The organism is Geodermatophilus sp. SYSU D01045, from assembly GCF_054050295.1.
In genome coordinates this window covers 1-83,581 of the sequence record NZ_JBJGZB010000020.1, presented here as the reverse complement: position 1 = coordinate 83,581, position 83,581 = coordinate 1, and the positions used below count along the sequence as shown (strand labels likewise).

The 83,581-nt window shown below is 76.3% G+C and carries 79 protein-coding genes, 4 tRNA genes and 1 other RNA gene; 34 read left to right on the top strand and 50 right to left on the bottom strand.

Annotation, left to right across the window (positions count from 1 at the left end; all coding sequences use genetic code 11):
- Nucleotides 1–151: 151 nt before the first annotated feature.
- Nucleotides 152–1,960 (bottom strand): ABC-F family ATP-binding cassette domain-containing protein, encoded by a 1,809-nt coding sequence (locus ACI798_RS17205; protein WP_456942162.1) that lies wholly within the window; start codon nt 1,958–1,960, stop codon nt 152–154.
- A gap of 161 nt (nt 1,961–2,121) precedes the next feature.
- Here ACI798_RS17205 and ACI798_RS17200 point away from each other — a divergent pair, with 161 nt between their 5' ends.
- The 6 genes from ACI798_RS17200 (at nt 2,122) to ACI798_RS17175 (ending at nt 7,967) form a co-directional block, all read left to right on the top strand.
- Complete coding sequence (locus tag ACI798_RS17200) at nt 2,122–2,889, top strand: hypothetical protein (RefSeq protein ID WP_457048483.1); 768 nt, start codon at nt 2,122–2,124, stop codon at nt 2,887–2,889.
- Between the two features lie 56 nt (nt 2,890–2,945).
- Nucleotides 2,946–4,481: a Mur ligase family protein gene (locus ACI798_RS17195; RefSeq protein WP_457048482.1), complete on the top strand. Its 1,536-nt coding sequence runs from the start codon at nt 2,946–2,948 to the stop codon at nt 4,479–4,481.
- Nucleotides 4,482–4,559: 78 nt separating this feature from the next.
- Complete coding sequence (locus tag ACI798_RS17190; protein ID WP_456942165.1) at nt 4,560–5,546, top strand: pirin family protein; 987 nt, start codon at nt 4,560–4,562, stop codon at nt 5,544–5,546.
- 78 nt (nt 5,547–5,624) lie between these two features.
- The gene (locus ACI798_RS17185) at nt 5,625–6,536 is read left to right on the top strand and encodes a DUF5996 family protein (RefSeq protein ID WP_456942166.1); all 912 of its coding nucleotides are present in this window, start codon (nt 5,625–5,627) and stop codon (nt 6,534–6,536) included.
- Nucleotides 6,537–6,570: 34 nt separating this feature from the next.
- Entirely contained in the window at nt 6,571–7,542 is a 972-nt protein-coding gene (locus tag ACI798_RS17180) for a pirin family protein (RefSeq protein WP_457048481.1), read from the top strand.
- Nucleotides 7,539–7,967, top strand: coding sequence for a PPOX class F420-dependent oxidoreductase (locus ACI798_RS17175; RefSeq protein WP_457048480.1), 429 nt, complete (start codon nt 7,539–7,541; stop codon nt 7,965–7,967). The genes ACI798_RS17180 and ACI798_RS17175 overlap by 4 nt, the downstream gene beginning before the upstream one ends.
- A gap of 6 nt (nt 7,968–7,973) precedes the next feature.
- Here the strand turns inward: ACI798_RS17175 and ACI798_RS17170 are convergent, their stop codons facing one another.
- Both ACI798_RS17170 and ACI798_RS17165 read right to left on the bottom strand, forming a co-directional pair.
- The gene (locus ACI798_RS17170; protein WP_457048479.1) at nt 7,974–8,735 is read right to left on the bottom strand and encodes a VOC family protein; all 762 of its coding nucleotides are present in this window, start codon (nt 8,733–8,735) and stop codon (nt 7,974–7,976) included.
- Nucleotides 8,736–8,820: 85 nt separating this feature from the next.
- Nucleotides 8,821–10,875, bottom strand: coding sequence for a TPM domain-containing protein (locus ACI798_RS17165; protein WP_457048478.1), 2,055 nt, complete (start codon nt 10,873–10,875; stop codon nt 8,821–8,823).
- Between the two features lie 98 nt (nt 10,876–10,973).
- Between ACI798_RS17165 and ACI798_RS17160 the strand changes: the two genes are divergently transcribed.
- Nucleotides 10,974–11,333, top strand: a complete 360-nt coding sequence (locus tag ACI798_RS17160; RefSeq protein ID WP_456942171.1) for a Rieske (2Fe-2S) protein — start codon at nt 10,974–10,976, stop codon at nt 11,331–11,333.
- 80 nt (nt 11,334–11,413) lie between these two features.
- Here ACI798_RS17160 and ACI798_RS17155 read toward each other — a convergent pair whose 3' ends face one another.
- The 21 genes from ACI798_RS17155 to ffs form a co-directional block, all read right to left on the bottom strand.
- The gene (locus tag ACI798_RS17155; RefSeq protein ID WP_457048477.1) at nt 11,414–12,553 is read right to left on the bottom strand and encodes an ABC transporter ATP-binding protein; all 1,140 of its coding nucleotides are present in this window, start codon (nt 12,551–12,553) and stop codon (nt 11,414–11,416) included.
- Entirely contained in the window at nt 12,550–13,629 is a 1,080-nt protein-coding gene (locus ACI798_RS17150) for an ABC transporter ATP-binding protein (RefSeq protein WP_456942173.1), read from the bottom strand. Before ACI798_RS17150 ends, ACI798_RS17155 begins: the two co-directional genes overlap by 4 nt.
- Nucleotides 13,626–14,567 (bottom strand): ABC transporter permease, encoded by a 942-nt coding sequence (locus ACI798_RS17145; protein ID WP_456942174.1) that lies wholly within the window; start codon nt 14,565–14,567, stop codon nt 13,626–13,628. Before ACI798_RS17145 ends, ACI798_RS17150 begins: the two co-directional genes overlap by 4 nt.
- A gap of 16 nt (nt 14,568–14,583) precedes the next feature.
- Complete coding sequence (locus ACI798_RS17140; RefSeq protein WP_456942175.1) at nt 14,584–15,588, bottom strand: ABC transporter permease; 1,005 nt, start codon at nt 15,586–15,588, stop codon at nt 14,584–14,586.
- 88 nt (nt 15,589–15,676) lie between these two features.
- The gene (locus ACI798_RS17135) at nt 15,677–17,383 is read right to left on the bottom strand and encodes an ABC transporter substrate-binding protein (protein WP_456942176.1); all 1,707 of its coding nucleotides are present in this window, start codon (nt 17,381–17,383) and stop codon (nt 15,677–15,679) included.
- Nucleotides 17,384–17,575: 192 nt separating this feature from the next.
- Nucleotides 17,576–18,175, bottom strand: a complete 600-nt coding sequence (gene recR / locus ACI798_RS17130; RefSeq protein ID WP_387987503.1) for a recombination mediator RecR — start codon at nt 18,173–18,175, stop codon at nt 17,576–17,578.
- Nucleotides 18,176–18,210: 35 nt separating this feature from the next.
- A complete protein-coding gene (locus tag ACI798_RS17125) occupies nt 18,211–18,552 on the bottom strand; it encodes a YbaB/EbfC family nucleoid-associated protein (RefSeq protein ID WP_456928344.1) in 342 nt (113 codons plus the stop codon).
- Nucleotides 18,553–18,610: 58 nt separating this feature from the next.
- A complete protein-coding gene (locus ACI798_RS17120) occupies nt 18,611–20,980 on the bottom strand; it encodes a DNA polymerase III subunit gamma and tau (protein ID WP_457048476.1) in 2,370 nt (789 codons plus the stop codon).
- Between the two features lie 69 nt (nt 20,981–21,049).
- Nucleotides 21,050–22,009 (bottom strand): sugar kinase, encoded by a 960-nt coding sequence (locus ACI798_RS17115; protein WP_457048475.1) that lies wholly within the window; start codon nt 22,007–22,009, stop codon nt 21,050–21,052.
- Nucleotides 22,006–22,665: a bifunctional 4-hydroxy-2-oxoglutarate aldolase/2-dehydro-3-deoxy-phosphogluconate aldolase gene (locus ACI798_RS17110; protein WP_457048474.1), complete on the bottom strand. Its 660-nt coding sequence runs from the start codon at nt 22,663–22,665 to the stop codon at nt 22,006–22,008. Before ACI798_RS17110 ends, ACI798_RS17115 begins: the two co-directional genes overlap by 4 nt.
- Nucleotides 22,662–23,810 carry a pyridoxal phosphate-dependent aminotransferase gene (locus ACI798_RS17105; protein WP_456942180.1) on the bottom strand — a complete coding sequence of 383 codons (1,149 nt, stop codon included), beginning with the start codon at nt 23,808–23,810 and terminating at the stop codon, nt 22,662–22,664. The genes ACI798_RS17110 and ACI798_RS17105 overlap by 4 nt, the downstream gene beginning before the upstream one ends.
- A gap of 28 nt (nt 23,811–23,838) precedes the next feature.
- Nucleotides 23,839–24,732: an amidohydrolase family protein gene (locus tag ACI798_RS17100; RefSeq protein ID WP_457048473.1), complete on the bottom strand. Its 894-nt coding sequence runs from the start codon at nt 24,730–24,732 to the stop codon at nt 23,839–23,841.
- Complete coding sequence (locus ACI798_RS17095; protein WP_456942182.1) at nt 24,729–25,706, bottom strand: ABC transporter permease; 978 nt, start codon at nt 25,704–25,706, stop codon at nt 24,729–24,731. The genes ACI798_RS17100 and ACI798_RS17095 overlap by 4 nt, the downstream gene beginning before the upstream one ends.
- On the bottom strand, nt 25,703–27,220 hold the full coding sequence (locus ACI798_RS17090) for a sugar ABC transporter ATP-binding protein (protein WP_457048472.1): 1,518 nt from the start codon (nt 27,218–27,220) through the stop codon (nt 25,703–25,705). Before ACI798_RS17090 ends, ACI798_RS17095 begins: the two co-directional genes overlap by 4 nt.
- 4 nt (nt 27,221–27,224) lie before the next feature.
- Nucleotides 27,225–28,421 (bottom strand): substrate-binding domain-containing protein, encoded by a 1,197-nt coding sequence (locus ACI798_RS17085; RefSeq protein ID WP_457048471.1) that lies wholly within the window; start codon nt 28,419–28,421, stop codon nt 27,225–27,227.
- A complete protein-coding gene (locus ACI798_RS17080; protein WP_456942185.1) occupies nt 28,418–29,458 on the bottom strand; it encodes an ABC transporter permease in 1,041 nt (346 codons plus the stop codon). Before ACI798_RS17080 ends, ACI798_RS17085 begins: the two co-directional genes overlap by 4 nt.
- Nucleotides 29,455–30,729: a M20 family metallopeptidase gene (locus tag ACI798_RS17075; protein WP_456942186.1), complete on the bottom strand. Its 1,275-nt coding sequence runs from the start codon at nt 30,727–30,729 to the stop codon at nt 29,455–29,457. Before ACI798_RS17075 ends, ACI798_RS17080 begins: the two co-directional genes overlap by 4 nt.
- Entirely contained in the window at nt 30,693–31,163 is a 471-nt protein-coding gene (locus ACI798_RS17070; protein ID WP_456942187.1) for a pyridoxamine 5'-phosphate oxidase family protein, read from the bottom strand. Before ACI798_RS17070 ends, ACI798_RS17075 begins: the two co-directional genes overlap by 37 nt.
- Nucleotides 31,160–32,020 (bottom strand): IclR family transcriptional regulator, encoded by an 861-nt coding sequence (locus ACI798_RS17065; RefSeq protein WP_456942188.1) that lies wholly within the window; start codon nt 32,018–32,020, stop codon nt 31,160–31,162. The genes ACI798_RS17070 and ACI798_RS17065 overlap by 4 nt, the downstream gene beginning before the upstream one ends.
- Before the next feature lie 114 nt (nt 32,021–32,134).
- A complete protein-coding gene (locus ACI798_RS17060) occupies nt 32,135–32,806 on the bottom strand; it encodes a YceI family protein (protein ID WP_457048470.1) in 672 nt (223 codons plus the stop codon).
- 113 nt (nt 32,807–32,919) lie between these two features.
- Nucleotides 32,920–33,015: signal recognition particle sRNA small type (gene ffs / locus ACI798_RS17055), an RNA gene on the bottom strand.
- A gap of 188 nt (nt 33,016–33,203) precedes the next feature.
- On the opposite strand from ffs, the gene ACI798_RS17050 reads away from it, so the two are divergent.
- Nucleotides 33,204–34,145 (top strand): DMT family transporter, encoded by a 942-nt coding sequence (locus tag ACI798_RS17050; RefSeq protein WP_457048469.1) that lies wholly within the window; start codon nt 33,204–33,206, stop codon nt 34,143–34,145.
- Nucleotides 34,146–34,192: 47 nt separating this feature from the next.
- On the opposite strand, the gene ACI798_RS17045 is transcribed toward ACI798_RS17050, so the two are convergent.
- A tRNA-Ser gene (locus tag ACI798_RS17045) sits at nt 34,193–34,277 on the bottom strand.
- Nucleotides 34,278–34,432: 155 nt separating this feature from the next.
- Here ACI798_RS17045 and ACI798_RS17040 point away from each other — a divergent pair.
- Nucleotides 34,433–34,780, top strand: a complete 348-nt coding sequence (locus tag ACI798_RS17040) for a hypothetical protein (protein WP_456942190.1) — start codon at nt 34,433–34,435, stop codon at nt 34,778–34,780.
- Nucleotides 34,781–34,823: 43 nt separating this feature from the next.
- Nucleotides 34,824–36,494, top strand: a complete 1,671-nt coding sequence (locus tag ACI798_RS17035; protein WP_457048468.1) for a serine/threonine-protein kinase — start codon at nt 34,824–34,826, stop codon at nt 36,492–36,494.
- Between the two features lie 55 nt (nt 36,495–36,549).
- On the opposite strand, the gene ACI798_RS17030 is transcribed toward ACI798_RS17035, so the two are convergent.
- The 5 genes from ACI798_RS17030 to ACI798_RS17010 form a co-directional block, all read right to left on the bottom strand.
- Nucleotides 36,550–36,637: transfer RNA gene (locus ACI798_RS17030), tRNA-Ser, on the bottom strand.
- Between the two features lie 10 nt (nt 36,638–36,647).
- Entirely contained in the window at nt 36,648–37,133 is a 486-nt protein-coding gene (locus ACI798_RS17025) for a nucleoside deaminase (protein ID WP_456942192.1), read from the bottom strand.
- Nucleotides 37,130–37,786: an HAD-IA family hydrolase gene (locus ACI798_RS17020; protein WP_456942193.1), complete on the bottom strand. Its 657-nt coding sequence runs from the start codon at nt 37,784–37,786 to the stop codon at nt 37,130–37,132. The genes ACI798_RS17025 and ACI798_RS17020 overlap by 4 nt, the downstream gene beginning before the upstream one ends.
- Complete coding sequence (locus ACI798_RS17015; protein ID WP_456942194.1) at nt 37,783–38,286, bottom strand: tRNA adenosine deaminase-associated protein; 504 nt, start codon at nt 38,284–38,286, stop codon at nt 37,783–37,785. The genes ACI798_RS17020 and ACI798_RS17015 overlap by 4 nt, the downstream gene beginning before the upstream one ends.
- A complete protein-coding gene (locus ACI798_RS17010) occupies nt 38,283–38,990 on the bottom strand; it encodes an O-methyltransferase (protein ID WP_457048467.1) in 708 nt (235 codons plus the stop codon). Before ACI798_RS17010 ends, ACI798_RS17015 begins: the two co-directional genes overlap by 4 nt.
- Between ACI798_RS17010 and ACI798_RS17005 the strand changes: the two genes are divergently transcribed.
- From ACI798_RS17005 to ACI798_RS16995, 3 genes are read left to right on the top strand one after another with little or no spacing between them, the layout of a single operon-like run.
- Nucleotides 38,989–39,432, top strand: a complete 444-nt coding sequence (locus ACI798_RS17005) for a PaaI family thioesterase (RefSeq protein ID WP_456942196.1) — start codon at nt 38,989–38,991, stop codon at nt 39,430–39,432. The genes ACI798_RS17010 and ACI798_RS17005 overlap by 2 nt on opposite strands.
- The gene (locus ACI798_RS17000; RefSeq protein ID WP_456942197.1) at nt 39,429–40,340 is read left to right on the top strand and encodes a prephenate dehydrogenase/arogenate dehydrogenase family protein; all 912 of its coding nucleotides are present in this window, start codon (nt 39,429–39,431) and stop codon (nt 40,338–40,340) included. The genes ACI798_RS17005 and ACI798_RS17000 overlap by 4 nt, the downstream gene beginning before the upstream one ends.
- 38 nt (nt 40,341–40,378) lie before the next feature.
- Nucleotides 40,379–40,612 carry a DUF2630 family protein gene (locus ACI798_RS16995; protein WP_456942198.1) on the top strand — a complete coding sequence of 78 codons (234 nt, stop codon included), beginning with the start codon at nt 40,379–40,381 and terminating at the stop codon, nt 40,610–40,612.
- 38 nt (nt 40,613–40,650) lie between these two features.
- Here the strand turns inward: ACI798_RS16995 and ACI798_RS16990 are convergent, their stop codons facing one another.
- Complete coding sequence (locus ACI798_RS16990; protein WP_456942199.1) at nt 40,651–41,886, bottom strand: PucR family transcriptional regulator; 1,236 nt, start codon at nt 41,884–41,886, stop codon at nt 40,651–40,653.
- Nucleotides 41,887–42,062: 176 nt separating this feature from the next.
- Between ACI798_RS16990 and ACI798_RS16985 the strand changes: the two genes are divergently transcribed.
- From ACI798_RS16985 to ACI798_RS16955, 7 genes are all read left to right on the top strand, one after another.
- Nucleotides 42,063–42,944 (top strand): ABC transporter ATP-binding protein, encoded by an 882-nt coding sequence (locus ACI798_RS16985; RefSeq protein WP_456942200.1) that lies wholly within the window; start codon nt 42,063–42,065, stop codon nt 42,942–42,944.
- A complete protein-coding gene (locus ACI798_RS16980; protein ID WP_456942201.1) occupies nt 42,937–43,749 on the top strand; it encodes an ABC transporter ATP-binding protein in 813 nt (270 codons plus the stop codon). The genes ACI798_RS16985 and ACI798_RS16980 overlap by 8 nt, the downstream gene beginning before the upstream one ends.
- A 37-nt stretch (nt 43,750–43,786) precedes the next feature.
- A complete protein-coding gene (locus ACI798_RS16975) occupies nt 43,787–44,668 on the top strand; it encodes a branched-chain amino acid ABC transporter permease (protein WP_456942202.1) in 882 nt (293 codons plus the stop codon).
- 5 nt (nt 44,669–44,673) lie between these two features.
- Nucleotides 44,674–45,837, top strand: a complete 1,164-nt coding sequence (locus tag ACI798_RS16970; RefSeq protein WP_456942203.1) for a branched-chain amino acid ABC transporter permease — start codon at nt 44,674–44,676, stop codon at nt 45,835–45,837.
- Nucleotides 45,838–45,951: 114 nt separating this feature from the next.
- On the top strand, nt 45,952–47,292 hold the full coding sequence (locus ACI798_RS16965; protein WP_456942204.1) for an ABC transporter substrate-binding protein: 1,341 nt from the start codon (nt 45,952–45,954) through the stop codon (nt 47,290–47,292).
- Nucleotides 47,293–47,479: 187 nt separating this feature from the next.
- A complete protein-coding gene (locus ACI798_RS16960) occupies nt 47,480–48,457 on the top strand; it encodes a UDP-glucuronic acid decarboxylase family protein (RefSeq protein ID WP_457048466.1) in 978 nt (325 codons plus the stop codon).
- A 123-nt stretch (nt 48,458–48,580) separates the two neighbouring features.
- A complete protein-coding gene (locus ACI798_RS16955) occupies nt 48,581–50,221 on the top strand; it encodes a VWA domain-containing protein (protein WP_457048465.1) in 1,641 nt (546 codons plus the stop codon).
- 6 nt (nt 50,222–50,227) lie between these two features.
- Here ACI798_RS16955 and ACI798_RS16950 read toward each other — a convergent pair whose 3' ends face one another.
- From ACI798_RS16950 to ACI798_RS16910, 9 genes are all read right to left on the bottom strand, one after another.
- A complete protein-coding gene (locus ACI798_RS16950) occupies nt 50,228–51,172 on the bottom strand; it encodes a glycosyltransferase family 9 protein (RefSeq protein WP_457048464.1) in 945 nt (314 codons plus the stop codon).
- A gap of 8 nt (nt 51,173–51,180) precedes the next feature.
- Nucleotides 51,181–52,566 (bottom strand): D-glycero-beta-D-manno-heptose 1-phosphate adenylyltransferase, encoded by a 1,386-nt coding sequence (gene rfaE2, locus ACI798_RS16945; RefSeq protein WP_457048463.1) that lies wholly within the window; start codon nt 52,564–52,566, stop codon nt 51,181–51,183.
- Nucleotides 52,563–53,243 (bottom strand): D-sedoheptulose-7-phosphate isomerase, encoded by a 681-nt coding sequence (locus ACI798_RS16940; RefSeq protein ID WP_456942209.1) that lies wholly within the window; start codon nt 53,241–53,243, stop codon nt 52,563–52,565. Before ACI798_RS16940 ends, rfaE2 begins: the two co-directional genes overlap by 4 nt.
- Nucleotides 53,244–53,263: 20 nt before the next feature.
- The gene (locus ACI798_RS16935) at nt 53,264–54,508 is read right to left on the bottom strand and encodes a glycosyltransferase (protein WP_457048462.1); all 1,245 of its coding nucleotides are present in this window, start codon (nt 54,506–54,508) and stop codon (nt 53,264–53,266) included.
- Nucleotides 54,505–55,485 (bottom strand): glycosyltransferase, encoded by a 981-nt coding sequence (locus tag ACI798_RS16930; RefSeq protein WP_457048461.1) that lies wholly within the window; start codon nt 55,483–55,485, stop codon nt 54,505–54,507. Before ACI798_RS16930 ends, ACI798_RS16935 begins: the two co-directional genes overlap by 4 nt.
- Complete coding sequence (locus tag ACI798_RS16925; protein ID WP_456942212.1) at nt 55,482–56,507, bottom strand: glycosyltransferase family 9 protein; 1,026 nt, start codon at nt 56,505–56,507, stop codon at nt 55,482–55,484. Before ACI798_RS16925 ends, ACI798_RS16930 begins: the two co-directional genes overlap by 4 nt.
- Nucleotides 56,504–57,994, bottom strand: coding sequence for an HAD-IIIA family hydrolase (locus ACI798_RS16920; protein ID WP_456942213.1), 1,491 nt, complete (start codon nt 57,992–57,994; stop codon nt 56,504–56,506). Before ACI798_RS16920 ends, ACI798_RS16925 begins: the two co-directional genes overlap by 4 nt.
- A 93-nt stretch (nt 57,995–58,087) precedes the next feature.
- On the bottom strand, nt 58,088–58,585 hold the full coding sequence (locus tag ACI798_RS16915) for a MarR family winged helix-turn-helix transcriptional regulator (RefSeq protein WP_456942214.1): 498 nt from the start codon (nt 58,583–58,585) through the stop codon (nt 58,088–58,090).
- A 25-nt stretch (nt 58,586–58,610) separates the two neighbouring features.
- Nucleotides 58,611–59,528, bottom strand: coding sequence for a hypothetical protein (locus ACI798_RS16910; protein WP_456942215.1), 918 nt, complete (start codon nt 59,526–59,528; stop codon nt 58,611–58,613).
- A 264-nt stretch (nt 59,529–59,792) separates the two neighbouring features.
- Between ACI798_RS16910 and ACI798_RS16905 the strand changes: the two genes are divergently transcribed.
- From ACI798_RS16905 to ACI798_RS16895, 3 genes are all read left to right on the top strand, one after another.
- Nucleotides 59,793–61,109, top strand: a complete 1,317-nt coding sequence (locus tag ACI798_RS16905) for an alpha-hydroxy-acid oxidizing protein (protein ID WP_457048460.1) — start codon at nt 59,793–59,795, stop codon at nt 61,107–61,109.
- A gap of 64 nt (nt 61,110–61,173) precedes the next feature.
- A complete protein-coding gene (locus ACI798_RS16900; protein WP_456942217.1) occupies nt 61,174–62,598 on the top strand; it encodes an amino acid permease in 1,425 nt (474 codons plus the stop codon).
- Nucleotides 62,595–63,440: a universal stress protein gene (locus ACI798_RS16895; protein WP_457048459.1), complete on the top strand. Its 846-nt coding sequence runs from the start codon at nt 62,595–62,597 to the stop codon at nt 63,438–63,440. The genes ACI798_RS16900 and ACI798_RS16895 overlap by 4 nt, the downstream gene beginning before the upstream one ends.
- Nucleotides 63,441–63,561: 121 nt before the next feature.
- Here ACI798_RS16895 and ACI798_RS16890 read toward each other — a convergent pair whose 3' ends face one another.
- On the bottom strand, nt 63,562–64,302 hold the full coding sequence (locus ACI798_RS16890) for a MerR family transcriptional regulator (RefSeq protein ID WP_457048458.1): 741 nt from the start codon (nt 64,300–64,302) through the stop codon (nt 63,562–63,564).
- A gap of 63 nt (nt 64,303–64,365) precedes the next feature.
- Here ACI798_RS16890 and ACI798_RS16885 point away from each other — a divergent pair, with 63 nt between their 5' ends.
- Nucleotides 64,366–64,857, top strand: coding sequence for a DUF6194 family protein (locus ACI798_RS16885; RefSeq protein WP_457048457.1), 492 nt, complete (start codon nt 64,366–64,368; stop codon nt 64,855–64,857).
- A gap of 72 nt (nt 64,858–64,929) precedes the next feature.
- On the opposite strand, the gene ACI798_RS16880 is transcribed toward ACI798_RS16885, so the two are convergent.
- The 5 genes from ACI798_RS16880 to ACI798_RS16860 all read right to left on the bottom strand — a co-directional run bounded on the left by ACI798_RS16880 (nt 64,930) and on the right by ACI798_RS16860 (nt 68,813).
- Nucleotides 64,930–65,002, bottom strand: a tRNA-Arg gene (locus tag ACI798_RS16880).
- Between the two features lie 118 nt (nt 65,003–65,120).
- Nucleotides 65,121–66,338 carry a carboxylate-amine ligase gene (locus tag ACI798_RS16875; RefSeq protein WP_457048456.1) on the bottom strand — a complete coding sequence of 406 codons (1,218 nt, stop codon included), beginning with the start codon at nt 66,336–66,338 and terminating at the stop codon, nt 65,121–65,123.
- Nucleotides 66,339–66,370: 32 nt separating this feature from the next.
- A complete protein-coding gene (locus tag ACI798_RS16870; protein WP_457048455.1) occupies nt 66,371–67,210 on the bottom strand; it encodes a class II glutamine amidotransferase in 840 nt (279 codons plus the stop codon).
- Nucleotides 67,211–67,428: 218 nt separating this feature from the next.
- Nucleotides 67,429–67,517, bottom strand: a tRNA-Ser gene (locus ACI798_RS16865).
- 93 nt (nt 67,518–67,610) lie between these two features.
- Nucleotides 67,611–68,813: an MFS transporter gene (locus tag ACI798_RS16860; protein WP_457048454.1), complete on the bottom strand. Its 1,203-nt coding sequence runs from the start codon at nt 68,811–68,813 to the stop codon at nt 67,611–67,613.
- Between the two features lie 90 nt (nt 68,814–68,903).
- Here ACI798_RS16860 and ACI798_RS16855 point away from each other — a divergent pair, with 90 nt between their 5' ends.
- Together ACI798_RS16855 and ACI798_RS16850 are read left to right on the top strand one after the other, a co-directional pair.
- On the top strand, nt 68,904–69,434 hold the full coding sequence (locus ACI798_RS16855; RefSeq protein ID WP_456942224.1) for a CGNR zinc finger domain-containing protein: 531 nt from the start codon (nt 68,904–68,906) through the stop codon (nt 69,432–69,434).
- Between the two features lie 74 nt (nt 69,435–69,508).
- Nucleotides 69,509–70,951 (top strand): phosphatase PAP2 family protein, encoded by a 1,443-nt coding sequence (locus ACI798_RS16850; RefSeq protein WP_457048453.1) that lies wholly within the window; start codon nt 69,509–69,511, stop codon nt 70,949–70,951.
- Between the two features lie 30 nt (nt 70,952–70,981).
- Here the strand turns inward: ACI798_RS16850 and ACI798_RS16845 are convergent, their stop codons facing one another.
- Entirely contained in the window at nt 70,982–71,620 is a 639-nt protein-coding gene (locus ACI798_RS16845) for a hypothetical protein (RefSeq protein WP_457048452.1), read from the bottom strand.
- Between the two features lie 143 nt (nt 71,621–71,763).
- On the opposite strand from ACI798_RS16845, the gene ACI798_RS16840 reads away from it, so the two are divergent.
- Nucleotides 71,764–72,309 carry a DoxX family protein gene (locus ACI798_RS16840; RefSeq protein WP_456942227.1) on the top strand — a complete coding sequence of 182 codons (546 nt, stop codon included), beginning with the start codon at nt 71,764–71,766 and terminating at the stop codon, nt 72,307–72,309.
- Entirely contained in the window at nt 72,306–73,358 is a 1,053-nt protein-coding gene (locus ACI798_RS16835; protein ID WP_457048484.1) for a PHP domain-containing protein, read from the top strand. Before ACI798_RS16840 ends, ACI798_RS16835 begins: the two co-directional genes overlap by 4 nt.
- Here the strand turns inward: ACI798_RS16835 and ACI798_RS16830 are convergent.
- Nucleotides 73,355–74,401, bottom strand: coding sequence for an alpha-hydroxy acid oxidase (locus ACI798_RS16830; protein WP_456942228.1), 1,047 nt, complete (start codon nt 74,399–74,401; stop codon nt 73,355–73,357). The two genes, ACI798_RS16835 and ACI798_RS16830, sit on opposite strands and share 4 nt — an antisense overlap.
- A gap of 134 nt (nt 74,402–74,535) precedes the next feature.
- On the opposite strand from ACI798_RS16830, the gene ACI798_RS16825 reads away from it, so the two are divergent.
- Entirely contained in the window at nt 74,536–74,706 is a 171-nt protein-coding gene (locus ACI798_RS16825; RefSeq protein WP_457048451.1) for a hypothetical protein, read from the top strand.
- A 12-nt stretch (nt 74,707–74,718) separates the two neighbouring features.
- On the opposite strand, the gene ACI798_RS16820 is transcribed toward ACI798_RS16825, so the two are convergent.
- Nucleotides 74,719–75,588: a hypothetical protein gene (locus ACI798_RS16820; RefSeq protein WP_457048450.1), complete on the bottom strand. Its 870-nt coding sequence runs from the start codon at nt 75,586–75,588 to the stop codon at nt 74,719–74,721.
- Between the two features lie 450 nt (nt 75,589–76,038).
- On the opposite strand from ACI798_RS16820, the gene ACI798_RS16815 reads away from it, so the two are divergent.
- The 5 genes from ACI798_RS16815 (at nt 76,039) to ACI798_RS16795 (ending at nt 82,433) form a co-directional block, all read left to right on the top strand.
- Nucleotides 76,039–77,397: a hypothetical protein gene (locus ACI798_RS16815; RefSeq protein ID WP_456942231.1), complete on the top strand. Its 1,359-nt coding sequence runs from the start codon at nt 76,039–76,041 to the stop codon at nt 77,395–77,397.
- Nucleotides 77,398–77,470: 73 nt separating this feature from the next.
- Nucleotides 77,471–79,195, top strand: coding sequence for a GT4 family glycosyltransferase PelF (gene pelF, locus ACI798_RS16810; protein ID WP_457048449.1), 1,725 nt, complete (start codon nt 77,471–77,473; stop codon nt 79,193–79,195).
- Nucleotides 79,196–79,265: 70 nt separating this feature from the next.
- Nucleotides 79,266–79,481 (top strand): hypothetical protein, encoded by a 216-nt coding sequence (locus tag ACI798_RS16805; protein ID WP_457048448.1) that lies wholly within the window; start codon nt 79,266–79,268, stop codon nt 79,479–79,481.
- A gap of 254 nt (nt 79,482–79,735) precedes the next feature.
- Nucleotides 79,736–81,319, top strand: coding sequence for a DUF4832 domain-containing protein (locus ACI798_RS16800; protein ID WP_457048447.1), 1,584 nt, complete (start codon nt 79,736–79,738; stop codon nt 81,317–81,319).
- A gap of 37 nt (nt 81,320–81,356) precedes the next feature.
- Nucleotides 81,357–82,433 (top strand): putative glycoside hydrolase, encoded by a 1,077-nt coding sequence (locus ACI798_RS16795; protein WP_456942235.1) that lies wholly within the window; start codon nt 81,357–81,359, stop codon nt 82,431–82,433.
- Here the strand turns inward: ACI798_RS16795 and galE are convergent.
- Entirely contained in the window at nt 82,421–83,398 is a 978-nt protein-coding gene (gene galE / locus ACI798_RS16790; RefSeq protein WP_457048446.1) for a UDP-glucose 4-epimerase GalE, read from the bottom strand. The two genes, ACI798_RS16795 and galE, sit on opposite strands and share 13 nt — an antisense overlap.
- Nucleotides 83,399–83,581 lie beyond the last annotated feature (183 nt).

The window sequence follows — 83,581 nt, the reverse complement described above, 5'->3', positions numbered from 1 at the left end:
ATCGCCGCGCCGATCACCTCCACGACGCGAGGTGGCCCGAGCACCAGGTGACGGACTCCGGTGTGAGCCGGAGGAGGTCGGCGGGCGCAGGCCCGCCGTCGCCGGCGGTGAGCCAGGACGCGCTCGCGTGAGCCAGGACGACGGCGCCGCGTCAACCCTCGGCGAGCTCCGCGGCGGCCAGCCAGTCGGTCTCGACCTGGTCCTTCTCGGCCAGCAGGGTCCGCAGCCGGCCGTCGAGCTCCATGACCCTCGCGTGGTCGGTGGCCGCGGCGGCGAGCTCGGAGTGCAGCCGCTCCTCCTCCGCGCCGAGCTTCTCCAGCCGCCGCTCGAGCCGGGCGGCCTCCTTGCGGGCGGCACGCACCTCCGCCGCCGAGGGCCCGGCCGGGGCGGGGGCCGCCGCGGTCGGGCCGGCCGGCGCCGCGGAGGGGAGCGCGGCCTCCCCGGCGGCCCGGCGGGCGAGGTACTCCTCCACCCCGCCGGGCAGCGCGGCCAGCGAGCCGTCGCCCATCAGCGCGACCACCGAGTCGCACACCCGGTCGACGAAGTACCGGTCGTGGCTGACCACCAGCACCGTGCCGGGGAAGGAGTCGAGCAGGTCCTCGAGCTGGGTGAGCGTGTCGATGTCCAGGTCGTTGGTCGGCTCGTCGAGCAGCAGCACGTTCGGCTCGGCCATGAGCAGCCGCAGCAGCTGCAGCCGCCGCCGCTCGCCGCCGGAGAGGTCCCCGACCGGCGTCCACTGCCGCGACGCCGGGAAGCCGAACCGCTCGGCCAGCGACGACGCGGAGATCTCCTGGTTGCCGATCCGGGCGATCCGCGCGACCTCCTGCACCGCCTCGAGCACCCGCAGCCGCCCGGGCAGCTCGGTGACGTGCTGGGACAGGTACGCCGGGGCGACGGTCTGGCCGCGCACCACCCGGCCGCGGTCGGGCTCGGTCTCGCCGACCAGCAGCCGCAGCAGAGAGGTCTTGCCGGCGCCGTTGACGCCGACCACACCGATGCGGTCGCCGGGCCCGACGTGCCAGGTCAGGTCGCGGAACAGCGGCCGCGGGCCGTCGTCGGAGGGCACCGCGTAGTCGACGTCCTCGACGTCGTACACCGTCCTGCCGAGCCGCCGGGCGGCGAAGCCCTTGAGCGCCATCGACTCCCGGGGCGGCGGCTCGTCGGCGATCAGCGCCTCGGCCGCCTCGATCCGGAACCGCGGCTTGCTGGTGCGCGCCGGCGCGCCGCGGCGCAGCCAGGCCAGCTCCTTGCGCACCAGGTTCAGCCGCCGCTCCTCGGTCACCGCCGCGACGCGGGCGCGCTCGGCGCGGGCCAGGGTGTAGGCCGCGTAGCCGCCCTCGTAGGCGTGCACCGCGCCGTCGGTGACCTCCCAGGTCTGCGTGCAGACCTCGTCGAGGAACCACCGGTCGTGGGTGACGACGACCAGCGCGCCGACCCGCCGCTTGACGTAGTCGGCCAGCCACGCGACGCCCTCGACGTCGAGGTGGTTGGTCGGCTCGTCGAGCACCAGCAGGTCCAGCGGCCGGATCAGCTGCGCGGCCAGGGCGACCCGCCGGCGCTCGCCGCCGGACATCGGGGCGACCGGGCTGTCCAGGCCGAGCCGGTCGAGCTCCAGGCCGGTCAGCACGCTGCGGACGGCCGGGTCGGCGGCCCACTCGTGCTCCGCGGCGAACAGCGTCTCCGGCAGGACGACGTCGCGGACGGTGGCGCCCGGCGGCAGCGTGCCGGACTGGTCGAGGACGCCGACGGCGAGGTCGCCGCGCCGGGTGACCCGGCCGGAGTCGGGCTCCTCGCGGCCGGTGAGGACGCCGAGCAGCGTGGACTTGCCGCTGCCGTTGCGCCCCACGACGCCGATCCGCTCGCCGGCGGCGACGCCGAGCGAGACGTCGTCGAGCAGCACGGTGGTGCCGTGGGCCTTGGAGACCCGCTCGAGGTTGAGCAGGTTCAGCGGGGCGCTCACGGCCGGGTCCAGGTCATCGGACGCCCAGTATCCCCGGCTCCCGGTCCGTCCCGGCCGCCCGGGGGCGGACCGCTAGTGGACCCCAAGGCACCCGCAAGTGCGATCCGGAGAGTCGTCGGCAGCACACCCCGGGTGTCCGGGGCGGACGAGCGGAGGACGACATGAGCATGACGGCAGCGGCCCACGACGCGGCGTTCCCGGGCCCGGCGCCGGCGGCACCGCGCCTGCGGGCGGTCCCGCCGCTGGCCGAGCCCGCCCCGGAGACGACGGCGCTGTGGTGGGCCCGGCTGCTGCGCCGCGGCCCCGGCCCCGTCGAGTACTCGCTGGTGGCGGTCAACTCCGACCGCTTCCCCGACGGTACCCCGGTCGACATGACCGCCGTCGACGCCCGCGGCCGCCGCCCCGCCGGCTGGCAGGTCGACGTCCGGCACCGCGCCTCCGACGGCCGGGTGGTGCGCATCGAGGTCGCCGAGGACCTGTCGGGGACCTGCCCGCCGATGTGGTTCGCCGAGGTCACCCACGCGCACAGCGCGGTCCCGGCCGCCTCGCTGCTGGCCTTCCGCGGCAACGCCTTCCGGCCCGGCGCGGTCGTCCGCCCGCACGAGGTCGCCGCCGCCGGGGTGCGGATGACCGACCGGATCGCCGAGGTCCGCTGGTGGATCCGCTCCGGCCTGGTCGACGACGTCACCGTCGAGCCGGTGTACCGCGGCCGCGGCGTGGCCCGCACCCTGGTCACCGCCGCCGAGGGGCTGCGGTTCCTGCGCGGCTGGGCGCCGCTGCGCTCCGACGGCCGGCTCACCGACGCCGGCGCCGCCTGGCTCGGGTCGGCCCCGCCGGCGTGGCGGCCACGGCTGGCCGAGCGCAGCGAGGTGCTGCCCGACGCCGACGTCGAGGAGGAGCTGACCGGGGTCGCCCGGCTGCTCCGCTGAGCGCCGCCGTTCCTCTCGACCTGCAAGAAGATCGCGCGCCACCTATCGTCGGTCCGGTGCGACTCCCCGCCGTCCCCTGGTCGGCCGTGGAGCGCCGCGCCGCCACCGTCCCCGGCGGACCCGTCTCCCGCGTCGGGGGTGCCGGCCACCCGGCCGTGCGCGGTCTGGTCACCGACTCCCGGCGGGTGGTCCCCGGCTCGTTGTTCGCCTGCGTCCGCGGTGCGGTCAGCGACGGGCACCGGCACGCCGGGGCCGCCGCGCGGGCCGGCGCCGCGGCGCTGCTGGTGGACCGGCCGGTCGACGTCGCGCTGCCGCAGCTGCGGGTCCCGTCGGTGCGCGCCCACCTCGGCCCGCTCGGCGCGCTGCTCGCCGGCGACCCGGCCCGCGCGCTGCGCCTGGTCGGGGTGACCGGCAGCAACGGCAAGACGACGACCGGCGCGCTCGTGCGCGGCGTGCTCGACGCGGCGGGCACCCGCACCGGCGTCGTCGGCACGCTCGGCGCGTCCGTCGGCACCCGCTCGCGCGGGACGTCGCTGACCACGCCCGAGGCCCCGGAGCTCCACGAGCTGCTGCGGTGGATGGTCGACGCGGGGGCGCGGCGGGCCGTCGTCGAGGCGTCCTCGATCGCGCTGGACATGGGCCGCATCGACGGGCTGCGCTTCGACGTCGCCGTGTTCACCGGCTTCGAGGAGGACCACCTCGACCACCACGGCACCCTCGAGCAGTACTGGGCGAGCAAGGCGCGGCTGTTCGAGCGCGACCGCGCGGCGGCCGGCGTCGTGGTCGTCGACGACCCGTGGGGCCGGCGGCTGGCCGACCAGGCACCGGTGCCGGTGACCCGCGTGGGTTCGGCCGCGGACGCCGACGTCCGGGTGCTGGGCTGGCGCACCGGCGCCGGCGGCACCGAGGTGCTGCTGGCCGACGACGCCGGCGGGCACCGGGTGCACAGCCCGCTGGTCGGCCGGGTGCACGTGACCAACCTGGCCGCGGCCTGGGCCACCGGGCGGGCGCTCGGCGTGGACCCGGAGCGGATCGCCGACGGCCTGGCCACGGTCGCGCCGCCGCGGGGGCGCAACACCGTGCTCGGCGGCGCGGGGCGGCCGCTGGTCGTCGTGGACTACGCGCACACCCCGCGCGCGCTGGCCGCGGCGATCACCACCGCCCGCGACCTGTCCGGGCCCGGCGGCCGGGTGCACCTGGTGCTCGGCGCCCGCGGCCGGCGGGACCGGTACAAGCGGCAGGGCCTGGGCGAGTCCGCCCGCGCGGCCGACGTCGTCTGGCTGACCAACGAGGGCAGCCACGGGGAGGACCCGGCGGCGATCGTGGCCGAGCTGCGGGTCGGCCTGCTGGGGGCGGACGCGGCCGTGCGCACCGTCCCGGACCGGCGCGCGGCGATCCTGGCGGCGGTGCGCGCCGCCGGCCCGGCCGACGTCGTCCTGCTCGTGGGCCGCGGCCACGAGACCCGGGTGCTCGACACGACCGACCCGCGCGACGCCGTCCACCTCGACGACGCCGAGGTCGCGAACACCGCGCTGCTCGCCGAGCACGGGCCGCCGACGAACGGCGCGGCCGGCGACGAGCTCGCCTCCTGACGCCCGGGCGGGAACACGCGGGGCCTTCCCGGTGCTACGGTCGCCATTGGTTGAGAGCTCAACTGAGGGAGGCCGGCCATGCCCGCCGTCACCGTCGAGGACACCACCACCCTGCCCCGCGTCCCGCTCCCCGCGCCGGGCACCGTGCGGCGCCGCACCCGCTCGGTGACCACCGCGCCGTCGGGGTTCGAGGGGGAGGGGTTCCCGGTCCGCCGCGCCTTCGCCGGGGTCGACCTGCGCGACCTCGACCCGTTCCTGCACATGGACCAGATGGGCGAGGTCGAGTACGCCCCCGGTGAGCCCAGGGGCACCTCCTGGCACCCGCACCGCGGGTTCGAGACCGTCACCTACATCATCGACGGCACCTTCGAGCACGCCGACTCCCACGGCGGCGGCGGCACGATCAGCAACGGCGACACGCAGTGGATGACCGCCGGCGGCGGCGTGCTGCACATCGAGCGGCCGCCGGAGCACCTGGTGGTCAGCGGCGGGCTGTTCCACGGCCTGCAGCTGTGGGTGAACCTGCCGCGGGCGCAGAAGTGGGTGCAGCCGCGCTACCAGGACCTGCGCGCCGACCGGTCGGTGCTGCTGGCCAGCCCCGACGCCGGCGCGTTCCTCCGGGTCATCGCCGGTGACGTCGCCGGGCACCGCGGGCCGGGCTCCACGTACACGCCGATGGCGATGGTGCACGCCACCGTCTCCCCCGGCGCGACGCTGGACCTGCCGTGGGACCCCTCGTTCAACGCCCTGGTCTACGTGCTGTCCGGCGCCGGCTCCGTCGGCATCGACGGGGCGCCGGTCCGCACCGGCCGGCTCGCCGTCCTCGGCCCCGGGGACACGGTGACGGTGCGCGGCGCGGTGCAGCAGGAGTCGCGGACGCCGGCCCTCGACGTCGTCGTCCTCGGCGGCCGGCCGATCCGCGAGCCGATCGCCGTGTACGGGCCGTTCGTCATGAACACCCGGCAGGAGCTGCTGGACGCGTTCGCCGACCACCAGGCCGGCCGGCTCGGCAGCATCCCGGCCACCGACGCGCACCGCGCCGTGCGCGGCGAGACCGGGCAGTGAACGCGGCCCCCGGTGGCGGCTTCCACGCCGCCGCCGGGGCCTGCATGCTGGCCGCAACCCGCCGACCGAGGAGTCCCCGTGTCCGTCTTCCCGCCCGTCCCGCTGGCCGAGTGGGCCGACACCAAGGACACCCTGCACCGGTTCCTGCAGGTCGTCGGCAAGCTGCGGCTGGCCAACGCCCCGCGGCGCAACCACTGGTGGCACGTCCCCTTCCACCTCACCGGCCGCGGCCTGACCACCCGGCCGATGGGCTTCGACCCCGTCTTCGCCGTCGACCTCGACCTGGTCGACCACCGGCTGGAGATCGCCGTGGCCGACGGGCGGCGGGCGTCGTTCCCGCTGCCCGGGCTGAGCGTGGCGGCGTTCTACCGCCGGCTGCTCGGCAGCCTGGCGGCGCTCGGCCTGCCCGCGACCGTCGAGCTGCCCGTCCCGTTCGACCTGGCCGACCGCACGCCGTTCGCCGAGGACGAGCACCACGCCGCCTACGACCGCGCCGCGGTGACCCGCTACTGGGTGGTGCTCGGCCAGGTGGCCCAGGTGCTCGAGGAGTTCGCCGGCCGCAGCTACGCCAAGACCAGCCCGGTGCACCACTTCTGGCACACCTTCGACCTGGCCGTCACCCGCTTCTCCGACCGGCGGGTGGAGCAGCCGGAGACGGTCGACCCGGTCACCCGCGAGGCCTACTCGCACGAGGTGATCAGCGCCGGCTTCTGGTTCGGCGACGACCAGGTCCCGGAGCCGGCGTTCTACTCCTACACCGCGCCCGAGCCCGCGGGCCTGGCCGAGGAGCCGCTGCGGCCGGCGGCGGCGCGGTGGATCGACAGCCGCGGCGCCCACCTCGCGCTGCTGCCCTACGAGGACGTGCGGACGGCGGCCGACCCGCGCGGCACCGTCCTGGACTTCCTGGAGAGCGCCTACGCCGCCGGCGCCCGCCGCGCCGGCTGGGACCTGGGCGCGCTGCGCTGCCCGACCGCGCCCGAACCCCGCTGACCCTGCCCACCGCCCGCCGTCCGGAGGTCCGCCCGTGAGCAACACCGAACCCCGTCCCACCCCGCGCGAGGTGGGCGGCCTGGACGGCACGGCCGCCGGGCCCGCCCTCGACCTGCTGCCCGCCAAGGAGGTGCCGCTGGGCGAGTCCACCGTCGTCCGGCGGCTGCTGCCGACGCTGGGCCGCCGGATGGTCGGCGCCTGGGCGTTCGTCGACCACTACGGCCCCGACGACGTCGCGGCGACCTCCGGCATGCAGGTGACGCCGCACCCGCACACCGGCCTGCAGACGGTGTCCTGGCTGCTGCAGGGCAGCGTGCACCACCGCGACTCCCTCGGCAGCGACGTCACCTTCGGCCCCGGCCAGCTCGCGCTCATGACCGCCGGGCACGGCATCGCGCACTCCGAGCAGTCCCCGGTGCCGCACCCGCGGTTCCTGCACGGCGCCCAGCTGTGGGTGGCCCTGCCCGACGCCGCCCGCGACACCGCGCCGGCGTTCGAGCACCACGCGACCCTGCCGGGCTTCACCTCCGACGGGCTGACCGCGACGGTGCTGCTGGGTGGCTTCGGCGGCGCGGTGTCGCCGGGCACCGCGTACACGCCGATCGTGGGAGTCGACCTGGACCTGGCCGCGGGCGCGGACGTCGAGGTGCCGCTGGAGCCGGACTTCGAGCACGCGCTGCTCGGCGCCTCCGGCGGGGCCGACGTCGAGGGCGCGCCGCTGGCGCACGGGGCGATGGTCTACCTCGGCACCGGCCGGCGGTCGGTGCGGATCCGGACCGAGGCGGCCACGAGGCTGCTGCTGCTCGGCGGCGAGCCGTTCGAGGAGCGGCTGGTCATGTGGTGGAACTTCGTCGGCCGCTCGGGCGAGGAGATCACCGAGTACGCCGAGCGGTGGAACGACGGCGACCCGCGGTTCGGCGTCGTCGCCGGGTTCGACGAGGACCAGCGGCAGCTCGCGCCGGCGTTGCCGCCGGTGCCGCTCAAGGCCCGGGGGCGGGTCCGGTGACCGTCCACGACCGGCACCTGGCGTTCGTGGCGGAGCACCAGATGGGCGTGCTGGCCACGGTCAAGCGCGACGGGCGGCCCCAGGTGTCCAACGTCGGCTACTCCTACGACCCGGAGCAGCGGCTGTTCCGGGTCTCGGTGACCGCCGACCGGGCCAAGACGCGCAACCTCCAGGCCGACCCGCGGGTCACCCTGCACGTGACCTCGCGCGACTTCTGGTCGTGGGTGGCCGTCGAGGGCACCGCGGAGCTCACCCCGGTCGCCGCCGACCCGCACGACGCCACGGTGGAGGAGCTCGTCACCTACTACCGCGGCGTCTCCGAGGAGCACGAGGACTGGGACGACTACCGCCGGGCGATGGTGGCCGAGCGGCGCCTGGTCGTCCGGTTCACCCCCGAGCACACCTACGGCCAACTGCCCGGCTGACCCCGCTCACGCGGCGGGTGGCTCCTGGAGCACGGAGAATCCGGCGCCCCACGGGTCCGCTACCACGGCGAAGCGGCCGAACCCGGTGTCCTCCGGCGCCGTCGTGACCTTCCCGCCCGCCGCCTCGACCGCGGCCACCGCCTCGTCGGTGGAGGCGACGGAGAAGCAGGTCGCCCAGCCCTGCGGCGCGCCGGGGACGACCCCGCCCAGGCCGCCGAGCGGGCGCTCGCCGGTGGCGAAGGTGGCGTAGCCGCCCATGCCCTCCAGCTCGTCGAACCGGAAGCCGAACACCGCGGCGTAGAAGGCCCGCGCCACGGCGGGGTCCTCGACGGCGGCCTCGTTCCACGCCAGCGAGCCGGGCTCGCCGTGCACCTCCACGCCGGTGTGCGCGCCGGCCTGCCACAGGCCGAACTGGTTGCCCTGCGGGTCGCGGGCGACGGCCATCGCGCCCAGCGGCCCGATCTCCACCGGCGCCACGACGACGGTGCCGCCGGCGTCCCGGATGCGGTCGCAGGTGGCCCCGGCGTCGCCGGTGGCGAAGTACGTCGTCCACGACGGCGCGGCGCCCGGCTCCGTCAGCGGGCCGAGACCGGCGGCCCGGTGCCCGTCCCGGAGCGCGGTGACGTAGCCGCCGGACCCGGGCGCCTCCTCCGTCCAGTCCCAGCCCAGCAGCGCGCCGTAGAAGGCCTTCGCCGCGGCGGGGTCGACCGCGCCGTAGTCCACCCAGCAGGGCGTGCCGTCGGGCCAGGGGGCGTTCCGGGTGGGCATGGCTCCTCCTCGGGTCGGGAGGGCACCGTCCCACCGGTGACCGACAGTCCGCCGCCCTCCGGGGCGCCCTCCGGAGGGGCCGCGGCTAGAAGCGGCCGCCGCCGCTGCGGCCGCGGCTGCGCGAGCCACCGAAGCTGCCCCCGCGCGGCCGCCCACCACCACCGAACCCGCCGCCGAGCCCCCCGCCGCCGTAGCCGCGCCCGTGCCCGCCGCCGAAGCCGCCGGCCAGGATGCCGCCGAGCACCAGGCTGCCGAGGTCGACGCCGCCACGTCCGCCGCCGTGGCCGTAGCCGGACGGGTAGCCCGGCCCGTAGCCGCCGCCGTACCCCCCGCCGTAGCCGCCGCCGTAGCCCGCGGACCAGCTCGTGACGTCGGACTGCGCGAGCTGCAGCGCCGACTGCGCGAGCTGGTCGGCCAGCTGCGCCTCCCGCAGGGCGCCCTCGGGGTCGGTGCGCCCGGTGCCGACGGCGGCGTCGAGGTGGCGCTGCGCCTCGGCCAGCCGCGTGCGGGCCTCGGGGCCGACCGCACCGCGCCGGGTGGCGACGAAGTCCGCCGCCGCGGCCACCGCCGAGCGGGCCCGCAGCAGCGTCTGGTCCAGCGCCGCGGCCGCCCGGCGGGCCCGGGTCTGCGCGTCCCGGGCGACGGCGAGCGCCTGCTCCAGCGCGAGGTCCGCCTCCTCCAGCCGGCGCAGCGCGGTGAGCGGGTCGGGCAGCGCGCCGCCCGCGGAGCCCATGGCCTCCTCCGCGGCGGCCAGCCCCGCCTCGGCCCGGGCCACCTGCGGCCGCAGCCCGCCGGCGTTCCCGGAGGCCACCAGCGCGCGGGCCTCGGCGAGGTCCTCCTCGGTCTCGGCGCGGACGGCGGGCAGCCGGGCGGCGGCCTCCTCGAGGTCGCGCTCGAGCCGCGCGACGGCGTCGAGCAGCGTGCCGACCTGGGCCACCGCGTCCTCCGCCGCCCGCAGGTCGCCCACCGCCTCACCCGAGCGGCCGGCGTCGAGCGCGGCGCGGGCCTCGGCGGCCTCCTGCTCGGCGGCGGCCAGCCGCGCGCGGGCCTGGTCGAGGTTGTCGGCCACCGGCGCCAGCGCGGACGCCGCGTACCGCCGCTGCAGCCAGGTCATCCGCTCCTCGTCCTGCGGCAGCCGGCCGTGCAGCGCGGTGATCCGCGGGCCCAGCGCCTCCAGCGCCTGCGGGGCGGTGCGCTCGAGGTCGCGCAGCTGGTCGAAGGCCTGCGCCTGCTCGTCGAGCCGGGCGTCGGCGGCCGCGGTGAGCTGCAGGATCTCGCCCAGCACCCGCCTGCGGGTCGGCTCGTCCTCGGGCACCTCGTCGTCGAGCTGCTGGCGCAGCGTGAACGCGCGGGTCAGCTCCTGCCGCGACCGCCCCAGCGCCTCGCTGAACCCGGCGACGGCGGCCTCCCCGTACTGCAGCCGGGCGAAGTCCAGGTCCAGCTGCGAGGTCTTCACCGCCTCGTCGAGGTCGAGCAGCGCGGCGCTGGCCCGGCCCTGGAGCTCCTCGGTGGGCACGCCGGCGTTCGGGTCGGGCCGCTCGATCCGCGTCGTCGGCGGCTGCTGGGCCCCCTGCCGGCGGCGCCGCGACCGCGCCACCAGCCAGGCGCCCCCGCCGACGACCGCGACCCCTCCGACGACGGCGGCGGTGACGGCACCCGAGCCCGAGCCGGAGCCGGAGCCCGCCGCGTCGCCGACGCCCTCGGCGAAGGCCACCCCGGCGCCGGCCCAGTCGCCGGCGCCGAGCTCGGGCTCGACGTCCCGCGCGAGGAAGTCCTCGATCTCCGCGTCGCTCTGCGGGAACGCGTCGTCGACCCAGTAGCCGTAGCGCCGGTCGTCCACCGCGACGGCGAACAGCACGTCGGTCGACCCGAGTCCGGACGCCTCCGCGGTCGCCTGCGCCCACGCCCCCTGGTCGAGGCCGTCGAAGCTGGCCACGTAGACGACGAACGCCTGGGTGCCGTCCTCGGCCTGCCGCTCGTCGACCGCCTGCTGCACCTGCCCGAGGCCCCCGGAGCCGAGCACCCCGGCGCGGTCGGTCACCTCGTCGGGGACGTCGAGGGGCGGCTCGGCCAGCGCCGGGCTCCCGCCGGCGACCAGGACCGCGGCCGTGACTGCGAGGACTCCCACCAGCCGGCGCACGGTCCCGACCCTAGGTGGGCGCCCGCCCCTCGGCCGGGTAGGACGGGCACGACCGGGTAGGGGGCGGTCGACCGAGTCCCGGCCCGAGGAGGACCACCGTGAGCGAGACCGACCGCATCCCCGCCGACCGGCTGCCCCCGGGGACGGTGGGCCGGGCCGGGAAGTGGGCCGTGGGCAACCGCGACGGCGAGTACTTCGCCGTGTCCCGCCGCTGCCGCCACCAGCTCGCCGACCTCTCCGGGGGCTCCCTCGACGAGAACGGCTGCCTCGTCTGCCCGTGGCACCAGGCCCGCTACGACGTCCGCACCGGCGACATGGTCGAGGGCCCGCGCGGCTTCCTCGGCTACCACGGGCCCACGCCGGGCTACACCCAGTTCGTCCGCGGCTACGCGAAGGTGCTGCGGCTGCGGGTGAAGCGGGCGCTGCGCCGCGGCAACGACGTCGTCGTGGAGGACTGACGTCGTCGTGGAGGACTGACGTCGTCGTGGAGGACTGACGTCGTCGTGGAGGACTGACGTCGTCGTGGAGGACCGAGGCCCTAGGTCCGCTCGATCGGCGCGTCGAGACCCTGCACGAGCGCATCGCTCTCCGGGCTCTCCGCGCCGGTCGGGCGGACGCTGACGCCCTGCGTGGCGGCGACCTCCTCCGGCGAGCGCGGTGCGAGCAGCCCGTCGCGGATCTCCTCCGCCCAGTGGCAGCCCACCAGGTGCCCGGTGCCGAGCTCGCGGAGGACGGGCACCTCGTCGTCGCACCGGGTCTCCTGCCGCCACGGGCAGCGGGTGTGGAAGCGGCAGCCGCTGGGCGGGTTGGCCGGGGAGGGCAGGTCCCCGGCCAGCAGGATCCGCTCCCGGTTCTCCTCGACCACCGGGTCGGGCACCGGGACGGCGCTCATGAGCGCCCGCGTGTACGGGTGCAGCGGCTCGGAGTAGAGGACGTCGGAGGGGGCCTGCTCGACCAGCGAGCCCAGGTACATGACGCCGACGACGTCGCTGATGTGCCGGACCACCGCGAGGTCGTGGGCGATGACGAGGTAGGTCAGGCCCAGCCGCTCCTGCAGCTCCTCGAGCAGGTTGACGACCTGCGCCTGCACGCTGACGTCGAGCGCGGAGACCGGCTCGTCGGCGATGAGCAGGTCCGGCTCGAGGGCGATCGCGCGGGCGATGCCGATGCGCTGGCGCTGGCCGCCGGAGAACTCGTGCGGGTAGCGGCGCAGCGCGGCCGACGGCAGGCCGACCGCGTCGAGCAGCGTCCGGATCCGCTCGGCGATGCCCTGCCGGCCCCCGCCCAGGCCGTGGGCCACGAGCGGCTCGGACAGCAGCGACTCGACGTTCTGCCGGGGGTCGAGGCTGCCGAGCGGGTCCTGGAAGACCATCTGCATGCGGCGGCGCAGGGTCCGCAGCGGCTCCCCGGACAGGGAGGCGACGTCGGTCCCGTCGAAGACGACCCGCCCGCCGGTGGGCTCGACCAGGCGCAGGACGGCGCGCCCGAGGGTGGACTTGCCGCAGCCGGACTCCCCCACCAGCCCGTACGTGGTGCCGCGCTCGATGCTCAGGTCGACGCCGTCCACGGCGCGGACGTGGCCCACGGTGCGGTCGACGAACAGCCCCCGCTTGATCGGGAAGTGCACCTGGAGGCCCTCGACCCGCAGCAGCGGGTCCGCGGACGGGACGGCGGTCATCGGGCGGCTCCGGACGCGGTGGCCCCGGCCGGGGACCCGGGGTACTCGAGGGGGTGCCGGCAGCGCAGCTCGCGGCCGGGGCCGTCGTACTCCAGCGGCACCGTGCTGCCGGCGACCTCGGTGAGGCAGTCGTCCTGGGCGTTGTCGCACCGCGGCGCGAACGCGCAGCCCTCGGCCCAGGGGATGGCGTCGCGCGCGGAGCCGCGGATGGGGTGCAGCGGCGCGCCGCGGGCGCCGTCCAGCCGCGGGACGGAGGCCAGCAGGCCGCCCGTGTAGGGCTGGCGGGGCCGGGCGAACAGCTCGTGCCGGTCGGCCGACTCGATGATCCGGCCGGCGTACATGACGTGCACCCGGTCGCAGAGCCCGGCGACGACGCCCAGGTCGTGGGTGATCATCACCAGCGCCGTCCCCGAGTCGACGACGAGCTCGCGCAGCAGCTCGAGGATCTGCGCCTGGATCGTCACGTCGAGCGCGGTCGTGGGCTCGTCGGCGATGAGCAGCCGGGGCGCGCAGGCCAGCGCCATCGCGATCAATGCCCGCTGCCGCATGCCGCCGGAGAGCTGGTGCGGGTACTCCTTGAGCCGGCGCCGGGGGTCGGGGATGCCGACGCGGTCGAGCAGGCGGGTGGCCTCGTCGACGGCGTCCTTCCTCGACAGCTCCCGGTGCTGGAGGAGGACCTCGGTGACCTGGGTCCCGATGGGCACCGTCGGGTTCAGGGAGGACAGCGGGTCCTGGAACACCATGGCCATGTCCGCGCCGCGCCGGTCCCGCAGCTCCTTCTCGGGCGCACCGACCAGCTCCGCGCCGTCGAGCCGGACCGACCCGCCGACCTCCACGCCGCGGCGCGGCAGCAGGCCCATGACCGCGAGGGACGTCACCGACTTGCCGCAGCCGGACTCGCCGACCAGCCCGATCGTCTCGCCCGGCGCCACGCTGAAGCTGACGCCGTCGACGGCCCGCGTCGGCTGCTCGCCCCGCCGCGTGAACGTGACGGTGAGGTCCTCGACCTCGAGCACGGGCAGGCCGGTGCGGTCGACGGACCTGGGCGGCAGCTCCTCGATGGTCAGCGGGCTCACCTCCGGAACTTCGGGTCGAGCGCCTCACGCAGCGACTCGCCGAGCAGGGTGAAGCCGAGCGCGACGACGACGATGCACAGGGCCGGGTAGACGGCCAGCTCCGGCCGCACGGACAGGAAGTCCTGGGCGTTGGACAGCATGGCGCCCCACTCGGGGCGGGCCAGGTCGGGGTCGCCCAGGCCGAGGAAGGACAGGGCCGCGGCCTCGATGATCGCGGTCGCCAGCGACAGCGTCGTCTGGACGATCACCGGCGACAGCGAGTTGGGCAGGACGTGCCCGAACACGATCCGGCCCCGCCTGATGCCCAGGGCCTGGGCGGCGAGGACGTAGTCGCTGTTCCGCTGGCTCAGCATCGACCCGCGCAGCAGCCGGGCGAAGACGGGGACCTGGGTCACCGCGATGGCGATCACCAGCGACCACTGGTTCTGGCCCAGGAGCACCGAGATGCTGATCGCCATCAGCAGGCCCGGGATGGACAGCATGATGTCGACGAGCCGCATGATGACGGTGTCGACCCAGCCGCCGAACGCTCCGGCCAGGACGCCGAGGGACATGCCGACGACGACGCCGATCAGCGTCGACACCACCCCGATCAGCAGCGACTGGCGGGAGCCGACGATCAGCCGCGAGAGCAGGTCCCGGCCCAGCTCGTCGGCACCGAGGGGGAAGCCCTCCCGGGCGCCGGGGATGAAGCCGGGGCGGATCTCCGACAGCAAGGTCTGCGCCAGCGGGTCCCGCGGGGCCAGCAGCGGCGCGAACGCCGCCACGAGCAGGAACACGACGACGATGACCGCGCCGGCGATCGCCACCGGGTTGCGCCGCAGCCGGCGGAACGCGCTGCGGGTGAGCGAGACGCCGCCCTCGCCCTCGGGCACCTGGCCGGCGCGGGCGGCCAGCTCGTCGATCCGCCGCCGGCGGACGTCGCCCACCGCGGTCATCGGCCCTCCCCCTCGTTCACGAGACCCTGACCCGGGGGTCGAGCAGCCCGTAGGAGATGTCGACCAGCAGGTTCACGATGACGTACATGATGGCCAGCATCAGGACGAAGCCCTGCAGCAGCGCGTAGTCCCGCTGGAAGATCGCGTCGTAGATGGCCGACCCCACCCCGCCGAACGCGAACACGGTCTCGGTGAGCACCGCCCCCGACAGCAGCAGGCCCGTCTGCAGCCCGATCGTCGTCGACACCGGCAGCAGCGCGTTGCGCAGGACGTGCCGGCGCCGGACGGTCGCCGTCGCCAGGCCCTTGGCGTTCGCCGTGCGCACGTAGTCCTCGTTCACCACGTCCAGGACCGAGGCCCGGGTGATCCGCACGATGATCGCCAGCGGGATGGTGCCCAGCGCGATGCCCGGCAACACCAGGTGCGTGAAGGCGTCCCAGGCGGCGTCCCACTCGCGCGTCAGCAGGCCGTCGAGGACGTAGAAGTTGGTGACGCGGGTGGCGTCGATGCGCACCTCCTGGCGCCCGGAGCCGGGCAGCCAGCCGAGCTCGACGGCGAAGAGCAGGCGCAGCAGGTAGGCGAGGAAGAAGACCGGGATGGCGACCCCGATCAGCGAGCCGATGACCGACGCCGAGTCCAGCCAGCTGCCGTGCCGGCGGGCGGCCAGGTACCCCAGCGGGATGCCGACGCCGATCGCGAACACCATCGCGAACACGGTCAGCTCGATGGTGCCGGGCATCCGCTCGAGGAACTCCTCGGTGACCGGGCGCCCGGTGCGCGCGGAGTTGCCGAAGTCCAGTTGCACGGCGCGGCCGAGGAAGCGCAGGTACTGCACGTACAGCGGCTGGTCGAGCCCGAACAGCTCGTTGTAGCGGGCGATCGCCTCGGGGGTGGCGCGCTCACCGAGCGCGGCCTGGGCCGGCCCCCCGGGCAGCGCCCGGAGCCAGGCGAAGAGCAGGACCGACAGCCCCAGCAGGATCGGGATCAGCTGCAGGAGCCGCCGGACGACGAAGCGGAGCACGCGCTCGGGTCACCTCTCCGGGGGCAGGAACGGCGCCGGCCGCGCCGGGGACAGGATCCTCCTGCCCCGGCGCGGCCGGCACTGCGGGTCAGTCGCTGAGCGACACCGTCGCGAACTCCTCGGCGGTCAGCGGGCTGGGCTCCAGGCCCTGCACGTTCTCCGCGACCACCAGGGCCGGCGGGGAGTGCGAGATCGGGACACCCGGCAGGTAGTCCATGATCAGCCGGTTGGCCTCCTGGTAGAGCTCGGTGCGGCGGCTGGCGTCGGGCTCCTGGTCCGCCTGGTCCAGGGCCTGGAAGATCTCCGGCGCGCTGAACGCGCCGAACTCCGCCGACGCCTGGTTGTTCGCGTCCTCGGCGAAGAACGTGCCGATGAAGTTGTAGGCGTCGTTGTAGTCACCGGTCCAGCCGAGCAGGTGGACGTCCGCCTGGCCGGCCTGCACCGCGTTGGTGTAGTCCGGGTTCCACGGCAGCGCCGTCGCCTCGACCGTGAAGCCGGCGTCGGTCAGGTTCTGGCTGATGACCTGGAACATCGCGGCCGGGTCCGGCAGGTAGGGCCGGCTGACGTCGGTCGGGTAGTAGAACCGCAGCGTCGTGCCGAGCTGGCCGGCCTCGGTGAGGAGCTGCCGGGCGCGGTCGGGGTCGTAGTCGTAGGTGGTGACGTCCTCGGCCCAGCCGTCGACCGTCGGCGGCATGAACTGGGTGGCCGCCTCCGCACCGGCAGGCAGCAGCGAGTTGACGATCGTCTCGCGGTCGATGGCGTGCGCGATCGCCTGCCGCACCCGGATGTCCTGCAGCGCCGGGTTGGCGTTGACGCCAGGCACGTTGCCGCCGTTGATACCCAGGTACAGGATGTTGAACGGGTCGCGGACCAGGACCTGGAGGCCCTCGTCCTCCAGGGACTGGTAGTCCGCGGGGGCCACGTAGTCGTAGCCGTCGATCGAGCCGGCCTGGAGCTCCTGCCGGCGGGCGTTCCCGTCCGGGATCGTCCGGAAGATGATCTCGTCGAGGAGTGCGGAGTCACCCCAGTAGTCGTCGTTGCGGACGATGGTGACCTCGCCGTTGCCGCGGTCCCAGCTCTCGAACTTGAACGGACCGGTGCCGACCGGGTGCTCGAGGGCGTACGCGGGGTAGGTGAGCGCGTCCTCGCTGCCCGAGAGGTTGTCGGCGTCGTACTCCTGCAGGGCCGTGGGGCTCTGGATGGAGAACGCCGGCAGGGCGAGCGCGGAGGGGAACTTCGAGGTGACCTGGGTCAGCCGGATGACCGCGGTGTTCTCGTCGCTCGCCTCGCAGCTCTCGTAGATGCTCGGGAAGTCCGGCGTGCTGGCGAAGCCGCCGAAGACCGCCTGGTAGTAGTACGAGGCGCTGGGGCTCTGTGCCAGGCCCTCGAAGTTGTACCAGCGGTCGAAGTTGAAGCAGACCGCCTCGGCGTTGAAGTCGGTGCCGTCGTGGAACGTCACGCCCTGGCGCAGGTTGAAGGTGTACTCGAGTCCGTCCTCGCTGACCTCCCAGTCCTCCGCCAGTTCGGGCTCGGGATCAGTTCCCCCCAGTTCGTTGCCCAGGAGGCCCTCGAAGATCTGCCGGGAGACGCGGAAGGTCTCACCGTCGCTGCCGAAGGCCGGGTCGAGCATGGCCGGGTCACCGGCCGCCCCGAAGACGAGGGTGCCGCCGGACTGGGCCTCGCCACCCTCCCCGCCGGAGCCGGAGTCCCGGTCACTGGAGGCACAGGCGGCCAGGGTCACTGCGGTGAGCACGGCCGCCGAGGCGGCGAGCGCACGCTGTGGTCGACGCTGCATCGCGGAAGACCTGCCTTCTCGACCCCGCGGGGCCGGATGAGTTCGACGCTGGGCGGCCGCGCGGCGGAAGAACCGCGCGGACGTGCGTCGGACCCTAGGTCTCCCGGGGAGAGGTGCCCGAGCCGTCGGCCCCCATCGACACCATCCTGTGACCTTGCCGGACGGCGCCCGTGACCGGCCGGGCCGCGGGCGCTAGGCGTCGATGCGGCGGCGGCCCTCGAACGCGCGCCCCAGGGTGATCTCGTCGGCGTACTCGAGGTCGCCGCCGACCGGGAGCCCGCTGGCCAGGCGGGAGACGGTCAGGCCGAGCGGGCCGACCAGCCGGGCCAGGTACGCCGCGGTGGCCTCGCCCTCGAGGTTGGGGTCGGTGGCGATGATCAGCTCGGTGACCGTGCCGTCCATCAGCCGGGTCATGAGCTCCTTGACCCGCAGGTCGTCGGGGCCCACGCCCTCGATCGGGCTGATCGCGCCGCCGAGGACGTGGTAGCGGCCGCGGAACTCGCGGGTGCGCTCGATGGCGACGACGTCCTTGGGCTCCTCGACGACGCAGATGACGTCGTCGGAGCGGCGCGGGTCCTTGCAGATCCGGCACTGCTCGCCCTCGGCGACGTTGTAGCAGGTCACGCAGAAGCGCACCTCGGCCTGCACGCGCTGCAGCGCGGCGACCAGCCGGCCGACGTCGGCGGACTCGGCGGCCAGCAGGTGGAACGCGATGCGCTGCGCGCTCTTGGGCCCGACGCCGGGCAGGCGGCCGAGCTCGTCGATGAGGTCCTGGACGGCCCCCTCGTACACGGTGCTCCTCGGGGAGAAGGGAGGTGGTGCGCCGGTCAGGCGCCGGGCAGCCCGGGGAAGCCGCCGCCGAGACCGCCGGCCAGCGGGCCCATGCGGTCGGCGGTCAGCTCGCTCGCCAGGCGCGAGGCGTCGCGGACGGCGGCGACGACGAGGTCCTGCAGGGTCTCCACGTCGTCGGGGTCGACGGCGGACGGCGCGATGGTGACCGACCGCAGCTCACCGTCGCCGCTCATCGTCGCCGTGACCAGGCCGCCGCCGGCCGAGCCGGTGACCTCCTCGTTCGCGAGCTGTTCCTGCGCGGCGGCCAGCGCCTGCTGCATCTGCTGGGCCTGCTGCAGGATCGCCGACAGGTCGGGCTGGCCACCACCGGGGAACATGACCCGAGGGTAGGCCGCCGGTCCGACATCCGGGGGGACGGCGGCCGGACCGGCGCGGTCAGCCCTCCAGCGGCTGGGCACCCAGCTGGGCGCGCAGCAGCGCGAGCGCCGCCTGCTCCGGGTCGACGGAGGGCTCGCGGTCGGCGGCGGGGTCGTCGCCCTCGGCCGCCCGCTGCGCCATCAGCTCGCGCGCCTCGGCCGCCTCCGCCGCCCGGGCCGCCTCGCGCGCGGCCTCCGGGGACGGGCCGGCCGGGCCCGAGCCGCGGGTCGCGCCCTCGACGACCGCCTCGACCTTCCATCGCACGCCGAGCAGCTCGTTGAGCGCCTCGCGCAGCACGTCCTTGTTGAGGTCGTCGCCGATCCGGCGGGCCAGCGCCGGCGACGACGTCGCCAGCGTGAGGACGCCGTTGCGCAGCTCGTGCACCTGCGCGTTCTTGAGCAGCGCCTCGGTGGTGCGCTTGTGCCGCTTGACGGCGGCGAGCACCTCGGGCCACACCCGGCGGACGTCGCCGGTGGACAGGCCGCCCTCGCCGGCGTCCCCGGTCCCGGGCTGGTCGGCGGGCGGGTTCGCGGACACCACCGGTCTCGGCTCGCCGCCGCGCGGGGCGGGCGCGGACTCGGCGGCGGCCCGCGGCGGCGCGGCCGGCGGGCGCGGCTCGGCCACCCGGGACGCCGCGGCGCGCGCGGCGGCGGGCTGGGCGGGGTGCGGCCAGTCCTCGTCGTCGGTCGGCTCCGGCGGCAGCGGGACGTCGGGCTCGCCGGTGGCCACCCGCACGCCGGGCCGGGGGCCCGCGGGGGCGGCCGCGGGACCGGCCGGGGCGGGCGCCGGGCGGGACGGGGCCGAGCCGGGCGGCGTGGTCTCGGGCCAGTCGTCGTCGGCCGCGGCTGCCGGGGACGCGGCCGGTGCCGGGGCCGGGGCGCCGGCGCCGGGCGCCCGGGTCTCCGGCCAGTCGTCGTCGGCCGCCGGGGTGGCCGGGGACGCCGGCGCGGAGGACGCCGCGGCGGGCGCCGGGCTCGGCAGCGGGCCCGCGGCCGCCGGGGCGGGCGGGGCCGTCGGCGGCGTCACCGGAGGCGCCGCGGGCGCGGCCGGCTCCGGCGCCGCCGGGGGCTGCGCGGTGCGCTGGGACGGGCGGACGTACTCGCGCCGCGGCGGGCCGCCGCGCTCGGCCGGGGCCGGCTCCTCGCGGACCGGCGCGGGCCGCGCGGCCTCACGGGCGGGCGCCGCGGCCGCGGTGGCGGTCCCGGTCGCGGCCTCCGGCACGCCGCTGATCGCCAGCCGCCGCTCGAGGCGCTCGAGCCGCTGCAGCGCGCCCGCGGCGGTGTCGTCGGTGGCCGGCAGCAGCATCCGCGCGCAGACCAGCTCCAGCAGCAGCCGCGGGGCGGTGGTGCCGCGCATCTCGGTCAGCCCGGCGTGCACCGTGTCGGCCAGCCGCGACAGCGTCGCGGACCCCAGCGCCTTGGCCTGCTGCACCATCAGGTCCAGCCGGTCGGGCGGGCAGTCGAGCAGGCCGTTGGCGCCGGCGTCGGGCACGGCGTCGAGGACGATGAGGTCGCGCAGCCGGTCGAGCAGGTCGGTGGCGAAGCGGCGCGGGTCGTGCCCGGCCTCGACGACGCGGTCGACGGCGCGGAAGACGCCGGGCGCGTCGGTGGCGGCCAGCGCGTCGATGGCCTCGTCGAGCAGCGCGTCGTCGGTGACGCCGAGCAGCCCGACGGCGCTGGCGTAGGTGACGCCCTCGGGCCCGGCGCCGGCCAGCAGCTGGTCGAGGATCGACAGCGAGTCGCGCACCGAGCCGCCGCCGGCCCGCACGACCAGCGGGAACACCGTGGGCTCGACCTGCACGCCCTCGGCGGCGCACGTCCTCTCCAGCAGCCCCCGCAGCGTCGTCGGCGGCACCAGGCGGAACGGGTAGTGGTGCGTGCGCGAGCGGATCGTCGGCAGCACCTTGTCCGGCTCGGTCGTCGCGAAGACGAAGACGAGGAACTCCGGCGGCTCCTCGACCACCTTGAGCAGGGCGTTGAAGCCCTGCGTGGTCACCATGTGCGCCTCGTCGACGATGTAGACCTTGTAGCGGCTGTGCACCGGCGCGAAGAAGGCGCGTTCCCGCAGGTCGCGGGCGTCGTCGACACCGCCGTGGCTGGCCGCGTCGATCTCGATGACGTCGAGGGAGCCCGGGCCGTCGGGCGCCAGCGCGACGCAGGACGCGCACACGCCGCACGGGGTCGACGTCGGCCCCTGCTCGCAGTTGAGCGAGCGGGCGAGGATCCGCGCCGACGACGTCTTGCCGCAGCCGCGCGGGCCGCTGAACAGGTAGGCGTGGTTGACCCGGCCGCCGTCGACGGCGTTGACCAGCGGGGTGGTCACGTGCTCCTGGCCGACCACCTCGGCGAAGGTCGCCGGGCGGTACTTCCGGTAGAGCGCCAGAGCCACGCGGCGAGGTTACGCGGCACCGCGGACAGCCCGGCGGACCTCGGGCCCGCCGGTCCCCGCGGACCGCGCTCAGCGCACGACGGTGTCCGGGTCGGCGTCCAGGAGCGCGAGGTCGGCGCGCGACGGCAGCCCCTCCCAGTCGCCCGGCACGGTCACCGCGAACGCCCCCGCCGACGTCGCCAGCGCCAGCCGCTCCTCCGGCGGCAGCCCCAGGCACAGCCCGCCGAGGTAGCCCGCGCCGAACGCGTCCCCGGCCCCCACCGGGTCCACGACGTCGACCCGGCGGGCCGGGACGCGGCGGAGCACGCCCTCGACGCTGGACAGCGAGCCGGCGGCGCCCTTCTTCAGCAGCACCTGGCGCGGCCCCAGCGCGGTCAGCCCGGCGAGCAGCGTCCCGTCGTCCGGGCCCTCGACGAGCAGCCGGGCCTCCTCCTCGGTCGCCAGGACGACGTCCGCCGAGCGCACCAGGTCCTGCAGCACCGGCGCGGCCTCGGCCGGCGACCACAGCGCGCTGCGGTAGTTCAGGTCCACCGACACCGGCACGCCGGCCGACCGGGCCTCCTCCACGGCCGCGAGGACCGCCTGCCGCGCGGAGGAGCTGAGCGCCGGCGTGATCCCGGTGACGTGCAGGACCCCGGCGCCGGCGACCGCAGCGGGGTCGACGTCGTCCGGGGACAGACGGGAGCCGGCGCTGCCGGAGCGGTAGTAGAGGACGCGGGTGGCCCGCGCGGTCCGCCGCTCCTTGACCATCAGCCCGGTCGGGGCGCCGGGGTCGACGACGGCGGTCGTGGTGACGCCCTGCCCGCGCAGCGTCGTGGTGACCAGGCGGCCGAACTCGTCGTCCCCCACGCGGCCGATCCACGTGGCCGGCACGCCCAGCCGGACCACGCCCACGGCCAGGTTGGACTCGGCGCCGGCGATGCCCAGCCGCAGCGCGGGCGCGTGCCGCAGGAGGCCCACCTCCGGCGGCCACAGCAGCGCCATGGTCTCCCCGAGCGTGACGACGCCGCGGCCCCCCGCCGCGGTCACGCGCCGCTCCTCCCGCGGGCCACCGCGTCGAGCGCGGCGCGGGCGCGGTCGGCCAGCCCGGCCAGCTCCGCGTCGTCCTCGAGCGCCCGGCCGAGCAGCGGGCCGCCCATCCCGACGGCGACCGCGCCCGCCTGCAGGTAGCCGGACACGTCCTCGACGCCGACACCGCCGGTGGGCACCAGGAGGACGTCGTCCAGGGGGCCGCGCACCTCGCGCAGGTACCGCGGGCCGCCGGCCGAGCCCGCCGGGAAGACCTTCACCGCGCTGGCCCCGAGGTCCCAGGCACGGGCGATCTCCGTGGGCGTGAGCGCGCCGGGGTACCAGGCCAGTCCCCGCTCGGCCGCGCGCCGCCCGACCGCCTCGTCGGTGTTCGGGGCGACGACGAAGACGGCGCCGGCGTCCGCGGCGCGGTCGACGTCCTCGGCCCGGCGCACCGTGCCGACGCCGATCTCGGTCCCCGCGCCGACGTCGGCGGTCAGCCGGCCGACGACCTCCAGCGCGCCCGGGGTGTTCATCGTGACCTCGAGGCAACGGACGCCGGCGTCGAGGAGCACCTCGCAGGCGGCGGCCAGCCGCTCCCCGGAGCGGCCGCGCAGGATGGCGACCAGGCCGCTCCCGGTGAGCACCGGTCCGGGCTGCAGCCGTGTGCCGGTCATCGCGCCGCTCCCATCCGCCGGACGCCCTCCAGCAGGTCCTCGGTCGCCGTGGCCAGGGACAGCCGCACCCACCCCTCGCCGAGCGGCCCGAACGTGGTGCCGGGCGCCACCGCGACGGAGTCCCGGCGCAGCAGCTCCAGCGCCCACGCGCCCACGTCCCCGCCGCTGCGGTCCCGGACGTCGACCCACAGGTAGAACGCCCCCTCGGGGCGCAGGTACCCCATCCCGCAGGCGCCGAGCGCGGCGACGGCGAGGTCGCGCCGCTCGCGGTAGGTCTCGCGCATCGCGACGACGTCGTCCTGGGGGCCGCGCAGCGCCGCCAGCGCCGCGGCCTGGGCGGGGGCGTTGACGCAGGCCAGCAGCGGCTCCTGCAGCTTGGCCGCCTGCCGGGCGACCTCCTCCCCGGGGCTGACCAGGTAGCCGACGCGCAGCCCGGTCATGGCGTAGGTCTTGGAGAAGCTGAACGCGCTGAGCACCCGGCCGTCCCGGTCGAACCGGCCGGGGCTGACGTGCGGCCGGTCGAAGGTCAGCGCGTCGTAGCACTCGTCGGAGAGCAGCCACAGGTCGTGGTCGTCGGCGAAGCGGACCAGCGCCTCGACGTCGTCGGCGGGGAGCACCGTGCCGAGTGGGTTGGACGGGGTGTTGACCACGATCAGGCGGGTGCGGTCGGTGACCAGGCCGGCCAGCTCGCCCGGGTCGGGGCGGAAGCCGTTCTCCGGCCGGAGCGGGTAGCGCACCGGGACCGCCTGCAGCAGCTGCACCGCCATGGCGTAGTTGGGCCAGCCCGGGTCGGGGATGAGCACCTCGTCGCCGGCGCCGATCGTCAGGGACAGCGCGTTGTGCAGCGCCTGCGCGCCGCCCGCGGAGACGACCACCTGCGCGGGCGTCGTGGGGAAGCCGTTGACCGTGCTGACCTTCTCCGCGATCGCCTGCCGCAGCGGGTCGATCCCGGCGTTCGGGACGTAGTGGGTCTCCCCGGCGGCGTAGGCCGCCCGCGCGGCCTCGACGACGTGCGCCGGCGCGGGGAAGCTCGGCTCCCCCACGTGCAGGCCGATCACCGGGCCGGGCAGGCTCCACGCGAGGTCCATCACCTGTCGGATGCCGGAGCGCGGCATGGTCTCCGCTCCGGTGGCCAGGCTGGGCATGGGTCGGTCGTCTCCTCGTCGGGGTCGGTCAGGCCGCGGGGGCGGCCAGGCGGGGGAACAGCGCGCGGGCGGTGCCGCCCGTCACGCGCGCCGCCTCCCGCTCGGTCAGGTCCGGCAGCGCGGACGCCACCAGGCCGCGGAGGGTGTCGTACCCCGGGACGTCGCTGGGCCACGGGTGGTCCGAGCCCCACAGCAGCCGGTCGGCGCCGTAGGCGGCGGCCAGCCGGCGCGTGACCGGGAACAGGTCGGCGTACGGCGGCTCCTCGGCCGACAGCGCGTACTGGCCCGAGACCAGCACGTGCACCCGCGGCGCGTCGGCCAGCCGCAGCAGCCGCTGCACCAGCGGCTCGGGCAGCGGGTCGTCGAACCGGGGCCGGCGGTGCTCGTCGACCCGCATGTCGTGGGGGCAGAAACCGAGGTGGTTGAGCACGACGACCAGGTCCGGCAGCTGCCGCACCAGCTCCTCGAGCAGGGGCAGCTGCGGGGGCGGCAGGTAGCTCCACAGCGGCAACCCCTCCTCGGCCATCAGCCGGAGCACCGGCAGGGCCGGGGACTCGGCGACCGGCATGGACGGGTCGCCGAGCCAGCCGGTGCGCAGGGCGCCGACGTCCCAGCGTTCGCGCCGCCGACGGAGTGCTGCGACCGGGTCGGCGCCGGCGGTCCCCAGCTCGGCCCCGGTGGCGACGGCGACGCCGGCGAACCGGGTGGGGAACCGGTCGAGGGCGTCGGCGACGTCGTCGTCGTGGGTGTCCAGGGCCACGAGCACGGCCGCGTCCACGCCCGCGGCCTCCATGCGGGCGAGCAGGTCCTCGGCGGGCGCCTCCCGGTCCGCCGGGGCCAGCTCGTCCACCCCGCGCGGGGAGACGGCGGCGGACCGGAAGACGTGCGCGTGGCCGTCGACCACGCCGCCGTCGACGCTCACCGCCGGGTCCGGGTGACGAAGACCGCCGCCGCCGCGAGGATCACGACGCCGCGGATGAGGTCGGTGAGCGTCGCCGGCAGCTGGAGCAGCGTGACCGAGCTGCTGACCAGCGACAGCAGCACCACGCCGCCCATCGTGCCGACCAGGCTGCCGCGCCCCCCGAGCAGCGACGTCCCGCCGAGGACGACGACGGTGATCGCCGACAGCTCCAGGCCCTGCCCGGCGGTGGGCGACCCGACCGTGGCCCGCGCGGCGAGCAGCACGCCGGCCAGGGCGGCCAGGACGCCGGCGAGCACGTAGGCCGTGACGAGGACCCGCGCCACCGGGACGCCGTTGGACCGGGCCGCCGCCTGGTCCCCGCCGACGGCGAACAGCTGCCGCCCGAACGCCGTCCGGTGGAGGACGAACGCGACGACGGCGAGGGCCAGCACCAGCACGCCGAAGGAGTAGGGCACCGGGCCGATCCGCTGCAGCGCGATCGTCGAGAGCGCGGTGGTGACCCGCCCCGTCGGCGTGGTGCTGATCGTGAAGGCCGCGCCCTGGATGAGGTAGAGCGTGGCGAGGGTGACGATGAACGGCGGGAGCCCCACCCGGGCGACCAGCACGCCGTGCAGGAGGCCGACCAGCGCGCCGAGCACGAGCATCCCCACGACGACGGGCGCCGTGCGGATCGGGTAGCCGTTGATGAGGATCGCCGTCAGCAGGGCCGACAGGGTGGCGAGGGACCCGACCGCCAGGTCGATCCCGCCGCTGAGCACGACCAGGTGCTGGCCGAGCGCCGCCAGGCCCAGGACCACGGTGGCCGTGAGGACGTTGGCGATGTTGGCCGGCGCCCAGAACCCGCCGGCGTCGGCCACGGTGAGGGCCAGCACCGCGACGGCGACGACGATCCAGACCGCCGCCCCGGTGCGGGTGAGGCTCGCGAGCAGGGACCCGCGGGTGCGGGCGGGCGCGACCCCGGCCGCGGCGCTCACCGCGCTGCCCCCGCGGTGTCCAGGGCGAGGTGCATGACGTTCTCCTCGGTGACGTCCTCGCCGGCCAGCTCGCCGACGACCCCTCCCGCGCGGCAGACCAGGACGCGGTGGGACAGCCCGAGGACCTCGGGCAGGTCGCTGGAGACCACGACCACCGCCATCCCCTCGGCCGCCAGGCCGGCGATCAGCCGGTAGATCTCCGCCTTGGCGCCGACGTCGACGCCGCGGGTGGGCTCGTCGAGGAGCAGCACCCGCGGGCCCCGCCGCAGCCACTTGGCCAGCACGATCTTCTGCTGGTTGCCGCCGGAGAGCTGCCAGGTGCCCTGTTCCGGCCCGGACGCGCGGATGCCCAGGCGGGCCTGCTCCTCCTGGAACACCGCCCGCTCCCGGCGGGCGGAGAGGAAACCGCCGCGCAGGACCTGCCCCAGCGCGGCCAGCGTGGTGTTGGCGCGCACCGGCAGCGGCAGGACCAGCCCGTCGGTCTTGCGCTCCTCCGGGACCAGGGCGACGCCGGCGGCGATGGCCCGGCGGGTCCCGGTGGGCACCGGGCGCCCGGCCACCTCGACCGTGCCTGCCGCCCGCCGGTGCTCCCCCGCGATCGTGCGCAGCAGCCGGCTGCGGCCGGAGCCGACCATCCCGGCCACGCCGACGACCTCGCCGGCCCGCACGTCGAGGTCCAGCGGCGCGGGCGCCCGGTGGGTGCTGACCGGGACCAGGCCGCGCACCCGCAGCACCGTCTCCGCGCCCGGCTCGGGCAGCGGCGGGAAGACGGCGTCGACGTCGCGGCCGACCATCTCGCGGATGATCCGCGGGACGTCGTACCCCGCCGACGGGCCGGTCGAGACGACCCGCCCGTCGCGCAGCACGGTCACGTCGTCGGCGAGGTCGGTGACCTCCTCGAGGAGGTGGCTGATGTACACCACCGCCACGCCGTCGGCGGCCAGCCCGCGGACGACGCCGAACAGCGCCTCCAGCTTGTCGCCGGAGAGCACCGCGGACGGCTCGTCCAGGACGATCACCCGGCTCCTGCGCACCAGCGCGCGGGCGATCTCGACCATCTGCTGGTTGGCCAGCGACAGGTCCTCGGCGCGGGTGCGGGGGTCGAGGTCGCCCAGGCCGACGCGGGCCAGCGCCGACCGGACCTCGCGGTCCTGGGCCGGGCGGTCGAGGACCCCCCGCGCGGTGCGCTCCTGCCCGAGCATCACGTTGTCCTCGACGCTCATGGCCGGGAGCACGGTCAGCTCCTGGTAGACGGCGGTGATCCCGGCCGCCATCGCCTGCCGGGGATCGGTGAACCGGACCGGCTCGCCGTCGAGCAGCAGCTCGCCCTCGTCGGGCACCTGGTTGCCGGTGAGGATCCGGACGAGCGTCGACTTGCCGGCCCCGTTCTCACCGACGAGGGCGTGGACCCGACCGGGCCGACACGAGAGGTCGGCCCGGTCGAGCGCCCGCACGCCGGGGAAGGACTTGCTCAGTCCCCGGGCCTGCAGGACGGCCGTCGTGGAGGACGCCATCGGATCAGCACAGCCCCAGTTCGCGCAGCTGCTCGTCCGGGAGGCCGGAGGGGACGAACAGGTTGTCGCTGCACTCGGGCCGCACGTACTCGTCGATCTGCTCGTGCGTGAAGCTCGGGCTGTCGATGTACACCTTGTCGAGGACCGGCTCGCCCTCGAGCACCGACATCGCCGTGTCCAGGCACTCGGTGCTCTGCTCGGGCGGGAAGGACGACAGCGCGAACTTGACGTCGGTGCCCTGGACCGCCTTGAGGAAGGCGTTGATCGCGTCACCGGTCATCGGCGGCACGGGGCGCCCCGCCTCCTGGTAGGCCTGCACGACGCCCAGGTCGCCGTAGCCGGAGTCCGACCAGATGCCGTCGAGCTCCGGGTACTGCGTCACCAGGTTCGCGGCCACCGTCTTGGCCACCGTCGGCGACCACTCGGTGTACTGCTCGGTGACGACCTCGATGCCCGGGTACTGCGAGAACACCTCGAGCGCCGCGGCCTTCTGGAACTCGGCGGTCGGGACGCCGGCCAGGCCGCTGAGGACGGCCACCTGGCCCTCGCCGCCCAGCTGCTGCACCAGCCACTCGGCGTACATGGTGCCGAGCAGCTCGTACTGGCGGGTCACGGTGGACACCGCGCCGCTGTCCGCGCCGAGCCGGCCGGCGCAGAGGACCACCGGGATGCCCTGCGAGGCGGCCGCCTGGACCTGGCCGGTGATGCCGTCCCCCATGGGGACGACGACCATCGCGTCGGGGTCCTGCGAGGCCAGCTGCTGGATGTTGTCGACCTGGGCGGTGGCGTCGCCGTTGGCCGAGGCGTAGAGGACCTCGACGCCGAGCTGGTCGGCGTGGGCGCGGAAGGCCTCCTCGTTGGTCAGGCCCCAGGAGTTGGTCGGGCCCTGCGCGGCGAAGGCGATCCGGTAGGTGTCGCCGCTCTTCGGCTCGGCGGCCCACTCGGAGGTGTCGACCTCGCAGATCTCCTCCTCGACGGGCTCGAGCTCCTCGAGGCCGAGCTGCTCGGACGCCGTGGTCCACGCCTCCCGGTAGGTCGTCTGCGCCTCCTCCGAGTTGGCGCACTCCTCCCCTCCGCCCCCGCTCGCGGACGTGCCCTCCTGCTCCGTGCCGCAGGCCGCCACCAGCGCGGCCGCCATGCCGAGAGCCAGGGGCAGGCGCAGCCGGCCCCCGCGGCGCGAGGTGCTGACGTGTGTCCTCATCGCACTCCATCCCTCTGCTTGTTCCGACGAGGGGACCGGACGGTCCACCCGCTGCTCTGGAGCCAGACGGCGAGCAGGATCACCGCGCCGCTCACCACCAGCTGCGCCCCCGCCCCGGCGCCGAGCTGCCGCAGCCAGGCGAGCAGCACGGCCAGGAGGACGACACCGGCGACCGTCTGGCCGATCCGGCCGCGCCCCCCGGTGAGGGCGATGCCGCCGATCACCGCGGCGGCGACGGAGTTCAGGTCGAGGCTGCGGGACAGGCGCGCGTCCACGTAGCCGATGTAGCCGGCGTTGATCAGCCCGGCGAGGACCGCGAGCAGGGCCGAGGCGACGAAGCAGCCCACGACGATCCACCCGGTGCGCACCCCGGACAGCGCCGTCGCCCGGGCGTTCGCCCCGGTCGCGTAGAGCCGCCGCCCCAGGCCGGTGCGGGACAGCACCACCCCGGCGACCACCGCGACGGCGAGGAAGACCCAGGTGGGGACGGGGACCCCGAGCCAGCGTCCGGTCCCCAGCCCGCCGAGACCGCCGGGGATGTCACCGGAGGGGGCGCCCCGGGTCCACGCGGTGATGACGCCCTGGACCAGCACGAAGGTGGCGAAGGTGGCGACGAACGCCGGCACCAGCCGCCGCACCACGAGCAGGCCGTTGAGCAGCCCGACGACCGCGCCGGCGCCGAGCGCGAACAGGACGGCGCCGAGGAGCCGGTCGTCGTCGCCCCGCGTGTACTCGGCGAGGATCACCGTGGTCAGCCCGACGACGGCGCCGATCGACAGGTCGATGCCCCCGACCAGGAGCACCAGGGTCTGACCGATCGCCGTCACGCCGATCAGGCCGACCTGGAAGAGCACCAGCCGCAGCACCCCGCCGCTGTAGAAACCCGGCGTCGTGACCGCCGCCAGCAGCAGGACGACTGCGAGCCCGGCCAGCGGGGCCACCAGCGACAGGGCCCGGCGCAGGAGGTCCCGGCCGGCGCCCGGTCCGGCCTGCGCCGTCCCCGTCGTCGTGCCCTGCGGCGGCGCGCCGGCGGTCACGACGTCCCCCCGCGCTCCCGCGCCGTGAAGGCCCGGCCCAGGTGCTCGTACAGGTCGACGGCCCGCCGCACGGCGGTGACCGACACCCACTCGTCGGCGCCGTGCGCCCGGCACAGCAGCCCCGGGCCGAGCGCCGGCAGGGTGGCGATCCCCTGGGCGGCGGCGAACCAGGTCGCGTCCGTGGTGCCGGGGAAGACCGACAGCGGCGGCGCGCCGCCCAGCACGGCCTCGCACGCCTCCTGCGCGGCACGGGCGACGGCGTGGCCCGCGGGCACGGCCGCCGGCGGCAGCCAGTCGTTGGGGGCGGCGTCGTACTCCACCGCGAGGTCGGCCCCGGTGTCGCCGGCCACCCGGGTGACCAGCCCGCTGAACGCGTCGGTCACCGCGCCCCGGTCCATGCCCGGCAGGAGCCGGACCTCGGTGTCGACGGCGACCCGGCCGGGCAGCACGCCGTAGCCGACGCCGCCGCGGAAGGTCATGCCGGTGTTGACGGTGGCCGCCCAGCCCTCGAGGGCGTCGTCGTTGGCCGGCACGGCGAGCTCGAGGTCGTCGGCGACGGCGGTGACCAGGCGGGCGGCGTCGACCCCGGCGTTCCGGGTGCCCGGGACGCCGGACAGGCTCGAGTGGCCCTGCCGGCCGCGGGCGACCAGCCGCAGCCGGGCGATCCCGCGGCTGACGAGGTGCACCCGGTCGAAGTCGTCCTCGATCCCGCCGGGCTCGCCGATCACGACGGCGTCGGCGTCGAGCGGCCGGGTGGAGGCGACGTGGTGGGCGCCGTAGGTGGCGCCGTCCTCCTCGTCGGCGGTGAGGAGCAGGCTCAGCCGGCCCCGCCCGCCGGGGTCGCGGGCCAGCCGCGCCGCGGCCACCAGCATCGCGGCGATCGCGGCCTTCATGTCGGCCGAGCCCAGCCCGTACAACCGGTCGCCGTCGACGTCGGCGCCGAGCGGGTCGACGGTCCAGGCGGCGTCCCCGACCGGCTTGGTGTCCAGGTGGCCGGACAGCACGAGGTGGCTGCCGCCGGGCCCGAGGTCCAGCGTCACCAGCAGGTTGGGGCGCGCCGGGTCCAGCGCCAGCACCTCGGCGGCCGGGAGGCCGAGGGCCGACAGCGCGTCCCGGACCACGCCCGCGACGGCGCGCTCGTCGCCCGGGGGGTTCGGGCTCGGCGTCCGCACCAGCGTCCGCGCGAGCTCGACGACGTCGAGGACGTCGCCGGCCGGTCCGTCCGCCGCCCCGGTCACTTGTACCGCCGCGCCCAGTCCTGCCCCTGCCACGTCTGGAACGTGACCGGGACGAGCCGGTAGAGCCAGCGCGGCTTGTCGAGGGTCGGCTCGAGGTACTTCGGGCCGTTCTCGCCCAGGTAGCGGGTGGACATGCGCTCGGCGACGGGCACCCACCGCCCGCCCACGTTGGGGCGCTCGACCAGCTCGGCGCGGCACTGGGCCACGACCTTCCGCTGGGCGCCCTCCTCGTCGACGGTGATCGCGCACCGCGGCTCGGCCGCGAGGTAGCGGCCCCACGCCGCCTTCTCGCGCGGCACCACCCAGAACGCCTCGCCGTCCCACTCCTGCCAGCACGGCACGACGTAGGGCCACCCCTGGTCGTCCAGGCAGGCCAGGCGCGCGATCCGCGGCTCGGCCAGGAACGCGGCGACCGCGTCCTCGTCGAGCTTGCCGACCGTGCCGCGCCAGCTCTCGTCCTCGCTCACGGGATCCTCCTCTCGGCGCCCGGGGTCTCCGGGGCGCTGGTCAGGACGCCGGCCGGGCCGTTCCCGTCCAGCGGGGCGCCCAGCCGGCGGGACAGCTCCGTGGTCACCCGCAGCACGTCGGGCGCCAGGCGCTGCACGTCGTCGCTGGTGAAGCGGTAGGCCGGCGCGGACACCGACAGACCGGCCACGACGGCGCCGGTGTGGTCGCGGACGGGGGCGGCGACGCAGCGCACGCCCTCCTCGTTCTCGATCTCGTCCGTGGCGTAGCCGCGCTCGCGGACGCCGCGGACGTGCCCGAGGACCGCGGCCGCCTCGGTGAGGGTGTTCTCGGTGCGCCGCTCCAGGGGGTCGGCCAGCAGCGCGAGCACCTCGTCGTCGTCCCGCCCGGCCAGCAGCACCTTGCCGATGCCGGTGGAGTGCAGGGGGTTGCGGGAGCCGGGCCGGGCGGCCGGGCGGACCGGCTTGGGGCTGTTCACCGCGGCGACGTAGAGCACCTGCCGGCCGTCCAGGACGCCGAGGAAGCAGGTCTCGCCGCTGATCTCGACCAGCTCCTCCATGAGCTCGGCGGCCTGCGAGCGCAGGTCCAGGCGGTCGAGGAAGGACTGACCCCACGCGGCGACGCGCGGGCCGAGCGTGTAGGCGCCCTGGCCGTCCACGCGGAGCACCTCCGCCCGGCAGAGGACGTCGAGCAGCCGCAGCGCCGTGGGGCGCGGCAGGCCGCTGGCCTCGACCAGGTCGACGAGACGCAGCGGGCGGTCGCTGTCGGCCACGTGCTCGACCAGCCACAGGCCCTTGACCAGGGCCTTGGCCGATCCGACCGCGGAAGTGGACGCAGCGTCCAGTTCGGCTTTGGACACGGGGTCCATTCTGTGGCGATCAGGTTCCCGCACAAGCCCCCCGTGCGTGACGATCCCGTTTCCCGGCGCCTCGGTGCCTCCGCTGTGCGGCGCCGCCGGACCGCCCGACGCGGCTCAGAGGGTGAGCTCGAGCAGGAACTCGACCTGGCCGCGGTCCTCGACGCGGACGAAGCCCAGGTCCGGCGCCGAGATGCCGGAGTCGGCGAACACGACCGGGATCGCGCCGGAGACCTCCACCCCGTCGGCGGTGCGGACGACGGAGAGGTCGGTCCATACCTGGCGGGTCGTGCCGCGCAGCGTGAGGTCACCGGTCACCGGCACGGTCACCGGGGTGCCGGACAGCTCCGGCAGGTCCACCGGCCCGCGGACGGTGGAGGTCGCCGTCGGGTACGTGCCGACCTCCATGACGCTGTCCCGGAAGTAGCCGTCCCGCTGGCTGCGGTCGGTGGTGATGCCGGCGACGTCGACGGTGACCTCGGCCGAGGCCGTGTCCCCGCCCTGCAGGACGACGGAGCCGGTGACCCGGTCGGTGGTGCCGGCGACGGTGACGTCGGCTCCGTTGAGCACCTCGTCGACGCGGTAGCCCGCCGAGCAGCCCGCGGCGACGGTCCAGGTCCCGTCGGTGTCGGCGGTCAGCTCGACGTCGGAGGGCTGTGCCTGCACCGTCGGCGCCGCGGCGGCGTCCTCCTCGAGCGCGGCGTAGACCAGCGGGCCCACGCCCAGGCCGAGGGCGAGGACCGCGACCGGTCCCCCGACGATCCACCACGCGCGACGGTGACGGGCCATGACGAGCTCCTCTCCTTGACGGTTCAAGGAGACGGGCGCACCGACCTGGGAGCCGGCTGTGGACCGCGCCACGGAGCAGGACGTGGGGCACGGAGCAGGACGTGGGGGAGGAAAGAAGGGACCCCCCGCGTACCCGCCAGAGCCCGCTTATCCTTGCTGCCTTCCGGCCCTGGGGAGGTTCACGGGGTGACGCCACACGAGGGGTCTGCCCCCACTGTAGAGGACGCCGCCCGCTAGCCTCACGGTCCATGGCCCCCCGGCGCGCCCTCGTCCTGCCCCCGCCCCGCTCCTGACCCGGAGCACCGCGGGCTGACCCGCGCGGCCGCCACCCCGCCGGCCGCCGCTGCGCCGTGCTCCGGACCCGGTCCCCCGTCCGGAACCAGCGCCCAGGAGCGTCGTGTCCACCCCGTCCTCCCCCGCCCTCTCCTCCCCCGCAGCGAGTCGCGGGTTCCTCCTCGTCGTCCTCGCCGCGCTGTGCTGGGGCACCTCCGGTCTGTCCGGCCGGCTGATCGCCGACCGCAGCGACCTGTCCGCCCTCGACATCGCCTGGTACCGCCTCGCGATCGGCGCCGCCGCCCTCGCGGTCGCCCGGCTCGCGACCGCCCGCCGCCGCACCACCGCGGTCACGGTGACCCGGCCGGTCGCCGTCCGGCTCGTCCTCGTCGGCGCCGGGCTGGGCGCCTACCAGCTCGCCTACTTCAGCGCGGTCGAGCGTGCGGGCGTGAGCATCGCCACGCTCGTCGCGCTCGGCCTCGCGCCGCTGCTCGTCGCCGTCGGGGGCACGCTGCTCGGCCACGGCCGGCCGAACCGGGCGACGGCCGCCGCGCTGGCGGTCGCCCTGGTCGGGCTCACGCTGCTGGTCGGCGTCTCCGCCGGCGCCGGCACCGGGACGACGGTGCTGCTCGGCGCCCTGATGGCCAGCGGCTCGGCGCTCGGCTACGCCGTCGTCACGCTGGCCGGGAGCGGCGTGCCGGCCGGCGTCCCCGTGACCCTGACCGGCTTCGCCGGCGGCGCGCTGCTGCTGACCCCGGTGGTCCTGGCCGAGGGGCTGTCGGTGCCCACCGACGGCGCGGCGCTGGCCGTGCTGCTGTACCTGGGCGTGGTGCCGAGTGCGCTGGCCTACGGCCTGTTCTTCACCGGCGTGCGGACGGTGCCCGGCGCCATGGCCTCGATCGTCACGCTGCTCGAGCCGCTCACCGCGACCGTCCTGGCCACCGCGTTCCTCGGGGAGCGTCTGGCCCCGGCCGCCGTCGCGGGCGGCCTGCTGCTGCTCGCGGCCGTGGCCGGGCTCTACGTCCGCCAGCTGCGGCGGAGTCCGGAGCCGGTGGCCGGGACGTAGACGACGACGGGCTCCCGGCGGTCGGCCGGGAGCCCGTCGTGCGGCTGCGGAGGATGGGAGATTCGAACTCCCGAGGGGTTGCCCCCAACCCGCTTTCCAAGCGAGCGCCATAGGCCACTAGGCGAATCCTCCCGTGCACGCCGATGGTACCGGGCGCCGCGCCGCGGGTCAGCCGCCGCCCCGGCACGGGCGCGCCGCCCCGGGTGGTCCGCGCGGGCGGCACGGGGCAGGCTGGACCGGTCGGGCTCCGCGCGGGGTCCGCACGGGGGCAGCGAGGAGGCAGACGGATGAGCGAGCCGGCCCAGGTCCGACCGGAGGTCGTGGAGGCGATCGTGGCCGTCCTGCACGGGGCCGACCCGTCGGGGCTGCCGCCCTCGGCGACGGCGGAGGAGAAGGCGGCCGCCAAGGACCGCTACCTGTCGGAGTTCGCCGCCGAGCGCAGCAAGCGCGACCGCCAGGCCCAGGCGTGGGAGCTGCTGCTGACCCGCGGCTACGACGAGCCGCCGACGTGGGCGCGGCTGTTCGACGACCTGGCCCCCGACGCGGTCGCGCAGCTGGGCGAGCTGTACGACGTCCTGCCCGAGGGGGCGCAGGAGGAGTACGCACGCCGCTTCGGCGTCCCCAGCACGGTCTGAACCGGCCCGTGCCGGGCGCCCGCCTCCGGGGTAGGAGCCGCCCGTGACCTCCACCGTCCCCGGCCGCCTGGTGGCCGGCCGCTACCGCCTCCTGGAGCGGATCGGCGGCGGCGGCATGGGCGCCGTGTGGCTGGGGCGCGACGAGCTCCTCGACCGCCGGGTGGCCGTCAAGCAGGTGCTCCTGCCGGTCGGCGCCGACCCGGAGACGACCGACCACCACCTCCAGCGGGCGCTGCGCGAGGGCCGGATCGCCGCGCGGCTCACCCACCCGCACGCCATCTCGGTCTACGACGTGGCGCTGGAGCAGGGCGTCCCGTGGCTGGTCATGGAGTACCTGCCCTCCCGCAGCCTGGCCGTGGTGCTGGCCGAGGACGGGCCGCTGCGCACCGACCAGGTGGCGCAGGTCGGCGCCCAGCTGGCCGACGCGCTGGCCGCCGTCCACGCGGCCGGGATCGTGCACCGCGACGTCAAGCCGGCCAACGTGCTCATCGGCCGCGGTGACCGGGTCGAGGGCCTGGTCAAGATCACCGACTTCGGCATCTCGCACGCCGCCGGCGACGTCACGCTCACCCAGACCGGGCAGATCACCGGGACGCCGGCCTTCCTCGCCCCGGAGGTCGCGCAGGGCAGCGGGATGACGCCGGCCAGCGACGTCTTCTCCCTGGGCGCCACCCTCTACACCTGCGTGGAGGGGCAGCCCCCGTTCGGCATGGACGACAACGCGCTGCGCCTGCTGCACCGGGTCGCCGGAGGGGAGATCCGCCCGCCCGCCCGCGCCGGGTCCCTGGAGCGGCCGCTGCTGCGGATGCTCGCCCGCGACCCCGCGGACCGGCCGGGGATGACCGAGGTCCGCGACGTGCTCGCGAAGCTGGCCGCCGGCCGCGACGGCGACACGACGACGGTCCTCCTGGCCCGCACCGACCTGCGGTCCTCCCGTGACCGGGACCGGACCGCCGCGGTGCCGGCCCCGGTGCCCCCGACCGACCCGGCGGCCCGCGCGGACCCGCCGACCGCCGTCCAGCCCGCGGCCGTCCCCGCCGGCCCGCCGGCCCCCGAGCCGGCGCCCGCCGCCCGCCCCGAGCCGGAGCCCGTCCGGACCGGGTCCCCCGTCGGCCCCCGCCGCGCGCGCCGCCGTCCGCTGCTGATCGCCGCGCTGGTCCTGCTCGTCGTGCTGGCCTCGCTCGGCACCTGGCTGGCCGTGCGCGGCGACGGCGGGAGCCCGTCGGCCGACCCCGCACCGCAGAGCTCGGCGGACCCGACGTCGCCGGCGCCGGAGCCGACTCCCGAGCCCGCACCGGAGACCGGGTCCGCCGGGCAGCCGACGGAGGAGGCGGAGGAGCCCACTCCCGAGCCCACGGACGAGGGGACGCCGGCGGACGAGGCCGAGCCCGCGTCGGACGCGGAGACCGAGGTGCGGCAGACCCTGGAGCAGTACTACGAGTACCTGCCCGGCGACCCCGAGAGCGCGTACGCGATGACCGGGCCGAGCCTGCGGTCGCGGGCGAGCCTCGACTACTACCGCGACTTCTTCGGCCGCTGGGACGAGGTGTCGCTCGTCGACGTCCGGGACGTCGAGGAGCAGGACGACGGCCTCACCGCGACCAGCCGGGTCGAGTTCGTGCGCGGCGGCGAGCGCGTGGTGGAGACGCACGCGGTGACGTTCGTCCGCGGCGACGACGGGGAGCTGCTGGTCGACCTCGACGTCGTGGCCTGACCCCGGGGACGACGACGGCGGCGCCCCGTCGCGGGGCGCCGCCGTCGATTCCTGCTGGCGGTGGCGGTGGGATTTGAACCCACGGAGGCTTGCACCTCACACGCTTTCGAGGCGTGCTCCTTCGGCCGCTCGGACACGCCACCGCCGAAGAGACTACAGGGCCCGCTTCCGGCGGAAGAACGCGCGTAGGAGTGTCGCGCTCTCCTCCGCCCGGACCCCGCCGGTGACCTGCGGCCGGTGGTTGAGCCGGCGGTCCCGGACCACGTCCCACAGCGACCCGGCGGCGCCGGCCTTGGGGTCGTCGGCGCCGTAGACGACGCGCGCCACCCGGGCCAGCACGCTCGCGCCGGCGCACATCGTGCAGGGCTCCAGCGTGACCACGAGCGTGGCGCCGGTCAGCCGCCAGCCGTCGCCGTGCACGGCGGCCGCGGCGCGCAGCGCGAGCACCTCGGCGTGCGCGGTCGGGTCGCCGCGCTTCTCGCGCTCGTTGGCCGCCTCGGCCAGCACCGCGCCGTCCGGCCCCAGGACGACGGCGCCGATCGGCGTGTCGCCCCACTCCTGCGCGGCGACGGCGAGCTGCAGCGCGCGGACCATCGCGGCGTCGACGACGTCGTCCGGCAGGACGCCGGGGGCCGTCACCGCCGGGCGCCGGCCAGCGGGAGGCCGACCAGCGAGGACAGCTCGGCCAGCGCGCTCGCGGGGTCGGCCACCTTGATCGTGTGCATGCCCAGCGCCCGGGCCGGCTTGAGGTTGATGCCCAGGTCGTCGAGGTAGGCGCAGTCGGAGAAGGCCAGGTCCCGGCCGGTGGCCTCGTTGAGCCGGGCCAGCGCCCGCCGGTAGATCTCCGGCTCGGGCTTGCGCACGCCCTCGACCGAGGACTCGACGACGGCGTCGAACAGGTCCAGCAGCTCGGCCAGCCGCCCGGTGCGCTCCATCGGCGCGACGTTGTTCGACAGCATCCCCAGCGGCAGGCCCGCGGCCCGCAGCGTCCGCACCGCCTCCACCATCTCCGGGCGGATCTCCCCGGACAGCGCGGCCAGCACGCGGCGGGCGTCCACCCGGTGCCCGGCGGCCAGCGCCTCGGCCTCGAAGGTGTCGACGAACCCCTCGACGTCGAGCTCGTTGCGCTCGTACCGGGCCCAGGCGTTGGTGTCGGGATCGGTGCTGTTGAGCCGTCGGATCAGCCCCTCGGGCAGGCCGGCCTCGGCCTCGTAGGCGGCGAAGGCGAGCATCGGGCTCTCGGTGATGACCCCGCCCAGGTCGAACACGACGGCGGTCGCGGTCGCGGTCACGCCCGCACCGCCGCGGCCAGCTCGTCGGCGAAGCCCAGCCGGGCGGCGATCCGCGCGACCATCTCGTCGGCCCACAGGTCGTCGGCGGTCACGATCGGCCGCAGCTCGTCGGCGGGCAGTCCGTCGTCGGCGAACACGTCCAGGTCCCCTCCCGGCCATCCGGTCTCGTCGTCGTCGAAGGCGCCGTCCTCGTCGACGGCGATGCCGTAGCGCTCGACCACCTCGGCGCCGAGCACCCACTCCTGCATAGTCGCGTCCGAGATCAGCGCCCGGACCATGCCCCCCGGCCCGTGCCGCAGCACGACGAAGTACAGCCGCGAGTCGACGACGACCACGAACGGCCCCGGCCACTCCTCGGCACCGGGGTCGCCCAGCGCCCGCTCGAGGACCGGCAGCTCGTCGGAGGCGTCGGCGGCCAGCAGCTCCACCCGCCAGCGCCCACCGCGGCGGGCGACCCGCACCGCCCAGCTGGGCGGGGCGGCCGTCTCCCGGGCGCTCACCGGACCCGCAGCATGGTCAGGCCGTCGGCCAGCGGCAGCAGCACGGTCTCGAAGCGGGGGTCGGTGGCCAGCGCGGCGTTGAGGTCGGCGAGCACGCGGTCCTCGTCGCTCTCGGGCGCCAGCACGCGGCCGCTGCGCAGGGTGTTGTCCAGCAGCACGAGGCCGCCGGGCCGCATCCGCGGGTGCAGCTCCTCGACGTAGGCGGGGTAGCCGCCCTTGTCGGCGTCGACGAAGGCGAGGTCGAACGCGGGCTCGGCGGGCACCGCGCGCAGCAGGTCCAGCGCCTCCCCCAGCCGCAGCTCCACCCGGGCGGCGACGCCGGCCCGCTCCCAGTACCGGCGGGCGACCGCCGTCCACTCCTCGCTGCGGTCCAGGCACAGCAGCGAGCCGCCCTCGGCCAGGCCGCGGGCGATGCACAGGGCGGAGAACCCGGTGAAGGTGCCGATCTCGACGGCCCTGCGGACGCCGAGCGCGGCGGTGAGCAGCTGCATGAGCACGCCCTGCTCGACGGCGATCTGGAAGGTGGCCGGGGCCTCGCCCCGGTCGGCCAGCGCCGCGGTCTCGGCGACCAGCGCGGCGGCCACCTCGTCCAGCGGTTCGGAGCTGGCCCGCACGTAGTCCGACACCTCCTGCGTGAGGAGGAACGACCGCGGGGTCATGCCGGAGGCCGGGAGCGCGGGGAGTGCGGCATAGCCTCTGATCATGGCCGATCCCGCACCCTCCGACGGAGCCGAGGTCGACGCCGCACTGTTCGCCCGGCTGGCCGCCGACCCGCTCGCGGAGCTGCTCGGCATCGAGCTCGAGCAGGTGCGGCCGGGGTACGCGCGGGCGGCCATGACCGTCGGCCCGCGGCTGCTCAACGCCGTCGGCACCGCGCACGGCGGCGCGACGATGGCGCTGCTCGACGTCGTCCACGCGGCGGTGAGCAACAGCCACGGCACGGTGGCCGTCGCGCAGGACGTGCACACCGAGTTCCTGGTCGCGGGCCGGCCCGGGGAGCGTCTGGTGGCCGAGGGCAGCGAGCTGCACCGCGGGAGCCGCACCGCCGTCTACCGGATCGACGCCCGCGGCGAGGACGGCCGGCTGGTCGCCACCGCGCTGGCCCGCGTCTTCCGCACCGACCGGCCCTGGGGCTCGCCGGCATGAGCCTCCCCGTCCCGACGATGCCGGCGCCGCCGGTCGGGGTGGTCGGCCTGGGCCAGCTGGGCGGGTCCCTGGCGGCCGCGCTGGTCGCCGCCGGCCGCGAGGTGTCCGGGTGGGACGTCGACCCGGCCGCGCGCGAGGCGGCCGCGGCGCGCGGTGTGCGGGTCACCCGCGAGCTCGGCGGCGTCGTCGTCCTCGCCGTCCCCCTCCCGGCGATGGCCACGGCGCTCGACGGTCTCGACGTCGACCCCGCCGCCACCGTCACCGACCTCGGCTCGGTGAAGGTCCCGGTCCTCGCCTCGGTGGGGGCGGCGCTCGGCGGCCGGTTCGTCGGCGGGCACCCGATGGCCGGGACCGAGCGGTCCGGGCACGGCGCCACCGACCCCGGCCTGTTCCGCGGCGCGCGCTGGGCGCTGTGCCTGGAGCCGGGGACCGACCTGCGGCGCTGGCTGCGCGCCGCCGAGGTCGCGCTCGACGCCGGCGCCGAGGTGGTGCCGGTGACCGCCGCCGAGCACGACGACGCCGTCGCCGCGGTCAGCCACGTGCCGCACCTGCTCGCCGCCGCGCTCGCCGCGGCGGCCGGGGAGGCCGGCCCGCTGGCGCTCGCGCTGGCGGCCGGCAGCTTCCGCGACGGCACCCGGGTGATCGGCAGCGACCCGGCGTTCGTCACCGCGATCGTCGAGGGCAACGCCGGGCCGACGGCGGCCGCGCTGGCGCGGGTGCGCGCGCAGCTGGACCGCCCCTGGCCGGAGCTGGTCGCCGCCGGGCACGCGGTGCGCGGCGCGGCCCCCGGGCGCCGGGCGGTCCGGGTCCCGCTGGACCGGCCGGCGCTGCTGGCCCTGGGCCGGGCCGGCGGCGCGGTGACGCGGCGGCTGGCCGCGTTCGTCGAGGGCTGGGTCCCCGGGGGCTGACCGGTCGTCCCGGCGGGATCTGGGGCAGAGTGGCGGGCATGGACGAGAAGGACCTGCTGAGCCGCATCCACGCCCTCGTCGACGAGGAGCACCAGCTGCGGGACAACGCAGAGCACACCGCGGAGTCCCGGGCGCGGATGAACGACCTGGAGGCCCAGCTCGACCAGTGCTGGGACCTGCTGCGCCAGCGCCGCGCGAAGCGGCAGTACGACGAGGACCCCGACACCGCCCAGGTCCGCCCGAAGTCCGAGGTCGAGGGCTACCTCCAGTAGCGGACGGCGCCCCGCCGCCGGGTCCGGGCGGTCCGTCGTCAGGCGGAGTCGCAGACCGGCCTGCGGTGCCCGGCGTCGTGGTGGCCGGTCCCCAGCAGGGCCAGCTGCCACAGCAGCCGGGCCCGCGGGTCGGTGAGCTTGCGGCCGGTCACCGACTCGATCCGCCGCAGCCGGTGCATGACCGTGTTGCGGTGGCAGTACAGGAGGTCGGCCGCGCGCGTCGGTGAGCCGTCGGCGTCGAGGAAGGCCGACAGCGTCTCCAGCAGCACCTCGCGCTCGTCCCCGGGCAGCTCGAGCAGCCGGCCGAGGGTCTGGCCGACCAGCCGCGCGGCGATCTCCGGCGAGTTGCTCAGCAGCGCCTCGGGCAGCCGGTCGTCGATGGTCACCACCCGGGCGACGTCCGCGGGCAGGGTGCGCGCGGCGGTCTCGGCCAGCCGGTAGGCGCCGGCCACCGCCGCCGCGCCCTCGACCACGGAGGACACCCCGACCGGGCCGGTGGCCGCGGCACCGAGCCAGGCCAGCAGCTCCGGCAGCCGGCGGGTCCCCATCGCCACCACGCCCACCGACGCCTGCGACCGGGTGGCCCACGCCGAGCGGATGCCGCGCTTGAGCAGCGTCGACGTCGCGTCCGGGAACCCCTCCCCCTCCTCGGGGGCCGGCGCGACGACGACCACCAGCCGGCCGGCCAGCGGCACCGCCAGCAGGTCGGCGGCGGTGCGGGCGTAGGCGGGGTCCCCACCGCGGCCGTCCAGCAGCCCGTCGAGCAGCCGCTGGCGCTCGGCGGCGTCGAGACCCGACCGGCGCCGCTCCTCGGCCCGGTAGCCCTCCGCGGCGGCGCTGCAGCCGCGGTCGTTGGTGCGCCACAGCGAGCCCGCGACCTCGAGCAGCAGCCCGTCGTCGTGCCGGTCGCCCTGGCGCGACAGCGCGACCAGCGCCTCCCAGGTGATCTGGCCGCCGAGCCGGTAGGCGCGCAGCACGGCCTCCAGCGGGATGCCCTGCGCGGCCCGCAGCCGGCCGACGGCCCGGGCCCCCTCGGCGTGGCTCTGGTGGTAGGCGGCGGGGACGTCGGGCAGCAGGCCGCGGACGCCGACCTCGAGGTTGCGCCGCAGCGTCGCGCGCATCTGCTGGTCGCCCCCGGTCAGGGCCTCCCGGTAGGCGGGCTCGGTCTCGACCAGCACCTCCACCAAGCGGTCGGTCATCTCGTCGAGCCGGTCCAGCAGGGCCGGGACCAGTTCGGCGAGGCGCTCCTCCACACCCCAGGGGGCAGTCCGCACGCGCTCACCTCCTGTGTTCATCGCACAGAGCACAACACGTGCCCCCCATCACTGTGCGGTGCGCCCATTGTGACGGTCCTCACCGGCCAGCAGAGTCAAACGGACGTAGCCGTGACCCAATCGTCGCCCCCCGGGCGGCGGTCGGCAGCGCGGCGACCTCCCGACGCAGAGGAGACGTGGGCACCTTGGCGCAGCCGCCGGACACCACAGGCAGCAGCACCCGGCACCAGGACCGATCGCCCACCGCCCGGCTCGAGATGACCGGGATCAGCGTCGCCTTCGGCGGCGTGAAGGCCCTCACCGACGTGTCGCTGACCGTCGAGCCGGGTCAGGTGCACGGCCTCATCGGCCCCAACGGCGCCGGCAAGACGACGATGTTCAACGTGGCCTGCGGGTTGGTCCGCCCCACCGAGGGCCGGATCGTGTGGCGAGGCGAGGAGCTGCGGCGGCTGCGGCCGAACCAGCTCGCGAAGCTCGGCATCGCCCGCACCCTGCAGGGCGTGGGCCTGTTCCCCGGCCTGACGGTGCTCGAGAACGTGATGGTCGGGGCGCACAAGCACGCCCGCGCCGGCTTCTTCTCCGCGCTCCTCGCGATCCCGACGTCCGACAAGGACGACGCCCGCCTGCGCGAGCGGGCCACGGCCGCCCTCACCGAGCTGGAGGCCGAGGGCTACGCCGCGCGCTACCCCGGCAGCCTCCCGTACCCGGTGCAGAAGCGGGTGGCGCTGGCCCGCGCGCTGGTCTCCGAGCCCGAGCTGCTGCTGCTCGACGAGCCGGCCTCCGGCCTCAGCGAGGACGAGATGCACGAGCTCGGCGAGCTCATCCAGCACCTCAGCGGCCGGATGAGCGTCTTGCTGGTCGAGCACCACATGGACCTGGTCATGCGGGTGTGCGACCACATCACGGTGCTCGACTCCGGCAAGGAGATCGCCGACGGCACCCCCGAGCAGGTCCAGAACGACCCGGCGGTCACCGAGGCCTACCTCGGCGACGCCGTCGACGACACCACCGACGCCAGCGAGCTGGCCGCGACCGACGGGGGGACGACCCGTGGCTGAGGCGCACGGCAGCACCGCGGCGGGCGCCGCCGGGAGCACCGCCGGCACCGGCCTGACCAAGGGCGCCACGGGCACCGCCGGCGGCACGGCGACGGCCACCGCCCTCCTCGAGGTCGAGGGCCTGTCGGCCTCCTACGGCCCGGTCAGGGCGCTCGACGGCGTGACCCTCCGCGCCGAGCAGGGCCGGATCACCGCGGTGCTCGGGGCCAACGGCGCGGGCAAGACGACGCTGCTGCGCACGATCAGCGGCCTGGTGCGGCCCACCGCCGGCCGGGTGGTGCTCGGCGGCGAGGACGTCACCCGCGCCCCCGTCGAGGCCATGGTCACCAAGGGGATGTCGCACGTCCCCGAGGGCCGCGGCGTCATCGCCGAGCTGACCGTCGAGGAGAACCTGCGGGTCGGCTCGTTGTTCCGCGGCAAGGTCGGGCAGGACGAGTTCGACCGCGTCTACGACCTCTTCCCGCGGATCAGGGAGCGGCGCAACCAGACGGCGCACACGCTGTCCGGCGGTGAGCGGCAGATGCTCGTCATCGGCCGCGCACTGCTGGCCCGGCCGAAGGTCCTGCTGCTCGACGAGCCGTCCCTGGGCCTGGCCCCGCGGATCGTGGCGCAGATCTTCGGCCTGGTCCGCCACCTGGTCGACACCGAGGGCCTGTCGGTGCTGCTGGTCGAGCAGAACGCGCGCAGCGCGCTGTCGGTGGCCGACACCGGCGTCGTGCTGAACCTGGGCCGGGTCGTGGTCACCGACGACGCCGCCCGGCTCGCCGGCGACGAGGACCTCCGGCACGCCTACCTCGGCTTCTAGACCCCCGCTCCCCGCAGCACCAGGAAGGCAGCCCCCAGTGCGAGAGTTCGTCAACCTCACCCTCGGCGGGGTGATCAACGGAGCGGTCTACGCGGCGTTCGCCCTGGCCCTCGTGCTCATCTGGCGGTCCACCCGGATCGTCAACTTCGCGCAGGGCGCGATGGCCGCGCTCACCACCTTCATCGCCCTCGCCCTCATCGAGAACGGCCAGTCCTACTGGGTCGGTCTCGTCGTGGCCCTGCTCGCCGGCCTGGTCATCGGCGCGGTCGTCGAGCGGGTCGTCATCCGCCCGGTCGAGGGCGGGCCGGAGCTGAACGCGGTCATCGTCACCCTCGGCCTGTTCATCGCGTTCCAGGCGCTGATCTCGGTCCTGTTCGGCGTCAACCAGCGGGCCTTCGTCCCGCCGTTCTCGAACATCGGCTTCACCGTCGGTGACTCGAACCTGGCGCTGAGCCCCAACACCGTGTTCACCCTCCTCGCGGTGCTGGTGGTCATGGCCGGTCTGACCGCCCTGTTCCGGTTCACCCGCGTCGGCCTGGCCATGCGCGCCTCGGCGTTCGGCCAGGAGGTCGCCCGGCTGCTCGGCGTGCGGGTCGGCCGGATGCTCACCCTGGGCTGGGCGCTGGCCGCCGTCGTCGGCTCGCTGGCCGGGATGCTCATCGCCGCCGAGACCGCCTTCGTCACCCCGACGTTCATGGACTCGCTGATCGTGTTCGGCTTCGTCGCCGCGGTGCTCGGCGGGCTCGACTCGCCGGTCGGCGCCGTCGTCGGCGGGCTGCTGCTCGGCCTGCTGCTGAGCTACGTCCGCGGGTACGTCGCCGACGAGCTGGTCGGCCTGGCCGCCCTGGTCGTCCTCGTGATCGTCCTGCTCGTCCGGCCCGGCGGCCTCTTCTCGACCACCCAGACCCGGAGGGCGTGAGCCGCATGAGCGACCTGCAGACCCCCGCATCCCCCGCACAGCCCGGCGCCGCGTCCTCCGACGCGCCGTCGCTGGCGACGGCCGCGGCCGACGCGAGCTCGGCCCAGGCCACCGGTGGCCGCACGTTCCTGCCGCGCAACACGCTGCTGCGGCACCTGGTCGTGCTCGTCATCGGCGCCGTCCTCGCGGTGATCCTGCTCGAGTCCACCGACCTCGGCTTCAACGCCCAGATCGGCTACGTGGCCTACTACGCCATCGCGGCCGGCGGGCTGACCGTGCTGACCGGCCTCAACGGGCAGATCTCCCTCGGGCACGGCGCGCTCATGGCCGTCGGCGGCTACACCACCGCGCTGCTGCTCGACGCCGAGGAGCCGCTGCCGCTGGCCGTGGTCTTCCTGATCGCGGTGGCCCTCACCTCGCTCGTCGGCGCGATCGTCGGGGTGGCCGCGGCCCGCCTGCACGGCCCCTACCTGGCCGGCGCGACGCTCGCGCTCGCCGTCGGCCTGCCCGGCCTGGCGCTGTACTTCTCCGACACCCTGGGTGGTGAGCAGGGCCTGACGGTCTCCACCCCGGACCGGCCGGACTGGTTCGTCGAGACGATCCGCACCCTGTCGGGCAACTCGGCCTCGGGCGTCAAGTGGATCGCCTACATCGCCGTCGCCTGCCTGCTCCTCACCTACTTCCTGCTGGCCAACCTCATGCGCAGCCGGGTCGGCCGCACCTGGCGCGCGGTGCGCGACCAGGAGGTCGCCGCCGAGCTGGCCGGCATCGACCTGGGCGCCTGGCGGGTGACGGCGTTCGTCGTCAGCGCCGCGGCCGCGGGCCTGGCCGGCGCGGTGCTCGCCCTCGTCGTCCGGCTCACCGCGCCCACGGCGTTCACCATCGTCCTGTCGCTGTCCCTGCTGACCGCGATCGTCATCGGCGGGCTGGGCAGCCTCTTCGGCGCGCTGATCGGCTCGGCGCTGCTGGTCTTCCTGCCGCGGTACCTGCGGGACCTCGGGGAGTCCTTCGACATGGACGCCGCCCAGGCCGCCGAGATCTCCTACGTCGTCTACGGCGTGATCCTCGTGCTGGTCATGCTCTTCGCCCCCGCCGGCCTGGTCGGGTCCGTCCGGCTGGCCTGGATGAAGCAGCGCGCGCGGCGCGGCGCCGCCCGCGCCAGGGGGTGAGGAGCCGGGACCCGACGGCTGTCCCCCACCCCGGCCAGCGGCCGCACCTCCGCTTCCCCACCCCCCCACCAGACCCCCGGGCGACGGCGCCCGGGTCCCTCCAGAGGAGAACCCTTGACACGATCCTCACGACGCCTCGTCAGCTTCGTGGCCGCGGCGACCGTCGCCACCACCCTGGCCGCCTGCGGCGGCGGGGACTCCGGTGGCGGCGGCGGTGGCGGCAGCGAGGAGAACGAGGCCTCGGACGTCGGCATCACCGAGGACACGATCAAGCTGGGTGCGCACTACCCGCTGACCGGTGTCGCGGCGCCCGGCTACAGCGAGATCCCGACCGGTGTGCAGGCGTACTTCGACTACGTCAACGCCAACGGCGGCGTCAACGGCCGGCAGATCGAGTTCGTCTACCGGGACGACGCCTACAACCCGACCAACACCAGCCAGGTCGTGAACCAGCTCGTCCTCGAGGACGAGGTCTTCGCGCTCATGTCGGGCCTGGGCACGCCGACCCACAACGCGGTCACCGACTTCCTCAACAGCGAGGGCGTGCCCGACCTGTTCGTCTCGTCGGGCTCGCGGCTGTGGGACGACGTCGAGGAGAAGCCGTACACCTTCGGCTGGCAGCCCGACTACGAGATCGAGGCCAAGATCATCGGCCAGTACGTGGCCGAGAACTACCCCGACGCCAAGGTCGGCCTGTTCCTGCAGGCCGACGACCTCGGCGAGGACGGCGCCGCCGGTGCCCGCCGGTACCTCGAGGACCAGATCGTCGCCGAGGAGACCTACGTCCCCGGGAACACCGACGTCCGGCCGCAGATCTCGGCCCTGCAGGCCGCCGGTGCGGACTTCGTCATCGGCTTCAACGTGCCCAGCTACACCGCGCTGTCGCAGCTGACCGCGCTGCAGCTCGGCTACCGGCCGCAGTGGTTCTACTCGAACATCGGCTCGGACCCGCAGCTGGTCGGCTCGCTGCTGGCCCGCTTCTCCGAGGGCCAGGTCAGTGACGCCAGCCTGCTCGACGGCGTCCTGACCACCGAGTACATCCCGACGGTCGACCAGCCGGACAACCCCTGGATCCAGCTGTTCCAGCGGGTCTGGGACGAGTCGGGCCAGGAGGGCGAGCTCTCCAACTACCGGATCTACGGCATGTCGCAGGCCTACACGATGGTGCAGGCCCTGCAGTCGGCCGGCCAGAACCCGACGCGTGACGACCTGGTCGCCGCCGTCGAGCAGGCCGGCTCCGAGTGGGAGGGCCCGGGCTTCTCGCCCTTCCGCTACTCGGAGGACAGCCACGCCGGCTACAGCGGCATGTCGGTCAGCCGGATCGTCGGCCAGGGCTCGGAGGACCTGACCCCCGTGCTCGTCACCAACAACGGCGACGCCGACATCGAGGAGTACGACGGCGAGGCCGCCACCCCGCCGGAGAACGGCATCCCGGACGAGGAGCCGGTCAACTAGTCGGAGGCTCGTCCTCCGCTCGCACGGCAGCGGGCCGTCGATCCCCTCCCGGGGGTCGGCGGCCCGTTCGCCGTCCCGGGGGACCCGCGCACGAACACTCAGCTCCCGAAGTGTCGGCTGTTGATCTCCGGGTAGGGCCTCCCGCAGGCCCCCGCGCGGGGTACGACGGCGAGACGAGGAGCACGGCATGGTGCACGCGGCGCGGACGATCCGGCGGGCGGTGGTGACCGGCGGCGCCGGGTTCCTCGGCTCCCACCTGTGCGAGCACCTGCTCGACCGCGGCGTCGAGGTCGTGTGCCTCGACAACTTCCTCACCGGTTCGCCCGAGAACGTCGTCCACCTCGTCGACCACCCGGGCTTCCGCCTGGTGCGCTGCGACGTCACCGACTTCGTGCACGTCCCCGGCCCCGTGGACCTCGTGCTCCACTTCGCCTCGCCGGCGAGCCCCCTCGACTACCTGAGGATGCCGATCGAGACGCTCAAGGTCGGCAGCCTGGGCACCCTGCACACCCTGGGCCTGGCCCACGAGAAGGGCGCCCGCTACGTGTTGGCCTCCACCTCGGAGGTCTACGGCGACCCGCTGGTGCACCCCCAGCCCGAGGAGTACTGGGGCAACGTCAACCCGGTGGGCCCGCGCGGCGTCTACGACGAGGCCAAGCGGTTCAGCGAGGCGATGACCACCGCGTACCGCACGTCCAAGGGCACCGACACCGCCATCGTGCGGATCTTCAACACCTACGGGCCGCGCATGCGTCCCGACGACGGCCGCGCCATCCCCGCCTTCGTCGGCCAGGCGCTGGCCGGGCGGCCGCTGACCGTGGCCGGCGACGGCTCGCAGACCCGCTCGATCTGCTACGTCGACGACACCGTCCGCGGGGTCCTCGCCCTCGCCTGCTCCGACCAGCCCGGCCCGGTGAACATCGGCAACCCCGACGAGCTGTCGATGCTGCGGCTGGCGCAGTGGATCATCGAGCTGACCGGGTCGTCGTCGGGGATCGAGCACATCGACCTGCCCGTCGACGACCCGAAGGTCCGCCGGCCCGACACCCGCCGCGCCGAGGAGCTGCTCGGCTGGCGGCCCACGGTCCCCTCCGAGGAGGGCCTGCGCCGCACGGTCGCCTGGTTCGCCGAGCAGCGGGAGGCCGCCGCGCTGCGCGTCGGCTGAGCCCGCCGGGTGTCCTGGGCCACTTCTCCGCACCACCCCTCCTCCGTGTCCTGATTCACGTTTACATTGGGACGGGCGGCTAGGGGGCACGCCGAGGAACCGGACACCGACGGAGAGCTACCGATGGGCCGCCACGCCGACACCAACTCCATGCGCCGTGTGCAGCGCCCGGCCCCGGTCGCGCTGGTCGTGGCCCTGGTCGTGGTCGCACTCGTCGCCGGCGGCGTGGTGTGGTGGCTGGCCGGCTCGGGCAGCAGCGACGGGTGCGAGACCACCCGCACCGTCCGCGTGACCGTCGCCCCCGAGCTCGGCGACGTCGCCCGGGACCTCCTCGCCGACCCCCAGGACCTCGGCGGCGGCGCCTGTGCGACCGCGGAGGTCACCGCCCAGGAGCCGCTGCAGACCGTCGGCGACCTCTCCGCCCTCGAGGGCTCCGCGCTGCCCCAGGTGTGGGTGCCCGACAGCTCGCTGTGGGCCGTGCGGGCCGGCGACGCGCCGCTCGACCCGTCCGGCTCCATGGCCACCTCGCCGGTCGTGCTGGGCACCAGCCGGGCCGCGGCCGACGCGCTCGGCTGGAGCGGGCAGGCGCCGCAGTGGAGCGAGGCCCTGTCCGGGGCCCGCCCGGTCGCCGTCCCGGACCTCGCCGCCAGCGCCGAGGGCGTCGCCGCGCTGGCCGCGGTCCGCGCGTCCCTGGGCGGCGGCGACGCGGCGGACAACGCCGTCGTCCAGGCGGTCCTGGCCGCCCGCCGCGGGCCGGCCGTCAGCCCCGCCGACGCGCTGGCCACGGCGCAGTCCGGCGACCCCGAGTCCCCGCTGGTGCCGGTGAGCGAGCAGGAGGTCATCAGCGTCAACCGCGGCGTCGAGGACCCCCGGCTGGTCGCGGTCTACCCGGCCGAGGGCTCGCCGGAGCTGGACTACCCGGTGCTGCGGGTCGGCTCCCCCGGGGACGACGACCGGGCCGCCGTGGACGCCGTCGTCCGGGCGCTGACGTCGGAGGCCGCGGGCACCGCCGTCCTCGCCGCCGGCTTCCGCGACGCGGACGGGACTGCGCCGACCGACCCGGGCCCCGGCGTGCAGGAGCAGGCGCCCGAGGTGCTGCCGGTCGACGCCGAGCAGGTGCAGGGCCTGCTGGCCGAGCTCGCCCGGCTCGCCGCCCCGTCGCGGCTGCTCACCGTCATCGACGTGTCCCAGTCGATGGAGGCCCCCGCCGGCGACGGCACCCGCGCCACGCTCGCCCGGGACGCCGCCAAGAGCGCGCTCACCCTCATCCCCGGCACCTCGTCGATCGGGCTGTGGGTCTTCGCCTACCAGCTGCAGGGCGAGCAGGACTGGGTGGAGCTCACCCCCATCCGCGCCCTCGAGGACGAGGTCGACGGCGGCACCCAGCGCGACGCGCTCGACGAGCAGCTCGACAGCCTCCCCGGCCGGCTCTCCCCCGGCGGCACCGGCCTGTTCGACACCGCGCTGGCCGCGGTCCGCGCCGCGCGTGAGCAGTACGACCCCAACGCGGTGAGCAGCGTCGTCCTCGTCACCGACGGCACCAACGAGGACTCGTCGGGCATCGCGCTGGACCAGCTGGTGCAGACGCTGCAGGACGAGGCCGACCCGCAGCGGCCGGTGAAGGTGATCGGCGTCGCGCTCGGCCCGGACGCCGACGTCGCGGCGCTCGAGCAGATCGCGCAGGCCACCGGCGGCGCCGCCTACTCCGCCGTCGACCCCAACGACCTGCAGGGCGTCCTCTTCGACGCGCTGCGCCAGCGCTAGGCGCCGCTAGAGGTCCAGGCGCTCCAGCGCCGCGGTCACCTCGTCGACGGTCACCTCGGCCAGGGCCGGGTCCAGCTCGGTGCCCCACGGGTCGCCGGTGCCGTCGCCGTGCCAGAGCACGACGTGCTGGGGGCGCGGCGGCGGGCCCCAGAGTGCCGGGGACACCGGGCCGAACAGCACCACCGACGGCCGGCGGTAGGCGGTGGCGAGGTGCGCGACGCCGGTGTCGCCGCTGACCACCACCCGCGCCGCGGCGACCGTGGCGGCGAGCTCCAGGGTGGAGGTGCGCCCGGCGAGCACCGCGTCGTCGGACAGTCCCGCCCCGCGCGCCACGGCGCAGGCCGGCTCCCGCTCGGCCGGCCCGCCGGTGACGCGGACGTCGTGCCCGGCGTCGGCCAGCCACCGCGCGACCGCGGCGAACCGCTCCGGCGGCCAGCGCCGGCCGGGGAACGCCGCCCCGGGGTGCACGAGCGCGGCGCCGGGCACCACCGGCGGCACGTCCGGGACGGCGAGGTCGAGCGCGTCGGGGTCGGCGGGCACGCCCAGGCCCTCGGACACCAGCCGGCACCAGCGCCGGACCTCGTGCTCGTCGGGATACCAGACCGGGCCCGGGTAGCCGGGGCTGGCGAAGGTGAGCAGCCGCCGCGGGTGCAGGTCGGCGACGACGACGTGCGAGGCCGGCCCCTTGCCGTGCAGGTCGACGGCGAGCTCCGGCGGCGGCCCGGACCAGTCCAGCGGCTCGAGCTCGCGGGCGGGCAGCACCTCGTCGACGGCGTCGACCAGCCCGGCCAGCGGCGCGAGCGCGGCCGTCGTCGCGAGGACCAGCCGGTGGTCCGGCACGGCCGCCCGCACGGCCCGGATCGCCGGGACGCCGGTGAGCAGGTCACCGAGCCCCAGCGGCCGCAGGACGACCGCCACCGGCCGCCCGTCGGAGGCGGCGGAGATGGCCATTCCCGCCGCTAGACGCGCGAGCGCTCGACCAGGGCGGTGGTCGAGTGGCCGTCCAGGTAGGGCAGGACGACCGCCTGGCCGCCCCACTGCCGCAGCACCGCGGCCTCGGGCAGGTCGGCGCCGGCGTAGTCGCCGCCCTTGGCCCAGACGTCGGGCCGCAGCCGGTCGAGCACCTCGGCGGGGGTGTCCTCGTCGAACACCACGACGGCGTCGACGAACTCCAGCGCCTCGAGCACCCGCGCGCGGTCGGCCGCGGTCACCAGCGGCCGCGACGGGCCCTTGAGCCGGCGCACCGAGTCGTCGGAGTTGATGCACACGACCAGGCAGTCCCCGAGCCCGCGGGCGGCGCGCAGCGTGGCCACGTGCCCGGCGTGCAGCAGGTCGAAGCAGCCGCCGGTGGCCACCACCGTGCCGCCGGTGGCGCGCACCCGGGCGAGCAGGGCGGACACGCCGTCCTCGGCGGCCACGTTCGGCTGCGGCACCGCGGTGGTGTCCCACGCCCCGTTCCAGTTGCTGGCGCCGCCCGCGGCGACGAACCGGCCGGCGAAGGCGACCGCCGCGGCCACCGCCTCGCCGGTCACCGCGCCGTCGGCGAGGGCCAGCGTCGCCGCGGCGGCGAAGGAGTCGCCGGCGCCGCACGGGTCGCCGCCGGTCACCGGCACGGCGGGCACGACCATCGGCGCGCCCTCGCCGTAGGACAGCAGCGCGCCGCGGGCGCCGAGGGTCACCACGACCGCGCCCACGCCCCAGTGCCGGATCAGTGCCTCGGCCCGCGCCCCGACGGCGGCCAGGCCGTCGCCGTCGGCGGGCACGCCCGCGACCGCGGCCACGCGGGCGGCCTCGGAGCCGTTGGGCGTCACCAGCCGGACCGACGGCACCGGGTCGGCACCCCGCGGGTGCGGGTCCCACACGACCGGCCCGCCGGCCTCGGCCAGCAGCGCCCGGACGGCGGGGTCGGCGGTGGTGCCGCGCCCGTAGTCGGCGACCAGCACCGCGGCGGCGTCGCGGACGGCCGCGCGCGCCTCCTCGGGCAGCTCGCCGAGGGTGACGGCGGCCGCGCCGCTGTCCAGCCGGACCACCGAGTGGTCGCCGACGCGCACCCGCCGCTTGACCGCGGTGCCGCCGGTGGCCGGGACGGCGACCAGCCGCACCCGCCCGGCCAGCAGCGCCCGCAGCCGGGCCGCGCCGTCGTCGTCGGCGAGCGGGGCGACCAGCACGACCTCGCGGTCGGTGGCCTGCGCGGCGATCACCGCGGCCAGCGCCGCGCCGCCGGGGCGCTCGCGGGTCTCCAGGTCCTCGACCACCGGCACCGGCGCGTCGGGCGTCAGCCGCGACGCGGTGCCGACCAGGTCGACGTCGAGCAGCGCGTCACCGACGACGACCAGCGGCCTCACTTCGCGATCCCGAGGCGGGTCTGCGGCACCCGGGCGGGCTCGGCCAGCACCGCGGCGTCGAAGGCGGCGCACAGCAGGTGCAGCGCGACCAGGTGGCACTCCTGCACGGTCGCCGTCCACGGGGAGTCGATGCAGACCGCCTCGTCGGAGGCCGCGGCCAGCGGGTTCGGGGCGGGACCGGTGATCGACAGGACGGTGATGCCGCACTCGTGCGCCCGGCGGGCGGCGGCGACGGCGTTGGGGCTGCGGCCGGAGGTGGACAGCAGCACCAGGACGTCACCGGCTCGCCCGTGCGCCTCGACCTGGCGGGCGAACAGCTCGTCGGCCGGGTAGTCGTTGGCGATCGCGGTGAGCGAGGAGGTCTCCGCGGTCAGGCAGATCGCCGAGAACGGCGGCCGGTCGGCGCGGTAGCGGCCCACGAGCTCGGCGGTGAGGTGCTGCGCCTGCGCGGCGCTGCCCCCGTTGCCGGCCGCCAGCAGCCGCCCGCGGGACTCCCCGCACAGCACGTCGGCCAGCAGCCGGCCCCAGCGGTCGAGGGTGTCGACCGCGGCGTCGAGGCTGCGCACGGCCGCGTGCAGGGACGCGACGTGGTCGCGGCCGGTGAGGTGCGTGCACGAGTCGGGCGGGACGACCCCGCCGGCCGTGCTCTCGTGGGCATGGTGGGGAGCGACACTCACGGGGCGACCTCCAGGGGCGCTCATCGGACGGCCTCGACGGGACGCCGGGTGGACAGGACCTGCCGGTAGACGGCCTCGGTGTCGGCGGCCACGCGGGCCCACCGGTAGCGGGCGCGGGCGCGCCGCACCCCGGCCGCCCCGTAGGCGGCGCGGCGGGCGTCGTCGGCCAGCAGCGCGGCGAGGACCTCGCCGAGCCGGGCCGGGTCGCGGGGTGGCACGAGGTCGCCGGTGACGCCGTCGGCGACGGAGTCCTGCAGCCCGCCGACGGCGGTGGCGACCACCGGGCGGCCGCAGGCCATCGCCTCCAGCGGGGTGATGCCGAACGGCTCGTACCAGGGCACGGCCAGGACGACGTCGGCCGAGCGCACCCACGCGGGCACGTCGGCGCGGGCGACCGACCCGGCGAAGCACACCCGGTCGGCGACGCCGACCTCGGCGGCGACGGCGCGCAGCCGGCGGACCTCGGGGTCGGCGTCGACCGCGCCGGCCGGCGGGCCGCCGACGACGACGAGCTCGGCGTCCGGGACGGCGGCCAGCGCGCGGACGGCGTCCTCCTGGCCCTTGCGCTCCACCAGCCGGCCGAGCACGAGCAGCCGCGGCCGGCCCGAGCGCGGCGCCACGGGCCCGCGCGGGGTGAACACGGTGGTGTCGACGCCGCACGGGACGATGGACACGCGGTCGCGCGACAGGCCCAGCCGGCGCAGCTCGAACACCTCGTCGCTGCAGGTGGCCACCACGTGGTCGACGGCCGCACACAAGTCCCGCTCGAGCTCGATGCGCCCGGCCGGGGAGGTGTCGGCGTCGCCCTGGTGGCGGCGCTTGACCGAGCCGAGGGCGTGGAAGGTCTGCAGCACCGGCACCGGCGTGAGCAGGCTGCCGGCGGCCTCGACGGCGGCCAGGCCGCTCATCCAGAAGTGGGCGTGGACGACGTCGGGCGGCCGCACCGCCCAGCGGGCGCGCAGCGCGACGGCCAGCGCCGGCATGTGCCCGAGCAGCTCGTCCTTGGGCAGCGCCTCCGCCGGTCCGGCGGTCAGGTGCGCGACGACGTAGCCGTCGGCGGTGGGCACCTCGTCGGGCAGGTCCGCGTCGTCGCGGCGGGTGTGCACGGTGACCTCGTGGCCGCGCGCGGCCAGACCCGCGGCCAGGGCGGCGACGTGCACGTTCTGCCCGCCGGCGTCCACGCCGCCGATGGCCGCCAGCGGCGAGGCGTGCTCGCTGACCAGGTCGACGCGCAGCGGTGCGCCAGGAGCCCGGTGCGTCCTCATCGGGTGACCTCCTCGAGCAGGGTGTCCCAGTCGGAGAGGAACCGGGGAAGCCCGTACCGCTCCAGCGCGGCGGCGCGCGCCGCCTTGCCGGCCAGCCGGGCGGCGTCCTCGTCGTGCAGGTAGGTGCGGACCGCGTCCCACAGCACCTCGGGCCGGGTGGACAGCACGCCGGCGCCCTGCGGCACCGCCTCGACCACCTCGGTGGCCGCGAGCGCGACCACCGGCATGCCCAGGTGCATCGCCTCGAGCAGGGAGAGCCCGAGGGAGGTCCAGCGGACGGGGTGCACGTAGACCCGGCGGCGGGCCAGCTCGGCGTGCATCGCGGCCTGCGGCGGGTCGTCGTGCAGCGCCACCCGGCCGGGGTCCAGCCCGTACCGCTCGTGCAGGCCGGACAGGCCCATCCCGAACACGTCGACCGGGGCGGCGGCGGCCAGCCCGGGCAGCAGGTCGGCGCCGACCGTGCGGCCGCGGCGCACCGGCTCGTTGGCGACGACGGCGGCGCGGGCCAGCTCGCCGGTCCAGCGCTCGCCGGGGTCGACGATGCCGTGCTCGACCACCGTCGTCGGGGCGCGGCCGTTGTCGTAGAAGAGCCGGTTGAAGTGGGTGACGTGCGCGATCGGGACGTCGTCGCGGTCGGCCATCGGGTGGCGGGTGTGGGGCACCGGCGCGGCGCCCTCCTCCAGTCCGGGGGCGTTGTGCTCGAGGAACACCGCCGGCAGGTCCCGGCCGGGCTCGCGGTCCAGCCACTCGCGGACCAGCTCCAGGTCCCGCACCCGCTGCAGCACGACGACGTCGACGTGCTCGTCGCGCAGCTGCTCCGGCGTCACCTCGCGGGCCGAGGCGGGCCAGTCCCACGTGCGCGCGCGGCCGAGCCCGTCGGGCCCCCGGTCGGGGGTCACCGGGACCAGGTACTCGTGCGGGCCCTGGACGAACGCCGTCGTCCAGGAGCCGTGCACGTGCCAGACCAGGACCCTCATGCGGCGATCACCTTCTCGGTGCTGACCTTCTGGACGGCGGCGACGACGTCGGCGGCGCTCACCGACGAGAGGCAGGGGTGGCCGGGCACCGGGCACACGCGGGCCCGGGTGTCGCGGCAGGGCGCGTCCTGGTCGCCGAGCAGCACGGTCGGGACGCCGTAGGGCGCCCACCGGACCGCCGGGACGACCGGGCTGAACAGCGAGACCACCGGGGTGCCGACGGCGGCGGCGAGGTGCGCGGGGCCGGTGTTGCCGACGACGACGGCCGCGGCGCCGTCGAGCAGCGCGGCCATCTCCGGCAGGGTCGTGGCCCCGCCGAGGTCGGTCCCGCGGGTGCCGGCGACGGCGGCGGTGAGCGCCCGCTCCCCCGGCCCGCCGGTGACCAGCACCCGGTGGCCGGCGTCGGCGAGCGCCTCGACGGCCTCGGCGCAGCGCTCGGCGGGCCAGGCGCGGGCGGGGACGGAGGCGCCGGGGTGCAGCACGACGTAGCCCGGATCGTGCGGCGCCGGCGGCAGGGGGCGGCGCACCGCGAGCCGGCCGTCGTCGCCGTCGAGCAGGTCGAAGCCGGCCGCGCGGGCCAGCGACAGCGCCCGCTCGGGCTCGGGCAGGTCGTCGTCGACCCGGTGCCGGACGTCGAGCAGGGAGCCCGGGTAGTCGACGCTGGTGGCCGAGATCCGGGGGACGCCGGCGGTGCGCAGCAGCAGCGCCAGCGGCAGCGGGGACTGGTGGAACGAGGTGCTGACGACCGCCTCGTCGGGGGCCAGGACGCGCACCCGGTCGGTGAGCGCGGCGAGGTCGGCGGGGTCGACCGGCGGCGGGTCGCCGAGGATCCACGGGCAGGCCCAGGTCCAGACCTCGTCGACGCCGGGCAGCAGCGCGGCCGCCTCGGCGCCGGCGGGACCGGCGAGGAACACGACGCGTTCCGCCGACGCGGCGACGGCGCGGACCAGCGGTCCCTGGAGGAGGACGTCGCCGGCGTTGTCGAGCCGGGCGACGAGGACGGTGCCCCGGCGCGGCCTCACCACCGGCCGGCCAGGACGTCGTCGACCGCCGCGGTCAACGTCGCGGCCACGTGCGGGGCGGCCTCGACCTCCTGCCGCCGGGTCACCGGGGTGGGCACGAGGATCCCGCGCGCGCCGGCGGCCGCGGCGGCCTCGACGTCGGCGCCGATGTCCCCGACGACGACGGTCCGCGCCGGGTCGACGTCCGCCTCGGCGCACGCCGCCTTGACCATCCCCGGCGCGGGCTTGCGGCAGTCGCAGCCGTCGTCGGGGCCGTGCGGGCAGACCTGCAGCGTGTCGAACGGCCCGAGCAGCTCGGCCAGCCGCGCCATGCAGGCGTCCACCTGGTCGCGGGTGACGATCCCGCGGGCCACGCCGGACTGGTTGCTCACCACGCCGACGCGGACCCCGCGGGCGCGCAGGGCGTCCAGGGCCTCGCGGGCGCCGTCGACCGGGCGGACCCAGTCGGGGTCGCCGTTGTAGGGGAAGTCGTGCACCAGCGTGCCGTCGCGGTCGAACAGCGCCAGGTCGGGCAGCCCGCGCCACGGGGTCACGCGACGGTGCCGCACCGCGCCGCGCAGGAAGTGCCAGGTGGCCAGCGGCGGGATGACCGCGCTGGTCAGCGCCATGGTGGCCACCTCGGCCCGGTCGCGCGGGCCGGGGGCGATGCGCGCCCAGGCGAACTCGGCGGTGCCGGCGGCCCAGGCCAGCGCCGCGGCCGCGGCGGCGCGGGGACGTCGGGCGGCGGCCAGGCCGAGCGCGGCGAGCCCGGCGGTGGTGACGGCGAGGTGCCGCGGCCGGCGGCCGACCGCGGCGTCGGCGCGCTGCCGCCAGGTCGGGCCGTGCAGGCGGCGCATGAGGACGTCGTCGGCGTTGCCGGCCTGCACCCGCACGCTCACCCACCGGTCGGTGGGCCGGACCGGGTGGGTGATCCAGCGCTGCCCGCGCACCAGCCGGGCGCCGGTGTCCATGACCCGCAGCGCGAGGTCGGAGTCCTCGCGGAAGGCGCGGGGGAAGCGCTCGTCGAACCCGCCGACCGCGGCCAGCGCGGCGCGGCGGTAGGCGAGGTCGGCGGTGATCCAGGAGCTGGTGGCCAGGCCCGCGGTGCCGCGCTCCCAGTCGGTGGGCCGGCGGTCCTCCGGCAGCGGCACCCGCACCCGGCCCTGGCTGCCCGCGACGTCGGCGGGGAGCCCGGCGAGGTCCTGTGCCAGCCGCTCGTACCAGTCGGGGTCGGGGACGACGTCGTCGTCGAGGAAGGCGATCCACTCCGTGCGGGCGGTGCGCCAGCCGAGGTTGCGCGCGCAGGCCGGCCCGCCGCCGCCGGTGCGGACGACGCGGACCGGGGGGAGACCCGGCCGGTCGACCCGCAGCGGGGACCCCGTGGGGCGGTCGTCGACGACGACCAGCTCGGCCGGGCGGGCGCCGGGCATGGCGGCCAGGGCGTCGAGCAGCACCTCGAGCGACGGCCGGCCGATGGTCGGCACGACGACGGTGCAGCTCACGGACATGATCGCGCCCTGCCCGGGCGGAACGCCCCGCAAACACTACGGGCTTGAAGTTCCTCCGGACGCCGTCGTCCCGGCCCCTGCAGGGGCCCTCCGTCAGCGGCGGATGCGGGTCGCCGCGGACACGCGGGCGAGCGCGTCGGTGACCACGGCGGCGTCGTCCCCCAGGAGGGTGAGCAGGTGCGCGACGAGCTCGTCGTGGGTGACCGCGGCGGCGCGGACGCGCTCGCGGCCGGCCTCGGTGAGCCGCGCGTGCAGCAGCCGCCGGTCCCCCGGCCGCCGCTCGCGCACGACGAGGCCCTGCTCCACCAGCCGGCCGACGGTGCTGGTGACCCCCGCGCGGGACAGCCCGAGGGCCTCGGCGACCTCGCCCATCGTGGCGCGCTCGCCGGGCGCCTCGGCGATCTGCCGCAGCGCCTCGAAGCCGGTGAGGGACAGGTCGTGCTCGCGGTGCAGCGCGGAGTCGACCCGGTGGGTGATCCGGTCGTGCACCTGGACGATCCGCAGCCACGTCTCCGCGGCGCGCGGCGCGGCTCCCGCGAGTGCCGCGGGGTCGGCCGGGATCCCGGTCGTCAGCACGTCGTCGGGGCGCATCGCCCCATCGTGGCCCAGGTCCGCGTCAGGCGCTCCCGGCCGGGTCCGCGGGGCGCCGCCGACCCGCGGCCAGCACCAGCCCCGTGGCGGTGGTGACCAGCGCCAGGCCGGCCGCCACGAGCGGCAGCGGCAGCGGGTCGGGGTCGACCGGTCCCTGCGCCGCGGCGACGCGCAGGTCCACCGCGGCGGTGCGCGCGCTGTCGGTCCCGACCACCTCGAGCGTCGTCGGCCCGGGGACGCCGCCGTCGGGGATGCGGACGACCACCTCGACCGTGCCGTCCGGCGCGGCCGCCGCGGTCCCGAGCACCGTGCCGTCGGGGCCGCTGACGGTGACCTGCTCCCCCGCGCCGAAGCCTGCGGCGCTCAGCACGACCTCGCTCCCGGCCGCGACCTGGTCGGCCGAGGCCGACACCGAGGCGCCGGCGTGCGGGCCGTCGGCGGGAGCGCCGGGCGCGGTCTCGGGGGCGGGCAGGCCCGGCACCGGCATCGGCACGGCCTCGCCCGCAGGCGCGCCGGGCTCCGGGACGGGGGTCGGCATCGGGGCCGGCGGGACGTCCGCGGACGGCGGCGCGGTGATCTTGGCGCAGTCCTCCTCGGCGGGGCGGGTGAAGGAGAACCCGTCGAGCTCGTCGGCGTACGCCGTCCCCGAGCCGTCGAGCGCCGCGTACTCCAGCCGGCTGTCGATCGTCTCGCCCCAGTCGACGTCCCCGGTCCGCAGCACCACGGTCTCGCCGGGGGCGAGCTCGGCGGCGTCCTCGCCGCCGGGGGTGCGCGTGGTGGCCAGCGTGACCGCGTACGCGACCGTCCCCGCCGTCACCTCGACGGCGACCCCGCCGGGGCGGCAGCTCGGCCCGTGGGTGACGCGGGCGTCGGGCCGGGTCGGGTCGTCGGCGGCCGACGCGGGGCCGGCGAGCGCCACCCCACACGCCAGGAGGCCGGACACGGCGAACAGGAGAGCGGGCCCCGTCGGCACGACGGGGCGGGGCGTGCGCCTGAGCACGGACCCGACCGGCACGTTTCCCCCTCGAGCGGTCGCGCACGCCGCGGCACCGGTGGGCCCGGCGGCGGCGCTCCCCCATGATGCGGTGCGTGAACGCCCGTTGACGACGGGTCGACGGCGCGTCGCGGGGAACGGCCCGGCGTGTCGGGACCGCGGGTGCCCCGAGGGGCGGGCGGGACCGGTGAGCCGGGTCACTACGGTGACCCCGTGGACTCAGCAGCCGGGACCGGTCGCCGCCGCCAGAACGAGGTCTACCGCGCCGGGGTGTACGGGCGCACGCCGCTGGTGCCCACCACCGCGCGGCCGCTGCAGCGCCGGGCCCGCCGGCGGCTGACCGCCCGCGCCTACGCCTACGTGGCCGGGGGCGCCGGGGCGGAGACCACCCAGCGGGCCAACCGCGCCGCGTTCGACCGGTGGGCCGTCGTCCCGCGGGTGCTGCGCGACGTGAGCGCCCGGGACACCTCCGTCGAGCTGTTCGGCCGGCGCCTGCCCGCCCCGCTGCTGCTCGGCCCGGTCGGCGCGCTGGAGCTGGTGCACCGGGAGGCCGACCTCGCCGTCGCCCGGGCCGCCGCGTCGCTGGGCGTGCCGTTCGTCTTCTCCAACCAGGCGTCGGTGCCGATGGAGACCTGCGCGCGGGCCATGGGCGACGCGCCGCGCTGGTTCCAGCTGTACTGGTCCACCTCCGACGAGCTCGTGGAGAGCCTCGTCGGGCGCGCCGAGGCGGCCGGCTGCGAGGCGCTGGTGGTCACCCTCGACACCACGATGCTCGGCTGGCGCCCGCGCGACCTGGACCTCGGCCACCTGCCGTTCGCGCTCGGCAAGGGCATCGCGCAGTACACCTCCGACCCGGTGTTCCGGCGGCTGGTGGAGCGGCGCGTCGCCGAGGCCGGGGACGCCGCGCCCGCCCAGGCCGGGCAGGCCGCCGGGCGGGACCGCCAGCCGCGCCCGACGCCGGCCGCGGTGCTGGCGATGGTCGGCATGGCCCGCGCCTGGCCCGGCCCGCTGCGGGAGAACCTGCGCTCGCCGCTGCCGCGGGCCGCCGTCGAGACCTTCCAGGCCATCTACTCGCGGCCCTCGATCACCTGGGCCGACCTCGCGTGGCTGCGCGCCCGCACCCGGCTGCCGATCCTGCTCAAGGGGATCCTGCACCCCGACGACGCCCGGCGGGCGCTGGACGAGGGCGTCGACGGCGTCGTGGTGAGCACCCACGGGGGGCGGCAGGTCGACCGCTCGATCTCCGCGCTGGACGCGCTGCCCGACGTCGTCGCGGCGGTCGGCGACCGCGCGCCGGTGCTGCTCGACAGCGGCATCCGCAGCGGCGCGGACGCGTTCGTCGCCGTCGCGCTGGGGGCGCGGGCGGTGCTGCTGGGCCGGCCCTACGCCTGGGGCCTGGGCCTGGCCGGGGAGGCCGGCGTGCGGCAGGTCGTCTCCGACGTGCTCGGCGAGTTCGACCTGACGCTGGGCCTCACCGGCCACACCTCGGTCGCCGAGCTGACCCCGGAGGTGCTCCGCCGGGTGGGCTGAACTCGCCGCCCCCGCGCAGGAGGGGGAGGGTGGGCGCGGTCGACCCGCCGTCGAGGAGGTCAGCGTGAGTGCTCCCACCGTGCGCTCCCAGCTCTTCCGCCGGAAGCCGGTCGCGCTCATGGTCGAGGAGACCGGCGCCGGCGAGCCCGAGGGCGGGGCGCTGGCCCGACGCCTCGGCGTCGGCCAGCTCATGGGGCTGGGCATCGGCGCCACCATCGGCACCGGGATCTTCTTCGTGATGAGCACGGCGGTGCCCGAGGCCGGCCCCGCCGTCGTCGTCTCGTTCGTGCTGGCGGCGATCACCGCGGGGTTCACCGCGCTCTGCTACGCGGAGCTCGCCTCCACCATCCCGGTCGCGGGCTCGTCGTACTCCTACGCGTACGCGACCCTCGGCGAGGTCGTCGCCTACGTCGTCGGCTGGTGCCTGGTGCTGGAGTACGCGGTCAGCTCGGCGGCGGTGTCGGTGGGCTGGAGCGAGTACCTCAACGAGCTGCTCGACGACACGGTCGGGGTGCGGATCCCGGAGAGCCTGTCCTCCGCCCCCGGCGCCGGCGGCGCGGTCAACCTCCCGGCGATCGTGCTGGTGACGCTGTGCGCGCTGCTGCTGGTCCGCGGGGCCAGCGAGTCCGCGCGGGCCAACGCCGTCATGGTCGTGCTCAAGGTCTGCGTCCTGCTGTTCTTCGCCGCCGTCGCGTTCACCGCCTTCGACGCCGGCAACCTCACGCCGTTCGCCCCGCTGGGGGTGGCCGGGGTCAGCGCCGCGGCGTCGTCGATCTTCTTCAGCTTCATCGGCCTGGACGCCGTCTCCACCGCGGGTGAGGAGGTGCGCGACCCGCGCCGGACGCTGCCGCGGGCGATCATCGGCGCGCTGGTCGTGGTGACGGCGGTGTACCTGCTGGTCGCCTTCGCCGCGGTCGGCGCCCAGGCCGCCGGCGCCTTCGAGGGGCAGGAGGCCGGCCTCGCGGTGATCCTCGAGGACGTCACCGGGTCGCGCTGGCCGGCGGTCGTCCTGGCCGCCGGGGCGGTGGTCTCGATCTTCTCGGTGACGCTCGTGACCATGTACGGCCAGACGCGGATCCTGTTCGCGATGAGCCGGGACGGCATGATCCCGTCGCTGTTCAGCCAGGTCGACCGCCGCACGCTGACGCCGGTGCGCGGCACCGTCGCCGTCGCGCTGTTCGTCGGCCTGCTGGCCGGGTTCGTCCCGCTGGACTTCCTCGTCGACCTCACCAGCATGGGCACGCTCGTCGCCTTCACCGTGGTGTCGATCGGGGTGGTCGTGCTGCGCCGCACCCAGCCCGACCTGCCGCGCGGCTTCCGGGTGCCCGGCTTCCCGGTGGTGCCGGTGCTGTCGGTGGCCTTCTGCCTCTACCTGATCTGGGGGCTGCCCGGCATCACCTGGGCGCTGTTCGCCGGCTGGCTGGCCGTCGCCGCGGTCGTCTACGCCACCTACGCCCGCACCCACTCGGCGCTGCGGACGCCCCGGTGACCCTCGTCGTCGGCCACCCCGCCGACCTCGAGGACGGCGGCGCGGCGCACCTCCACCTGGCCGCGACGCTCGCCCGCACGGGCGGGGACGACGTCGTGGTGGCCACGGTGGTCCCGCGCGGCTTCCCCGACCCGCGGGTGGACCACGAGTACCGGACGTGGGTCGCCGACGTCGTCCGCTCCCGCCAGGGCCGGGCGGCGCACGCCCTGCGGGAGTCCGGGGTGGCCGAGGTGCGCACCGTCGCCGTCGAGGCGCCGTCGGTGCCGGCCGGGCTGGTCACCGTGGTGGGGCAGGTCGGCGGGACGCTGCTGGTCCTCGGCCGGGAGGGCGCGGTGCCTGAGCACCTGCTGCGCTCCTCCCCCGTGCCGCTGGCGCTGGCCGCGCGGGCGGGCGCGCCGGGTGGGCGGGTGACCCGGCTGACCTGCGCGTGGGCCGGCACCGACCGCTCCCGCGCGGCGCTGGCCTGGGCGCGGCGCACCGCGGCCGCGTGGGAGGTGCCGCTGCGCCTGGTCACCTTCGCGCCCGAGCGCGACCCGCTGCTGCCCTCGGAGACCGGCCTGCACGTCGAGCGCGAGGTGAGCTCCGCGTGGGCCCGGCAGGCGCGGGAGGAGCTGGACCGGGTGGCCGCCGGCCTGCCCGGCCCGCCGGAGACGGAGGTGGCGCGGGGCGCGGGGTGGCCGGGCGCGGTGTCCGCCGCGGGGTGGTCCGACGGCGACCTGCTGGTCGTGGGCTCGTCCCGGCTGGGCCCCCTGGCGCGGGTGTTCCTCGGCTCGACGGCGACCCGGATCGTGCGCGCGGCGCCGGTCCCGGTGGTCGTCGTCCCCCGCGGCACGGAGGGCTGAGAGACACGCCCGGGCGGGGTTGACGCCTCCTGTGACGGCGCTCACAGTGGACGTGGGCGGGGGCAGCCGGCAATCGAGTGGCCACCGACAGCTCGGTGGACCGACCAACGCGGCCAGACCGTCAGGACCGGCCCCCCGCCCCTCGACCTCCTCCCGCGACGCCCGCGCCGAGCAGCGCGGCGAGCGCGGCGGTCCCCTCGAACAGCGCCCGGGAGCGGGCGTCGACGTCGGCGTCCCGGGCGGCCAGCGCGGCGAGCACGTCGTCGTGCCGCCCCGCCTCGCGGAACCGCGGCACCAGCTCCCGGAGCGGGCCGATGCGGTACCCGGCCCGCCGGAGCTGGTGGACGATCCGGGCGTCCCGGACGTCGGCCGGCGAGTAGCGGCGGGCCTCGCCGGCTCCCCGCCGCGGGCTGACCAGCCCCTCGGCGTCCCAGTGCCGCAGGGTCGACGGGCGCACGCCCAGGGCCGCGGCGAGCTCGGCGACGCCCATCGCGTCCGAGGGCCGCACGTCCCGGATCGGCTCGCCGGCGATCAGCTCCGCGGCCTCCCGGGCGAGGGCCAGGTCGCGCCGCTCGGCGTCGAGCCGGGCGTGGGCGGCGTCGAGGAGGCGGAGCAGCCGCGGCGGGTCGCGGTGGGCGGTGCGGAGGAGCTCCGCGGCGTGCACCGGGCCGACGGCGCCCGCGAGCGCGCGGTGGGCCAGCGCGGCGCGGACGTGCTCCTCGGTGAAGACGCGGTACCCCGACGCGGTGCGCCCGGCCGCGGGCAGCACGCCCGCGGCCTCGAGGTCGCGCACGTGCTGGACCGAGCACCCGGCCCGCCGGGCGACGTCGACCGTCCGCAGGGCCGACTGGAGACTCCGCACCGGTCCCTCCCCGTCCTCTCGGGCCCGACCCTCCACGTGCACCTGAATGCCACGCTCGAGGGCGTGGACATCGACGAGATCATCGGGCACGTCACCTCGCTGGGCGGCGTCCTGGTGCTGCGGCCGGGCCCGGGCGACGGCTCGCCGGAGGCGGCCTGGGGCGACGTCTTCCTCTACTGGGCGCCCGACGGCGTCGTGCCGCGGACGCAGCCGTTCGCGACGGTCGTGACGAAGGACCTGCCCGGTGACCGGTCCTCGCGGCTGGACCGGCCCGGGACGTTCCGCGTGGACGTCGGGGTGGGGCGGGAGGAGTTCACCGCGCTGGTCGGCCGGGCGCCGCGGGAGCCGGTCGGCGACGACGAGCCCGCCCCGGACGCGGCCGACACCGTGCTGGCACACCCGGTCTACGGCGAGCTGGGGTGGGTCTGCGTGGTCGACCCGGGGCCGCGGACCGAGGCGACGGTGCGCGACCTGCTGACCCGCGCCCACGCGCGGGCCCGGGCCCGCCACGGCCGCCGCGCCACCGCCGGCCGACCCGCCCGCACCGGCTCCTGACCACGGGGGCCGGACACACGACGACCCCGCCCTCGGGAGAGGACGGGGTCGCTGTGCTGTCTCAACCAGACGTGCACCCGAAGGGATTCGAACCCCTAACCTTCTGATCCGTAGTCAGATGCTCTATCCGTTGAGCTACGGGTGCGGCACCGCGCGAGCGGCACGGGAACGAGTGTAGCGGGTGCCGCACGGCCGCCGTCGGGGGCCTGCCCGTGACGGCGGGCACCAGCGGCTCGGGGCAGCGGGCTCCGCGGCCGGCCGGCTCAGTCGGCCGGGGTCCGGGGAGTCGGGGGCTCGTACCCGACCGGGTCACCGGCCAGGGTCGCGGCGGCGAGGGCCGGGACGAAGCCCGGCGGTCCCACCCGCCGGCGCAGGGCCCGCTGCCGGGCGGCCCCCGAGCGCGCGGCGAGGCGCGCCTCCAGCAGCCGGCACACCAGGTCGGCGTCCCCGGCCTCCTCGAGGGCCGCCCCGACGTGGTCGAGCAGGCCGGGCAGCACGTCCCGCCCGGGCGTCCACCGCCCGCTGGTGGGATCGAGGAGCAGGCCGCCGAGCCCCCGCCGCGCAGCGGCGACGACCGAGGCCGCCACCGTCGCGTCCGGCAACGGCGGCTGCGGGCAGCCGGCGACCGCCTCCCGCAGCGCGGTGACCACGAGCGCACGGCAGAGGCCGGCGAGCAGCACGGCCTCGGCGACGGTGAGCGCGGCGTCGCCGACCCGGATCTCGACGGTCGGGTAGCGCGGCGAGAGCCGGGCGAACCAGTAGACGCTGGCCGGGTCCAGCGCGTCCCCGGCGGCGATCCGCTCGGCGACCGCCCCGTCCCACGCCGCCGCGTCCGGCAGCCGCGGCGCCAGCGTGGCCGTCGGCCACGCCCGCAGGACCACGTGCCGGTAGCTGGCCCAGCCGGTGTCCCGGCCGCGCCAGAACGGCGAGTTGGCCCCCAGCGCCAGCAGCACCGGCAGCCAGCCGCGCACCCGCTCGACCACCGCCACCCCGAGGTCCCGGGAGGGCACACCCACGTGCACGTGCGTCGCGCAGGTGACGTCCTCCCCGGCCGGGCTCCACCGGTCGAGCATCGACCGGTACCGCGGCGAGGCCGTGACCGCCACGCGCCCGGGCACGCCGGAGGGCGGGGTGCCGCTGGCCACCAGGAGGGCGCCGCGCTCCCCGGCCGCCTCGGCCACCACGCGCCGGGTGCCGACGAGGTCCGCGGCGACGTCGCGCAGGTCCGTCCGCGTCTGGGAGGTGCTCTCGACCTGGAACTGCATGAGCTCGGGCTGGAGGCGCACCTCGCCGGGCAGGGAGCGCAGCAGGTCCGGCGCCAGGGAGACGGTCGAGCCGTCCGGCCGGAGCAGGAGGAACTCCTCCTCGACGCCCATGGTCGTCGCCGCCGCGTGGGGGATCCCGGCGGCGCCCGCGCTCCCGGTCGGCGGGGTGACCGGCACCGGGGACGACGTCACCGGGACCGCCGGGCCGGCCGGCACCGTGTCACGGGGACTCCTCGCGGGGGCCGGGCTCACGCCATCGCCGGGGCGGCGACGGTGAAGGGGAGCAGCTCCTGCCGGCCGCCGCGCACGACCACGCAGCTGGACTCGGGGACCTCGTGCCAGGCGCCCCGGAGGTCACCCAGCGGCTCGGACACGATGAGCCGGGCGTCGTCCGTCACCCGGTGCAGCAGCGGGTTGTCCGGGTACTGGGCCCGCAACGTCGAGACGTCGGTGCTGGTGAACAGCGAGCGCGACCGCCCCTCGCTGGAGTACCGGAAGGCCCACAGCGTCTCGCCGTCGGTGGTGACCACGGTCATCTGGACCGGGAAGTCGACCCCGTGCCGTCGGCCGACCTCCTCGACGAGCCCCACGGCCCGGGCCACCGCGGCGGGCGGGTCCTCCTGGAGGCCGAAGGTGAGGGCGAGGTGGAAGAACAGCTCCGAGTCGGTGGAACCCTCGATCTCGGGGAACAGCTCCGGGGCGACGGCCAGCGCCAGGTCGCGCTTGACCCGGTGGAAGTCGGCCAGGGCGCCGTTGTGCGCCCACAGCCAGGTGCCGTGGCGGAACGGGTGGCAGTTGGTCTGCTGGACCGCCGTCCCCGTCGAGGCCCGGATGTGGGCGACCACGAGGGGGGCCTCGACGTGCGCGGAGAGCTCCTGCAGGTTGCGGTCGTTCCAGGCCGGGTCCGTGCTCCGGAACAGCCCGGGCGAGGGCCGGCCGTCGTACCAGCCCACCCCGAAGCCGTCACCGTTGGTCGTCTCGACCCCGAGCCGTGAGTGCAGGCTCTGCACGACCAGCGAGTTCGCCGGCCGGTAGAGCAGGTCCTCGAGCAGGACCGGGTTCCCTGAGTAGGCGAGCCAGCGGCACATGGCGCCATGACAGCGCCCGGGGCGGCGTCGCGCCTCCCCCGCCGGGGATGAGGCGTCGGTTCTGCCGGGAGGCGTGGGCGACGGCGGCACCCGCCCGCGAGGGCGGGTGGACGCAGAGACGCCCGGTCCGGGGACCGGGCGTCGCGCTGAGCACGGGGTCCGCAGCCGGGGGGCTCCGCCCGTCGGGCTGCGGGTGCGTGCTGTGCAGTTGTCGTGCGCGGAGGCTCCGGGATTTGAACCCGGGATGGGGGTTAACCCAAACCGCATTAGCAGTGCGGCGCCATAGACCGGACTAGGCGAAGCCTCCCGGGGTCCGGGTCTCCCCCGGAACCACCGGAGCAGAGACTACCAGCGGCCTCCGCGGCCCTCCCGGCCCGGGGTCCGCGCCGGGAGCGCGGGGTCAGACGGCCACCCGCTCCCGCGGGGACGACGCCGCGCGCCGGCCCGGCAGCAGGGTCACCAGCACCGCGGCGGCGGCGCCGGCCACCGCCAGCACCAGGCTGCCGGTCACCCCGTGCGGGCCGTCGATCAGCGCACCGCCGAGCGCCGCGCCGACCGCCGAGGCGCCGGTGGCCATCGTGGACAGCCAGGTGAAGGCCTCCGTGGTGGCGTGCGCAGGGGCGAGCGAGCCGACCAGCGAGTTCTGCACGGTGAGGGTCGGCGCGATCGCCGTCCCGCCGAGGAACAGCAGCGCGCCGAGGACCCACGGGCTCGACGCCGCGGCCAGCGGCGCCAGGCCGATGGTGACGCCGAGCAGCAGCCACCGGTACTGGCGCGGCAGCGAGGCGCTGACCACCCGGGCGCCGAACCACAGGCCGCCCGCGACCGACCCCAGCGACCACAGCGCCAGCAGCAGCCCCGACATCCCGGGCGAGCCGGCGGCGTCGGCGAACGCCGGGATGGCCACCTCGAGCGCGCCGAAGCCGAGCATCAGCGCCGAGCCGCTGACCAGCACCCGCGGCATGCCGGGAGCGAGCACGGTGGCGAAGGGACTGGTGCGCTGGGCGGCCGGCACGGGCGCCCAGTCGCGCAGCGCCCGCGACGTCGCGATGCCCAGCGCGCCGGCCACCGCGAGCACGCCGGCGACGCCGAGCGCCCACGCCGGGCCGGTGAGGACGGCGAGCGTGGCGACCAGCGTGGGGCCGGCGACGAAGACCAGTTCGGTGGCGGTCGCGTCGAGGGCGAAGGCGGTGCCGCGCACCCGCGGGTCCACCCGCGACCACAGCGCCCGCACGGTGCCCGACACCAACGGCGTCGCGGCACCGGCCGCGGCCGACGCGGTGACGACGACCGCGACCGGCGCGCCACCGAGGACGACGGCCACGAGCACGGCGAGCAGCAGGGGGTAGGCGCCGGCCTGGGCGAGCAGGACCGGGCGCGGGGTGCGCCGGTCGGCGAGCCGGCCGAGCACCGGCGCCATGGCCGCCATCGCGAGGCCGTAGGTCGCCGACGCGAGGCCGGCGGCGGCGTAGGAACCGGTCTGCTGCTGCACCATGAGCAGCAGCGCCAGCGGGACCATCGCCGAGGGCAGCCGGCCCGCGAAGCCGGCGAGCAGCAGCACGGGGGCGGACGGCAGGCGCCAGACGGACAGGTACGAACGCACGACGAACTCACTTAGCTGATCGCAAGGGGAACAGTAGGGGGTCAAATCCCGTTGACCCCCTACGACGATAGCAGGGCGGTAGGGAGTCACATGGACTACGACACCTACGGGTCGAACGCGGTGGAGCTGGCCATCGACCTGGCCAACGCCGACCGCGCGGCGGACCCGGACTGGACCGCGTTCCTGCGCACCCACGACGAGTGGTTCACCCCCGAGACCGCGCTGGAGCTCTCCGCCGCCGAGGCCCGCCGCGCCGCCGCCACCGCCGACCTGGTCCGCGCGGTCGCCGTCGCCGGGTCGCAGGACGACGTCATCGCCCGGCTCAACGAGCTGCTCGCCCTGGCCCGGCCGCACCCCTACGCCACCGACCACGACGGCGAGCTCCACCTGCACTACGCCCGCCCCGACGCCTCCGCGCTCGAGCAGCTGACGACGACGGTGGCGATGGGGCTGTCCCACGTGGTGGCCCAGCACGGGTGGCAGCGGCTCGGCGTCTGCTCGGCCGAGGGCTGCGACGACGTCTACGTGGACACCTCGCGCAACGCCAGCCGCCGGTACTGCTCGAACACCTGCGCCAGCCGCTCGACCGTCGCCGCCTACCGGGCCCGCCGCAAGGCCTGAGGCCCCTGTGCAGGGTCCCGCCGCGAGCCTGCGAGCGGTGGGGACAGAGGGGTCCTTCCACTAGCGTCCGGCGGGTGACCCCGCTGCGGCTGCGCCACTGGGACGCCCGGCTGCACGCCGCCGTCGGCGCCCTGCCCGCGAGCCCGGCCGACCGTTGGCTGCGCCGGCTGACCCGGGCGGCCGACCACGGCAAGCTGTGGTTCGCGATCGCGCTGGTGCTCGGGCTGCGCCGCGGGTCGCTGCGGCGGGGCGCGCTGCGGGGCGTGGGGTCGCTGGCGGTGGCCAGCGGGATCGTCAACGCCGTCCTCAAGCGGCTGTTCGGCCGGGTGCGGCCGGACCTGGCGAACCTGGCCACCGACCGCCGGCTGCACCGGGCGCCGCACACCCTCTCCTTCCCGAGCGGCCACTCGTCGTCCGCGGCCGCCTTCGCCACCGGCGTGGCGATGGAGGACCCGCTGGCCGGGGCCGCGCTGGCCCCGCTGGCGGTGGCGGTCGGCTACTCGCGGGTGCACGTGGGCGTGCACTACCCCGGCGACGTCGTCTCGGGGCTGGCCATCGGGGCCGGCGTGGCGCTGGCCGGCCGGCGGTGGTGGCCCGTGCGCCCGACCGAGCCGGCGCGCGTGCGGCCCGCGCGCAGCGCGCCCGCCCTGCCCGACGGGAAGGGCCTCGTGGTCGCCGTCAACCCGCGGTCGGGACCGGAGGGCTACGACCCCGTCGAGGAGATCCGCCGCCTCCTGCCGGGCGCCGAGGTGCTGAGCGCGTCAGAGGGGTGCGGCGTGGGCGACCTGCTCGAGGAGGCGGCGCGGTCGGGGCGGGCGACGGCGCTCGGCGTGGCCGGCGGCGACGGCAGCGTGGCGGCCGCCGCGGCGGTGGCGCTGGAGGCCGGGCTGCCCCTGGCCGTCCTGCCGGCGGGGACGCTCAACCACTTCGCCCGCGACCTCGGGGTGGAGACGCTCGAGCACGCCGCCGACGCGGTGACCGCCGGGCAGGCGGTGTGCGTGGACGTCGCCGACGTCAACGGGGTGCCGTTCCTCAACACCGCGAGCATCGGCGTCTACCCGGACCTCGTGCGGCGCCGGGACGCGCTCGAGGGCCGCCTGGGCCGGTGGACCGCGACCGCCGTGGCGGCGGCGCGGGTGCTGCGCACCGGGACGCCGGTGTCGATGGTGCTCGACGGGCGGCCGGTGGAGGTCTGGATCCTGTTCGTGGGCAACTGCCGCTACACCCCGCGCGGCCTGGCGCCGGCGTGGCGGCCGCGGCTGGAGGACGGCCTGCTCGACGTGCAGTACCTGCGCGCCGACGTGCCGTTCAGCCGCACGCGGGCGGTGCTCGGCGCGCTGCTCGGGGTCAGCGACCGCAGCTCCGGCTACGCCACCTTCGCGACGCCGGAGCTGCACGTGCACCTCTGGTCGGGCCCGCAGCGCGTCGCCTACGACGGCGAGACGGGCGCCGCGTCGTCGTCGTTCGTGTTCGGCAAGCGCGCGCCGCTGACGGTGTACTGCAGCCGCACGTCCTGACCCCCGTGCCGCGGGCGGGCCTCTGCGCCCTCAGCGACCCGGACGACCGGCCGCCGTCCCGGAGCGGACCACGGCCAGGACCGCCACCGCGGCCAGCGCCTCGCCGAGTTCCTCGACGAACGTCGCCGCCGCCCCGGCGCCGCCCGCGAGCGCCTCGACCAGGTGCGTCACGGCGTCCAGGCCCAGCGCGGCGACCGCGTAGCCGGCGAGCGCGGCCACCACCGGCACGGTCGCGGCGACGCGCCAGGCCCGTCCGGCCACCGCCAGCAGCCCCAGTGACGGCGCGGCGACGGCGAGACCGAGGAGCAGCGCCGTCAACGGGGACGTCCCGGCCTCCGCCACCGAGTGCGTGCTGTCCAGCTTGAGGACCGCCAGCGTCAGCCCGGCTGCCGCGACCGCAGCCCACCAGAGCCGGGCCCGGCCGGCGACCGGTCGGCAGGCGCGCCCCGCGAGTGCCGCGACGGTGACGAAGACGCCGGTGGTGAACAGCCGCGGGAGCCCGCCGACCGCGTCGAGGTCGAGCAGCCGGCCCACGGGGGACCCGGCGCACGGCCCCGCCCCGCAGTGCAGCCGGACCACCAGGGCCGCGCCGAAGAGGACGACCGCGACCAGCCCGAGCAGGAGCACCCACCACGCGGGCCGCCACTCGGAGCGGGCCGTCGGGTGCACCGGCCGATCCTCCCGCACCCCCGGCCCGGGGAGGTTTGACCGAGCGCGGGGAGACGCCGATCACTAGGTTCCGATCAGGGTGTCCCGGACCGCTGGGCGGGCACGGGGCACGCGGAAGGTCCCATCGACGGAAGAGGTCATCCATGTTGGTCCGCCGGATCGCCCGGCCCCTGCTCGCCGCGTCGTTCCTCTACGGCGGCGTCGACACCCTGCGCAACCCGCAGACCCGCGTGCCGGGGGCCCAGCCGGTGGTGGACACGATCACCCGGACGGCGGACCAGCAACTGCCGGTCCAGGTGCCGCGCGACACCGAGCAGTGGGTCAAGATCGACGCCGGCATCAAGGTCGGTGCGGGCGCCCTGCTCGCGCTCGGCAAGCTGCCCCGCCTGAGCGCGCTCGCGCTGGCCGGGAGCATCGTCCCGACGACCTTCGCCGGCCACCGCTTCTGGGAGCACGAGGACCCGGAGGAGCGCTTCGGCCAGCTCTCGAACTTCCTCAAGAACGCCGGCCTGCTCGGCGGCCTGCTGATCGCCGCCGTCGACACCGAGGGCCGCCCGTCGGTCGGCTACCGGGCCCGCCGCGCCGCCAGGCGCGCCGCGGAGTCGACGGAGAAGGGCTACGAGAAGGCCACCCGGCGCGCGGCCAAGGCGCAGAAGAAGGCCGCCAGGAAGGCGAGGAAGGCCAGCTGAGCACCCCCCTCGGACCCGCGGCCGCGCTCCGGAGGATCGCCTTCCTCCTGGAGCGCGCCCGCGAGCCCACGCACCGGGTCGCCGCGTTCCGGACCGCGGCGGCCGTCGTCGACACGATCGGGCCCGAGGAGCTCGACCGGCGGATCCGCACGCGCACGCTCACCGACCTGCGGGGCATCGGACCGAAGACCGGCGCCGCGATCGTGCAGGCGCACGCCGGCGAGGTGCCGGAGTACCTGGCCCGGCTCGAGGAGGCCCACTCCGAGCTCGTCCCGCTGGCCGACGACGTGGCGGAGTTCCGCGCCACCCTGCGCGGCGACCTGCACACGCACTCGGACTGGTCCGACGGCGGCAGCCCGATCCGCGAGATGGCCGAGGCGGCCATCGGGCTGGGCCACGAGTACATGGCACTGACCGACCACTCGCCGCGGCTGACCGTGGCCAACGGGCTGACGGCGGAGCGGCTGGAGCGCCAGCTCGACGTCGTCGCGGAGCTCAACGCGGAGCTCGCGCCCTTCCGGATCCTCACCGGCATCGAGTGCGACATCGACGTCGACGGCAGCCTCGACCAGACCGACGAGCTGCTCGGCCGGCTCGACGTCGTGGTCGCGAGCGTGCACTCCGACCTGCGCGCCGAGTCCGCGGCCATGACCGAGCGGATGCTGGCCGCGGTCGCGAACCCGCACACCGACGTGCTCGGGCACTGCACCGGGCGGCTGCTCATCCCCCGCGAGCAGCGGGAGGGACGGCGGCAGCGGCCGCGGCCGGAGAGCGCCTTCGACGCCGAGGCCGTGTTCACCGCCTGCGTGCAGCACGGCACCGCCGTCGAGATCAACTCGCGGCCCGAGCGGCTGGACCCGCCGCTGCGGCTGCTGTCCCTCGCCGTCGAGCTGGGCTGCGAGTTCGCCATCGACACCGACGCGCACGCCCCCGGCCAGCTGGACTGGCAGGGCAACGGCTGCGAGCGCGCCGTCGAGACCGGCGTCGACCCCGACCGGGTGGTCAACACCTGGACCGCCGACGAGCTGCTCGACTGGACGACGGGCTAGCGCCGGACGACGACGTCCGGCCCGAGGTCGGCCGGTGAGGTCGCACCGGCCAGCGCCAGCACGTGCCGCAGGTGCGCGGCCAGCGCCTCCAGCGTCGCGGTGACCCCGGAGGCGCCGTCGGCGGCCAGCCCCCACAGCACCGGCCGGCCGACCAGCACCGCGTCGGCGCCCAGCGCCAGCGCGACGAGGGCGTCGGTACCGCTGCGGATCCCGCCGTCGACCAGGACCGGCACCCGGCCCCCGACCGCCTCGACCACGTCGGGCAGCGCGTGCGCGCTCGGCACCACCCGGTCCAGCTGCCGCCCGCCGTGCGTGGAGACGACGACGCCGGCCGCGCCCGCCTCGACGCAGCGGTCCGCCTCGTCGCCGCGCAGCACGCCCTTGACCAGGACCGGCAGCCCCGAGACCCCGGCCAGCCGGCCGATCGCGTCCGGGGTCGCCGACGGGTCCTGCTCGGCCGCCTCGCGGGCCACGGCCCCGGGCACCAGGTGCTGCGCGAGGTTGACGAGGAAGACGTCGTCGGGGACCGCGATGCGGACGCCGGCCACCCGGTCCTTGCGGCCGACGTACGGGGTGTCGACGGTGAGGACGACCGCGCGCGCCCCGGCCGCCGCGGCCCGCTGCACGAGCGCCTCGGTGAGCCCGCGGTCGCGCATCAGGTAGGCCTGGAACCACCACGGGCCGGTCGCGGCGGCGCCGACGTCCTCCAGCGTCCGGGAGGCCCGGGTGGAGACGACGGTCAGGCACCCGGCGTCGCCGGCGCCGCGCACGGTCGCGCATTCGCCGTCCGGGTGCGCCAGCGCGTGGAAGGCCGTCGGCGCGACGGCGAACGGCGAGGCGGCCTCCGCGCCCGGCAGCCGGGTGGTCAGGTCGACGCCGGACACGTCGCGCAGCACCCGCGGCCGCAGCCGGAAGTCCCGCCACGCCGCCTCGGCCTCGCCCAGGGTGACCTCGTCGCCGGCACCGGCCTCGTAGTAGTCCCACACCTCGGACGGGAGCGCGGCGCGGGCCCGTTCCCGGGAGTCGGTCAGCACCGGCAGCACGTCCGCATCCTCGTGTTCCCCGACCGGCCGGGGAACACGAGGTGAACGGCCGTGTTTGGGAACGGCCCCGTCGGGGAACGGCCGCGTCGGGGTCAGGTCGGCCCGGGGGAACCGAGCGGTCTCGAGGAGTGGCCGTGGTCGTCGCTCTGATCTGCGTGGCGTGGCTGTCGTTCGGTCTGCCAGTCGCCGTCGTCCTCGGACGGGCCCTGCACCACGCCGAGGTCGCCGACCGGGGCGCCCCCGTTGCCGACGCCCACTCGCGCACCGGCCTCCGGCCGGCCGCCCGCTGGCTCGCGGCCGGCTGACGTCCGCGGCGCTCAGTCCTGCGCGGCGGGGACCCGCTGCGCAGGCGCCTCGAGGGACAGCGCGTCGTCGCGGCGGCGCAGCCAGGACGCCGGGAGCACCAGGCGCGGCGCCACACCGACGAGGACGGCCATGAGCACCGCGACGGCGGACAGCGCCTCGCCGGACTCCTCGACGAAGGTCGCCATCGCGTACCACCGCGCGCCGACCCAGCCCGAGACGGCGGACAGCCCGACCGCGGCGACGGCGTAGAGGCCGAGGGTGCTCAGCACCCGGCGCCGGTCGCGGCGCTCGGCGCGGCTGAGGAACGCGAGGACGGCCAGCACGGCCCCGGCGGCGAGGACGCTCACCACGACGGCGCCCCCGGGCGAGACGACGGCCGACAGCGCCTGTACGGCATCGACGTGCACGGTGCTGCCGGCCTTGACCGCGGCGATCCCGCCGGCCACCGCGCCGACGGCCAGCCACCAGGTGCGCCGGCCGGGATTGCGCGCCGCGCCGGCGACCGCGGCCAGGGCGGCGGCGGCGAACAGGGCCGCGACGTACATCCGCGGCAGCGAGTACGGGGCGTCCATGGACAGGACCCGGGCGACCTGGCCGGTCGTCCCGCGCAGGTGCAGCGCGTAGCCGACCGCCTCCAGCGCCACGGCCAGACCGGCCAGGCCGACGCCGACCGGCGGCAGCGGCACGCGCCGGCGGGCCGGGCGGGCGGCCGGCCGCGCGGCGGCCCGGGCGCCACCGAGCACCGCGGGCATCAGCGGCTCCTCGACCCCGGTGCCCGGCGAGCGGCGGTCCGCCAGCCGGATGCCCCGGCCCAGGACGACGCCGAGCACGACGGCGACGACCACCCACGCGGCGAGTACGCCGACGATCCACGTCCACACGTGCGCAGCATCGGCAGGTCCGGGTCCGGACGTGACAGTCCGGTCACACCACAGGGGTGGACGGGGCCGGTGGGCCGACTCTGACGGGTGAGGCGACACCGCTCCGTCGTGACCGCGTGTGGTCGCCGCCACGTCCCGGCGGGCGGCGCACCAGGGCCCCCGGACCGCTTCGAGAGTGGCGTTCACCACATCCGAGCCGCCGGCGAGGCGTGCCGGTCACGGCCCGGAGGGCATCGGTCGCGGACCGTTCTCCGGTCGCTTCCGCGCGACCCGGCCGTCCGGAGATGCGTGCCAGACTCGCGGCAACCTCCGTGTCAGCGCTGACGGGTGAGGACCGGCAGCTCTTCCCACGGGGGTCCGACAGTGCTCGACGCCATGCCCACGCACGTCCGCGGAGCCGGTCACGGCGACCACTCCGGTCACGGAGCGTGGCGATACGGCCCGGGTGTCGTGGCCGTCGCCGCCCTCCTGACCGGCACGCTGCTGCTCCCCTCGATCCAGGACCGCGGGCTGGTCCTCGGCATCACGGTGGCGGTCGGGGTGCTCGTCGTCGGCGGGCTGGCGCTCGCCTGGCCGAGGGAGGCCGGCGGCCGGCCCCTCGGCACCGTCGGCCAGCTGGTCCTGCACCTGACCCCGGTCCTGCTGCTCAGCACCGTGTTCCCGCTGGTCGACGAGGAGATCAGTGCCGCCCGGATCGGCGGCGTCGGCCTGACCGGCGTGGTCCTCGCCTCCTCGATGACCGTCCCCTGGCTCAGCCAGTCGGTCTGCATGCCGCTGTACCGCGGCATCGGCGACACGTTGCACCGGTCGGACCCCGACGCCCTGCTGGTCGCCTTCTGCCGCGCCTGGCCGCTGATCGCGCTGCGCTCGCTGTCGGTGGTGGCGCTGTTCGCCGTCCCCGTGCAACTGGTCCTCGACTGGCCGCTCGAGGTGCTCGGCGCCTACCTCGCGCTCACCGTCGCGCACCTGCTCTTCGTGCAGCTCCTGGTGCTCACCAACCGGCCCGACCACCGCGGGCTGTGGGCGGCGGCCTGGGCCGCGTACGCCGCCGCGCTCTTCACCGCGCCGACGCTGTGGATCCTGCCGCCGCTGGCCGGGATCGCCGTGCTGCTGGTCCCGCTGTGCCGCCACGTCCGGCAGCTGGCCGACCCCCTCGTCCTCGACCGCCGGGACGTCGTCGCGGACCTGGTGCGCGGGTTGCTGCTCGGTGCGGTCCTGTGGGCGGACAAGTACGTCTTCCTGCTGGCGGCCGGGCGCGACTTCGCCGTCGACACCGTGTTCCTCGCCCTGCTGCCGGCGATCCTCGCCTACAACGCCTACTTCGTCCTCTTCGCGCCACGCTTCGACCGGGAGGTCGGCCGGCTGCGGGCGGCGATGGAGGACGAGCCGCTGGACCGGCTGCACCGCCACTCGTCCCGGCTGGCCGGCGCGGTCACCTCCGCGATCCTGTCCACCGGGCTCGCCGGCGCCGCGCTCGTCCTGGTGGTCACCGGCGGCGTCGTCACCTGGGAGCCCCGGGCCGCGGGGCTGACCGCCGCGGTCGCCGTCGCGTCCTGGACGTTCATGATGACGACCGTCGTCTCCTACAAGCTCGACTACGTCGGGCAGCGGGCGCTCGCGCAGGGCCTCGGCGCCCTGCACCTGGCCGCGTGCGTCGCGGCGTTCCTCCTGCTGCCCCCGGGTCCCGCCGTCTACCTCGCGCTCGCCGGCGTCGAGCTGGTGCTCCTGGCCGTGGCCCTGCGCAGCTGCCTGCGCCACTGGGGCCGGCCGGAGTACAGCCTGTTCTGGCGCCACGCGACGTCCTGGTGACCCCCTCCCCCGACCCTCCGACCCACCGCCGCGCACCGGGTACCAGCACCGAGCACGAGGAGGCCCTGCAGGGATGGCATCCCAGCCCGCCTACGAAGACGTCGACGTCGCGATCGTCATGGAGTCGACCTACCCCTACCTCAAGGGCGGCGTCTCCGCGGTCGTCCACGACATCGTGGTGGAGAACCCCGACCTGACCTTCGGGATCATCCACGTCACCTGGGACTCCGCCAGCCCGCAGGAGGACCTCTACGGCATGCCCTCCAACGTCCGCTGGGTGCACCCGCTCTACCTGAGCATGCAGGAGCACCAGGCCGACTTCCGCGACCTGACGCCGCGGGACCTGGGGATGTCCGCGCGGGGGCGCCGGGCCCTGGCCCACCGCCTGTTCGACGCCCTGGAGTCCGTCGTCGCCGGCGACCCCGACCCCGTGTGGTCCCTCTACGACGAGGGGATGAACCCGCGCACCCGGCGCTACCCGCTGTGGGCGCTGCTCGGGACGCAGGAGTTCATGCAGGTCCTGCAGCAGCGGTGGTCCGGCCTCGGCCTGTCGCTGGTGGACACGTTCTGGCTGATGCGGGAGTTCTTCTCCCTCGCCTGCGCCGTCCTCGGCAACGACCTGCCGCGGGCGCGGGTCTACCACGCCCACACCACCGGCTACGCCACGCTGATGGGTGCGGCGGCGGCCCGGCAGAACGGCGGGCGGTTCCTGCTCACCGAGCACAACCTCTACGTCCGCGACACCGTGAACCTGCTGCTCGACCGCGACATGGCGCTGCCGGTGACCGCCACCGACTGGCGGACCTTCGACGTCCCGCCGACCCAGCGCGCGTGGATGACCTGGTGGATCGAGATGGGCCGGCTCTGCTACCCGAGCGCCGAGGTGATCACCTACCTGTACCCCAAGGCGATCACCGAGGCCGCCGACCTCGGGGCGCCGGTGGAGAAGAGCGTGGTCATCCCCAACGGCATGGTGCCCGCGGCGGTGGAGCCGGCGTACCAGCAGCGGCTGCGCGCGCTCGAGGACATCGCCCGGACGCCGGAGGGCCGCGTGTGGCGGCTGGCCTACATCGCCCGCGTCGTCCCCATCAAGGGCATGCTCGACCTCCTCGACACCGTGCACCTGCTGCTGCAGCGCGGCGTCACGGACTTCCACCTCGACGCGCTCGGCCCCACCGACCACGTCCCGGAGTACTACGCGGCCTGCCTGGAGAAGGTGGAGCGGCTGGGCCTGTCCTCGCACGTCACCTTCCGCGGCGTGGTCGACGTCAAGGCCGAGATCGGGAACTACGACCTGCTCGTGCTGCCCAGCTACAACGAGGGCCAGCCGATCGTCGTCCTCGAGGCGATGACCGCCGGGATCCCGACCGTCGGGACCGAGGTGGGTGGCATGGCGCAGCTGGTCGAGGACCCGCTGACCAGCGGGTCCGGGCACACGTGGGGACCGTGCGGCGTGCTCGTGGACCCGCTGCACAAGGCGCCGAACATGGCCGCGCAGCTCGCCGACGGACTGGCCCGGCTGATGGGCGACCCGGCGCTGTACGCCGAGTACGCCCGCAACGCCCGGGGCCGGGTCGAGGACTTCTTCCAGCTCGTCGACGCCATGCGGGCCTACAACGACCTCTACCGCGAGCTCGGCGGCCTGCCGACCCGGGACGCGGCAGCGGTCGCCGGCCCCGGGCCGGGGAGCGCGCCCGCGGTCGAGCCGGTGGTCCGGGAGGTCCCGGCGGGCACGGACGTCGTCCACCGTCCCCGCCGGTCGCGTCCGGGCTTCCTCGGCGTGCGTCCGGCCACCTAAGATCGCCGGGCCCGTCGACGGTGACGGGCGTGCGGTCAAGCACCGCACGGGACGTGCCGATGGAGCTCCCGTGGCCTCTCTGCTGTTGCTCGGTGCACTGCTCGTCGTCCCCTGGCTGCTGGCGGCACGTCCCGGCTCCGCACCGCGCACGGGGACGCCCGCCTGGACCCCTCCCGTCCAGCAGCCGGTGCGACCGTGGGCCGACCCCGACGAGTGGTGGCGCGAGTCCTCCCCGTTGCCCTCCCGCACGGCCGCCCGGCAGCCCGCTCCCGCCCTCGAGGCCTGACCACCTCCCCTGTGGCGCGTGGGGCGGCTGCGACTGCCTGGTAGACGCAGCGCTGTGTGCTTGCTTGACTACTCCACGCACACGGACGGACCGGTCCTCCGCCCTCCCCGCGGGACGGCGCCGGCCCGTCCCCTGGCGGGAGGTGGCGGGTGGGCGCGCACGCGGCGGACGGTCCGGAGGCGCGGCTCCGCCGGCGCAGGAGCGGTCGTCGCCTGCGCTGGCTCTCCGGAGGGGTCGGTGCGCTGGTCCTGGCGGTGACCGTGACGGTGGCGCCCTCCGCGCCCGCCGACGTCGCCACGGAGGCAGCCGCCCGCTCCTCGCTGGACGCGCGCTGCGCCGACCGCACGCCCTGCGTCCGGGGAGCCCTCCGCGCCACCGCCGCCGCGCTCAGCCCGGGCCGTCGCCGCCCGCCCGCGCCGGCCCCGACGACGGCACCGTCCCCGGCCGCGACGACGGCACCGTCCCCGGCCGCGACGACGGCGCCGTCCCCGGCCGCGACGACGGCGCCCACCACGGCGGCACCCGTCACGACGACGCCGGCCCCGGTCACCGCCTCACCCGCCGCGACCGCGCCCGTCGGCGTCACCTACGCGCCCACCGACGCGGTCATCGCCAACCCCGAGCGCGGCTTCACCCACTACACCGAGACCCGCTGGTCCCCCGACGGCGGCGCGTACGCGCCGCTGGACGTCGGCACGCTGACGGCATGGCGGACGACCGAGGCGGTGACGCTGGTCTACCGCGTGTTCTACCTGGGCGGGCTGGCCGACCAGGACACCGTCGACGCCCGGTTCCTCGCGCAGGTCGCCGCCGACCTCGACGCCGCCCGTGCCGCGGGGGTGCAGCTGGTGGTCCGCTTCGCCTACTCCCCCGACAGCGGCCACGACGCACCCCCGGACCGCGCGGTCTCGCACGTCCGGCAGCTCGCGCCGGTGCTGAACTCCGGCTCCGACGTCGTCGCGGTGCTGCAGGCGGGCTTCGTGGGCCGCTGGGGCGAGTGGTACTACTCCGAGCAGTACGCCTCCGACCCCGCGAACCCCTGGGTCCTCACCGACGCCGACTGGGCCCGGCGGGGCCAGGTGCTCGGCGCCCTCCTCGACGCGACGTCGCCGGACATCCCGGTGCAGGTGCGCTACCCCACGATCAAGCAGCGCCTGGTGAGCGGCGCGGACGCGGCGCGGGTCGGGGTGCACAACGACTGCTTCCTGGCCAGTGACACCGACATGGGCACGTTCGCCTCGGACGGGGACCGGACCTGGCTGGCCACGGAGTCGGCGACGGTGCCGGTCGGCGGCGAGACGTGCGGGACGTACGGCACCCGCTCGCAGTGGCCCACCGCCGCCACGGAGCTGGCCCGCTACCACTGGACCTTCCTCAACGCCGACTTCCACCGGGACGTCCTCGACTCGTGGGGCGGGGACGGCCTGACGACCGCCGCCCGCTCGCTGGGGTACCGGCTGCGGCTGGTGTCCGGCTCGTTCCCGGCCACGGCGCAGCCGGGCGGGACGGTGCGCCTGACGCTGACGCTGGTCAACGACGGCTGGGCCGTCCCGATGTCGGACCGGCCGGTGCAGGTGGTGTTCGGCCAGGGCGCGCAGACGATCGTCCGCCCGGTCCCCGTACAGGTCCGGAGCCTCACGCCGGGGACGACCCGCACGTTCGCCCTCGACGTCGCGGTGCCGACGGTGCCGGGCCCGTGGACGCTCGCCCTGGCGCTGCCCGACGCGGCACCGTCCCTGGCCGCGGACCCGGCCTACGCCGTCCGGCTGGCCAACGAGGGGCTGTGGGACCCGGCGACCGGCCGCAACGACCTCCGGCACGTCCTCACCGTGGGCTGACCTGCCCCGGGCGCGGCGCACCTGACAGGCTGCTGGCATGGTCACCCGCCGCGGCGCCTGGATCCGGTACCAGGACCCCCTGTCGGACGAGCAGCTGGACTTCGCGGTCGAGCACTACCAGGTCGCCATCCTGCAACCCTGGGAGTCCGCGGCGGCCGCCCGGCTGAAGGAGCAGCGGCCGGACATGACCGTGCTCGCCTACAAGTGCCTGTCCTCGGTGCGCGACTTCGAGACCGGCCCGGTCTTCACCTCCGGGGTCAGCCTCGAGGAGGCCGAGGAGGCGGGCGAGGAGTGGTTCGCCCACCGCGAGGACGGCAGCCGCATCGAGTGGGCGACCTACCCCGGCCACTGGCAGATGGCGGTGTGGGACCCGGACTACCGCGAGCGGTGGTGCGACGACGTGGTCGACTTCCTCGAGGACACCCCGTGGGACGGCGTCATGGCCGACAACGACGTCTTCGACGACTACTACGGGCTGCGGCCGCCGATCGAGGGCGGGCGGACGATGGCCGACCTGCGCCGCACGATGGACGAGTTCGTGCCGCAGGCGGGCAAGCGGCTCAACGACGTCGGGAAGCTGCTGGTCCCCAACATCGCCGAGTCCCGGCGCGACCCGGGGCGCTGGGCGCGGCACGCCGCGTACGGCGGGGGCTTCGAGGAGGTCTTCCTCGCCTGGGGGCCGGGGGACTTCCTGGACCCGGTCAGCGCCCTCGCCCAGATGGAGGAGCTGGCCGGCCCCGGGATCACCGTCGTGCGGACGGCGACCGACGGCCGGGACGACCACCCCAACTTCCTCTACGGGCTGGCCGCGCTGTTCGTCTTCGGGCCGCAGGAGCGGGCGTACTACTCGGCCACCGACCACGACGGGTACAGCGGGACGCCCTTCCGGCCCGAGCTCGAATGGGACCTCGGCGCCCCGCTCGGCCGGCCCCAGCAGCGCGGCAACGCGTGGTGGCGCGAGTTCGAGGACGGCTGGGCCGGGGTGAACCTCAACGAGAGCAAGCGCCGCAAGGTCGCCCTGACCGTCCCGCCGGGGCTGCGGACGGCGACCGGGGAGCCCGCACCGGCGAAGGTCACCCTCCAGCCGCACGAGGGCGCGGTCTACCGGCGCTGAGCGCCCGTCCAGCCCTCCCACGCCGAGGACACCATGGCGCGGACGTCGTGCCGCGCCGTCCAGCCCAGCGCCGCGCGGATCCGGTCCGCGGAGGCGACCACCCGGGCCGGGTCCCCGGCGCGCGGCGGGACGACGACCGGCTCGGACCACGCCTCCCCCGCCGTCCCGGTGACCTCTCGGACGATCTGCACCATCTCCCGGACCGAGACGCCCTCGCCGCGGCCGACGTTCGCCGTCAGCGCGGTCACCCGGCCGTCGGTGAGGCCGCGCGCGGCGGCCACGTGGGCGGTGGCGATGTCGGCGACGTGCACGAAGTCGCGGATGCAGGTGCCGTCGGGGGTGTCGTACGTGTCGCCGAAGACGAGTGGGGGCTGCCCGTCCTGGAGCCGCTGGAAGACCATCGGGACCAGGTTGGAGACACCGCGGTCGGTGAGTTGGGGCGCCGCGGTCCCGGCGACGTTGAAGTAGCGCAGGCTGGCGTGGCGGAGGCCGGTGGCGGCCGCGACCTCGGCGACCATCCGCTCCCCGACCAGCTTCGTCGTCCCGTAGGGGTTCACCGGGCGGCAGGGGGTGTCCTCGTCGACGAGGTCGACGTCGGGCATGCCGTAGACGGCCGCGCTGGAGGAGAAGAGGAACCGGTCGACGCCGGCGCCCGTCGCCTCCTCGAGCAGGACGCGCAGGCCCTCGACGTTCTCGCGGTAGTAGTGCAGCGGGCGGCGGACGGACTCCTCGACCTGCTTCTTCGCCGCCACGTGGACGACGCCGGTGACGCCGTGCTCCCGCAGCGCGCGGCCGAGGAGGGGCCCGTCGAGGACGCTGCCGACGACCACGGGGACGCCGGGGACGCGGTCGGCGTCGCCGGTGGAGAGGTCGTCGAGGACGACCACCCGCTCCCCCGCCGCCTGCATGGCGACGACCACGTGCGCGCCGATGTAGCCGGCGCCGCCGGTCACGAGCCAGGTCACCAGCCGAGCCTAGGTGCCGCGGGGGTCCGGCCGGGGGTCCGTCGGGTCACACCGGTTCAGCCGGCGCGGCGGCCGAGGGCGCGGTGGGTCCAGCCGGCGGCGGTCCAGGCCTCCCGGTCCAGGGCGTTGCGGCCGTCGAGCACCCGCTTCTGCTGCACGACCTGCCCGAAGGTGACCGGGTCC

Coding starts and splice junctions, on each gene's coding strand:
- ACI798_RS17200 (WP_457048483.1), top strand. CDS start 2,122: ATGAGCATGACGGCAGCGGCCCACGACGCGGCGTTCCCGGGCCCGGCG.
- ACI798_RS17190 (WP_456942165.1), top strand. CDS start 4,560: ATGCCCGCCGTCACCGTCGAGGACACCACCACCCTGCCCCGCGTCCCG.
- ACI798_RS17170 (WP_457048479.1), bottom strand. CDS start 8,735: ATGCCCACCCGGAACGCCCCCTGGCCCGACGGCACGCCCTGCTGGGTG.
- ACI798_RS17155 (WP_457048477.1), bottom strand. CDS start 12,553: ATGACCGCCGTCCCGTCCGCGGACCCGCTGCTGCGGGTCGAGGGCCTC.
- ACI798_RS17145 (WP_456942174.1), bottom strand. CDS start 14,567: ATGACCGCGGTGGGCGACGTCCGCCGGCGGCGGATCGACGAGCTGGCC.
- ACI798_RS17135 (WP_456942176.1), bottom strand. CDS start 17,383: ATGCAGCGTCGACCACAGCGTGCGCTCGCCGCCTCGGCGGCCGTGCTC.
- ACI798_RS17125 (WP_456928344.1), bottom strand. CDS start 18,552: ATGTTCCCCGGTGGTGGCCAGCCCGACCTGTCGGCGATCCTGCAGCAG.
- ACI798_RS17110 (WP_457048474.1), bottom strand. CDS start 22,665: ATGACCGGCACACGGCTGCAGCCCGGACCGGTGCTCACCGGGAGCGGC.
- ACI798_RS17105 (WP_456942180.1), bottom strand. CDS start 23,810: ATGCCCAGCCTGGCCACCGGAGCGGAGACCATGCCGCGCTCCGGCATC.
- ACI798_RS17090 (WP_457048472.1), bottom strand. CDS start 27,220: ATGGCGTCCTCCACGACGGCCGTCCTGCAGGCCCGGGGACTGAGCAAG.
- ACI798_RS17085 (WP_457048471.1), bottom strand. CDS start 28,421: ATGAGGACACACGTCAGCACCTCGCGCCGCGGGGGCCGGCTGCGCCTG.
- ACI798_RS17060 (WP_457048470.1), bottom strand. CDS start 32,806: ATGGCCCGTCACCGTCGCGCGTGGTGGATCGTCGGGGGACCGGTCGCG.
- ACI798_RS17040 (WP_456942190.1), top strand. CDS start 34,433: ATGAGCGAGCCGGCCCAGGTCCGACCGGAGGTCGTGGAGGCGATCGTG.
- ACI798_RS17005 (WP_456942196.1), top strand. CDS start 38,989: ATGGCCGATCCCGCACCCTCCGACGGAGCCGAGGTCGACGCCGCACTG.
- ACI798_RS17010 (WP_457048467.1), bottom strand. CDS start 38,990: ATGATCAGAGGCTATGCCGCACTCCCCGCGCTCCCGGCCTCCGGCATG.
- ACI798_RS17000 (WP_456942197.1), top strand. CDS start 39,429: ATGAGCCTCCCCGTCCCGACGATGCCGGCGCCGCCGGTCGGGGTGGTC.
- ACI798_RS16995 (WP_456942198.1), top strand. CDS start 40,379: ATGGACGAGAAGGACCTGCTGAGCCGCATCCACGCCCTCGTCGACGAG.
- ACI798_RS16970 (WP_456942203.1), top strand. CDS start 44,674: ATGAGCGACCTGCAGACCCCCGCATCCCCCGCACAGCCCGGCGCCGCG.
- ACI798_RS16960 (WP_457048466.1), top strand. CDS start 47,480: ATGGTGCACGCGGCGCGGACGATCCGGCGGGCGGTGGTGACCGGCGGC.
- ACI798_RS16955 (WP_457048465.1), top strand. CDS start 48,581: ATGGGCCGCCACGCCGACACCAACTCCATGCGCCGTGTGCAGCGCCCG.
- ACI798_RS16950 (WP_457048464.1), bottom strand. CDS start 51,172: ATGGCCATCTCCGCCGCCTCCGACGGGCGGCCGGTGGCGGTCGTCCTG.
- ACI798_RS16935 (WP_457048462.1), bottom strand. CDS start 54,508: ATGAGGACGCACCGGGCTCCTGGCGCACCGCTGCGCGTCGACCTGGTC.
- ACI798_RS16930 (WP_457048461.1), bottom strand. CDS start 55,485: ATGAGGGTCCTGGTCTGGCACGTGCACGGCTCCTGGACGACGGCGTTC.
- ACI798_RS16920 (WP_456942213.1), bottom strand. CDS start 57,994: ATGTCCGTGAGCTGCACCGTCGTCGTGCCGACCATCGGCCGGCCGTCG.
- ACI798_RS16915 (WP_456942214.1), bottom strand. CDS start 58,585: ATGCGCCCCGACGACGTGCTGACGACCGGGATCCCGGCCGACCCCGCG.
- ACI798_RS16870 (WP_457048455.1), bottom strand. CDS start 67,210: ATGTGCCGCTGGCTCGCCTACTCAGGGAACCCGGTCCTGCTCGAGGAC.
- ACI798_RS16855 (WP_456942224.1), top strand. CDS start 68,904: ATGGACTACGACACCTACGGGTCGAACGCGGTGGAGCTGGCCATCGAC.
- ACI798_RS16840 (WP_456942227.1), top strand. CDS start 71,764: ATGTTGGTCCGCCGGATCGCCCGGCCCCTGCTCGCCGCGTCGTTCCTC.
- pelF (WP_457048449.1), top strand. CDS start 77,471: ATGGCATCCCAGCCCGCCTACGAAGACGTCGACGTCGCGATCGTCATG.
- ACI798_RS16795 (WP_456942235.1), top strand. CDS start 81,357: ATGGTCACCCGCCGCGGCGCCTGGATCCGGTACCAGGACCCCCTGTCG.